The following is a 109,152-nucleotide window of genomic DNA, read 5'->3' as shown; positions in this document are numbered from 1 at the left end:
CCCAGCGTCGTCGACCAGCGGAAGTACTCGATCTCGACCGGCCCGAACGGCGCGCCCACGGTGGTCTGCCGGTCGCGTTCCTCGGAGCCGATGATCTCGCCGAGCCGGCGGACCCACGGCACGGTCTCGTCGCGCAGGTTCCACACCAGGCCCAGCCGCCCGCCGGGGGAGAGGATCCGGGCCACCTCGGGGACGGCGCGGGCCGGGTCCACCCAGTGCCACGCCTGCGCGACCAGCACGACGTCGGCCGAGTCCTCGGGCATCGGGATCCGCTCGGCCGACCCGATCAGCACCGGCACGCCGGGCACCGACAGCGTGAGCTGGGCGAGCATCCGCTCGGACGGGTCGACCGCGGTGACCTCGAGCCCGCGGGCCCGGATCTGGCGGGTGAGCTTGCCGGTGCCGGCGCCCAGGTCGACGACCCGGGGGCGGCCGGCGGGCAGCAGCCAGTCGAGGGCGGCGGCCGGGTAACCGGGCCGGCCCCGCTCGTAGATCTCGGCGGCGCGCCCGAAGGAGTTGGCGTTCGCGGAGTGATCGTGGTTGTCCACGGCCAAGATCCTAGGACGCCGCGGATGTTTCAGACCCCGTCTCCTGGGCACTTCCTTGTTGGATGACAACCAAGGAGGGTTGAGCCGATGAGCTTCACCGACAAGGTCCGGAACGAGGCCGAAGAGCTGTCCGGCAAGGCCAAGCAGACCGTCGGCCGTGCCACCGACAACGAGAGCATGGTGGCCAAGGGCGAGGCCCAGGAGAGGGCCGCCGAGGCTCGCAAGGCCGCCGAGCATGTCAAGGACGCCGGCCGGGACGCGCGCGACGCGCTCGACTGAGCCGACCCGCGCTGATGGCCGATCAGGCCCTCGGTAAGGGATGAGAAGGCCCCGGGACAATGTCGTCCCGGGGCCTTCTCACACCCCCTCATTCAGCAGTGGCCTCCTGCTTGCGCCACCAGTCCTGGCCGGACTGCGGCAGCGTGTCGATCGGGTCGTAGTACGCGTACAGCTTGGACAGCGCCTCGTCGTCGTCCCGCTCGATCGACGTGCGGTAGTTCTTGGTCCAGTACGAGATGCCGTGCTCGCGGTCGTACTCGTTGAGCATGTGCACCCACCGCTTGCCGACGAACGGCACGTCGCACACGATGCGCGGGGTCGCGTAGCCGGGGAGGTAGCCCATCATGTCGTGCTGCAGCTGCTGGGCGTGCCAGACCGGGACCCGCCAGTGCTCGGCGTTGGGGATCATGTCGCACATGTAGAAGTAGTACGGCAGGATGCCGGCCTCGCCCTGCAGCCCGAAGCACAGGTCGAGCAGGTCTTCCGTGGTCGCGTTGACGCCGCGCATCAGCACGCCCTGGTTGCGCACGTCCCGCACGCCGACCTCGAGCATGGTCTGGGTGGCCTTCGCGACCAGCGGGGTCAGCGAGTTCACGTGGTTGACGTGGGTGTGCACGGCCAGGTTGACCCCGCGCCGCGACGCGGTGATCGCCACCCGCTGCATGCCCTCGACGACGTCGGGCTGCAGCCAGTGCTGGGGCAAGCCCATCAGGGCCTTGGTGGCCAGCCGGATGTCGCGCACGGTGGGCACCGACAGGATCCCCATGAGGTACGTCTCGAGCTGCTTCCACGGCACGTTCGCCACGTCGCCGCCGGACACCACCACGTCCCGCACGCCGGGGTGCGCCTTCAGGTAGGTCAGGTGCGCCTCGTACCGGTCGACGGGCTTGAGCGACAGGCGCAGCTTGTCGACCGTGGGCGTGCTGTTGCCGACCAGGTCCATCCGGGTGCAGTGGCCGCAGTACTGCGGGCAGGTCGACAGCAGCTCGGCGAGGACCTTCGTCGGGTACCGGTGGGTGAGCCCCTCGGCGACCCACATGTCGTGCTCGTGCAGCGAGTCGCGGGTCGCGTGCGGGTGTGACGGCCAGACCGGGTCACGGTCGGAGGCCACCGGGATCATGTAACGCCGGACAGGGTCGGCGTAGAACGACTCCGTGTCGGGGGTCTGGCCGGGCACCATGGTGTTGAGCATCTGCGGCGGGATCAGCATCGACATGGTCGCCTGGTGCTGCTGGTCGTCGAGCAGGTCGTCGTAGAACCGATCGTCGAGCAGGTCGCCCATGAGCGCGCGCAGCTGCTTGATGTTCTTGACGCAGTTGACCCGCTGCCACTGGGCGGACTCCCACTGCGCCGCCGTGACGTCCCGCCATCCGGGGAACCTGGTCCAGTCGGGCTCGACCAGGGGCCGTCGCTGGTAGTCGTAGGGCTGACCGGTCGCAACGGTCATCGGTGCCTCCCGGGTGGATGCGCGGACTGGACCAACGTACTGGATAATTTTTCGTCTAGAAACCGTGAGTCCGGAGGATTTACGGTAGGACGGCGCTACAAGCCCTTGATTTCTGGTGGAGGTGGGGTAGATGTCGGCTTCTGTGGGCCTGGACCGGGTCCTCGAGCCCGCGGGAGTGCTCCCGCAGGCGGCGTGGCGGCTCGACGCGCGCCCCGAGATCGCGGCCGACGAGGTGCGCATCGCGGTCGAGCGGCTCAACCTCGACGCCGCCAGCTATCGGCAGCTCGCGACCAAACACGAGGGCGACGGCGACGCGATCCGCGCCGAGGTGCTCGAGATCGTGGCGACCCGGGGCAAGATGCACAACCCGGTCACCGGCTCCGGCGGCATGCTGATCGGCGTCGTCGAGGAGGTCGGCTCCGAATCACCGCTGCCGCTCAAGCCGGGCGACCGGGTGGCCACGCTCGTCTCGCTCACCCTGACCCCGCTCCGGATCACCGACGGCCTCGCGAGCTGGGACGGCAAGTCCGAGCAGGTGCCCGCGCGGGGCACCGCGATCCTGTTCGGCCGCTCGGTGGCCGCCGTCCTGCCCGCCGACCTCGCCCCCGAGCTGGCGCTGGCCGTCTACGACGTCTGCGGCGCTCCCGCCCTGACCGACCGCGTGGTCCGCGACTACGAGGGCGAGGAGGTGACGGTCGCGGTTCTCGGCGGCGCCGGCAAGAGCGGCTCGCTCTCGCTCACCGCCGCGCGCCTGGCCGGAGCCCGTACGGCCGCCGTGGTGGTGAATGACGACGAAGCCGGACGTGTCCGCGACGCGGGGCTGGCCGATGCCGTGGCGGTCGCCGATGCCCGCGATCCGGTCGAGGTCTCGCGCCAGGTCACCGAGGCTCTCGGCGGGCCGGCCACGATCACGGTCGTCTGCGTGGACGTCCCCGGCTGCGAGCACGGCGCGATCCTGTCCACCGCCCCCGGCGGCACAGTGATCTTCTTCTCGATGGCCACCAGCTTCCCGGCCGCCGCCCTGGGCGCCGAGGGCCTCGCCGCCGACGTCACGATGCTGATCGGCAACGGGTACCTGCCCGGGCACGCCGAGTTCGCGGTCGATCTGCTCCGCCGTGTCCCGGCGGTCCGGCGACTGTTCGAGGCACGCGTCGCGGGACACTGACGCCTATGACAGAGCACCCCTCGGTTCTTTTCACCCACGGCCGCTTCTACTCCGCCGCCGACCCGCGGGCCACCGCCATGCTGGTCCGCGACGGCCGGATCGCCTGGCTGGGCGACGCCGCCGACGCTCCCGCCGCCGACCGGCGCGTGGACCTCGGCGGACTGCTGGTCACCCCCGCGTTCGTCGACGCGCACCTGCACGCCACCGACACCGGTCTCGCCTTCGACGGCCTCGACCTGACAACGGTGCGCTCGGCCGCCGCGCTGCTCGATCGGGTCGCGGCGTTCGCGAGCACCCGCCCGGCCGACGGTGTGGTGCACGGGCACGGCTGGGACGAGTCGACCTGGGCCGACCAGACGCCGCCGACGGCCGGCGAGCTGGAGAGGGCGGCCGGCGGACGCCGGGTCTATCTGTCGCAGGCCTCCGTCCACTCGGCCCTGGTGTCGGCCTCGCTGCTTCCGGCGGCCGAGGGCACGCCCGGTTTCGACGCCTCCGGCTGGGTGCGTGAGCAGGCCCACCATGCCGTACGCGCCGTCGCGCTGGGCGCCCTGACCCCGGCGCAGCGGACGGCGGCCCAGCGCACCGCCCTGACCCGGGCCGCGTCGATGGGCATCGCCGCCGTGCACGAGTGCGGCGGGCCGGGCACCTCCAGCGAGGCCGACTTCGCGTCCGTGCTCGCGCTCTCCGGGGAGGGCCTGCCGCTCGTGTACGGCTACTGGGGCGAGCTGGGCGGCGCCGAGCGGGCCCGCGACCTGGGCGCGATCGGGGCGGCCGGCGACCTGTACGCGGACGGCGCGCTCGGCTCCCGCACGGCCTCGCTGCGCCACCCGTACCACGACGGCGACCACGGCGCCGGGGAGGCGTTCGTGACCGCCGAGCAGGCCGCCGAGCACCTGCTCGACTGCATGCGGGCAGGCGTGCAGGGCGGCTTCCACGCGATCGGCGACGCCGCGATCGAGGCGGTCCTCGACGGGTTCGCGCTGGCCGCCAAGCAGGCCGGCGTCGACGAGGTCCGGGCGGCCGGGCACCGGGTCGAGCACGTCGAGCTCATCGACAAGCCGATGATCGCCCGGATGGTCGAGTTCGGGGTGACCGCGTCGGTCCAGCCGGTCTTCGACGCGCTGTGGGGCGGCACCGGCCGCATGTACGCCCAGCGCCTCGGCCGGGACCGGGCCCTGGCCAGCAACCCGATCGGCACGATGCACGCCACCGGGGTGCCGCTCGCGTTCGGGTCGGACTCGCCGGTGACCGCGCTCGACCCGTGGGCGGTGGTGGTGGCCGCGGCCGCCCCGACCAATCCGGTGCACCGGATGACCATCCGGTCCGCCTTCGCGGCGTCCAGCCGCGGCGGCTGGCGGGCGGCCCGGGTCGACGACGCCGGCGTGCTGGCGCCGGGCAAGCGGGCCACGTTCGCGGTGTGGGAGACGCCCGGCGGCGTCTCCGGCGGCCTGCCGGTGCTGCTGCCGGACGTGGACGGCGTGGCGCCGCCGCGCCCGGTGTGCCGGCGCACGGTCCTGGCCGGCGAAACGATCTTCGAGGGGTAGAAGGGCAGAGATGTGACCGGGAAGCTGAACCTGGATCAGAGGGTCGTGCGCACGGCGCGGCGGCTCGCCGAGAAGGCGGGCCGGCCCGTCGTCGACCTGGCCCGGTCGCACACGACGGTGTCGGTGGAGCGGGCGGTGCTGCGGCTGGCCGGGGTCCGCGGCGCCGACTCCGACGGCATCCCCTGGGTCAACCGGCTCGTCGACGCGGTCGTGGCCGACGTGGGACTCGGGCACGGCGTGGCCCTGCCCGTGTTCCACGCGATGCACCGGGAGGGCGTCGACGACATCACGGTGCTGGCGCAGAAGGCCGCCGCCGGTTCCGTGCGCTTCGGCGTACCGGCGAAGAAAGCGGAAGCCCTCACGGCCCGGCGGGCCGCGAAAAGGGCGACCGGCGACGGCCTGCGGCTGGTCGACAAGCGCCGCGCTGAGCGGGACCGGCTGATCAAGCGGTTCGGGGATCCGGCGCAGCGCCCGTGGATCTATCTGATCGTCGCGACCGGGGACATCTACGAGGACATCCCGCAGGCGCAGGCCGCGGCCCGGGCCGGGGCGGACGTCATCGCGGTGATCCGCTCGACCGGGCAGTCGCTGCTGGACTACGTGCCCGAGGGCGCCACCCGGGAGGGCTTCGCCGGGACGTACGCGACGCAGGAGAACTTCCGGCTCATGCGGGCGGCGCTCGACGAGACGTCGAAGGAGGTCGGCCGGTACGTGCGGCTGACCAACTACGCGTCCGGGCTGTGCATGCCGGAGATCGCGGCGCTGGCCGGCCTCGAACGGCTCGACATGATGCTCAACGACTCGATGTACGGGATCCTGTTCCGCGACATCAACCCGATCCGCACCTTCGTCGACCAGCGGTTCAGCCGCCAGGTGCACGCCCGCGCCGGCATCATCATCAACACCGGCGAGGACAACTACCTGACCACGGCCGACGCGGTCGAGGCCGCCCACACGGTCACGGTGTCGCAGCTGCTCAACGAGTACTTCGCCCATGAGGCGGGCCTGGCCGACTGGCAGCTGGGCATCGGGCACGCCTTCGAGATCAACCCGGACCTGCCGGAATCGTTCCGGCTGGAGCTGGCGCACGCGCTGCTCGCCCGGGAGCTGTTCCCGGCCGCGCCGCTCAAGTGGATGCCGCCGACCAAGCACATGACCGGCGACGTCTTCCGCGGCAACCTGCTCGACGGCTTCTTCAACCTGGCCGGCACGCTCACCGGCCAGGGAATTCTCCTGGTCGGCATGATGACCGAGGCCGTGGTGACCCCGTGGCTGTCCGACCGCGACATCGCCCTGCAGAACGTGCGCTACGTGCTCAACGGCGCCGGCAACCTGCACGAGGACTTCGTGCCGGCCCCCGGCGGCTTCATCCAGCAACGCGCACACCAGGTCCTGGGCGAGGCCGTCGACCTGCTCGAGAAGATCGTCGACGACACCCTGCTGAACGCCATCGCCGACGGCACCTTCGGCATCATGAGACGCCCCGCCGACCGCGGCAAGGGCCTCGACGGCGTCGCGAAGCACGAGGAGACGTACTTCAATCCGGTCACAGAAGCCCTGGAGGCCCGGTGATGAAGGGCAGAAGGCCGATCTTGCGGTTTACTTGCAAGATGACGCCTCAGTCTTTCGCCGGAGGCACCAGTGCTGCGTAGCTTCCGCGTCGCCAACCACCGCTCGTTCCGCGACGAGCAAGAGCTCCAGTTGATGCCGGCCTACGACAAGGAGCGACCTGTGGTGCCGGTCGCGGCCGTGTTCGGGGCCAACGCCTCCGGGAAGTCCAACCTGCTCGACGCTCTGCGGTGGATGCAGAGCGCGGTGCGGGAGTCGTTCCGGGTGTGGGAGGCCGACTCCGGGATCCCGCGCGTCCGATACCGCTTGGACGACGACGAGAGCCAGCCGTCCAGCTTCGTCGCCGACTTGGTCCTCGATGGCGTGCAGTGGGTCTACGGCTTCTCGGTCACGAGCGAGGCGGTGCAGGAGGAGTGGCTGCACACCTATCCGCACGGCCGGGAGCGGGTGATATTCGAGCGTAACGGGCAGGAGCTGGAGCTGGGCTCCACCGTGCCGGAGCGCCGGAGCCGGGCCGAGATCCTGCGCGGGCTGATGCGCGACAACGCCCTGCTGCTGAGCGTCGCGTCGCAGGCCAACCAGGCCGAGGTCAAGCCGGTGTACCGGTGGTTCAACCTGCAGCAGATGCACGTGACCAGGATGGGGATCCCGTCGGTCCGGCATGACCACCTGTCCGTGCTGATCGCCGGCGCCCACAAGGTGTACCCGGAATTCGTCCATCTCCTCCGCACCGCCGACTTCGGCATCAGCGACATCTCGGTTGAGGAACCATTGTTCGGCCGGGTGCCGATCGTCCGGTTCCGGCACGAGCCCGGTGGCGTGTGGCTCGAACTCGCCGACCAGTCCGAGGGCACCCTGGCCTGGGCGGAGCTGCTCTTCTACGCCCTGGAGGCGCTGAAACACGGTTCGCTGATGATCCTCGACGAGATCGACTCCAGCCTGCACTCGCGGCTGACCCCGCGTCTCGTCGAACTCTTCCGCAACGGCGAGACCAACGCCAACGGTGCGCAACTGCTGTTCACCACGCACGATGCCACCCTGCTGGGGACCTGTCTCGGCGAGGATCTGCTGCGCCGCGACGAGATCTGGTTCGTCGAGAAGAAGGACGGCACCTCGCGCCTCTACGCGCTGTCGGATTTCCATCCACGCAAGGGCGAGAACCGCGAGCGTCGGTATCTGCTCGGAAGCTACGGCGCCGTCCCCGTGATCTTCGAGGACTCGGCCGTGGATTCCTTGCTGGAGGCTCGGAGGGAGCGCGCCGATGCTTCGGCGTAAGTCCACGCTCGGCCGCCCTGGGTCGATCCTTCCAGAGCGGCGCGCCGTGCTCATCGTGATCGGCGCCGACCGAACCGAAACCGCCTACTTGAAGGGGCTCCGTACCCATGATCGGCTCGGTGCCGTGACGATGAAGATCGTCGAGAAGGCCGCGGCGCCGGACCGGTTGGTCGAGTACACGCGCGCGACCTTCACGCTCGGCGAATACGACGAGGTGTGGTGTGTGACCGACGTCGACCACTATGAGCGGGACGGTGGCAAGGTGACGGCCGCCGTCGCCCTGGCCGGCGACGACATCAAGCTGGCCGTCTCCAACCCGTGCTTCGAGCTGTGGCTGTTGCTGCACCACGAGGACTGCGCCGCGCATTGCGCCGGCTGCCGCGAGGTCCACGCCCGGCTGCGGAAGCACCTGCCGCAGTACGACAAGACCCGCCTGCGGTTCGGTGACTTCGCCGCCGGCCTGGACGAGGCGCTCCACCGGGCCGAGAAGCTCGGCGACGATCACACCCGCAATCCCTCGACCGGCGTCTGGCGGCTGGTCGGCGCCGTACTGGAGAAGCAATGACGATCATTCGGCCCTACGGGGACACGACCGGGGACGGGATGGTGCAGCTGTCGTTCACGCTGCCGGTCCCGCACGACAAGCGGGCCGAGGGGGCCGCGCTGCAGCTCGCCGCCAAGATGGGGATGGATCCGGCGATGCTCGTGCACGCCAAGCAGATGGGGGACGGGTTCACGTTCTTCGTCGTGTACGGCAAGGTCGGGCACCTGGTCGACACCGAGAAGGTGCAGGTCGTCGAGCGGGACTTTCCGCTGCTGTCGGCCAAGGAGGTCAACGCGGTCATCAAGCGGGGGCTGCGCCGCCGGCTCAACGTGGTCGGCGCGTGCATCGGGACCGACGCGCACACGGTCGGCATCGACGCGATCCTCAACCTCAAGGGCATCGCGGGGGAGAAGGGCCTGGAGTCGTACCGGGAGGTCGCGGTGACCAACATGGGCGCACAGGTGTCGGTGCCCGACCTGGTCGAGACGGCGCGCGCGCAGAAGGCCGACGCGGTGCTGGTCTCCCAGGTGGTCACCCAGCGCGACGCGCACCTGCAGAACACCCGGGCCATGTCGGCGGCGTTCCGGGAGGCGCTGCCGGAGGGCCGGCGTCCTTTGCTGATCGTCGGCGGGCCGCGGTTCGACGAGCTCATGGCCGGCGAGCTCGGCGTCGACCGGATCTTCGGCCGCGGCACGACCCCGCGCGAGGTCGCCTCCTACCTCGTCCACGCCCTTGTCGGGAGCTCACATTGATCACCGTCACGCACCGCCGGTACGTCCCGTACTCGCACGCCCATTACGCCGGGAACCTCGTGGACGGGGCGTACTCCCTCGGGCTTTTCGGCGATGTCGCCACCGAGGTGTGCATCCAGCTGGACGGGGACGAGGGGCTGTTCGCCTCCTACGACGACGTGCAGTTCAAGGCGCCCGTGCAGGCCGGCGACGTCCTCGAGATCACGGCCACGGTGATCAAGATGGGCACCCGCTCCCGGAAGATCGCGTTCGAGTCCAAGGTCGTCTGCCGCGGGACCGGGGGGTCGTCGGCCGCGGTGCTCGACGAGCCGATCGTGGCGGTGACGGCCACGGGCACGGTGGTCGTGCCGCCGAAGGCATGACCGCGGCGGTCTGCGTCGACGTCGGGTCCACGTACACGAAAGCCTGCCGGGTCGATCTCGGGACCGGGGAGATGACCGGGCGGGCCGAGGTCCCGACCACCTCCGCGAGCGACGTGCTCCAAGGCCTCGATGCCGCCGTCGCGCTCGTCGGCGGTTCCCCGACCGATCAGCTGTACGTCTGCAGTTCGGCGGGCGGTGGTCTGCGACTGGCGGTGGTCGGCTACGAGTCCCTGGTGACCGCCGAGGCGGGGCACCGCGTCGGTCTGTCGGCCGGTGCTCAGGTCGTACACGTGGCCAGTGGGAATCTCGACGGCCGGGCGGTGACCGCTTTGCGGGAGTCCCGCCCGGATGTGATTTTGCTGGTGGGTGGCACGGACGGGGGTGATTCGTCCGTTCTGCTGCACAACGCCCGGCGCCTGGCGACCTCCCGCCTGCGGGTGCCGGTCGTGCTGGCCGGAAACGCCGAGGCTCGCACGGATGCCGCCGCCGTTCTGGAAGACCGGGGCATATCGGTCACGGTGACATCGAATGTTCTGCCCAGGATCGGGGTGCTCGACCCCGGCCCCGCCCGGGCGGCCATCCGGGACGTGTTCCTGCGGCACGTGATCGGCGGCAAGAAACTGTCCCGGGGTGGGCGGTTCGCCTCGCTTGTCCGGGCCGCGACGCCCGACGCCGTGCTCGCCGGGGTCGAGCTGCTCGCCGACCTGACCGGCAAGGGCGTCCTGGTGGTGGACGTGGGCGGGGCGACCACCGACGTGTACTCGGCGCTGGTGCCCGACGCCGAGCTGGAGACCGGCCCCCGCCGCGATGTCGCCGGCACCCTCTGGCGCGCCCGGACCGTGGAGGGTGACCTGGGTGTTGCAGTCGGTGCGCCCGGAACTGTGGCCGCTGCCACAGCCGAGAAATTGGCACTTCCGGATGGCGGACAACCGCCGACGCCGGAGAGTGATCGATCTCTGGCCGCCGCGGCGGCCGTCGTGGCGCTGCGGCGGCATGCCCGCGGTCACTCTCCGGGTCCCGGCCGGCCACGCACGGGAGGCCGTGACCTGCGGGAGGTCCGCCTGGTGGTCGGCTCGGGCGGGGTGTTGCGGCACGGTGGCGGCCGATATGTGCTGGAAGCGGTGCTGGCCGACACGGCCGGCGGCTGGGCCGCCCCGACCGGCGCGCGGACGGTCGTCGACGAGCGCTACGTGCTCGCCGCGGCGGGCCTGCTGGCCATCGATCATCGTGACGCCGCGGTATGTCTGTTGAACACGCTGTAACTCGATCGGGTACGGGACATGACACGCCGAGGAACACGACACGCCCAAGCGCGGGACAGGCGGTTGACAGGCGGCCGGGGGCCGGACGTACCGTCTTCAGGTCCTGAGCACGGCAAGCGATCGTTGTCTACTTCGTTCCTCCTCCCACTGGCCGCAGTCCTCGCAGGGGTCGCGCGTTCAGCCAGGTCCAGTGGGTGGGGGTCGGCGGGGCGGCAGTTGACCGATTGCACCGTCGGTGGGGCAGGGGGTCGAAACGGCGCCAGTAGACAACGGCACGACGAGGGCAGCCAGTCCGCGGCGCGTCGGTCCGAAGGCGTACGCGACGTCCTGCTGACCCACCGGTCGTGCCCGGGAGTCAAGGGAGCACAGGAGGCGCGGCTGCGGTCGCGCCTCTTCCTTTTCACCTGGTGTTCCCGCGTTCCCGGTTCCCAGCATGGACCGGTAGCCTTCCGCGCGTGGAAATGACGCTGCAGCCCCCGGTCGCGCCGCAGGCCAGGGTGCCCGCCGGGCCGCCCGCGCCGGTGCCGTTGAGGCCGGCCCTGATCCTCTCGGTCGCCGCCGGCCTGGCGCTGCTGCTCGCCCTTCCGCCGTTCGATCTGTGGCCGCTCGCGATCGCCGGGGTGGCGCTGCTGGCCGTCGCGACCCACCGGCGGCGGCTGCGGGCCGGTTTCGGGCTCGGCTTCCTGGCCGGCGCGGTGCTGTTCTACCCGCTGCTGCACTGGACGAGCTTCGCGGCGGGCTGGCTGCCGTGGGCTCTGCTGTCCACCGCCGAGGCCGTCTTCTTCGGGCTCACCGGCCTCGCGACGGCCTGGCTGCGCCCGCTTCTCGACCGCTACCGGGGACTGCTGTGGCCGCCGCTGCTCGGCCTGCTCTGGGTCACCCAGGAGGCGGTGCGCGACCGGGCGCCGTTCGGCGGGTTCCCGTGGGGGCGGCTCGCGTTCAGCCAGGCCGACGCGCCCGCGCTGCGGTTCGCCGCGTACGGCGGAGCCCCGGCCGTGACCTTCGCCGTGGCCGCAGCCGCCGGCGCCCTGGCCGGCGTCTACCTTCTGCTCCCGTCCTGGCGCTTCTGGCAGATCGTCCCGGGGCTGAACTGGCGCAGGCCGTGGCGCGAGCCGGTGATCGCGCTCCTGGTGATCGCCTTCGCGCTGGTCATCCTGCCGCGCGCCCTGCCGGTCGGCGACGAGAGCGGCCCCACCAAGACCGTCGCGATCGTCCAGGGCAACGTGCCCCGCCTCGGCCTCGAGTTCAACGAGCAGCGCCGGGCCGTGCTCGACAACCATGTGAAGGCCACCCTCGCGCTGGCCGACGACGTGAAGGCCGGCAAGCAGCCGCAGCCCGACCTGGTCGTCTGGCCCGAGAACTCCAGCGACATCGACCCGCTGCGCAACCAGGACGCGGCCAGCGAGATCTCGGCGGCCGCCGACGCCATCGGCGCCCCGATCCTGGTCGGCGCCGTCCTGCGCACCAACAACCCGGCCGACATCAAGAACGCCGGCCTGCTCTGGGTCCCCGGCGCCGGCCCCGACCCCACCCAGCAGTACGTGAAACGGCACCCCGTCCCGTTCGCCGAGTACATGCCGCTGCGCTCGATCGCGAAGCTCGTCTCCGACAAGGTGGATCTGGTCAAGAACATGCTGGCCGGCACCGAGCCCGGCGTGCTGAAGACCGGGCCGCTCACCCTCGGCGACGTGATCTGCTTTGAGGTCGCGTACGACTCGATCGTCCGGGACACGGTCACCGGCGGCGCCCAGGTCCTCGCCGTGCAGACCAACAACGCGACCTTCAATGCCGCCGAGGCCAAGCAGCAGATGGCGATGGTGCGGCTGCGCGCGGTCGAGCACGGCCGCGACTCGCTGATGATCTCGACGGTCGGCGTCTCGGGATTTGTCGACGTCTACGGCAACGTCCACAAGGAGACCGGCTTCAACACCAAGGCGGTGAAGGTGCGTGCCATGCACCTGGGTTCGTCGCGTACGCTGGCGACTCGCTTGGGTGTCTTGCCCGAGATTGCGGCCGTCGCTCTGGCGGTTGCAGCCCTGGCCGGCGCGTTTGTGCTACGGCGCGGCCGGCGCGAGAAAACCGACGACGGTGCGGAAAAGGCGGAGGCACGGTGAGCGAGGCGGAGGGGTACCCGGGAGTGGGACGGGTGCTGGTGGTCGTCCCGACCTACAACGAGGCGGACAACATCCGCATGATCACCGGCCGGGTCCGCGCCGCCGTGCCCGCCGTGGACATTCTCGTGACCGACGACAACTCGCCCGACGGCACCGGGACGATCGCCGACGAGCTCGCGCTGGCCGACGACCACATCTTCGTGCTGCACCGGGCGGGCAAGGAGGGCCTCGGCGCCGCGTACAAGGCCGGCTTCGCCTGGGCCAAGGACAAGGGGTACGACGCGGTCGTCGAGATGGACGCGGACGGCTCGCACGCCCCCGAGGAGCTGCCGCTGCTGCTCGACGCGCTCCACGACCACGACGCGGTCCTCGGCACCCGGTACATCCAGGGCGGCAGCGTCCACAACTGGCCGGCGCACCGGCTGCTGCTCTCCCGCGGCGGCAACATCTACATCCGGATGGCGCTGGGCATGCCGTTCCGCGACGCGACCGGCGGCTACCGCGCGTACCGGATGCCGGTGCTCGACGCGATCAATGTGGAGACCGTCGCCTCGACCGGGTACTCCTTCCAGGTCGAGCTCGCCTGGCGGTCGTTCAAGCACGGTTTCCGGATGACCGAGGTGCCCATCACGTTCACCGAGCGCGAACACGGCGTCAGCAAGATGAGCGGCAACATCTTCAAGGAACAGCTGCTCAGGGTCACCGCGTGGGGGGTGCAGTCACGCCGCGACGGCCTGCTCAAGCTGCTCGGCCGCAAGCAGCGCCAGGGTTCGACCTGGCCGTGACCGGGCGCCACCGTGTCATGCTGGACGAGTTGGCATGACTGGGGAGGACCACATGCAGCGTCGAGGATTCGCCCTGCTGCCGCTCGCGCTTGCCGTTCTGGCTGTCGCCGAGGTGGCGGTCTTCCTGGCCGTCGTGCACGCGATCGGCGGTGGCTGGGCCCTGCTCCTGCTGGCCGTCTTCACGCTGGGCGGCATGGCGCTGCTGCGCCGCGAGGGCATTCGCGGCTGGCGGGCGTTCCAGGCGGCGGCCGTGGAGGGCCGCCCGCCGGGTCCCGAGGTGACCAATTCGCTGGTCGGCCTGGGCGGTGCTCTGCTGCTGGCCGTGCCCGGCTTCATCACCTCGGTCGCCGGCCTGCTCCTGCTGCTGCCGCCCGGCCGCATCTTCGCCCGCCGGGGCGTCGAGCGTTTCACCGAGCGCCGCATCGACCCGGCCGTCGCGGGCGACCTCTTCGGCCCGCGACGCGTCAAGGTCCGCCGCGGCGAGCCGGTCGTGGTCGTGCCCGAGCAGACGCCCGCGCACACCCCGTCGGCCGCCATCGAGGGAGAGGTCATCGAGGGCGAGGTTCTCCGCTGAGACCCTCAGGTAGGGTGACGGCCGGCCGACTATCCACCGGTGACCGGGAGAACAAGCCCGGCGAATTGCCGGATAACCGGCCGGGTGACCGACATCGCAGTACCCGCAGAACACTCATAACCCCGTAAAGTGGACCAAGGTCCACTGCGGCGAGGGTTCGCGGTGACGGGAACGGGCCGGGTCCGGTTACGCTCGTAGCGTTAACACTGCCGTCACAACGGTGGTCCAGAGCCTTGGCGACCGTGGAATCCCACGGCCGCCCCTTTCGTTACACCAACGAGAGCAGCACCACGAGCGAGGGGATAGCCGATCATGGGCGAACGCATGCTGCGCGGCAGCCGTCTAGGCGCAGTCAGCTACGAGTCCGACCGCAACACCGAGCTGGCGCCCCGGCAGACCCGAGAGTACCTGTGCGTCAAGGGTCACCAGTTCGAGGTGCCGTTCGCCGTCGACGCCGAGGTGCCCACCACCTGGGAGTGCAAGTTCGACGGCAGCGTCGCCCGCCTGGTCGACGGCAGCGAGCCCGAGCAGAAGAAGGCAAAGCCGCCGCGCACCCACTGGGACATGCTCCTCGAGCGCCGATCGATCTCGGAGCTGGAGGACATCCTGAACGAGCGGCTCCAGGAGGTCCGTACCCGTCGGGGCCGTTAGTTCCTATCGCTGAAAGGCCGTCCCTTGCCCGGGGCGGCCTTTTCGCTTGTCCGCTCCGCCGCCGACCGGGGGGCATCAGGCCAGGATCCTAGGATGCCTTAGCGGCGGTGCTCGCTCCCCGCGAGCCGTTCGCCATTCAGTTGGCCGGTTCGGTTCGGGGCTGGGGGGCTGCTGGGCGGGACGTGCCGAGGGTGGCCAGGGCGGAGGCCAGGTCGCTCACCTGGGCGGTCAGCTGGGTCGCCCGGGACTGGGCTGCTTCCGCCTCGGCCCGGGCAGCTTGCGTCTCGGCCCGTGCCGTTGCCGCTTCGGCTCGGGCCGCTTCCGCTTCGGCTCGGGCGGCGGCCAGGCGGCGTTCCAGGTCGGAGCTGTCCTGGGCTGCGGTCTCGGCGGCGCGGGTCAGGTTGTCGCGGGTCTGGCGGAGGGCTTCTCGTTCGGTGGTGGCCTCGGTCAGGGCGTTACGGGCCTGGGCCAGCTCGGCTTCCGCTTCGGTGCGGGCGGTGGCGGCTTCCCGGCGTACGTCATCGGTGGTTTTCTCTGCGGTCCTGAGCTGGTCGGTTAGGTCTTCTATGCGGGCTGCGGCCGAGCGGGCCTCGTTGACGGCGTTGGCCAGGTCGCGTTCCAGGGTGTCGCGTTCGCGGCGGGACTGCTGGAGGTCGGCCTGGGCGGTCCGCAGCTCGGTGCGGGCGGCGTCGCGGTCGGCCTCGGCCCGGTCGCGGAGGGCCGCGGCGGCGGTGGCTTCGCGGCGGGCCTCGTCGCGTTCGGTGTGGGCCTGGGTGGCGTAGCCGGCGGCGGCGGTGGCCTTCTGGGCGGCCTCCTCGGCCTGGTGGCGGGCCTCGTCCCGCTCGGCGATCGCGGCCGCGGTCACCTGCTGGGCGTTGGCGGCGGCGGTCTCGGCCCGTTCGACGTCGCGGCGGGCGTCGTCGCGCTCGGTGTGTGCGGCAGCGATGGTGCCGGAGGTCTCGGCTCGCAGCTCGGCGAGCTGGCGTTCCACGCCGGCCGGGGAGAGCTCGGAGTGCAGGGACTCGGACAGCGTGCCGACCAGCTGGTCGAGGCGGTCGACGATCTCCCAGGTGCGGGCGACCTGGCCGGCCAGGCCCGGGGACGAGCGGTGGCGCATCCTGCTGTTGCGGGAGGCTCGCTGGCACTCGCCGTCGTTGTCGCGGCAGTAGCGGAACGGGCGGCCGGCGGCGGCTCGCTGCGGGACCGGGCGGCCGCAGTGGGCGCAGGGGCGGGTCTCGGTGTCGGGGGTGACGTCGTTGTCGCTCATCGCCAGGCCAGCCTAGGCGGGGCCGGCCCGCCGCCCGCGCCACCACACCGGCGCGAATTTCCCGCCCCACCATCATCCTAGGACGCTCTACGCGACGTGCGCTTCGTCACGCCGCTCACGGCCAAGGCAAAGGTCAAACCCAAAAAGGAATCAACGACTACCCACCTTTTCCTTGGCCTCGGGCCGTTGGTGGGCAGGAGTAGCGTTCGGGTTCGGGGGGACAACGCGGAGGCGGGCTATGGATCTACATCGCGTGGTGCTGACGCTGGCGCTGTCGGCGGCGATCCTGCTGGTGTTGCTCGCGATCGTGCTGGTCTATCGGTTCGTGACGTTCTGCCTGGCCGACCTCAACGGGGCGCCGGTGGTGACCGGGTTGCCCCGGGACACGTGGCGGCTGCTGATCGTGTTCCTGATCCCGATCGGCGGGATGCTCTACCTTCGTTTCGGCCGGCCCCGCTGACCTGGGCCCGTGCTCGCCTGCGGCCCTACTTGCTCGTCGGGGTGGGGGACAGGAACTCCTTGGCGGCGGGGGCCAGGGCGGCGGCTTTGACCATGTGGGTCTGGCCGGGGAGCGTCCGGTACTGGGCCGTGGGGAGCGCCTCGCTCAGGGCCTTGGCGGCGTTGCGCATGTACTGGGGGCTCTTGCCGCCGTCCATGACCAGGGCGGGGACACCGACGGCCGACCAGCGGGCCGGGTCGAGGGGGACGCCGCCACCGGTGTCGCCAAGGATGTGCAGGTCGTAGGGGAGGGTGGGGGCTACGGCCTTGAGCTTCTTCCAGGGTGGGGTCAGCGCCATGATGTGGACCATCGCGGCCGGCATGCCCACATGCTTCATGAACTTCTTGAGGGCGCCGCTGCGGTCGTCGCGGGCGATCATGGCTTCGGTGTCGGGGACGAAGGACTCCTCGCGGGGCTCCCTCGTGTTGTCGACGATGAACGGGGGCTCGTAGAGGGCGAGCCGGGTGATGCCGGGGAGCTTGGCGGCGGCGTCGGCGGCCAGGACGGCGCCGGAGGAGGTGCCGAGCACGGCGGCCTCGCCACCGGCGGCGGTCAGGACGGCGGCCAGGTCGTCGATCTCGCGGTCTTCGGACCAGGGGAGGGTGTTGCCGCTCTCCCCTCGTCCGCGGCGGTCGTAGAGGTGGACGGTGAAGGTGTCGGCCAGGGCGGCGGCCAGGCCGCGGGCGGGGCCGAAGTCGCGGTAGCACATGGCGCCGTCGACCAGGATCAGGGCGGGGCCGGTGCCGGTGGTCTCGTAGGCGATGGTGGTGCCGTCGGCTGAGGTGACGGTGGGCATGGCTGTTGGTCCCTTCACGCGGGCAGCTGGGTCAGGAAGGCGGCCCAGTCGGTGTCGTCGGGGGTGATCAGGGCGTGGGCGGCGACCATGCTGCCGTGGAAGCCGCGGACGTAGCGGTACAGGCCGTCGGGCGTGCTCAGGCCGAGGGTGTGCGGGTTGACGAAGTAGACGTGACCGCCGCCGGGGACCGGGTCGCCGGGCTGGGGCCGGGGGCCGAGCCCGAGGGCCTTGTGGAGGGCGGCCCAGGTGGCGGGCCAGTCGGTGACCGGCGGGCCGAAGGCGGTGACCGGGGTCGCGTGCCGGCCGGGGAAGCGGTTGAGCTGCTCGACGAGGGTCGCGAAGAACAGCTGGGTGCCGTACTGCATGGCCTCGTATTCGTCGGACCAGTCGTCGCCGGGGAGGAATCCGCTGGTCACCGCGCGGAGCGTGGTCGCCGCGTGGTCGCGGGCCTCGACGAGGTATTCGTAGGCGACGAATCTGCCGTCGGGTGCGGGCTCCGACGCGTACGCGAAATGGTGTGGGGGGTTGGTGGTTTGGATCGTGCCGGTGGGGATCCAGCTGTCGCCGAAGGCGGTGCGGACGGTGTCGCCGTCGATCTCGGTGCGGCCGATGAACCAGGTGGAGATGCCGGGGCCGGTGGCGATCGCGTCCCAGATCTGGTCGGGGGTGGCGTCGACGGTGGCGTCGAGGCGGGTCTCGAATTCCTTGCCCATGTCGGTTACTTCTCTTCCGTCCGGGAGTCTTCGGTCCGGGAGTCGAGGGCTGGGTGGACGGCGACGACGAGGCGGTGCTTGCGGCCGGTTTCGCTGTGGTACTTGCTGAGCAGTGTGGTGACGCTGTCGGTGAGCTCGGCGGCGAAGGCGGCGCGGTCGTCGGGGGTGGCGAAGCGGATCTCGGCGTCGAGGGCGTACGTGGCGACGCGTTGTCGGGCCGAGGTGGCGCCGGTGATGAGGGCGCCGACGTCGCGGACGAGGCGGCCGGCGAGGGCGAGCAGCCAGCGGGCGGAGAGGCGGTCGGGGGCGCGGCCGGGGTCGGGGGCGACGGCGGCCATGGCGGCGGGGGAGATGACGTAGGAGGCGGCGGTGGCCTGCATCATGCGCTCGGTGACGTTGCCCTTGCGGCGTTCCTCGACGAGCTCGATGAGGCCGTGTTGCTCGAGGGTGCGCAGGTGGTAGTTGACCTTTTGCCGGGGCAGGCCGATCTTGCCGGCGAGCATGGTGGCGCTGCCGGGCTGGGCGAGCTCGGCGAGGAGCCGGCTGCGGATCGGGTCGAGGGAGACCTCGGCGGCGGCGGGGTCCTCGATGACGGCTATGTCGTGCATGGGTCCGACTGTCTCACCGAAAACAAAAGTTGTCTAGCCCGTAAATGTCGTCGGTTAGGCTGGCGGGTGTGGATCATTTGCTGCGGGACGGGTGGGTCGCTACTCCGCTGACGCACGGCCTGGTCAATGAGGTGACCAGGGGCGTGTGGCGGGTGCGGCGCGATGGCGGGACGGCGATCCTGAAGGTGGTGACGCCGCGGCGGGCGGGGGCGGCGGCGCATCTGGCGGCCAGTGATGATCCGGGGCACTTCAACTATTGGCGGCGGGAGGTTCTGGCGTACTCGTCGGGGGTGGCTTACTCGGCGTTTCCGCTGGTGTCGGCTCCGGCGCTGATCGAGATTGTGGAGTGCGCGGACGGGTCGGTGGCTATTGGGCTGGAGGATGTTGCCGCTTCGGGGTCGCCTGGCTCGTTGTCCCCCCGCGATCTTGGTGAGTTCGCGTTTCGGCTGGGTGCTGGGCAGGCGAGGTGGGTGGGCGCTCCGCCGACGCAGCCTTGGCTCGCGCGGGACTTTCTGCGGGACTACACGCTGAACCAGCCCGTCGACGGGGTGCTGGATTGGGATCATCCTTTGGTGGCGGCGGCCTGGCCGGCTTCGCTGCGGGAGAGCCTGCGGCGGTTGTGGGAGCGGCGTCTTTCGGTGCTCGCGGCTGCCGATGACCTTCCGCGCACGTTGTGCCATCACGATGTGTGGCCGATGAACCTGGTCGTCGCGGAGCGTGGCCCGGTCCTGCTGGACTGGGCGTTCGTGGGGCCGGGCGCGGTCGGCGAGGATGTGGCCAACCTGGCGCTGGACACGTTCTTCGACGGCCTGATCGACGTGGCGCTGCTCGAGCCGGTGCTGGCGGCGGTGATCGACGGCTATGTGCGCGGAATGGACGGGGCGGTCGACGCGGCCGTGGTCCGGCGGGCGATCACGGTGACCGGCGCGGCGAAGTACTTCTGGCTGGCGCCGCGGATGATTCTGCGGGCTTCACGGGAGCAGGCCGGGCCGGAGGTCTACGACAAACGGGCCCTGGCCGAGGTTTTCGCCGGCCGGCGGCCGGTGCTGGAGGTGGTGGCCCGGTGGGCGGATGAGGTGCTGGCGGGTTGAGGGCGGCCGAGCACCCCCTCGGTACCATCCATCCCAATCGTTGAGTACGGGGGTGTCCGATGCGCCGGCGTGGGTTGGCGGCTGTGGTGCTGGTGGTGGTGTGTGCGCTGCTCGTGGCGCCCGCTCCGGCGCTGGCCGCGGCCTGTGACTCGCTGCCGCCGAAAGCGCAGGTCTTCAAGGGTGTCCCGGCCGAGGACCAGGTGTATGCGCCGAAACGTCTCGCGCAGTTCGCGACCGGCAAGGGCATCCGGGTCGCGGTGATCGATTCCGGGGTGGACGCCGGCACCGCGCAGCTCGCTGGCCGGGTCGACCGGGGCAACGACTTCCTTCGGGACGACAAGAGTGGGCGGCAGGACTGCGTCGGCCACGGTACCGAGGTGGCCAGCATCATCGCGGCCCGTCCGGCCGCCGACACGGGTTTCCAAGGGCTGGCGCCGGGCGCGATCATCGTCCCGGTCCGCATCAGCGAGCAGGAGGAGGTCGACGGCAAGGCGGTCGGCGACCAGGGCTCGCCGGCGCAGTTCGCCGCGGCCATCGACTGGGCCGTCGACCAGGGCGACGCCCAGGTGATCAACCTGTCGCTCATCATGACCGGCGAGAGCTCGCTGGTGGAGGCCGCCGTCCGCCGGGCGATCGCCGCCGGGGTCGTGGTGGTGGCCGCGGCCGGCAACCACGCCACCGACCAGCCCGGCACCAAGACGTTCCCCGCGAGCGTCGACGGTGTCATCGGCGTCGGCGCGGTCGCTCCCGATGGTGTACGGGCCGACTTCTCCCAGCGCGGCGACTTCGTCGACCTGGTCGCCTACGGCAAGGGCGTGACGGCCGCCGCCCGCGGCTCGGGCCACACGACCGTGCAGGGCACCAGCTTCTCGGCGCCGTTCGTCTCGGCCACGGTCGCGCTGCTGCTCGAGCGTTTCCCCGGCCTGACACCCGCCCAGGTCCTCAACCGCCTGCAGGCCACCGCCGACCCCCCACCCGGCGGCCGCGACGAGTACGGGGCCGGCCTGCTCAACCCCTACCGCGCCCTGACCGAGACGCTGGCCCCGGCCGCCCGCGCTCCCGCGGCTCCCCAGGTGATGAACCCCAACGACCCGGCCGCCGCCGCCCTGGCCAATCGCCGGGCCCATTCCCAGCGCATGGCTCTCTGGTTCGCCGCCGTCGGCGCCGCCCTGGTTCTGCTGCTGGCCGCCGCCGCCCTGATCGTCCGGCGGGGCCGCACCCGCGGCTGGCAGCCGGCCGATCCCCGCCATCCCTGATCCGCCGCCGCGGCCGCTGGCTCGCATGCCCGTGGGTGGGTGCGCTCGGGGCGTCCGGCATCGGTCCCCGGGTGGCTTGCCATGGACCGGCCCGTGCCTGGTCACGCGCGGTGCCGCCTGTTGCGCTCGGCGTTCTCCGACCCCGCGCAAGGTTGAAGACAACTTTCCAGCCCTTCACCCGCATCGAGCTGGGCGTGTCGCATCGGGTGGGGCGGGACAGAGGCGTTGGCGGGCTGGGCGGTGGGGGAAACGTCCTGTGTTGCTGATGGTGTATGTGGGGGGCTGCCGAGTTTCGGGGGTATAGGGGTGGGGTTACGGTCCGGCCATGGCGATGAAAGCGCTTACAAAGGCGACCATCTATCAGGTTGCCCAGGTGGCTGGGGTTTCCATCGCCACGGTGTCGCGGGCTCTGCGGGACTCGGACCTGGTTACTCAGCAGACTCGGGAAAAGGTTTTGGCGGCGGCGCGGGAGTTGCAGTTCACGCCCAGCCGGCTGGGGCGGTCGCTGGCTGAGGGGCGGCATGCGGCGAACGGGATCGTGTTTCCGGATCTTGTGGGGCCGTACTACGCGGAGGTCGTGCTGGGGTACGAGGCGGCGGCGGCCGGGTTCGGGTCGAGCGTGCTGATTCTGGCTACTCGGGGGCGGGCTGACGCCGAGGCGGCGGTGCGGGACATGGCGTCGCGGGTGGACGGGCTGACCGTGATGGGGCAGTCGGTCAGTGACGAGTTCATCGCCAAGCTGGCGGCTACCGGGCTGCCGATCGTGTTGCTGTCGCGGGATCCGGTGCCGGGTGTGGACACGGTGCGGCCGCAGAACCAGCGGACGGCCGAGGCGCTCGTGGAGCATCTGCTCGAGCACGGGCACCGGCGCTTCGTGTTTCTCGGGGACCCGGACGTGGCGCCCGACTTCGCCGGCCGCTATGCGGGTACGCAGGCGGGGCTGGCCCGGGCGGGGGTCGCGCCGGCTGACCTCGTACGCGCACATGGGTTTGATCTTGATGCGGGCCGGGCGGCGGCGCGGGGGCTGGACGCGGACGCGGTGATCTGCGCGAACGACGAGCTCGCCCTCGGGGTGCTGCTGGAGCGCCCGACACAGATCGTGACCGGCTGGGATGACCTGCTGGCGGCGCGGTTCGCGGGGCTGACCACGGTGCGTCAGCCCATGCGTGAGCTCGGTGCGACCGCGGCCCGCTGGCTCAACCGGCGCATCACCGAAAGCAGCGACAAGCCCGCCGCCCCGCGGCGGCGGGTCCTTCCGACGCGGCTGGTCGTGCGGAGCAGCTGCGGCATCCACTCCCCGGAGGTTCACCGATGAGGCAACGATGCGAGGTTCACCGATGAGGCAACGATTCGTCGCCGCCGCCGCGTGTGCGGCGCTGGCGCTGAGTGTCGCGGCCGGCTGCGGGCGCGACTCGAGCGGAGGGTCCGAGACCGCCAAGGCGGTCGGCGAGGGCAAGGCCAGCGGAGAGATCACCGTCTGGGCGATGGGCACCGAGGGCGAGAAGCTCGCCGAGTTCGCGAAGGGATTCACCGCCGAGAATCCCGACGCCAAAGTCACCGTGACCGCCGTCCCGTGGGAGGCGGCGCATCAGAAAATCGCGTCGGCTATCGCCGCGAAGCAGACCCCGGACGTGTCGATGATCGGCACGACCATGCAGGGCGAGTTCGCCAAGACCGGCGCGCTCGACCCGACACCGACCGATCTGTTCCAGAAGAGCGCGTTCTTCCCGGGCGCCTGGGATACGACCGTCGTCGATGGCACCTCGTTCGGCGTGCCGTGGTACGTGGAGACGCGCGGCATCTACTACCGTACCGATCTGGCCGCGAAGGCGGGATTCCCGGACGGGCCGAAGACGTGGGACGACCTGACCGCGATGACCAAGGCGATGCAGACCAAGGCCGGCGCGAAATGGGGCATCAACCTGCAGCCGCCGAACAAGACCGGCAGCTGGCAGTCGCTGCTGCCGTTCGCCTGGTCGAACGGGGCCGACATCGCGGCCGGCGGGAAATACACGTTCGACACGCCGGAGATGACCGAGGCGCTGCAGTACTACCAGTCCTTCTTCACGCAGAAAGTGGCGCCGCCGAGCCTGCCGGCCGGCTCGATGGAACCGGCATTCGTCAAGGGTGAGGTCGGCGCGTTCATCTCCGGTCCCTGGCACGTCGGGATCCTGAACGACCAGGGCGGCAAGGACTTCACGGTCGCGCCGATGCCGACCGGCAAGTCGTCGACGTCGTTCATCGGCGGCAGCAACATCGCCGTGTTCAAGGACGCGAAGAACCGGGACGCCGCCTGGAAGTTCCTGGCCTGGCTGAGCAAGCCCGACGTGCAGGTGAAGTGGTATCAGACGGTGTCGGACCTGCCGGCCGTGCAGTCGGCATGGACCGATCCGGCATTGACCGGAGACAAAATCCTCAAGGTGTTCGGCGAGCAGCTGAAGTCGGCCAAGGCGCCGCCGCCGTATCCGACCTGGGAGCAGGTCTCGGCGGTGCTCGACACCGAGATCGAGAAGGTGTGCTCGGGCCGGGAGGAGCCGGCGGCCGCGCTGAAGGCGGTGCAGCAACAGGCCGACGCCATCGGGACCGGGGTCTGAGGTGGCCGTCACCGTGGTGCGGGCGGGCACCCACCGCGCCGTTGCCGAAAACCGGCCCGCCGCCCGGAAATGGCGGCGGGCCGTCACCGGCTGGTCGTTCGCGGCGCCGTTCACCGTGCTGTTCGTGGTGTTCGCGCTGCTTCCGGTGGTGGCGTCGCTGGTGATGAGCTTCACCGATCTGCGCGCCACGGATCTGCGGCACCCGTTCGCGGTCAACTTCGTCGGGATCGACAACTACACCCGGCTGTTCTCCGACGCGCAGTTCCGCCGGGCCGCGGTCAACACGGCCGTCTTCGTGGTCATCGGGGTGCCGTTGACGGTGGTGGCGGCATTGGCGGCGGCGAATGCGCTGAACTCCGGCCTGATCCGGCTCCGCGGCCTGTTCCGGGTCGGGTTCTACCTGCCGGTGGTGACCAGCATCGTGGCGATCGCGGTGGTGTGGCGGTTCCTGCTCGACCCGGGCGCGGGCCTGGTCAACGACGTGCTCGCCCGGGTCGGCATCGACGGCCCCAACTGGCTGGGCGACACCCGCACCTCGCTCGCCTCGATCATCGTGATGGCGGTGTGGCGGAACTTCGGGGCGCTCATGGTGATTTTCCTGGCGGCGCTGCAGGGCATTCCCGTCGACCTGTACGAGGCGGCGACGCTCGACGGCGCGGGACGGTGGCAGCAGTTCCGCCGGATCACACTTCCGCTGATGCGGCCGGCCCTGCTGTTCGGGGCGGTCATCACCGGCATCGGATTTCTGCAGCTGTTCGAGGAGCCGCTGGTGATGACGCAGGGCGGGCCGCTCTCGTCGACGCTGTCGGTGTCCTACCACATCTACAACCAGTTCGGATTCGGCAATTACGGGTACGCGTCGGCGGCGGCGTACGTGCTGTTCGTCGCGATCGTCGCCCTGTCGGCGCTGCAGTTCCGGCTTCTGGGGGCGCGCGATGACCGCTAGACGTGACCTGATCGCCCGGACCGTCCTCTACCTCATCCTGATCGCCGGGCTGCTGGTCGTGGTCGGGCCGTTCCTGTGGATGCTGCTGTCCTCGTTCAAGCCCGAGGGCGAGATCCGGTCGGTGCCGCCGACCTGGTGGCCGTCGCACTGGACCCTCGTCCATTACCGCGACCTGTTCGCCCGCCTCGATTTCCCGCGGTACTTCGCGAACTCGGCGATCGTCGCCGTCCTGGTGACCGTGGGGAATCTGCTGTTCTGCTCGCTGCTCGGCTACGCCCTGGCGAAACTGAACTTCCCGGGGCGCAAGGCGCTGTTCCTCATCGTGCTGGGCATGCTGATGGTGCCGGGCATGGTGCTGTTCGTGCCGCAGTTCGTGCTGGTCAGCAATCTGGGACTGGCCAACTCGTACGCCGGGCTGGTGCTGCCGTTTCTGGCCGGGCCGTTCGGGGTGTTCCTCATGCGGCAGTTCCTGTTGTCCATCCCCGACGACCTGATCGAGGCGGCCCGGGTGGACGGCGCCGGCGAATGGCGCATCTTCTGGCGGATCGTGCTGCCGTTGTGCCGGCCCGCCCTGGCGACGCTGGGGATTCTCACGTTCCTGGCGTCGTGGAACAACTTCCTGTGGCCGCTGGTCGTGGCCACGACCGACGACAAATACACGCTGCCGGTCGCGCTGGCGCTCTACAGCATCGGGCAGAACCGCATCTATTTCGGGCTGCTGCTGGCCGGCGCCGTCGTGGTCGTGCTGCCGGTGCTGATCGTCTTCCTCGTGCTGCAGCGGCAGTTCCTGCGCGGCATCGCCACGACCGGACTGAAGTGACGACCGGACTGAAGTGAGGAGAAACTGCCGTGCCGAGACGACTGCTCGTTTCGTTGGTGTCCTCGATCCTCGTTCTGAGTTTGCTGACCGCCGCCGCGCCCGCCGATCCGCTGCGCACCTACGCGCGGGACACGTGGCATTCGCTGGTGGCCATGACCGATCCCGCGACCGGATTGGTCGCCGACAACATCTCGGGCGACTTGTCCGTTAAGTCGACCTATACCTCGCCTACCAATATCGGCGGTTACATGTGGTCGGCCGTGGCGGCTCGCTCCCTGGGGATCATCTCGAGTCAGGAGGCGACCGCCCGGGTCTCGCGAACCCTCGACACGCTGCTAACCCTGAAACATCATGAAAAATCGGGCATGTTCTACAACTGGTACGACCCGCACACCCGGGCGGTCGTCACCACCTGGCCCGACGACGGGTCGACCGTCACGCCGTTCCTGTCCAGCGTCGACAACGGCTGGCTCGCCGCCTCCCTGCACGTCGTCGCCGGCGCGCTGCCGTCCCTGCGTACGAAGGCCTCGAAGATCTTGTCGGGGATGGACTTCGGCTTCTACTACAACCCGGACGCGGTCACCCCGGCCGGCACACACGGGCTGATCCGCGGCGGGTTCTGGGACACCGCGCCGCCCGGCTGCTCGGTCGCCGACCCGGCCCGCGCGGTCTGGTTCACCTGCAACCACTACGACATCACCGTCACCGAGCCGCGGATCGCCACCTACCTGGGCATCGCGGCCGGGCAGATCCCGCCGTCGGCGTACTTCAGCACGATGCGCACGCTGCCGGACACCTGCGACTACTCGTGGCAGGAGATGGAGCCGCAGGGGTTCACCGCCACCCACCTCGGCGTGCCGGTCTACGAGGGGTCCTACCGGTACCGGGGGATCACGTTCGTGCCGAGCTGGGGCGGCGACATGTTCGAGGCGCTGATGCCCGACCTGTTCGTGCCCGAGACGTCGTGGGGCCCGAACAGCTGGGGCCGCAACCACCCGGCCACGGTCGCCGCGCAGATCGAACACGGCCTCAACGACGCGAAGTACGGCTACTGGGGGTTCTCGCCGGCGTCGAACCCGTTCGGCGGTTACTCCGCGTGGGGTGTCGACGCGATGGGCATGGACACCGACGGTTACCCGTCCGACGTGCAGGGCGGCAAATATGACGCAGGGTTCGGCGCCTGCCGGGCCGCCGGGCCACCCGCCGTCTACGGCGACGGCGTGGTCACCCCGCACGCCGCGTTCCTCGCGCTGCCCTACGCGCGCCAGCCGGCCTTGCAGGACCTTTCCAAGATCAAGAGCAATTTCGACGCGTACGGCCCGGGCGGCTTCTACGACGCCGTGGCGGTCCGGTCGGGCACGGTCGCCAAGCGGTACCTGTCGCTGGACCAGTCCATGATCATGGGGGCGGTCGGCAATGTCCTGGCGCACGACGTGCTCCGGCGGGCCTTCGTCACCCCGCAGTTCGAGCACGCGATCCGGCCGCTGCTGGCCCAGGAGACGTTCAACGTGCCGGCCGGCCAGAGGCTGCCGCAGCTGCGCGGGACGGCCGGCCGATGACGATCGAGGACCAGGCGCGGGCCCGGTGGGCGGCCCTGATGGGCGGGGGCGGCGCGCAGGACCGCACGCCCGGGGAGCCGGTCGTGTCCGCGCTGCCCGCCCCGGCCACGGTTTCGGCCGTGGCCGGGCGCGGGCAGGTGACGGTCGCGTGGGACCCGGTTCCGGGCGCGATCGGCTACGCCGTGCACCGGGCGGAGTCGCCGGGCGGGCCGTTCGAGGTGGTCGACCACGGCGGCGGGGACGTCCTGGCCGTGCCGCACGGGCCGTTCGCGGACACCACCGGCGGGCGCGGCGGCTGGTATGCGGTCGCGGCGCTGGAGACGGTCAACGCGATCGGGCCCCTCTCCGACCCGGTCGCGGTGTCGGCCGCCGATGCCCCGTCCGGCGAAGTGGCCGTCACGGTCGGGGAGGGCGGCGGGCCGCTGCACCGGGTGTGGCAGGAGATGGTCGGGTCCGAGCACCTGAGCCATCTGCTGTCCACCGACACCACCGGGGGCCGGCCGATCGGGGCCGAGCTGCGGGAGGCGCTGCGCCGGGTGCACGACGAACTGGGGGTCCGGTCGGTGCGGGCGCACGCGATCCTCGGGGACGACCTCGGCGTGTACCGGGAGATCGACGGGCGGCCGGTTCACGACTTCCGGGCGGTGGACGCGGTCTACGACATCGTCCTCGGCCTGGGCATGCGGCCGGTGGTCGAGCTCGGGTACATGCCGCGGGATCTGGCTTCGGACCCGTCGCGGACGGTCTTCGCGTACGAGGGGATCATCTCGCCGCCGCGGGACTGGGACCGGTGGTACGACCTGGTCCGGGCGTTCACGGCTCACCTGGCCGACCGCTACGGGCGGGACGAGCTGCGCGCCCACTGGCGGTTCGAGGTATGGAACGAGCCGAACCTGTCGGTCTTCTGGTCGGGGACGCCGGCCGAGTACTGGCGGCTCTACTCCGAGGCGGCCCGGGCGGTGAAGTCGGTCGACCCGCTCCTGCGGGTCGGCGGCCCCGCCACCGCCGCGGTCGGCTGGATCGACGAGCAGCTCAAGGTCGGCGCGCCCGTCGACTTCCTCTCCACCCACGTCTACGGCACGATCCCGCTGGACCTGCGGCCGCTGGCCGGCGGCCGGCCGCTGCTGTGGACCGAATGGGGCGTGACCGCGACCCACGGCAGCCCCATCAACGACAGCGTGTTCGCGGCCGCGTTCCTGCTGAAGGGGATGCGCTCGGCCGCGGGCCGCGTCGACGCGCTGGCCCCGTGGGTGGTCTCCGACCACTTCGAGGAGCTGGGGCGGCCCGGGCGGTTCCTGCATGGCGGGTTCGGGCTGCTCACGGTGGGGAACCTGGCCAAGCCCAAGTTCTGGGCGCTGTGTCTGGCCCAGCGGCTGGGTGAGGACGAGCTTCCGGCGACGGTCACCGGGGACGGCGCCGGCAGCTTGGTCGAGGTGTGGGCGTCGCGGTACGCCGACGGTGGGCTGGGTGTGCTGCTGTGGAACAGCACGCTCGACCACGCGAAGTCGGCGGGGGACCAGGAGCTGGGGCGGCTGGTCCGCTTCACTGCGCCGCTGCCGGGGCCGCACACTCTTCGCGTGTGGCGAGTGGATGCCGGGCACGGCAACCTGGCCGGGGCCTGGCGGGGATCGGGATGGCCGACGGAGGACGAGTGGACGGCGTTGCGGGGGGCCGACTCGCTGCCGGAAGCCGAGGCTCCACGGCGGACCGCTCCGGGCGAGGAGATCGTCCTGGAGCTGCCGAACCCGGGCATCGCCTTTCTGGAGCTACGGCCCTCGGCCTGATGGGCCGGGCCCGCCCGGCGGCGGAAGTCGGAGCCGGTGTTGCAGCCAGGCCGAAAACGGCAGCCAAGGACCTTACTTGCGCGCGTACGGGAAAAGTTGCGTGAGCGAATGCAGGGCCGACTTGGCCGATGTCGCGGCGGCGGGGAGCAGCGGGAGGCGGACGGACGCGGTGGGGATGCGGCCCTCGGCGTGCAGGACGGCCTTGATCACCGTGGGGTTGGGCTCGGCGAACAGGCGGGAGCTCAGGCGGGCCAGGTGGTGGCCGAGCGGACGGGCGATGGTGGCGTCGCCGTCGCGCCAAGCCGTGATCAACGTGGCGTAGGCGGCGGTGGCGACGTGGGCGGAGGCCAGGATGCCGCCGTGGGCACCCATCGCCAGCAGCGGGGAGAGCAACACGTCGTCGCCGGCCAGGATCGTGAAATCGGGGGGTGCGGTGGCCAGGAACGCGACCGCCTCCTGATCGATCACGCCGGGAGCGAACTTGATGCCGGTGATGTTGGGAGTGGCGGCCAGGCGGTGCAAGGTCTCGGAGCTCAGCGGCTGGGCGGTGCGGTAGGGGACGTGGTAGACGACCAGCGGGACCGGGGACGCGGCGGCGAGGGCCTCGAAGTGGGCGAGGACGCCCTGCTCGCCGGGCCGCTGGAAGGGCGGGACCAGGCTCAGGGCGGCGGTGACGGCGGGGCGGTCGGCCAGCACCCGCAACTGGTCCTGGTCGTTGGCGCCGACGATCAGCGGGGCCTCGTGCTCGCGGCACACGGCGGCCAGCAAATCCAGCACGTCGCGGCGCTCGGCGGGGGACAGCGAGGCGGGCTCGCCGGTGGTGCCGAGCGCGACCAGACCGGTGGCGCCGTCGGTGAGCAGGGCGTGGGCCAGGGATTCCAGGGGCCGCCAGGCGACGGTGCCGTCGGCGTCGAAGGGCGTGATGACCGGGACGTAGAGCATGGGACTCACCGTGCCGTTCCGAGATGGGTTAGGTCCAGTTAGTTCTGCTTCCGGATCCGTTAGCGGCACTTAAACGTGCCGGTGGTGCGGCCACGGCGATGTATACGGTGGCGCCTGGCGATCAGATGAGTGCTTGGAGCCACGGGTCGCTCGCCCGCCGGCCGCGGCCGGGTCACCACTGGCCGATGAGCGGCGTGTCCGGGTCATGCCGTCGCCAGGCGTCGGTGAGGCGGGTGAGGCGGGTGGGGGCGGCGATGCCGCGCACGGTGTCGATCTTGACGCCGGTGATGTCGAACGTCACGGCGCCGGCGATCCGGTCGCTGAGCACGAAGAGGATGGCGGGGCCGCCGTTGACGAGCGCGTAGTGGACGGCGGGCGTGCCGCCGGCAAGTCGCCGTTTCGCCGGTGTGGGTGTGAAGCCGGCCCGTGCGACCGCGGCGATGCGCTGCGCGGTGTCGAACCGCAGCAGCGTCTCGGTCCGGCCGGCGCCGTCGGAGATCGCGATCGCGTCGTCGGTGAGCAGCGCCACCAGTCGTTCGGTGCGGCCCGACGAGGCAGCGGCGAGGAACTCCTCGACGATCCTGCGGGCGGAAGCCGGGTCGACCTCGCCACGGCGGCGGCGGGCGGCGGTGATGCGGCGCCGGGCCCGGTGCAGGTGCTGCTGGCTTGCGGCCTCGGTGACGTCGAGGATCTGGGCGATCTCGGTGTGGCTGTGGGAGAACGCTTCGCGTAGGACGTAGACGGCCCGCTCGGGGGGCGACAGGCGCTCCATGAGTGTCAGCACGGCCAGGGAGACCGATTCGCGCTGTTCGAAGGTGTCGGCCGGGCCGAGCATCGGGTCGCCGTCGAGGAGTGGTTCGGGCAGCCACGCGCCGGCACTGCGTTCGCGGCGGGCTTGTGCCGAGCGGAGCCGGTCGAGGCAAAGATTGGTGACGACCTTGGTCAGCCACGCCTCCGGTACCTTGATCCGCGTCCGGTCGGCGGCCTGCCAATGCAGGAACGTGTCCTGCACGGCGTCCTCGGCGTCGGCGGCGGAGCCCAGCAGCCGGTAGGCCAGCGAGGCCAGCCGGTTCCGGCTGGCCTGGAACCGGCTGGTATCGAAGCCGTCACCGGCGGTGCTGTCCACGCGGAACACCCTAGGCGGCGGTACGACGGCCTTCGTGGCCGAACGCATCCGGCGCCGGCGCGATGGCAATGCGGTGCTTGCGTGTGGGCAGGCCGAAGGTCGGGTGGGAGACGGTCCACAGCGCCATCCTGTTGATGCCCTCCTTGACCAGGGCGGCGGTCCGGCCGCCCTGATACTTCGGCCTCGCTTTCCCTTCGTCGTCGACCGTCTGCAGCATCCCGTCCCGCCGTCCGAGGGTGATGTAGTTGTACGTGTAGACCAGCTTCGTGTTCGCGATCTTGCGGCCGGTCAGGTGTCCCACGATCGCGTCCATGGCCTGCCGGCCGGTGAAGCCGGCCGTAGCGCAGGACATCGGCAGCGGCCGGCCGTTGTCGCCGACGGCGTGGACGCTGTCGCCGATGGCGTAGACGTCCGGATGCGAGATCGACCGCATGGTGCGATCAACGGCGATCTGGCCGTTCTCGGCGACCTCGAGCCCGCCGGCGGCGGCGATGGGGCTGACCGCGAACCCGGCTGTCCACACGGTGGCGTCGGAGACCAGAGCGGTGCCGTCGGCGCACAGCACCCGCGTCGCTTCGACAGCTTCGACGCTGGTGTGCTCCAGGACGGTGATGCCCAGCCGGTTGCAGGCCCGGCGCAGGTGGCCGCGGGCGCCCGCGGACAGCCGGGAGCCCAGTTCGCCGCGGGCGATCAGCGCCACCGACAGGCCGGGCCGGGCTTCGGCGATCTCGGCGGCGCTCTCGATGCCGGTCAACCCGTCGCCGACGACCACCACCCGCCCGCCGTCCAGGCTGTCCAGGCGCTCGCCCAGGCGCAGCGCCGAGGGCCGGCCGGCGACGTCGAAGGCGTGCTCGGCGACGCCGGCGACGCCGCGATCGTCGACGCGGCTGCCGAGTGCGTAGAGCAGCGTGTCGTAGCCGAGCTCGCCACCGCCGCCGGCGTCGGCCACGGCGATGACCCGGCGCCCGGGGTCGACTGCGGTGACGCGGGCCACGCGCAGCCGTATCCCCGTGCCCGCGAAGGCGTCGGCGAGCTTCAGAGCCGGGAGTTTCCGGCCGGCCGTGAGCTCGTGCAGGCGCATCCGCTCGACGAAATCCGGCTCGGCGTTGACGACGGTGATCTCGGTGTCGGCCGCCGACAGCCGGCGAGCCAGGCTTCCGGCCACGTAGGCCCCGGCATAGCCGGCGCCGAGGACGACGATGCGGTGCTTCATGTGTTGCTCCTGTCGGTTCGCTTGCACTCGGTGGCTTGAGCGGAGTGGCGCACCGATTGCTGACAGGAGGAGCATGTGTCGTAGGTCACAGAATGGCAGGAGTGCTGAACGTGCCGGGCTGCGCGCGACAATTATCGGATTGCTAATACCGGTAATCCAACAAATGCAGAACCGGACAAAACGCCGACGCACCATAATGACTGTTATGGTGCGTCCATCTGCGTGATAGGACTTCGGGGGCGGTTAGCATTCGCGGGTGAACGAGTCGCACGCCGATCCTGTCGCCCACAACCGCCGCGCCTGGGACCGCGAGGTGGAGAAGGGCAACGAGTGGTCGCGGCCGGTGACGCCCGAGGTGGTCGCGAAGGCGCGGGCCGGTGAGTGGTCCATCGTCCTCATGGGGTACGAGGCGGTCGACCCGACCTGGTTTCCTGCGGACATCGCCGCGTGCGACGTGCTCTGCCTCGCCTCCGGCGGCGGGCAGCAGGGCCCGGTGCTCGCCGCGGCCGGGGCGCGGGTGACCGTCTTCGACAACTCGCCCGGCCAGCTCGCGCAGGACGAGATGGTCGCCGCGCGGGAGGGGCTCGACGTGCGTACCGTGCTCGGCGACGCGCGTGACCTGAGCGGGTTCCCGGACGCCTCGTTCGACCTGGTCGTGCACCCCGTCTCCAACCTCTTCATCCCCGAGCTGGCCCCGGTCTGGCGGGAGTGCCACCGCGTGCTGCGGCCGGGCGGCACGCTGCTGTCCGGCTTCGTCAACCCGGACGTCTACCTCTTCGACGCGGACGCGATGGACACGCGCGGCGAGCTGGTCGTGCGGCACCGCCTGCCGTACAGCGACGTCACCCATCTCGAGCCCGGTGAGCGGGAGCGGCTGTGGGGCGCCGACTCGCCGTTGGAGTACAGCCACACGCTCAGCGAGCAGATCGGCGGGCAGATCGCCGCGGGGTTCGCCATCACCGGTTTCGCCGAGGCGCCGCACCAGTCGGAGGTAACGGCGGGCTGGCTGCCCGGTTACTTCGCCACCAAGGCGGTCAAGGGGTCGTGAATTTGACCCGGGCGGGTTGGCGGTGGCGGGCTACGGTGGCGGAATGAGCGGCTATCGGCGGCACGGTGGGGAGCCGGAGCGGGACGAACGCGCCGGGGTGACGCCGGCTGCGCCGCGCCGCAGTGAGCTGTCGCCGGCCGCGGCGCAGTTGCTTGCGTTGCAGGGCACGGCCGGCAACCGGGCGGTGTGCCGGGCGCTGAGCGTCGACGGCCGGGGGACGACCGAGCTGGTGGCCGACGATCGGGGCGGCGGGGCCGGCTCCGGTGCCGCACCGCCGGCTGCTACGCCGGTCGCGGTGCGCAACGGGCCCGGGCACGTTCCGATCGACACCGGGGAGGCGGCCGGCATGGCGATCGACATCACGCTGACCTCGTCGACCGGGGTGGACGCCGACATGGCCGCCATCCTGGACAGCGAGCAGGTCGGCACGTCGGTCAGCCACACCGGGTCGTACACGAAGGAGCCCTCCCGCCGCAGCAGCAACAGCGGCTACATGGCCGGCCACCCGATCCCGGCCGACCGGCACAGCGAGAGCAAGTCGGAGATCATCAGGATCGCCGACGCTAACGGCGGCGCGGGCAGTTACGAGCGGGAGCAGCTGGACACGTGGAAGCCGAACGCCACTGGCGCGGAGGCCGCCATCCCGGCGTCGGGCTACTACATCCGCCGCTCGATCATCGTGGCCGGCACCGGCATCCGGCTGCTCACCGAGAAGGGCCCGCGGGCGGTCACGGTCAACGGCTTCATCACCACGGCCGGCCCGTCGGCGGTGCAGTCCGAAGAGGTCGAGGTCCGCGCGCCGGCCCGCGGAACCGGGACACCGTGAACGCGTTCCGGGAGATGGGCCGCACCGCGCCGGGGCCCGCAGATGTAGCGCTCTACGCGGGCGCCGAAGGCCCGGAGTCGCGCGGCTACCGCCTCACGATCCTCGCCGCGAAAACCGAGCTGGCAGTGGACGAGACCGTACGGGTGGTTCACGTCTGCGAGTCGGTGACCGAGGACGCGGAACTCTACGTCATGGGCCCGAAACCGGTCTACGACGAGTACGTGGACGGCATCCGCGCCACCGACCGGCTGCCGGCCGGCGAGGACCCGTTCGCGCCCGCCGCCTACGACGGCCGCGTGCTCCCGGGCCCGGGCGTCGACACGAACTACGAGGTCGTGGAGTACGCGTTCACCAGCGCGGGCGAGCACACCGTCCAATGGCGGCTCGGCGGGACCGGCTCCAACACGCTGAGGTTCACGGTGCGCTGAGACGGCGGTCAATCGGGCAGCAGCTCGATCCAGCCGCGGATGTCGTCGGCCGTCTCCGTTCCGACCAGGTCGGGATGGTCGGTTTCCAGGTGCCTGAGGACCAGCGCGATGACCGCGTCGTCGGTCAGGCCACGAGCGGTGTAGCCGCATTCGCAGCGGACCTGGCGGGTCATCCGGGCTCCCCTCCGGCGGTAGCCTCCAGGTGTAGCGCCAACCTTTCGAGGTGTGCAAGGTGATTGTGGAAGGCGGGTCCAGCCGGGTCCAACTCTGCGGGGCGTTCGCGGTGGAGCTGGGCGGCCGCCGGGTCGATCACGCGCTGCCGGGGCGGCAGGGCCGGCTGCTGTTCGCCTTCCTGGCCCTGTCCCGGCCGCAACGGGTGCCCCGGGACGCGCTCGTCGACGCGTTGTGGTTGGATTCGCCGCCGGCCGCCTCGGCCGCGGCGCTGAACGTCCTCGTCTCGAAGGTTCGCGCGGCGGTCGGGCCGGAGGTCCTGCGTGGGCGCACCGAGCTGTCGCTGGTTCTTCCGGAGCCGGCCCTGGTGGACGTCGAGACCGCTCTGTCCAGCCTGCACGCGGCCGAGTCCGCCCTGGCCCGGCGCGACTGGCGCCGCGCGTGGACACTCGCGCTGACCGCGCAGTTCGTGGCCCGTCGCCGGTTCCTGCCCGAGTCCGACGCGGCGTGGGCCGACTCGTGGCGGCGCCGTCTCGCCGAGGCGTACGCGCGTGGTCTCGAATGCTATGCCACGGCCTGCCTGGAACTCGACGGCGCGGAGCTTCCGGCCGCGGAGCGCGCGGCGCGGGAGCTGCTCGAGATCGCCCCGCTGCGCGAGACCGCGCACATGCTGCTGATGCGCGCGCTGGCGGCCCGCGGCAACGTGGCCGAGGCCCTGGCCGCCTACGACCAACTGCGCACGCTGCTGCGCGAGGAACTGGGCGTCGACCCGTGCCGGGCGGTGCAGGACACGTACGCGGACCTGCTCACCTAGCTGCGGCCAACGTTTCCCCAACGTGGCCGCAATGCCGGCGGGCCACGATGCCGCCATGACTGTGAACCAGGAAGACCCCACCCGCACGGTGGACCAGACCCGGCTCGACGACCTGCTCGGCCGCTTCGTGAACGACCTCGGAGCGACCATCTCGGCCGGCAACGTGATCCTCGGCGACAAGCTCGGGCTGTACCGGGCACTGGCCGAGGCCGGGCCGGTCACCCCGGCCGAGCTGGCCGCCCGCACCGGCACCGCCGAGCGGTACGTCCGCGAATGGCTGGCCGGGCAGGCGGCCGGAAACTACATCTCGTACGACGCGAGCACGGGCCGGTACTCGATGACCGCCGAGCAGGCCCTGGCCTTCGCCGATCCGGCCGGGCTGGACCTTCCCGGCGGCTTCGAGCTGGCGGCCGCCTGCCTCGCCGACGGCGCGATGATCGAGGACGCCTTCCGCACCGGCGACGGCGTCGCATGGGGAGCGCACCACCCGGGTGTGTTCACCGGCTGCGAACGGTTCTTCCGTCCCGGATACGTCGCCAACCTCCTCAGCTCCTGGATCCCGGCCGTCGACGGGCTGGACGAGCGGCTGGCGGCCGGTGTCACCGTCGCCGACGTGGGCTGCGGCCTGGGCACCTCGACCCGGCTACTCGCCAGCCGGTACCCGGCCTCGGCCGTCACGGGGTTCGATCCGCACGGGCGCTCGGTCGAGCTCGCCCGGGCCGCGGACCAGGCCGGCTCGTGCACGTTCGCGGCGGCCAGCGCGCAGGACTTCCCCGGGACCGGATATGGGCTGGTCACCACGTTCGACTGTCTGCACGACATGGGCGACCCGCTCGCGGCGGCCCGCCACATCCGCGGCGCGCTGGCCGAGGACGGCGTGTGGCTCATCGTCGAGCCGTTCGCCGGCGCGTCGGTGGCGGACAACCTGACGCCGGTCGGACGGTCCTACTACTCCTTCTCGACGTTCCTGTGCGTGCCGCACGCCATCTCCGAGGGCGCCGCCGACGCGCTCGGCAACCAGGCCGGCGAGGCGCCGATCGCCGCGCTGGTCAGCGGGGCCGGGTTCGGCGGGTTCGAGCAGGTGGCGCAGACACCGTTCAACCTCGTGTACGCCGCCCGGCCGTGACCGGCCGAGTGGCGTGGATCGTCGCGGCGAGGACGTCGACGGCCTCGTCGATCAGGGAGTCCTTGAGGTTGGCGTAGCAGAGCAGCAGCGCGGGCCGCGGCGGGCCCGGGGTCAGGCGCATGTCGTCCAGGTAGCACAGCTGCAGGTCGCGGCGGCGGACCTCGGCGGTCACCGCGGCCGCGTCGGTGCCGGGTGGGAGGTCCAGCAGCAGGTGCAGGCCGGCCTCGGCGCCGCTCACCGGCAGGCCGGGCAGCGCGCGGCCGAGCGCGGCCAGCAGGGCGGCGCGCCGGGCCCGGAACCGGCGGCGGGCGGCGCGCAGGTGCCGGTCGTAGTCGCCGGACTCCATCAGCTGGGCCAGGGCCAGCTGGTTGAGGGCCGGCGGGTGCAGCTCGATCTCCTGCGCCGCGCGCACCCGGTCGGTCCAGCGCTGGGGCGCCGCCAGCCAGCCGATCCCGACGGCCGGGCCGAGCGAGCGGCTCATCGAGCCCAGCAGCGCGACCCGGTCGGGCGCCCGGCCCTGCAGCGCCGCCGGCACGGTCCGGCCGTAGCTGAACTCGGCGTCGTAGTCGTCCTCGGCGATCAGCCCGTCCACGGCGCGCGCCCATTCGATCAGCTCGTCCCGCCGGGAGGACGCCAGCACCACGCCGGTCGCCGGGTGGTGTGCCGGGCTCACGCAGACCGCCCGCAAACCCGCCGGCAGCGCCGCGACCACCAGGCCGTCCTGGTCGACCGGCACCGGCACCAGGTCGAGCCCGGCCGCGCGGGCCGCCTGCCAGTGCCGTTCCGAGCCGGGGTCCTCGACGCCGATCGCGGTGTGCCCGTTCGCCCGCAGCGCCCGGCACACCTGCAGCAGGGACTGGCCGGCGCCGGCGTAGATGCCGACCGCGCCGGGGTGCACGACACCGCCGCGGCTGCGGTTGAGATGCTCGGCGATGACCGCGCGCAGCCGCGGGTGCCCGCCCGAGCCCGAGTGGTTCAGCTGGTCGAAAGGCGTGGTCTCGGCGGCGGCCCGCATCGCGTTCACCCAGAGGCGCCGCGGGAACGCCCGCAGGTCAGGCTGCCCCAGGCTGAGGTCGTACCGGGCCGGCGCCGGGGACGCCGGCGCGGGCGCCTCGGGAACGGCCGGGGCGGTCCAGCTGACCCGGGTCGCCGAGCCGGTCCGCCCGCTGAGGTAGCCCTCGGTGATCAGCTGCCCGTACGCCCGGGTCACCGTCCACCGCGACACCCGCAGGTCGTCGGCCAGGGTGCGGCTGGGTGGCACCGCGGCCCCGTACGGAATCCTGCCGATTTTGATCGCCGTGCGGAGCGCGGCCGCCAGGCGCAGGTGCAACGGACCCGGCGGCGTGGCCGACAGGTCGAGCATGGTCTCCCAGGCGAGGTCTACGCCCACGGTCCGATCCTAGGCACCCGCGCCATCGAAATTGGTCTGCGCTTGCGGGCCTCGATCGGACCGGGGGACGCCGCCGCGCGACCCTACGGTCGAAATCATGAACACCGATGAGAACGGCCGTTACGCCTCCCTGTTCACGCTGCTCGCCGCCGGCCGGCCGGGCGTGCCGGTGGGCCTCGCCGCCGGGACGACGCCGCGCTCGCGCCGGCGGAACTGGCTGTTCAGGGCCAGGAGCAGCAACGGCAGAGCCAGCCACGCGAACCAGTCACCCAGACGCGAGTAGGGCGTCGCCACCGCCGCCCGGAAGGCCGGCACGAGAAGCTCGGTCGTGGCCTCGCCCCGAACCCGGCCGGTCGGATCGGAAACGGTCAGCCGGCCGGTGTTGGCGGCGCGCACCACGGTCAGCCCGCTCTCCACCCCGCGCACCAGCGCCATCCGGCTGTGCAGCCAACCGTCGGAGCCGAAGTCGAGCGCGGGCACCAGCATCACCGTGGCGCCCTGCGCCCGATACCGCCGCACGAGCCCGGGGAAGTCCAGGTCCTTGCAGATGGCCACCCCGAGATGGCCGTCGACGACCAGATCGGTCCGCCCCGGCGTCAGCCAGTCCTCCAAACCAGGGATCAAATGCTGTTTCGTGTACGTCGTCACGCCCGCACCCAGAACGAGGGCGACGTTGCTCGCGGTGTCGCCCTGACGTAGCACGGCCCCGACGACGACCCGGACCCCGGCGCTCGTCACCGGCCGGAACGCGTCCACGAGCCGCGGCAGAGTCGCCGGCGTCACGCCGAATGTCTTCTCCGGCAGCACGACGACCCGGGCGCCCCGGGCGGCCAGACCCGACACCCGCGGCACGTACCGGCCGAGCAGTTCCTGCCCCGACGCTTCCGACAGCGGCAGCCCGTCGTCGGCCTGCGGCAACGCGACCAGCCCCACCGCCGGCGACAGCGGCGAAGGCCCGGGCGTCGGCCGGATCAGCGACCACCCGCCCACCAGCGCCGCCAGCGCGAGCAGGCAGGCCAGCCCCGCCCGGCGCCGCGACGCCAGCGCGATCGGCGCCGCGATCAGCAGATAGGTGACACCCCAGACCCCGGCCAGCGCGGTCACCTGGATGACCGGCCGCACCGACGCCTGCGTGTAGGCCAGGCTCCACCACGCCCCGTGCGGCAGCAGCAGCGACGCGGCGTACTCGCCCAGAACCCACAATGACGGAACGGCGAGGACGGCGGTCACGGTCCGTCCCCGCAGCAGCAGGCCGCGGGCGAGCAGCACGGTCCCCGAGGCCAGCCCGGCCCCGAGCAGCACCACCCCGGCGACGGCCACCACCGGCAGATGCAGGGTGCCCAGGTAGTACCCGAGCACGCCCGCCTGCCCGATGACCCAGGCCACCGCGCTCGCGGACAGCGCCACCACCGGGCGTACGCGCAAAGAAAGAACGAGAAGCGGAACCGGAGCCAGCCAGGTCAGCCCGGCGATGGGGTGCAGACCGCCCCCGCCGAGCCACAGCAGACCGCTCAGGACGGTCGCGACGATAGTCATCATGGGCCGACCCTGCGGCCTTCCGCCTCCGTGCGGATCGCCGCCCGGCGCCAACCCGATCTGGTCCCGTGGAGGGAGGCGCACCCGGACGCGAACGACCGATACTGCCCAGGTGAACCTTGCCGTCACCGCGGCCGCCGTCCTCGCCACGGTCGTACCCGCCCTGGCCGGCGGCTTGCACGCCTGGTGGGTGCTGCCGCTGGCGCTGGCCTCCTCGGTCCCGGTGCTGTGGCGCGACCGCGCGCTGATCCCGGTGGCGCTGACCGTCGGGACCGCCACCACGATCTCGGCCGCGCTCGGCGCCCCGCCGCTGCTGCCGGTCGGCCCGCTGGTCTGCCTGTACACCTTCGCCGCCCGCGCGTCCCTGCCGCTGCGCCTGCTGGGCGTCGGCGTCACCGCCGTGGGGCTGCTGTTCTCGCTGCTCTACCCCCGTCCCGACCTGGAGGTGCTGCGCTATCTGGCCGTCGCCTACCTTTTCGCGTACGCCCTGGGCACCAGCGCCCGGGCCCGGCGCGAGCGGGACCGCCGGGTGGCCGGCGAGCGGGAGGCCGCGGTGCTGCGCGAGCGCACCCGCATCGCCCGGGACCTGCACGACATCGTCACCCACGCGGTCGGCATCATGATCGTGCAGGCGGAGGCGGGCCCGCTGCTGGTGCGCACCGATCCGGAACGGGCCGACGCCGCGTTCGCCGCGATCTCCGCGACCGGCCGGGACGCGGTCGGGCAGCTGCGCCGGGCGGTGGGCGACATGCGCGACCTCGACCAGCCCGGCCTGGCCCAGCTGCCCGACCTCGTGTCACGGGTCCGCGACACCGGGCTGGACGCGGTGCTGACCGTGCGGGGAACGCCCCGGGAGCCGTCGGCCGACGTCGGCGTGGCCGCGTACCGGATCGTGCAGGAGGCCCTGACCAACGTGGTGCGGCACGCCCTGGCCGGCCAGGTCAGTGTGCTGCTCTCCTACGCCCCGGAGACGCTGACGGTGTCCGTCACCGACGACGGTCACGGCCCCGCGCGCGACGGCACCCCCGGCTTCGGGATCGTCGGCATGCGCGAGCGCGCCCAGGCCTGCGGCGGCACGCTGCGCACCGGCCCGGCCGCCGGGCGCGGCTTCACGGTCGAGGCGGCGCTCCCGTGCTGCGCCTAGTCCTCGCCGACGACCAGGACCTGTTCCGGGCCGGCTTCGCGACGATCCTCGGCGCCGAGCCGGACATCGAGGTGGTCGCGGAGGCCGCCGACGGCGCCGCCGCGGTGCAGGCCGCCATCCAGTACGCCCCCGACGTCGTCCTCATGGACATGCGGATGCCGATCCTCGACGGCGTGGCCGCCACCCGGCAGGTCTGCGCCCGCACCTCCAGCCGGGTCCTGGCGCTGACCATGTTCGACACCGACGAGTACCTGTACGCGGTGCTGCGCGCCGGCGCGAGCGGCTTCCTGCTCAAGGACGTCCCGCGCGCCGAGCTGGTGCGGGCCGTGCGGGTGGTGGCCGCCGGCGACGCGCTGCTGGCCCCGGCCGTCACCGCCCGGGTGATCGGCGAGCTGCACCGCCGCGGCCTGCCCGACCCCGCGCTGGCCGCCGCGATCTCGTCGCTCACCGCCCGCGAGACGGACGTCCTGCGGCTGATCGCCGCCGGCCTGTCCAACGCCGAGATCGCCCGCCACCACCGGCTCAGCGAGCACACCGTGAAAACCCACGTGGGCAATCTGTTCGCGAAGCTCGGCCTGCGTGACCGCGCCCAAGCCGTCATGATCGCGTACGAGTCGGGGCTGGTCATCCCGGGCGCGGCTTGACAGTTCATTCATGTGGATAGATAGGGGTCGTGCCGTAATGTCCGCGGCATGGCCGACGCTGTCGTGATCCCGGGCCGCATGTTCGGGCCGGGCGCGCCCCTGCTCATGTACACCGGCGACCTGGCCCGGATCCGCGGCGCCACCGTGCACCGCCACGAGTGGACCGCGACGCCACCGACCGACCCGGCCACGCAGGAGCCGTGGGTGCGCGCCCAGCTCGGCCCGCTGCCCGGCGACCGGCCGCTGCTGATCGGCAAGTCCCTGGGCAGCAACGCCGCCGGCCTGGCCGCCGACCATGACCTGCCGGCCGTCTGGCTCACGCCGCTGCTCACCCACCCGGGCGTGGTGGCCGCCCTGGACCGGGCCACGGCCCCGTTCCTGCTGATCGGCGGCACCGCCGACCCGTCCTGGGACGCCGAGCTCGCGCGCCGGCTCACCCCGCACGTCTTCGAGGTCGCCGACGCCGACCACGGCCTGTACGTCCCCGGCCTGCTCACCGCGTCCATCGCCGTGCTCGCCCAGGTGGTCGACGCCACCGCCGAGTTCCTCGACGAGATCGGCTGGCCGCACAAGTGATCGGCGCCAGCTGCGCCCGCCTCATCCTTGTGCCACCAGAGGCGGACACGCCGGGGTAGTGCGTTGCCGCCCCTTTGCTCTGCGCACCAAGACGCCCCGCTGGGCGTATGGGTAAGCAGAGCAAAGGGGCCGGCGGCGATGTTCGGATCTGGCACCCCTCAGTGTCAAGGGGCGGTCAGCGATGGTGTTCTAGGCTGTGCCGCAGCGGGTCCGGGAAGTGACTTGTCCGAAGTGTCGACCTCGGGGTTTGGGTCGGCCGCGCTGGATGTCAGAGTCGCCCCGTGTGTTCTCCCGGACCCGTCTCGAGCCGTTTGGCGTCGGCGAGCATCTGCCGGTAGACAACATCGGACAGGCGGCGTTTGAGGGCGCGGAGGGCTTCCAGCGGTGGTTTGCCTTCGGCGAGTCGGCGCCGGTAGTAGGCGCGGCCGTCGGTGTCGTGGCGCAGCTGGACAATGGCCATGATGTGCAGCGCCCGGTTGATGCGCCGGTTGCCGGCGCGCGACAGCCGGTGCCGGTTGTGGTCGCCCGAGGACGCGTCGATCGGGGCGGTGCCGTTCTACGACGCGAAGTGCGCCCGGCTGGCGAACCGGCGGATGTCCCCGACGTCGCCGAGCAGCCGGACGGGCCGATGCCGTGCAACTCGAGCAGCCCGCTGCCGGTGGCGGCGACCAGCTCGGTGAGTTCCTGCTTCGCGACCTTGATCTTCTTGTCGATGACAGCGAGTTCATGGATCAGCTCCGACGCCAGCCACCGGCGGGTCTTGCCGGCCACATCCCGCGGGCGCACCGTGGACAGCAAGGCGCGCGCCTGCTGTGCGGACAGGTCTTTCTTCGCACCATCGGGAACGAGTTCGAGCAGCAGGGTATGCAGCCGATGGGCGCGGCCGAGCTGGTCGCGGCGCTCGACCAGCAGCCGCAACGCGACAGTGGTGTCATCGGCCTGCACCCGCCCAGGCCGCTGGTGCGCAGGGCGACCACGGCGACGCTGCGCGCGTCGACCGGGTCGGTCTTGCGGCCCTGCCCGGTGGTGAACACCCTCCGCGATGAGAGCGAACCTGTCGATCACCTCGACCCAGCCTGGCCGGGCTGCGGTCGTAGATCAATGAAACAAGCAGTCCGCGATGAGTGCGTGGCGCCTACCTCGCGGGTGTGCGGCGGGCGAGGGCCGGGAGCCGATCACCCTGGGCTTGGACGCGGCCGCGGCGGCCCGGCGGCGCGGGGTGTGGAAGCTTGCGTTGCAGCTCAGCCCGGAAGCGGCGGCAAAGGGTGGGGACGGCACCCGGCCGGCCTGTCGACCGGGCGCTTTGCCGCACGCCGTACGGGAAAAGGAGCGTGACGGCCGATAGATTGGCGCGATGCGGGACAAGGACGGGTATTGGATGCGGCGGGCGGTCGCGCTGGCGGGGCGGTCGCCGCGATCGGAGACCGCGTTCGCGGTGGGGGCGGTGATTGTGGACGCGGCGGGGCGGGAGGTTGCGGCGGGATGGTCGCGGGACACCGATCCGTTCGTGCATGCCGAGGAGTCCGCTCTCGTCAAGGCGGTGGGGGTGGACCTGTCGGCGGCGACGCTGTACTCGACTCTGGAGCCCTGCTCGAAGCGGGCGCACCGGCCGGGCGCTACCTGTACCGGCCTGATCCTCGCGGCTCGGATTCCGCGGGTGGTGATCGCGTGGCGGGAGCCGGACATCTTCGTGACCTGTGAAGGGGTGGCGCTGCTGACGGCGGCGGGGGTGTCGGTGGTGGAGTTGCCGGAGTTCGCGGCGCAGGCCAGGGCGGTCAACGGCCACCTGCCCGGTCTGTAGTGGAGACCGTTATGGGAGACTCGCGCCCGTGGGTGACGACGAGGGAGGGCTCAGCGCCCGGGATCTCGTGCCCGCCGCGGGCGGCGAGTGGCACGGGCTGCTGTTCGACAATCAGGCCGTCGGTCTGCCGCCGGCCCTGACCTGGACGTTCCGGATTCCGTTCGAGCCGGTCGGCGGCGATCCGGCCGCGCTGGACGTCGAGTGGGTGCCGCTGGAGGCGTCCGGCTGGCGGGCGATGGCGGGGCTGTCGGCGGTGAGCGGGTCGTTCGCGGAGCCGGCCGAGGCCAGCGTGCACCATCACGGGCATCACCGGTACGACCGGGTGTCGGTCGCGGTCGCCGAGCAGGACGGGCCGCGGATCCGGGTGTCGGTGACCGTCGCGGGCGACCTCGACGCGCTGGGGCCGGCCGAGATCACGGTGGAGGCCTGGCTGACGTTCGCCGGGATCCGGGTGCAGCTGGGCGACACGGCGTCGGCCGAGGCGGCGCTGCAGCGGCTGGCGGCGTTCACCGACCAGTCGGGGCTCGCCGAGCATGCGGGGGCGCCGGGCGTCGCGTTCCACTTCGTGGCGGTCGCGTGAACACCGCCGACCGGCTCGAGATCCACGAGCTGCTGGGGCTGCACGGGCACCTCATGGACTCGGGGGCCTTCGACCAGCTGGGGTCGCTGTTCACGCCGGACGTAGTCTACGACCTGAGCGCGTACGGCGGCGGGCTGCTGGAGGGCGTGGAGGCGATCGCCGCGGCCGGGATTGCGCTGGGGGACGGGAATCCGGTCGGGCATCACGTGACGAACATCGTGGTGTCGATGGAGCCGGACGGGACGGCGCGAGCCCGGTCCAAGGGCATCGGGGTGACGGCGGACGGGCGGGCCGGCAGCGTCGTCTACGACGACCTGCTGCGCAAGACCGCGTCCGGGTGGCGGATCGCGCGGCGCACGGTCACACCCAGGCGTACGCCGTTACGGGCGGACTGAGTACCGCGGCCGGAGCGGGCTGCGGGCCAGCACGACTATCCCGGCCGCGATGAGAACCGCGCCGAACGCCAGGGCGGCCGCCTCGCGCCCGATCGGGCCCGGCGTGCCGGCCTGATCGCCGTCGACGCGGACGGTGATGGTCCGGCCCTTCACGGCGTCGGCCGCTTTCACGTCGACGGTGGCGGTGCGCAGGGCGTCGCCGGTGCCCCAGGCCACCGTGCACTCGCGCGTGGCCGGCGAGCCTCCCGGCAGGCAGAAACCCACCGTGGCCGTGGCCGTCGCCCATCGGTGTTCGAGCAGCTGGGGGCCGGCGGAGACGGCGAACGCGAACCCGATCACGACCAGGGTCACCGCGGCGACGCGCGGAGCCAGCCATCGAAGCACACCGGCAGGGTACCGGCGATGTCACAGCGGAGCGGGGCTGTCTCGTCCCAGGGGAGGTAGGCAACCTTTCACCTGGGAGTGCAACGATGAACCTCGCGCTGTGGATCGCGACCGGACTGCTGGCGGCGGTGGCGCTGGGCGGTGGTGTCACGAAGACGTTCGTGCCCAAGGAACGGCTGGCCGCGGCGCGCGGCGGGGGCTGGACCGCGGACGCGAGCACCGGCTTCGTACGGACGCTCGGCGTGCTGGAATTGCTGGCGGTGCCGGGACTGCTCCTGTCGGCGGTGGTCGCGCCGGCGCTGGTGCCGGTCACGGCGCTGTGCTGGGTCGCCCTGATGATCGGGGCGATGATCACACACGGGCGGCGCGGCGAGTACCCGTTCGTCGCGGTCAACCTGGTGTACCTGGCGCTCGCGGCGTTCATCGCGTGGGGACGGATCTGGGAGGTGTCGGCGTGAGCAGGGCCGAGGAGTTCGAGCGGCTGCGGCCGCTGCTGTTCTCGATCGCCTACCGGATCCTGGGCAGTGTCGCCGAGGCCGAGGACGCCGTGCAGGAGACCTGGCTGCGGTACGAGGCGGTCGAGGAGCAGCCCCGCTCGGCGCGGTCGTTCCTGTCGACGATGGTGACCCGGATCGCGATCGACGTGCTGCGCTCGGCCCGGGTCCGGCGGGAGGCGTACGCGGGGCCGTGGTTCCCGGAGCCGCTGCTGGCCGACCCCTACCAGGACCCGGCCCGCTCGGCCGAGCTGGCCGACTCGGTGTCGATGGCCGCCCTGCTGCTCCTCGAACGGCTCAGCCCCCTGGAGCGGGCGGTGTTCGTGCTGCGGGAGGTGTTCGACTTCGACTTCCCGGAGGTCGCCGCCGCGGTGGGCCGCTCCGAGGCGGCCTGCCGGCAACTGGCGGTGCGGGCCCGGCGGCACATGGCCGACGGCCGGCCCCGCTTCGACGCCGACCGGCGGGAACGGCGTGAGCTGGCGTCCCGGTTCCTCGGCGCGCTGCGCGAGGGCGACATGGCCGGCCTGCGTGAGCTGCTCTCCGCCGACGTCACGCTGGTCGGCGACGGGGGCGGGAAGGCGCCGCAGCTGGCCCGGGCCGTGCACGGCGCCGACAACGTGGCCCGGGTGCTCACCTCGGTCCTGCCCCGGATGGCGGCGATCGGCATCACGAGCGAGCCGCACGAGCTCAACGGCCAGCCCGGCGCGATCTTCCGCGACCGCGACGGCCGCGTCCTGCACACCCTCACCATCGACATCCTCGACGGCCGCATCCAGGCGCTCCGCGTCGTGATAAATCCGGAAAAGCTGGGGCATATGGGGCCGGTGGCCGACGCGTGGGCGATCCACCGCGAGTACCGGAGCAACCCCTAGAAAAGCGTGTCTGAAGCGGGCGGCGCGGGCGACGGCAGCGGTGAGAGCGACGGCACCACCGCCCGCACCTCGTCGTGGAAGCGCCGCGCCAGCCCCGGCGCGTCCGCATTGTCCGGCGTGTGCAGGAAGACGGTGGGGGAGCGGCCCTCACGCAGCCACTGAGCCACGACGGGGATCCACCGCTGCCAGCCGGCCACGGTCGCGGCGGTGTCGTCCCGGCCGAGATACCGAATGATGGGCCGGGCGGTCAGGGCCTCGGTGCGCAGCGGCATCCGGGGCTTCTTCGTCCACGCCTCGCGTTCGGCGTCGCTGGCCGGCGGCGAGGCGAAGAACGCGGTCGTGTCGAACGGCACCCACTCCACGTCCGCCTTCGCCAGCACCGCCGTCAGCGGCCCCGGGTCGTCGAAGAACGCCCGGTGACGCACCTCCACCGCGTACCGGAAATCGGGCGGAAGCCGGCGCAGGAAGCCGGCCAGCGCGCCGAGGCCGTCGGGGCCGAAGGACCCGGGCAGCTGGATCCAGAACGCGTGCGCCCGCGGCCCGAGCGGCTCCATCGCGTGCCAGAAGCCGGCCAGGTCGACGCCGGTGAAGCCGGATGAAGTGTGGGTGACCGTCTGCGGGAGTTTCAGGACGAACCGGAACGACGGATCGGTCTGCGCGGCCCACGAGGCGACCGTCTCGCGGGCCGGGGTCGCGTAGAACGTCGTGTTGCCCTCGACCGCCGTGCACCAGCCCGCGTACGCCCGCAGCCGCTCACCGGCCGGCAGCGCGCGGCCCACGAACCGGCCCTGCCAGGACTTGAGCGACCACATCGCGCAGCCCACGTGAAGTCGCACGCGGGCCAGGCTAGCCGATCAGCTGCCAGTCCAGCCCGTGCCAGGACACCGGCACGTCCAGCGGGCGCCCGTCGAGCGGGTCGCCGTCGACGGGCCACATGCCGGTCACCGCGATCTCGGCGACGATCGCGGTACGGGTCGTGTCGGTGTCGCCGAGCAGCGCCGCGGTGACCCCGGCCGCGGTCAGCACCGTCCGGGTCAGGTCCAGCCGCGGCGGAGTCACACCGGCTGCGGCCGCCGCCGCATCGGTCGCGTCCTCGAACGCCCGCCGCGCGGCCAGATCGACCGGAGAGGCAAGCATCCGGGCCAGCGCGCGGGCCAGGTCACGGTCCGCGGGCAGAAGCCGAGCCAGATCCGGTACGCCCGGAGCACTGTCGCCGGTCTCCTCGAAGGACGCGACCCACAGCAGCCCCGACGTCTCGGTGCGGGCCGGAGTGCCGGTGGCGGCCCACACCGCCGCGCGGAACAGCCCGTTGTGCAGGCGGCTGCCCGGGTTGTCGATGAGCCGGTCCAGGGCGTGCCGGGCGATCAGCGCCAGGTCCCGGTCGACCTCGACCGAGCCGGCGCCCCGCTCGACCTGATACTCGAGCTTGCCGTTGTCGTCGACGACCACGCAGAACGCGTCGCGGAAGCCGGCCTGGTCGATCTCGCCGAACACGGCCGCCCGGGGAGCGCCGGGCGGGGCGGCGAGGATGCTGGTGGTGATGTCGTCGCGCATCCACCGGCCGTGCCCGGTGACCGTGGGCGCGGTGTAGCGGCTGCGGGGAGCGGGCGGGCGGTAGGCGGGAGTCGGACGCGGTCTGTCCGCGTATTCACGGAAGCGCATGGCCGCATGGTCGCAGCGGCGCCGCCGGGCGAGTCGCACCCTGCGTCCGCCGCGTATTTCGGTGGGCGGCGCGGACGGGCGGACGGAATACTGGCGCGGACGACAGGGAGGGCGAGTCATGAGCCGGACTATCCGGGTGACCGTGCGCGGGGCGTTCGACGGGCTGAGCGCGCAGCAGCAGGCCGAGCTGGTCGCGCGGCAGGCCGAGCACGACTTCCTGAACACGCAGTACACCCCGGAGGGATACCTCGCGTACGACCTGCCGGCCCGCCCGTTCTTCACCTTCCGGTTCCTGTCGTCGGCCGACGAGCCGGAGCAGATCCCGGCCCTGACCGCCGATGCCGAGGCCCGGGCCGCGGCGTGGATGGCCGACCACGGCTACCCGGTCAAGAACCTCACCGCGCAGGCCGTCGACATGTCCGAGGTGCCGCTGGGTAAACGGGGGCGTCGGCGTTAATCGGTTGCGTCCCTCCCGCGGGCCTGGTGAGCTGGGTGCCGTCCGAGGTTCCCGAACGAAAGAGACCCACGATGCGAGCTGCGTTCATGTCCACCCAGGAAGGATTCCGGCTCACCGCGAGGGACATGACGCTTGGCTACGCTCAATCTCGGCATTCTGGCGCACGTCGACGCCGGTAAGACCAGTCTCACCGAGCGGCTGCTGTACGCCGCCGGGGTCATCGACGAGCTCGGCAGCGTCGACGCGGGCAGCACCCGCACCGACACGCTTGAGCTGGAACGCCGCCGCGGCATCACGATCAAGTCCGCGGTCGTGTCGTTCCCGCTGCGCGGCACCACGGTCAACCTGATCGACACCCCGGGCCACCCCGACTTCATCGCCGAGGTGGAACGGATCCTCGGCGTGCTCGACGGCGCCGTGCTGGTGATCTCCGCGGTGGAGGGGGTGCAGGCGCAGACCCGGGTCCTCGCCCGCACGCTGCGCCGGCTGCGGATCCCCACGCTGATCTTCGTGAACAAGGTGGACCGGGGCGGCGCCCGCTTCGCCGGCCTGCTCGACGAGATCGCAGCGCGGGTCAGCCCGGCGCTGGTCCCGATGAGCCGGGTCTCCCACCTCGGCACCCGGGACGCGGCCGTCGGCGAGCACGTGGACCTGCTGCGGCTGGCCGACCACGACGACGCGGTCCTCGAAGCGCTGGTCGAGGAGCGGACCCCGCCGCCGCTGCGGGCGCACGACGACGTCCATCCGGTGTTCTTCGGCTCGGCGATCACCGGGGCCGGCATCGACGCCCTGATCACCGGGATCGTCTCACTGCTGCCGGTGGGGGAGTCCAAGGCCGGGGAGCCGAGCGGGACCGTGTTCAAGGTCGACCGGGGGCCGGCCGGGGAGAAGGTCGCCTACCTGCGGATGTTCGACGGGACGCTGCGGGTGCGCGACACCGTCGGGGACGACCGGGTCACCGGGATCTCCGTGTTCGCCGACGGGGGCACGCAGACCCGCGCCGAGATCGGGGCGGGGCAGATCGGGACCGTGCGCGGCCTCACCCGCGTCAAGATCGGCGACTCGGTCGGCGTACGGCAGGGAAAAGCGCGGAAGGCGCAATTCGCCCCGCCCAGCCTGGAGACTGCCGTGCTCGCGTCCCGGCGGGCCGACCTGCACGCGGCCCTCGCCGAGCTCGCCGAGCAGGACCCGCTGATCAACCTGCGGCAGGACGACGAGCGGCGCGAGGTGTACGTGTCGCTCTACGGCGAGGTGCAGAAGGAGGTCATCCAGGCCACCCTCGCCGAGCAGTACGGCCTGCAGGTGACCTTCCGGGAGACCACCACCCTGCACATCGAGCGGCTCGCCGGCGAGGGCGCGGCGGTCGAGTTCAACAAGGTCGACCCGAACCCGTTCCTCGCGACGATCGGCCTGCGCCTTTCGCCTTTCCAAGGTGGGATCACCTTCGAGCTCGGGGTGGAGCCGGGAGCGATGCCGGCGGCGTTCTTCGTGGCGGTCGAGCAGACCGTGCGCGAGACGCTGCGGCAGGGGCTGCGCGGCTGGCCGGTCCCGGACTGCGCGGTCACCATGACCCACTCGGGCTACTCGGCGCGGCAGAGTCATTCGCACGCGGTGTTCGACAAGAGCATGTCCAGTACGGCGGGGGACTTCCGGCTGCTGACGCCGCTGGTGGTGATGGCGGCGCTACGGCGGGCGGGGACGGTCGTGCACGAGCCGATCCACGCGTTCACCGCGGAGGTGCCGCCGGACACGGTGCCGGCGGTGCTGCCGCTGCTGGCCCGGCTCGGCGCGATTCCCCTGGCCACCGGGGTGCATGGGATCGACGGGGAGATCCCGGCCGCGAAGGTGCACGAGCTGCAGCGGCGGCTGCCGGCGCTGACCCGCGGGGAAGGGGTGCTCGACAGCGCCTTCGACCATTACGCGGCCGTACGGGGGATCCCGCCGGCCCGGCAGCGGACCGGTCCGGATCCGCTGGACCGCAAGGAGTATCTGCTGCGCGTGGTGCGGCGGGCCGGGGCGAGGGAGGCGCTGTGAAACTGCACGACGGTGAGCTGGACATCTCCGCCGATCTGGTCCGGGGGCTGCTGCGGCGGCAGTTCCCGCGGTGGGCGGCGCTGTCCTTGACGCCGGTGGCGGCGGCCGGGACGGACAACGTCATGTTCCAGCTCGGCGAGGACCTGGTGATCCGTCTGCCGCGGATGCCGGGCTCGGTCGCCACGATCCTGAAGGAGAACCGCTGGCTGCCGTGGCTCGCTCCGCAGCTTCCCCTGGCGATTCCTTCCCCGGTCGGCCTGGGCGAGCCGGGGGAGGGATATCCGCTGCCGTGGTCGATTTCCCGCTGGCTACCCGGAAACCACGACATTTCCGATTTGTCAGGCGCGGCGACGGCGCTGGGCGACTTCGTCGCGGCCCTGCAGCGCGTGGAAGTAGTAAATGATGCGCCGCCGGCCTATCGGGGCGGGTCGTATGCGAGTTGGGACGACGGCGTGCGAGCGGCACTGCGCGATCTTGACGTGCCGGGCGCCTCTCATGCTTGGGAGGCCGCCCTGCGCCTACCGGCCTGGGGCGGGCCGCCGGTCTGGCTGCACAGCGACCTGCTCCCGCCCAACCTGCTCGCCGCCGGCGGCCAGCTCCACGCGGTGATCGACTTCGGCTGCGCGGGCGTCGGCGACCCGGCCTGCGACCTGATGCCGGCCTGGACGGTCTTCGACGAGACCACCCGCCCGCTGTTCCGCGCCCGGCTGACCGTCGACGACGCCTCCTGGGAACGCGGCCGCGCGTGGGCCCTCGCCTTCGGCCTGGCCGCCTGGCACTACTACGAGGAGAGAAACCCGCCCTTCGCCGCCCTCGGCCGCCGAACCGTCAACCAGACGTTGACGAACACCGCATCGTCAACCTAGGGTTGACGGCATGACGCAGATTGTCCCGCCCGTCCGCCTGGACGACCTCATCAACGCGATAAACAGCGCCCACCCCGACGCCGTGCTCGAGCGGCTCAGCGACGCCGTCCTGCTCGGCGACCACCTCGGCGAGCTGGCCGACCACCTGATCGGCCACTTCGTCGACCAGGCCCGCCGCTCCGGCGCGTCCTGGACCGACATCGGGCGCAGCATGGGCGTCACCAAGCAGGCCGCCCAGAAACGATTCGTGGCCAAGGGCGGCGACCAGGGCTTCGACCGGTTCACCGCGCCGGCCCGCAGCGCGGTCGTCGCCTCGATGAACGAGGCCAAGGCCGGCGGCCACCGCGAGATCTTCGCGGGCCACCTGCTGCTGGGCGTGCTGGACGTGCCGGCCGGTCACGCCGCGGGCGCGCTGATCGCCCAGGGCCTCACCCTCGACGCCGTGCGCGGCGCGGCGCTGGCGGCCCTGCCACCGGCCGCCGGCGAGTCCCCCGAGCTGGTGCCCTACGACGCCGGCTCGCGCAAGGTGCTCGAGCTGACCTTCCGGGAGGCGCTGCGCCTCGGCCAGCAGAGCGTCGGCACCGGCCACATCCTGCTGGCCCTGCTGGAGGAGCGCGAGCCGGCCCTGACCGGGCTCGGCGTCACCAAGGACGGCGTCGACGCGTTCCTGGCCGGCGCCGAGGCCGAGCCGTCAGCCCACGAGGGCCCGCCAGCCCAGGGGGCCCCGTCAGCCCAGGGGGAACAGGGCGCGGGTCAGCCATGAGCCGCCGGGCCGCGGCCGGCCGGTGATCAGCCGCAGCGTGTCGACCCGCGAGCGGATCGGCAGGTGCGCCTCGATCGCCTCGCCGGCCGCGGTCAGGGCCGGGGCGGGGTGGTCGTGCCCGATCGTCAGGTGCGGCACCACGTCGTCGAAGGCGCCCTCGTACGGCCGCACGCCGGGAAACCGGCCCATGATCGCGGCGGTGAGCTGCTGGAACGGCTCGGCCGGCTCCGGGGCCAGCCACACCACCCGGTCGCCGAACCAGCCCAGCCGCTCCAGCCGCACGAAGAACGCCGGGACGCCGGCCGCGACCCGGCTCAGCGTGCCGAGGACCCTCTGGTCGAGCCGGCCGGGCGGCAGGAACGGGTACAGCACGGTCACGTGCGCGGGCACACCCCAGGACGCGGCCGTGTCGAGGCGCTCGCGGTGGGCGCCGACGACGGGCTCGGCCTCGGGGATGGTGACGATGAGGGCGCTGTGGCTCGGTTCCATCGACAAAGTCTGAACCCCTGACGAATGTCATGGTGGCGGGATGACGCGCGGCCCCTCGCCGGGCCCGCCGCCGGGACCACGATGATGGCATGACGCTCACCGCCTCACCCGACATGACGGCCCGCGGCACCGCCGAGCCGGCCGTCGACCTCGACGGCGTGGTCAAGCGCTTCGGCGCGGTGACCGCCGTCGACGGCATCGACCTGCGGATCCGCCCCGGCGAGGTGGTGGCCCTGCTCGGCCCGAACGGGGCCGGCAAGACCACCACGGTCGACATGCTGCTCGGCCTGGCCCAGCCCACCGAGGGCACGGTCAAGGTGTACGGCCGCAAGCCGCACGACGCCGTCGCGCTCGGCCTGGTCTCCGCGGTCATGCAGACCGGCGGCCTGCTCAAGGACTACACGGTCGAGGAGACCGTCCGGCTGACCGCGGTGCTGTTCGGCCGGGACGAGAAGACCGCGGCCGAGGCCCTGGAACGGGCCGGGATCGCCGACATCGGCAAGCGCCTGGTCGGCAAGTGCTCGGGCGGCCAGCAGCAGCGGCTGCGGTTCGCCATGGCGCTGCTGCCCGACCCGGAGCTGCTGATCCTCGACGAGCCCACCACCGGCATGGACGTCGGCGGCCGGCACGACTTCTGGCAGGCGATCCGCCGCGACGCCGCCGGCGGCCGCACGGTCATCTTCGCCACCCACTACCTGGAGGAGGCCGACTCGTACGCGGACCGGGTGGTCTTCGTCCGGCGCGGCCGGATCGTCGCCGACGGCACCGCGGCCGAGGTCAAGGCCCTCGCCTCGGGCCGCACCGTGCGCGCGACCCTGCCCGGCGCCGTTCTCACCGAACTGCAGTCCATCGCGGGGGTGGACACGGCGGAGGTCCGCGGCGACTCGATCTACCTGCACGGCAAGGACACCGACGGGATCGCCCGGTACCTGCTGAACGAGACCACCGCCCGCGACCTGGAGATCACCTCGCGGAACCTCGAAGAGGCCTTCCTGACCCTGACCGCGGACGACGCTTCCGAGGAGCCGAAATGACCACCGTTGCCTTCGACCAGCGCCGCCTGCCGAAGTTCGGCGGCTTCAACCTGGGGATGATCAAGCTCGAGCTGCGGCGGATGATGCGCAACCGGCGCACCGTGATCTTCACGCTGATCATGCCGGCCGCGTTCTTCCTGTTGTTCGGCACCAATGCGTCGGCCCGGCACGAGTCGGCCGGCGCCGGGAACGTCACCGGATACATCCTGGTCAGCATGGCCGTCTACGGCGCCATGCTGTCCACCACGTCGGGCGGCGCGATGGTCAGCATCGAGCGCGCCGCCGGGTGGAGCCGGCAGCTTCGGCTGACCCCGCTCAAGCCGGTCGCCTACATCGCCGTGAAACTCACCCTCGCGATGATCATCGGGTTGGTGTCGGTGCTGGTGGCGTTCGCGGTGGGTGCGGTCTCGGGGGCGAAGCTGCCGACCCACGCGTGGATCTTGTGCGGCCTGCTGGCCTGGGTGTGCGCGCTGGTGTTCGCCGCGTTCGGCCTGTTCATGGGGTACCTGCTGCCCAGCGAGAACGTCATGCAGATCCTCGGCCCGGTGCTGGCGGTGCTGTCGTTCGCCGGTGGCCTGTTCGCCCCGCTGGACACCTTCGGGCACACCTTCGCGACGATCGCGAAGTTCACCCCGGTGTACGGGGTCGGCGAGCTCGCCCGGTACCCGCTGGTGCACGACGGCAACATCTGGCTCGCGATCCTCAACGTGGTGGCCTGGACCGCGATCTTCGCGATCGGCGCGATGTGGCGGTTCCGCCGCGACACCGCCCGCGTCTGAAGCCCGGTATAGCGTCGTGGTCGTGGTGGCACCGGCGACGGACCCCGACTGGGGCCGCAGGTACGGATGGCTGTTCGCCGCGGTCTGGCTGTTCTACCTCGGCGAGCCGGTCAACGCCCTGACCAAGCAGCCGGACCTGACCTGGCGCACGGTCGGGCTGGTCGCCGTGGCCCTGTTCGCGGTCTCCTACCTGTTCATGGTCCGGCTGGCGAGCACGGTGCGGCGCTCGCCGATCCGGAGCGGGGCGTTCGTGGCGCGTGCGCTGTTCGGCATCGGGGTCATGCTGGGCCTGTTCGCCCTGCAGATCCCCGGCGCCGGCGCGCACGCGCTGAGCTGCCTGGTGTACATCGCGGCGTTCGGGATGGTCGCGCTGCCCCTGCAGATGGCCATCCCGCTGGCGGTGTTGCTGACCGCGCTGGCCGAGGCGCTGCCGGCCGCGGTGCCGGGCTGGCGCGACAACGGCTACGGCCTGGCCGTCCTGCTCGGCTCCCTCGCGACCTGGGGGATCCGGCTCGCGTCGGAGCGGCAGTACCGGCTGCTGGCGGCGCAGAAGGAGATCTCCGACCTCGCGGTGCAGAACGAGCGGGCCCGCATCGCCAACGACCTGCACGACATCCTCGGCCACTCGCTGACCGTGGTGACCGTGAAGGCCGAGCTCGCCCAGCGGCTGCTCGACGTCGACCTCGGCCGGGCCCGCAAGGAGCTCGCCGATCTCGAGGGGCTGGCCCGCGACGCGCTGGCCGACGTGCGGTCCACGGCGATGGGGATGCGCGGCATCTCGCTGCCGGGGGAGATCGCGGCGGCCCGGGAGGCGCTGGCCGCGGCGAACGTCGAGGCGACCCTGCCCGGCGCCGCCGACGAGGTGCCCAGCCGCAACCGGGAGCTGTTCGCCTGGACGATCCGGGAGGCGGTCACCAACGTCGTGCGGCACAGCAAGGCCAAGCACGTCGAGGTGGTGCTGGCCCCCGAAAGCGTCGAGATCCTCGACGACGGGGTGGGCGCCGCCTCCCCGGACGGACACAACGGGCAAGGGCTCGCCGGGCTTCGCCGGCGGGCGGAAGCGCTGGGCGGTCAGCTCACGGCCGGGTGCCGCGACGGCCAGCCGGGATTTCGCGTACGGGTGGAGGTCCCCGCATGATCAAGTTGTTGCTCGCCGACGACCAGGCCCTGGTCCGTGGCGCGATGGCCGCCCTGCTCGACATGGAGCCCGACCTGAAGGTGGTGGCCGAGGTGGGCCGGGGCGACCAGGTCCTCGACGCGGCCCGCGACCACGACATCGACGTCGCCGTCCTGGACGTGGAGATGCCGGGTCTCGACGGCGTCGCGGCCGCCCGTGAACTGCACAAACACCTTCCGGGCGTACGCGTGCTGATGGTCACGACGTTCGGCCGGGCCGGGTACCTGCGCCAGGCCATGGCCGCCGGCGCCAGCGGTTTCGTCGTGAAGGACACCCCCGCCCGGCAGCTGGCCGACGCGGTCCGCCGGGTGCACGAGGGCCTGCGCGTGGTCGACCCGGACCTGGCCGCCCAGTCGCTGGCTCAGGGCGAGTCGCCGCTGACCGAACGGGAGACCGACGTGCTGCGCGCGGCCCGCGACGGCGGGACGGTGGCCGACATCGCCCGGGCCCTGCGCCTGTCCGAGGGTACGGTCCGCAACCACCTGTCCGCGGCGATCGGCAAGACCGGGGCCCGCACCCGCGCCGAGGCCGTGCGCCTGGCCCTGGACAACGGCTGGCTGCTGTCTTGAGCTAGCTGTTCTTGAGTCAACTGGGCCCGATGCAACCGGGCGGCAACCGTGAGTGACCGTTCGCTGCACCCGGCGACCCGAAAAGTTCTCCCCGCAACCACACAGGGGGGAACCGAACATGAGCGCCGGTACGAAGACCGTCACCCGCGAGCAGGAGACGCTGATCCGCGAGAACATGGCCCTGGTCGGCCACATGGTCCGCGAGATGCTGTTCAAGGTCCCGCCCCACGTGCACCGCGACGACCTGGCCTCGGCCGGGTACACGGCCCTGGTGACCGCCGCCCAGGCGTTCGACCCGGGCCGGGGCATCCCGTTCGGCCGGTTCGCCGCCGTCCGGGTCCGCGGCGCCCTGCTCGACGAGCTGCGCGGCATGGACTGGGCGACCCGCTCGGTGCGGGCCCGCGCCCGCCGCGCCGACGTGGCCCGGCAGGAGCTGACCACCAAGCTGGGCCGCACCCCGACCCCGGTCGAGCTGGCCGAGCTGCTCGGTGTCGCCGTCGGTGAGCTGGCCAACGTCGACGACGACGTGCAGCGCGCCGCGATCCTGTCGCTGCAGGGCTTCGCGGCCGGCACCGCCGAGGACATGGTCACCGAGACCGAGATGAACCCGGAGGAGATGCTGCTGCACCGGGAGCGGATCGGCTACCTGCACGACGCGGTGGCCGTGCTGCCGGAACGGCTGCGGTTCGTCGTCGAGGCGTCGTTCCTGCAGGAGCGGCCCCTGGCCGAGGTGGCCGCCGAGCTCGGCGTCACCGAGTCGCGGGTCTCCCAGCTGCGCACCGAGGCCCTGGCCCTGCTCAAGGACGGCCTGGCCACCCACATGGAGCAGCAGGAGACCGGCGCGCCCAAGGACGGCTGCGTGGCCCGCCGCCGGGCGGTCTACGCCGCGCAGATCGCCGCCCGCAGCACCATGGCGACCCGGCTGGCCGCCACCGACGTCCACGGGCTGCGAAAAGTGGCGTGACACCCGGAAATGCGATGCATCCGACAGCGGCGGGCCGGGACGGCCCTCCGCTTCTAGGATCGGCGGGTGACCATCGTGAGCTTGCAGGACATCCGGGACGCGGCGAAGCGGATCGAAGGGGCAGCCCACCGCACCCCGGTGATCCGCTCCCGCACCCTCGACGCGCTGACCGGCGCCCGGCTCTACCTGAAGGCGGAGAACCTGCAGCGGGTCGGCGCGTTCAAGTTCCGCGGCGCCTACAACGCGATCGCCCGCCTCGATCCCGGCCAGCTGGCCCGGGGCATCGCCGCCTACTCCTCCGGCAACCACGCCCAGGCCGTGGCCCTCGCGGCCAGGGAACTGGGCAGCACCGCGGTGATCGTGATGCCGTCCGACACCCCGGCCGCCAAGCTCGACGCGGTCGCCGGCTACGGCGCCGAGATCATCACCTACGACCGGTACACCGGCGACCGGGAGGAGATCGGGCAGCGTCTCGCCGCCGAGCGGGGCCTCGCGCTGATCCCGCCGTACGAGCATCCCGATGTGATCGCCGGGCAGGGCACCGCCGCGCTCGAACTGCTCGAGGAGGCCGGCGACCTGGACGCGCTGGTCGTGCCCGTCGGCGGCGGCGGGCTCATCGCCGGCAGCGCCACCGCCGCCAAGGGCCTGCAGCCGGGCATCCGGGTCATCGGCGTCGAGCCCGAGGCCGGCGACGACACCCAGCGCTCCCTGGCCGCGGGGGAGAGGGTGCGCATCCCGGTGCCGCGCACCATCGCCGACGGGCAGGCCGCCCCGATCCCCGGCGAGCTCACCTTCTCGATCAACCGGCGGCTCGTCGACGAGATCGTGACGGTCTCCGACGACCAGATCCGCGACGCGCTGCGCTTCGCCGTCGACCGGCTCAAGCAGGTCATGGAGCCGTCCGGGGCGTCCGGCCTGGCCGCCCTGCTCGCCGGCCGCGTCCCGTCGCCGCCGGCCCGGATCGGTGTGATCATCTCGGGCGGGAACGTCGGCGCGGCCCGCCTCGCGTCACTGCTCGCCTAGCACCTTCGCCTCCAGGGCCGGGTCGACGCCGAGGTCGCCGCGGTCGGTGCGCCGGGGCGCGTCGCCGCCCACCGACCGCAGCCAGCTCCACGTGTCGGCGACCGTGTCGTACACCGGCCGGCAGCGCAGCCCGGCCGCCAGGGCCTTCGACACGTCGCCGCGGTGCAGGAAGTCGTGGTCGGGGCCGGGCGGCAGCCAGATCGGCAGCTGCGTCCACGGCTGGATCCCGTACGCCTCGATCACCGAGGGATCCGTCCAGCGCAGCGACGCCCGCCGGCCGGTCACCTCGTTCGCGATGTCCAGCAACTCACCCATGGTGGTGTGCCCGGGCTCGCTGACCACGTTGTACGGCCCGGTCAGCCCGGCCGCCGCCGCGTCCAGCAGGAAGATCGCCAGGTCGCGGGCGTCGATGTACTGCAGCGGCAGGATCCGCGGCCCCGGCGCCAGCGTCGGACCGCCGCGGGCCAGCCGGTTGAGCCACCACGGCAGCCGGCCCACGTCCTCCAGGGGCCCGAGGATCAGCCCGGCCCGGGCCAGCAGCAGCGGCCCCTCGAACGAGGCGGCGGCCAGCTCGCCGCGCACCTTGTCCCCGGCGTACCCCTGGTCGCGGGGGTTGGCCAGCGGCGCCTGCTCGGTCAGCGGGGCCGGAGTGCCCCACTGGTAGACCGAGCGGCTCGACACGTACGTGTAATGCCGGGCCCGGCCCCGCAGGAGCCGGGCGGTCCGGCCGACCGCGCCGGCGCCGGCCGACCAGGTGTCGACCACCGCGTCCCACGACTGGTCGATCTGCAGCGCGGCCAGCCCGTCGGGGGCCAGCCGGTCGCCGGTCAGGAGCCGCACGCCCACCGGCGCGCCGCGTAAGCCGCGGTTGAACACGGTCACGTCGTCGCCTCTGGCGACCGCCTCACCGGCGATCGCGCGACCGACAAAACCGGACCCGCCCAGAATCAGCAGCTTCATGGTGATCGACCATGCCCGATGCGTGGGCCGCGCGGGAAGGACTATCGCTCAGAGCGGAACCGCGTCAGGGCTTCCACGACCAGTGCGTGATCGTCCGCCTGGGGCAGACCGGACACGGTCACCACCGCCACGATCCCGACATTCCCGATTCGCACGGGGAACGCGCCGCCGTGCGCCGCGTACTCGGCCGGGTCCAGGCCCATCCCGGCGTTCAACTCCTGGCCCTTGGCCGCCAGCCGCCGCCCGACCAGATAGGAGGACGCCCCGAACCGCTCGACGACCCGGACCTTCCGCTCGATCCACCGGTCGTTGTCGGCCACCGCCCCCGGCAGCGCCGCGTGGAACAGCTGCTGCGTGCCCCGCCGGATGTCGATCGCGACCGGCTTGCCGGCGGCCAGGGACACCAGCAGCGAGCCGAGCCGCCACGCGTCGTCGTTGTCGAAGCGGTCGAACACCAGGTCCTGCTCCTGGCGTTCCAGTTCCTTGATCAGTTCCTCGCTCATGCGCCCCCGACCTTCATTTACGCCTGACCTTCTGCAGCCACAGGCCGAACGACGCGCCGGCCAGGAACACCATCATCGAACAGCACAGGAACTTGACGACCACCGCCGCCTCCCGGTTCGTTAGGGTCGGTACTCGTGCGACTGGCCACCTTCAACCTCCTGCACGGCCGGTCACTGTCCGACGGCACGGTACACGCCGACCGGGTGCACGCCGCCATCGCCGACCTCGACGCCGACGTGCTCGGCCTGCAGGAGGTCGACCGCGCCCAGCCCCGCAGCGGCCTGCTCGACCTGACCGCGATCGCCGCCGACGCGCTCGGCGCCGGCACCCACCGGTTCGCCGCGGCGATCGCCGGCACGCCGGGGGAGACCTGGCAACCATGGCGCTCCGACGACGACAATGTCCACCCCCTGTACGGGATCGCCCTCGTCAGCCGGTACCCGGTGATCCGCTGGCAGATCACCGCGCTGCCCGGCGCCCCGGTCCGCTCCCCGGTCTACACCGGCGGCGACGGGCTGCGGCTGCTCAAGGACGAGCCGCGGGTGCTGCTGGCCGCGGTGCTGGAGACCCCGGCCGGGCCGATGACCGTCGCCACCACCCACCTGTCGTTCGTGCCGGGCTGGAACCTGCGGCAACTGCGGCACGCCGTACGCCTGCTCAGGTCTCTGCCCGGTCCGCGGGTGCTGCTCGGTGATCTCAACATGCCCGTCACCCCGGTCCGGGCCGTCACCGGCTGGAAACCGCTGGGCAAGGCGCCGACCTTCCCGAGCCCGTCCCCGCGCGCGCAGCTCGACCACATCCTCGCCGACCCCCGCTCGCTGTCCGCGCTGGGCCGCGTGGTTCAGGTGTGCACGCCGCACCCGCCGGTCTCCGACCACCGGCCGCTCATCGTGCAGCTGGACGCAGGTACACGTCCTCCAGGCCGTCCAGCGGATCCCACTGCTCGCCGACCTTCTTGAAGCCGAACCCGGCGATCGTGGCCCGCGACCCGGCGTTGTCCGGCCGGATGCTCGCCCGCACCGCCGTCACCAGCGGGTCCGCGTCCACCCGGGCCAGCAGCGCCGCCAGCATCGCCCTCGCGTAGCCGCGCCGCCGGAACGCCGGGTCGACCGAGTAGGCCACCTCGACCACCCCGTCGGCGTCCGGCGGCCCGTGGAACCCGCCGTGGCCGACCACGACGCCCTCCGGCTCGGCCACCGCGGCCCGGGCGATCCAGTCCAGGCTGGCCGGGTCGCTCCGGATCTGCTCGAGACGGATCTCCCACAGCCAGTTCTCGTCCACCAGGTATTGACTCAGCGCGATGCCCGCCGCCGCGCTCGCGGCCGCCAGGTCACCCTCGACCAGCGCGGACAGTGCCGCGGGCGAGAGCTTCACAAATCGGATCTCCGGCACGCCAGCATGATCACACGCAGTGGTGATCAGTGCCACGCGAGTTGCGCACAACTAGATTGTGCGCAATGCTTCTTTCATGGAGCAGACGACGACCGGACTCGAGCAGATGGTCTGCTTCCAGCTGTACGCGGCCAGCCGCGCGATGACCGCCCTCTACCGCCCGGTCCTGGAGAGCAACGGCCTCACCTACCCGCAGTACCTGGTCCTGCGTGTCCTCTGGCACCGCGGCCCCATCACCGTCCGCGACCTCGGCACCGCCCTGCACCTCGACAGCGGCACCCTCTCCCCACTGCTCAAGCGCCTCGAAACCCAGGGCCGCCTCCGCCGCGAACGAGGCACCACCGATGAGCGAACCGTCTGGATCCACCTCACGCCCGCCGGCCGGGACCTGCAAGACCAGCTCGCCGAGCTGCCCGCCCAGATCGCCTGCGCCGCCGGCCTCACCCTCGACGAGTTCCGCACCCTGCACGACCTGCTCGGCCGCGTCCGCGCCACCGCCAACTGAAAGGCAACCATGGAAGCCATCTACACCGCCTCCGCCACCGCAACCGGCGACGGCCGCAACGGCCACGTCCGCTCCGCCGACGGCGTCCTCGACCTCGACCTCGCCGTCCCCAAGGAGATGGGCGGCCCCGGCGGCCACCTCACCAACCCCGAGGAACTGTTCGCCGCCGGCTACGCCGCGTGCTTCCACAGTGCCCTCAAGGCCGCCGCCCGCCTCGCGAAGATCGAGCTCACCGACACCGCCATCACCATCGACGTCGGCGTCGTGCGCACCGAGGACAAGCGCTTCAAACTCCAGGCCGCCATCGAGGCCGAGATCCCCGGCGTCGACGAGGCCACCGCCCGCGGGCTCCTCGACACCGCCCACCAGCTGTGCCCCTACAGCAACGCCACCCGCGGCAACATCGACGTGCGACTCACCCTCGCCTGAATCCCTTTCCCGTACGCCCCGACGGCCCCCCGACCGCAGGAACACCGGTCCCGCCGAGGCCCGGCGCGGCCACCCGCCACGCCGGGCCGCAGCGCGACTCTCGCGTGCCGACCATCGCCGGGCTTCACCCCGGCGCGGCGATCTCGGCCGTGACCATCCCCACCGTCGACGCCGGCACCTGAGCCACGACCACACCCGCCGGGCTGATCACACTGGTTGGGCCGTACCCGATCCGCTCCTCACCCCGCCGCCCCGTGACATCCGCCGAGACCAGCCACATCCCGGTCTCCCGCGCCCGCTGCGCCCGGATCGCGTTGTGCATCGGCCGCCAGAACTCAGCCGCCTCCCGCCGCATCATGTTCTGCGACAGGACCAGCAGCACCCGGCCGCCCTGATCCGCGACGGCCCGCGCCGACGCCGTGAACCGCGTGTCGTAACAGATGTTCATCCCGAACCGCACCCCGTTCGCCTCGAACACCGGAAACCGGTCGCCGGCCGTGAACGCCCGCTCCCCAAGCGTCAGCGACGTCTTGCGGTAAACCCCCAGCACCTCACCGGCCCGGATCACCACGGCCGAGTTGAAGACGCGCCCGCCGTCCCGCTCGATGACACCCAGGACGAGAACCTGCCGTACGCCGGCCAGCCGCCCCAGCACCTCCCGGAACGACACCGAATCCAGCTCCACCGCGTGCCGTTCCAGGTACTCCGGCGTGCACAGATACCCCTGCAGGAAGCACTCGGGGAACACCAGCAGATCCACCGCCGCCGCATCGGCCTCCGCGGCGAACCGCTCCACCACCGCCAGCGCCCCCGGCACGTCCGCCAGCAACTCCGGTGTCTGACAGGCCCCGATCCGCAACGTCCCCGCCATCCCGCGCACGCTACCGACCGGGCGAAACCAACCGCTAGCCCCATGCCGGCCGGGAGAGACGTCGCCGGAGCAGGCAGGCGAGCTCCACCTCGACCCCCTGCGCCCACAACGCGCCGAACGGATCCACACCGGACGCGGCCGGGTCCGCCGGCTCGGCCGGCCGGGTGTCCGCGACACGCCGCCGCACGATCCCGTCGATCCACGCCATGACATCGGTGCCCGGATCGGTGTGGCAACCGGCCAGCCACCACACCTCGACGAAGGTGCCGGCGAGCACACCCGCCACCCGGCGCGGGTCCGACACCTGCGCACACAGACCGGACAACACCGGGCCCGCACATCGGTCGAACAACTCGGCGAACGCACCGCGGTCGTCGCCGGCGATCCGCCGGACCAGCCACCGCAACCGCTCCGGGCCGCCGCGCGGCCCGGACTCGTGCGCCCGACGGCAAGGATCGTGATGATTCAACGCAGACACCGGAACCCCCACGGGCGACGTAAAGACGTGCGCCGCCGGGTCTGGGACGACAGACGCGAGCACGGGCTCACGCCACCCGCGACGCTACGACATCACCGACATGCAAAGTAGGAATGCCACGAACGAGTGACCGGCCTTCACCACTCAGAGGCCGCGAAGAGACCGGTTCGTGCGGTTCGCCCGGACGGCGGCCCGCTGCTGCTCGGCCGTCACCTCGATGTACCCCTGCGACGTCGTCAGCGACGCGTGACCCAGCAGGCGCATGATCTCGGAGGCGTTCGCGCCGTCCTCGGCCAGGCGGGTCGCAAAGGTATGACGCAGGGCGTGCAACTGAGCGCCGCGGGGGACCCGGTCGGACACACCCGCCCGGCGGTAACACGACTCGACCAGATACTGCAGGCCGCCGCGCTTCAGCGGGGCGCCCGCGCGGTCCACCAGCAGCGGGTCGCGCGGGTCCCAGCGGCCGAACCGGACCCGGCGGGTGTCCTGGTAGCGGTCGATCACCGCGTCCAGCTCGGGCTCGATCGGGACGGTGCGCGGGCGGCCGCCCTTACCGGCCACCTCCACCCGGCGCTCACCGGGACGGCCCTGGATGTCGCCGGAGCGCAGGGCGAGCATCTCCGACAGACGCAGGCCCGCGCAGAGAGCCAGCGCCAGCACGACCACGTCCCGCTCCGGCCACGGGTCACGCTGACGCTCATCCCGATGACTGACTGCGGAGAGTAACTGCTCCGGGGTGTCCTCACCGCGCAAAGGCTTGGGGGAGTAGGCCGGCATCCTCGGCTTGTCGATCGCCGGCATCGGATTGCCCGGAACCACCAGCTCGGTGACCAGGAACGTGAAGAACGCATTCCACGACGACCAGGCACGAGCCACCGAGGCGGGCGCCCGGTCGGCGGCGAACCGCGCGAATGCGGACCGCAACGACCGAGGGGAGAGGCCACCGAGAGTAACGTCGTCAGGCCCGACCAGCGCGATGATCGACAGCAGGTCACGGCGGTAGGCCTGCAGCGTGTGCGCCGAAGGCTTCCGCGTGGCCCGCGCCGCCAGGAAATCATCGACCAGGCCCAGCACCGGAACATCCCGTCCGTCCTGCATAAGCCATATTATGCATCATTTCGACGCTTATGCGTAGTTCCAGCTCACAACCGGTTTGCGACGAAGGCGTGGGGCGGCGCGGAGTCGCCGAGCGCAACCGCGCGCCGCCGATGGTGTTCCGGTTCTCCAGAACGCCCGCTGCGGGGATTTTCGACGGCTCGAGTTGCAGCTCAGCCCGGAAGCGGCGGCAAAGGCTGGGGACGGCACCCGGCCGGGCCTGTCGACCGGGGACTCGCCGGCACCCCGTACCGGCAAAGGAAAGCGGAAGCCTCTCGCCCGCCGCGACCATGGCGATCGATTCAACTTGACATAATGTACATTATCGACCCAGCATCATGATCGATATTCTCTCGTCGGAAATTGTCGGTGGTGGCCACTAGGGTCGCGGCATGGTTGAGGTCGTCGCCGTGCTGGAGTGCTTCGGTCTGAGCCCGCCTCTGGTCGCGCCGGTCCCGGTGGCGGGCGGCTTGTCGAACGAGTTGTGGCGGGTGCAGACGCGCGAGGGCGTGTTCGCGGTCAAGCGGATGGTGGTCAACGCCGACCGGCCGGGTTTCGTGGCGAGTGTGGAGGCGTCGTTCGCGGTGGAGCGGCGGGCGTTCGCGGCGGGCGTGCCGATGCCGGAGCCGGTGCCCGCGCCGTCGACCGGTTGTGCGCTGGCGGCCGTGGGCGGGTCGCTGTTCCGGGTGCATCGGTGGGTGGCCGGGCGTGCGGGTGCTGGTTCGGCGCGGGAGGCTGTCGAGCTGCTGGCGCGCATCCACGCGGCGGGCGGGCCGCGACGGGCGCCTCCCCCGTGTCCGGCGTGGACGCCGGCGTCGCGGTGGGGCCCTCTGGTTGCCGGGTTGGCGGAGCGGGTGGCGGGGCAGCCGGAGCGGCTGTTGGTGGTGGACAGTCACGGCGACCTGGATCGGAAGAACACGCTGCTGGGTGACGTGCTGGTGGCTCTCGACTGGGATGCCGCGGGTCCGGTGAGCGCCGTGCAGGAGGCGGTGTCGGTCGCGCTGGACTGGTCGCGGGGCGATCCGGCCGTCTTCGCCGAGGCGGTGACGGCTTATCGGTCGCTCAGTGGTGTGGCGGTGCCCGCGGAGCCGTGGGTGTTCGGCTGGTGGGTGGCCGCACAGGGTGGCTGGCTCGACTACACCGCCGAGCACGATCCCGGCGAGGCGCAGCGGACCCTGGATCGCCTGCGCCGCCTGGCCACCGATCTGGATGCGTTCACCTCTCCCCCGGCTGGGGGCGGGCGTAGTGGGCGGCGACGGCAGTGAAGGCGGCCTTGGGTTCCCAGGGCAGGCCCGGGTACGTCGTGCCGGGGTGGCCGTCGAGGACCTTGACGATGCCGAGGCTGGCCAGGTCGAGGTCGTCGCGGGGGTCGCCGTCGGGGCGGTGCGGGAAGCTGTGGAGGGCGAACAGGTAGACGAAGGCAGCGTCGACTCCCTCGGTGTCGAAGATGTCCAGCAGCTCGCTCAAGTACGCGGCCTGGCCGGGTTCGTCGCGTTCGTAGTGGCCGTTGAGGCGTAGTGGCGTTCGGGTGGCGGGGTCGTATTCGACGATTTCCATGCTGCGGGGGGCGATGTCGGGGGCGCCGCGCCAGGTGGCGGTGCCGAAGCCGGTGATCGCGACCGGTTTTGGCTGCGCGGTGAGCTGCCTTACGGCGGCGCGGAACTGGGCGGCCACCTCGGCGGAGCGGATGAGTTCGAGGGTGACGATGTCGAACAGGCTCCAGTCGACGTCCTCGAACGGGATCGCGGCGTAGGTGAGTCTGCCGTGGAAGCGTTCGCGGATCGCGGGGACGGCGGTGTGCAGGAACTCGTGGAGGCGGGTGCGGAGCGTGGTGATCCGGGCGGCTCGGCCGTCGGGGTCGGTGAGCAGGCGAGCGAGGCGCTCGTCGATGCGGTCGCCGTCGGTGAAGCCGTGGTTCATCAGGCTCATCTCGACGCCGGCGACCAGGACGATCTCGGCGCCGGTGGCGCGGAGCCGTTCGGCGCGGTCGGCGCAGTCCAGCAGCAGGGTGTGGATCTGGCCTGGGTGCAGGTCGAGGGGGTAGGGCGAGAGCCAGACCTCCAGTCCCAGGCCGGCGGCGGTGCGGGCGGCCGCCTCCAGCCGGTCGGGGTCGCCGCCGACCAGATGGACGGCGTTGCAGTGCAGGTCGTCGCGGATGATGGTCAGCTCGCGCCGGACCGTTTCGGGGTCGAAGCGTTCGAGGGAGTTGACGCCGTCGATGACGAAGCCGGTGTCGTAGGCGATGCCGTTGGCGCGCATGCCGGGTCCTCTCGGTTGCGGGGTGTGTCCTGCCGACGGTAGCAAAATATTGCGTGCGCGCAATTTTGCGTGTGCGCAGCTTTCGTGGCAGGGTAGGGCCGTGGAACCGGGTTTGCGGGCGCGCAAGAAGCAGGCCACCCGTGCGGCGTTGCAGGCGGCGGCGCTGCGGCTGGCTTTGGAGCGGGGGCCCGGCAACGTCCGGGTGGAGGACATCGCCGAGGCGGCCGGGGTGTCGCCGAGGACGTACAACAACTACTTCTCGAGCCGGGAGCAGGCGATCGTCGCCGGGATCACGGCCGATCGCGCCGAGCAGGTCGCGGCGGCCGTGGTCGGCTCCCCCGCGGCGACCGGGCTCGGTGATGCTGTGGTCACCGCGGTGGTGGGCCTGTACGCCGATCCGGGTGACCGGCCGCGCGCCGCGATGCTGATGGTGGCGACCAGTCCCGCGTTGCGTGCCTGCTACGCCGATACGGTCACCAGCATCGAGGGGCCGCTGGCGGAGGCCATCGCCGAGCGCTGCCCCGGTGTCGATCCCCTGACGGCGCAGGTGCTTTCCGCGGCCGTCGGCGCCGCGGCCCGGGTGGGACTCCGGCAGTGGCTGCGCCCGGCGACCGGCGCCGGTGGCCTCGTCGTGACGTCCGGATCGCTGCCGGATCTGGTGCGGGCCGCGCTGTTGCCGCTCGCGCCGGCGCTGGACGCGGCCGCGGGCCGGTAGCGTCGCGGGATGCTGGTTCGGTGGATCACCGGGTTTCTGGACTCCCCCACGACCGCGGCCGAGCGGTTCTGGACGGCGGTGACGGGGACGACGTTGTCGGCGCGGCGGGAGGGCGGGACGTTCGCCACGTTGGTGCCGGAGCGTGGGGACGCCTGTCTGCGGGTGCAGGTCGTCGGGAGCGGTCCTCCGCGGGCGCACGTCGACCTGCACGTGGAGGACGTCGCGGCGGCCACGCAGGAGGCGGTCGGGCTCGGGGCCTCGGTCGTGGCGGACAACGGGGAGTTCGTGGTGCTGCGCTCCCCCGCCGGGATCGTGTTCTGTCTGGTGCCGTGGCACGGGGAGTGGGTGCGGCCGGCGGCGGTGCGGTGGCCGGGCGGGCAGCGCAGCGGGGTGGATCAGCTGAGCCTGGACATCCCGGCCGGCGACTATGAGGCCGAGGTGGGGTTCTGGGCGGGGTTGACCGGGTGGCGGCTGGGGTTCTCGTCGTTTCCCGAGTTCCGGTTCCTGTCGGGCGGTGCCGGGCTGCCGTTGCGTTTTCTGCTGCAGCGGATCGGGGGCGGTGCTCCGGGCGTACACCTGGATCTGGCTTGTGACGGTGTTGATGCCGAGGTGGAGCGGCATCGGGCGCTGGGGGCCTCGGTGGTGCGGCGGGTTCCCGGGGAATGGACGACGTTGCGCGATCCGGTGGGCCGGGAGTATTGCGTGACCGGGCGGGCGCCGGGCTGGTAGCCGTCGATGCGAAACCGTGGCGGCGCGCCCGGGCGTGGCTGCGAGCAAATTGTCGGTGGGGCCTGATAGAAAGATTCGCACAAACGTACGAGAGAAGTGGGTGGGTGCCGTGGCCCGGGGTTTGAGCACCGAGGAGCTGGGGACGATTCGCGACGGGCTGGCCGCCGGCCGTAAGCCGCGGGTGCAGTTCACCGAGTCGGCCGGGCAGGTCGCCGGGCAGATCGGGCAGGTCGTGGGGCTGGATGATCCGGCCGCGTCCGACGAGTGGGTGGTGGTGCGGTTCGGCAAGGACGAGCTGCCCTTCTCCCCCGTCGACCTGCGGGTGGCGCCGCGTGGTGCCGCGGCGAAAAAGGCGCCCGCGCCCGCTCCCCCGCCGCCGGAACCGGCGCCGCCGGCCCCGGAATTCGTGATCGACAAGCCGCCGGTGGTCAAGGAACCGCCGGCGCAGCGCAGGAGTGGAGACGAGCCCGTGGCCGAGACACCGCCCCCGCCGCCGCGTAAGGCGCCCCGGCCGGCCAAGACGAAACCCGCCCCGGCGCTGACCGTCACGCTCGCCTACGGCGACGGCGAGTGGACGGTGGCGGCGTCGCAGGGTGCGAAGGTGCTGGCGAAACCGTATGTGGTGCGTCCGGCCGAGGCGCTGCGCATGGTGTCGCTGGTCGACGTGCCCGGGGTGCACGAGGCGGTCGAGCAGATCCTGGCCGCGGAGCGGTCCGAGGCCGAGCAGCAGGCCCAGCGGTTACGGGCGGAGCTGGCCGAGGTGGAGGCGCGGCTGGCCGAGCTCGGGGAGGCCGGCAAGCCGTAGCGGCCGGGCGTGTCATTATTGGCGGCCTTATGGGGAGAGCTTCGCGGCGGGCGCCGCTGATGTGGCGGTTCATGCTGGTGCTGGCGCGGTTGCTGGTGTTGCCGCTGTGCCGGTTGCGGGTGTCCGGGCGGGTGCCGGACGATTTGCTCGGTGGGCCGGTGATCCTGGCGGCCAACCATGTCAGCCCGTTCGATCCGATCGTCATGACCGCGGCGTGTCAGCGGGTGGGGATAGCGCCGAAGTTCCTGGCCACCGGCGGGATCTTCGACGCGCCGGTGGCGGGGGCGGCGATGCGGGCGGCGGGGCACATCCGCGTCGACCGGAACACGGCGCGGGTCGCCGACGCCCTGCCGGCGGCGGTGCAGGCGCTGCGGGACGGGGAGATGGTGCTGGTCTACCCGGAGGGGCGCATCGGGCTCGACCCGTGGATGTGGCCCGAGCGGGGCAAGACCGGCGTGGCGCGGATGGCCGACCTGGCCGGGGCGCCGGTGCTGCCGGTGGCGCAGTGGAACGCGCACACGGTGCTGCCGTACACGACGCCGGTGGGGCTGGGCCGGTCGCTGCTGCGGGCTTTGCGCCGGCGGCCGGAGGTGTTCGTGCGGTTCGGGGAGAAGCCGGTCGACCTGTCCGGGGTCACGGGCACGCCGGGCGCGCGGGCGATGAAGGCCACCCGGCTGATCATGGAGGGGATCGACGAGACCCTCGCGGCGCTGCGGGCCGGCGAGATGGAGCTGCCGCGCGAGGTGGACCGGACCCGGGCCGTGGACAACTCGCGGGTGCGGCCCCGGCCCGGGCGGGCGGCATTGCCGGGCTCGCGCACGACCCGGGCCGAGTCCGCGGCCGGGCCCCTCCCCCAGCCGGAGGACTAGGCGTCAGTACCAGGAGGGCCCGTACTGGACGTAGGGCTTCTCCAGGGCGGCGGCCTCGTCGTCGGTGAGGTGGATGTCGAGGGCGCCCACCGCCTCGGTGAGGTGGTGGGGCTTGGTGGCGCCGACGATGGGCGCCGAGACCAGCGGGTTGCGCAGCACCCAGGCCAGGGCGATCTGCGCCATCGTGACGCCGCGGGCCTGGGCGAGGTCGTGGACGGCGTTGATGACGGGCTCGTCGTGGGGTGAGTCGAAGGCCTGGACGACCTTGTCGGAGCCGGATCGGGTGCTCTGCTCGCCGGCCGGGCGGGCCAGGCGGCCCTTGCCGTTCGGGGAGTACGGGACGAGGCCGACACCCATGTCGCCGCACATCGCCATGAGCTCGCGTTCGTCGTGGCGGCGCAGCAGGTTGTACTGGTTCTGCATGGACACGAACCTGGTCCAGCCGTGCAGGTCGGCCGCGTGCTGGAGTTTGGCGAACTGCCACGCGTACATCGAGGAGGCGCCGAGGTAGCGGACCTTGCCGGCCTTGACGATGTCGTGCAGGGCCTCCATGGTCTCCTCGACCGGGACGTCGTCGTCGAAGCGGTGGATCTGGTAGAGGTCGATGTAGTCGGTGCCGAGGCGGGTCAGGGAGGCGTCGACCTGTTCGAGGATGGCCTTGCGGGACAGCCCGGACCCGCCCGGCCCGTCGTGCATGATGCCGCGGACCTTGGTGGCGAGCACGATGTCCTCGCGGCGGGAGAACCGGGTGATGGCGTGGCCGACGATCTGCTCGGAGGTGCCGCGCTGGTAGACGTTGGCCGTGTCCCAGAAGGTGATGCCGAGCTCGACGGCCTGGCGGAAGAACGGCGCGGCGAGGTCTTCGGTCAGCGCCCACGGGTGGGCGTCGGGCGTGGTCGGGTCGCCGTAGCTCATGCAGCCGAGCGCGAGCCGGCTGACCCGGAGGCCGGTACTGCCGAGGCGGGTGTAGTGCATTCCCTGACGCTACGCCGGCCCGGTCCGGCCGGCCCGGTCACCGGGAACATCGACGTTCTGCCATGGCGGCGCGCTCGGGGAATTCCGGGGATGGGAGCATGGTCGCCCATGAGAGCGCAAGCGGCGGTCGAGCGCACGGTCAGCCTGCCGGACGGCAGGCGGGTCGCGGTTCGTGAGGGCGGCGACCTGGACGGCGTGCCCGTGCTGTTCCACCACGGCACGCCCGCCTCCCGGCACCAGGCCGGACTGGTCGAGGCGGCCGCCCGGCGGCAGGGCGTACGGCTGATCTCGGTGAACCGGCCGGGCTACGGCGCCGCGGCCGACACCCCGCCGAGTCTCGCCTCGGTCGGGGCCGACACGATCGCGGTGGCCGACGCGATCGGGGTGACCCGGTTCGCGACCGCGGGTGTCTCCGGGGGCGGCCCGTACGCCCTGGCCACCGCGCTGGCCGGACCGCAGCGGGTGTCGGCGGTCGCGGTCGTGGCCGGCATCGGGCCGTGGCGGATCATCCAGGCGGCCGTGCCCGGCGACCCCGAGCGGGACCTGCTGACGCTGACCGACAGCGGGCAGAGCGAGGCCGCGCTCACCGGCTTCCGGGCCCTCGCGGCCGCCGACCACCGCGGGCTGCTGGAGATCGACGACGACGAGGCCCTGGTCGACGCCTACCTGGACGGGGCGCCGGCCGGCGACCTCGGCTGGCTCGACCGGGAGAAGAAGCTGAGCTGGGCGGCCGACCTGCGCGAGGCCCTGGCCCGGTTCGACGGGTACGCCCGCGACAACGTCGCCTGGGGCGGCGCCTGGGACATCGACGTCACCGCGGTCGCCTGCCCGGTGCGGCTGTACTACGGCGACCGCGACCGGCTCGTCCCGCCCGCGCACGGCCGGTGGCTCGCCGACCGGATCCCGCACGCGACCCTGATCACGCTGCCGGGCGCGGGTCACGGCACGGCCAGCTTCGGCCACTGGGACGAGGTCCTGGGCCAGGGAGAGGAAGCCGAGCGGTAAACCGGTGGACCGGACCGGCCCCGGGACGCGATCGTGGCCGGATGGAGATGTCGGACGCCGAACGCAAGATCTGGGCCCGGATGCCCGCGGGCACCGCCGAGGCGATCGCCGGCCTGTCCGGCAGCGAGCTGCAGACGCTGCTGATGCCGGTGGCCCGCGACCGCGCCGCCCGGGCCCGCCCCGCCGATCTGCTGCGCCGCTGGCGGCAGGACCGGTTCGTGCGCCCCGCCGCCACCGACCCGCGCGCGGTGAGTGAGGCCGAGTCCCGCCTGTGGGCGCTTCTTCCCGATGACGTGGACCGGGTGCAGCTGTCCCCCGTCGTCCCGCTGGGCACCTGCACGGCCGTCGCCCCGCAGAGCCAGAACCGGATCGTCACCGCGACCCGCCCGGTCGAGGTCCTGTCCGACCCCACCAACGCCCTCGCGATCGAGGCCGCCAGCCGCCGCGACCACCGGGACGAGGTGCACGTGGCCGCCGCGCACCAGGTGCTGCGCGCGCAGGTTTTCGGCCCCGGCATGGGCGCTCATTTCCGGCTGTTCGCGCTGGTCTCCTCGGCCCGCGACACCGGTTCCGGCCGCACCGAGGCCCGCCTGCTGGCCCGCCATCTCGCCTACTGGGAGCGGGTCCTGGTCCCGGTCGCCGGCGCCCGGCTGGAGTACACGATCTTCGACAGCCCGGTGCTGCGGGAGCGGTTCGCCGGCCTGGACAGCCGGCTGCTGGCCGAGGACCCGCACCGGGAACGCGGCCGCGGCTATTACACGGGCGCCGCCCTGCGCCTGACCGCCGGAGACAACGCGGAGCTCGGCGACGGCGGTTTCACCACCTGGACGGCGCAGCTGCGCTCGGACGCGAAGGAACGCTGCCTGATCTCCTGCATCTCCGTCGAGCGCCTGGCCCCGCTCACCCACGCGACGGCCGGCAGTTGACCAGCTCCGGCGCCGGCCCGCCGCCGGTGATCTCCTGCGCCACCAGCCGGCCCGCGGTCGGGGCCAGGCAGATCCCCGGGTGCATGACCGCCACGTACACCCCCGGCGACACCGGCCCGATCACCGGCCCGTCCGGCGGCATCGGCCGGTCCCCCACCGTCCAGTCGACCAGCCGCAGCCCCGGCCCGAACGCCGCCCGCAGTTCCTCCACCGTCCGGCCGGCGAGGGCCCGCAGCCCCGCCCAGGTGCGGTCGGCGCCCAGCGGCGCGGTCGCCAGCAACATGCCGCCGGCCGCCTCCCGGACGTCGTAGGCGGGGGTGCCCACGATGGTCCGCACCAGACCGGCCGGCGCGCGTACCCGCATGAGGAAGGCCGGCGAGGCCGGCACCGCGACCGGCGGGCATAGCAGCGAGGTGCCGGTCCCGGCCGCGATCACCACCGTGGACGCCGGGTGCCGGCCGGCCGACGACACGACCTCCCCGTCGTGCACCGCCGTCACGGTCGCCCCCGACACCAGCCGGGCGCCCAGCTCCCGCGCGGCCAGCAGCAGCGCCCGGGTCACCTCGGCCGGATCGACGGATCCGTCGTCCGGGATGCAGCACGAAGAAGTCGGAAATGTCCGGAGGTGGGGTTCGAGCCGGGCGATGTCGCGGCCGGAAACCCCGCCGCCGGGCCACGTGACCGACCCCGACCACCGCACCTGCACCCCCGGCACCGCGGCGGACAGATCTCTCCAGTCGGCGAGGACGAACGGCCGCAGGGCGCCGGCCCCGCCCGGCCACTCCCCGCCGGTCCCCCCGATCCAGCCGAACGACCGGGCCGTGACCCCGCCGTCGCGGAAGATCACCACCAGCGGCACGCCGGCCCGCGCGACCTGATAGGCCACGCACGCCCCGACGATGCCCCCGCCGACCACCACCACCGGTTTCACGCCGAGGCCATGCCCCCCTCGGCGACCGTGAGCCACCGGTCGACGGTCGCCGCGTCGTGGTGCCGGATCGACCAGTCGACCTGCCGCAGGCTCATGTGCGCCCAGTACGCGCGCCGGCGCCGCGGCGAGATCAGCCCCAGCCGCTCCTCGACCGGCCCGGCCAGTCCGGGCGCCTGGGCCCTCAGGTAGAACAGCAGCGTCACCAGGTCGAAGTGCCGGTCGCCGCGTTGCGCGCCGTCCCAGTCCACCACCCCGGTCAGCCGCCCCTCGGAGAACAGCATGTTGCCCGGGTGGAAGTCCATGTGGGTCAGGTCGTCGCCGACCATGTGGGTGCCGTCGGCGCCGACCTCGCGCACCCAGGCCAGCAGCCGCGCGGCCCGCCGGCCGTGCCCGGACAGCGGCTCGTGCAGGCAGAACCCGGGCCCGTCCGAGGTCAGGTACAGCTCCGCCGGCCGCGGGTCCGGTTCCCCGGCGAGCACCCCGGCCAGCTGCTCGTTGATCCGCAGCATCTGCCACACCAGCACGGCGTCCAATTGGGACGGTGGCGCCCCGGGCAGTCGCTGCTGCACGACGACCCGGACCCCGTCGACCCGGGCGGTCAGCTCGTGCCGCGGTGTCGGCACCCCGGCGGCGCGGGCCCGGTCGACCAGGGCGGCGCTGCGGGTGCGGGCGGTGGTCAGCACCGAGCGGCGCCCGTCCGGCCACCGCACGTAGGCGGCGCCGACCTCGCCGCCGGGCGCGGGTCCTTCGAGGATCAGCCGCACCCCGGTGATCGAGGCGATCCGCTCGAGCACGCGCGGCGCGTCGAGCCGTGCCGTGGTCGGCCATGCCTCGGTGGTCACGTCGGCCCCCCGTATGTCTTTACCGACCGGTCACCCTAGTCGATATCGGTCACGGTTGCGGTCCGCGCTGCCGCAGGTAGGCGAGCACGGCCTCGCGGGTGGTGCGCACCCCGAACAGGGCCCGCGCCTCGGCGATGCGCCGGTTCGCGGTGCGCAGCGACAGGAACTCCGCGGCCGCCGCCGCCGCGATGGTGTCGCCGGAGGCGAGCCGGTCCAGCAGCGCCCGCTGTTCGGGCACCAGGTCGGCGACCGAGTTGCCGGTGTCGGCGGGTTCCGGCGCCGGGCCCTGCCGCACCGGGCCGAGCCGGGCCAGGTCGTCGATGAGCGCCCGGCCCAGGGGCGAGTCGGCGTCGCAGATCGCGACGATCCCCGCGCCCCGGGCGGCCGCGAGCACGGCCAGTTGCAGCGATTCCGCGTCGGTGATGCGCCCGTGCAGCACGAGCCGGTTGCCGGTCACGTCCCACGCCGGGTCGGGCAGGGCGAAACCGTCGCGGGGCACCCAGCCGTCGCGGATCAGGCGGCGCAGCACGGTGTCGGCGTCACCGGGTGTGGCGACGACATGGCGGGGGGCGTCGGGCTGTCTGGTCACCGGCCGTCCTTGAGCGTGTCGGAGGGGAAGGTGGCGAAGGCGAGGGCGGCGGCTTCCGTTCTGGTGCGGGCGCCGAGCTTGCGCATGCCGGCGCGGATGTGGGTGTCGACGGTCTCGGCGGAGATGCCGAGCTGGCCGGCGATGCGCCGGGTGGGTTCCCCGGCGGCGACCAGCCGTAACACGTCGTGTTCCCGGCGGGTGAGCTGATCACCCGATCGGGGGCTGCGGGTGTCGCGGTGCACGTGGTGCCGTCGCAGGCCGCGGCGGGCGCGCCCGGCGAGCACGGTCAGGCCCGCCGCGTCGGCGAGCCTCTCGGCGTCCAGCAGCGCCGCGACGGCGCGGGCCGGGTCACTGTCGGTGAGCCCGGCGGCGAGCAGGCACCGCACTTGCTCCCGCAACGCGACGGGCCGCCACCCGTCCGCCGCGGCGGTGAAGCCGGTACCGGTGGCCCAGGCGGTCAACGTCCGCCGGGCCGGTGCGGGAAGTCCGCCGGGAATCGGCGGCGTCGTCACTTCTCCCAGGTCGAACGCGGCCCACCGGGCCGTGATCGCCGTCAGTCCGGAAATCAGTCCATGGGCCTCGGTCTCGGAACGCGTCGCCCGGTCCGGTTGCCCGTCCAGCCAGGCGGTCTCCTGCGCCACCCACCCGGCGGCCGGATGCGCCGGTCCCGCCTCCAGCCGCGCCCGCGCCGCCCCGAGCAGCCCGGTGTCGGCCTCGATCAGCGCGGCGGCCGCCGTCGCATAACCCCGGGCCTCGTCGGGAATCGCCCGGTCGGTCAGGTTCCCGCTCCGGGCGACGATCTCATCATTCGCCGGTACGCGTGCGAACCGTCCCGCCCGGGGAGAGTCCACAGGAGAGTCCGCACCCACCGGAGCGCCGGCCTCCGCGTCCGGTTGCGCATTCACGCGGCTTCCGGCCGTGTGCGAGGCCAAGTTCGAAGCCGGGGCGTCCGCCGACGCCGGACCACCCCCGTGCAGGGCCAGCGCCCAATCGGCCGCCGCGGAGAACCGGGTCTGCCACCCGTAGGCGAGGGCGTCCGCGCACTCGCGGGCCGCGGTGATCGCCGTGCCCGCCGCCTCGACCAGCCGACCGTCGGCGGCCAGCTCCTCGACCAGCAGCCACGCGCTCCACCGCGCGACCAGCGGATCCCCGCCCCCGGCGGCGGCCGCGGCCAGCTCCTGATCCCATCCGGGCGTGCGATGCCGGGCGTGCACCGCCGCGAGCGCCGCCGCCACCCCGAGCGGCGGGTGCGGATAGCGGGCCGCGACCTTCCCGGCCAGGTCGAGGGCGCCCGCCGGGTCGGTGGCCAGCTCGGCCAGCAGCAGCACCCGGTCCCGGGCCGCCAGCACCGGCCCCGGCGCCGCGTCGGGCACCGGCGCGACCGCCGCCCGGGCCGCTTCCGGCGAGCCGGCCTGCAGCAGCGCCTCCCCGCGCAGCACGTCCGCCTCGACGCCGAGCGGAGTCTCCGTCGTCAGGACCCGCGCCGCCGCGGCGGCCCGCCCGGCGGCCAGGGCCGCGTCCGCCGCCGCTATCCGTACCCGCGGGTCGATTGCCGTCTCCAGGTCGCACGCGAACAGCAGCAGCGCCGCCCGGTCCCCGCCGCTGACCTGGTCGGCGGCGGCCAGGGCCCGCCGCAGCGCCCCCGCGTGGTCGCCGGCGGCGGCCAGGTGCCGGGCGGCCTCGGCCGGCGGCGTCAGCTCGGCCAGCCGGGTGTGCAGCTCCACCCGCCCGGCCGCGTCGAGCAGCCCGGCCGCGGTCTCCGCCACATACGTCGAGGCCGGCACGAGTTCACCGCCGTCAGCGTCGAGGACCAGCCCCGCCGCCCGCAGGTCGGCCGCGCCCGCCCCGAGCAGCGCCGCCGGTGCCGGCCGTCCGAGCAGCCCGAGCGCGGCCAGCGCGGTGCGGGCGGGACGCGGCAGGTCGGCCAGCGCGGCCGCGATCGCGTACGCCACCTGGTCGATGCCGGAGGCGCCGGGAGCGCGGCCCGCGGCCGCCTGCCGGGCCAGCGCGGTGATCGCGAGTGGGTTCCCGCCGGCCCGATCGGCCACCGCCCCCAGCACCGCCGGTTCCAGCTGCGCGGCCGTGCGCCGGGCCAGCTCGAGCGACTCGGCCCGCGACAACGGCGGCACGGTGATCCAGGCCGCGGCCGCCTCCCGCAGCGCGGCGGCGACAGCGTCCGGCAGCCGGTGCGGGGTGCGCACGGCGGCCAGCACCCGGCAGTGCGCGGCCAGCAGCGGTAGCGCGGCGAGGGTGGCCGGGTCCGCGTACTGCAGGTCGTCGAGGACCAGCAGACCGCCGCGCACCCGGGAGCGCACGGCCTCGGCCAGCAGGTGCACGTCGTGGGCGGGCAGCCGGGCCCGCACCGCCCGCGACAACGCGAGCGCGGGCGTGGAGCGCAGCATCGCCAGGCCACCGCCGGCGTACTCCGGCCCGGGAACGGACTCGGTGACGCGGCGCAGCAGGGTGGTGCGGCCGCAGCCGGGCGGCCCGGCCAGCACGACGAGGGCGGGGCGGTGCAGCAGGGCGGCGGCGATCGTGAGCGGGTCCTCAGCTTGCGCCACCTGCATGCTCCCCCCTGCGCTGTCGTGGCACGAACACGGGATCCCGTGACGCGCCGTCGTCCGTAGGCTGTCTGCGGCGGGCACCCCGGCCCGCCCGTCAGGGGAGGGTCGGTGGCGTCGGCCGTGGTCAGCCCATTGTCGTTGATAGTGTGCATGGCTGACGAGTCGTCGTGAGCGGCCCGCTGAGCGCCAGCGTAGCGACGCTGTGTGACGAGATCGCCGGGCGGATCGGCCCGGAGGCCGGTGGCCAGCTCAGACAGATCTCCGACCGGCTCGCCGAGCCGTTACGCGTTGCTATCGCGGGTCGATTGAAAGCCGGAAAGTCGACACTCGTCAACGCCCTGATCGGGCGGCGGGTGGCGCCCACGGCGGTGGGTGAGTGCACCCGCGTGGTCACCCGGTTCCGTTACGGCCCCGCCGACCGCATCGACGTCGTGCTGCGCGACGGCGAGCGGCGCAGCCTTCCGCTCGACGACGACGGCATGATCCCGCAGCGCCTCGGCGTCCCGGCCGCCCGCGTCGCGTACCTGGATGTGACCCTGACCAGCGAGAAGCTGCGCGACCTGACCGTGGTGGACACGCCGGGCCTGGCGTCGGCCGACACGATGGTCTCCGCCCGCGCCGAGGAGGCCGTGGGCGTGTCCACCGCGCCGTTCGACGCCGACATCGACGCCGACTCCGCGTCCGAGGTCGCCGCGTCCGAGGCCGTCGTCTACGTGTTCACCCAGGCGGTCCGGGCCGACGATGTCCGCGCCCTGGACGCGTTCCGGGACGCGTCGGCCCGGCTCGCGTCCAGCCCGATCAACGCGCTCGGCGTGTTCGGCAAGGCCGACACGCTGGTCGGCGGGGCCGGCGACCCGTGGCCGGTCGCGGGCCCGCTCGCCGAGCAGCAGGCGGCCCTGCTGGCCCGCACGGTCTCCGACGTCGTCCCGGTGATCGGGCTGCTCGCCGAGACCGCCGAGGCCGGCCGGCTGACCGCCGCCGACGTCGCCGCGCTGCGCGAGCTGGCCGCGCTTCCGGCGGACGGGCTGCGGCTGATGCTCGCCTCCGTCGACCTGTTCCGGTCCCGGCCCGCCCCGGTCACCGCCGAGCGGCGGGAACGGCTGCTGACCCTGCTCGACCTGTACGGGATCGGGTTCGCCCTGGCCCAGCTGGCCGCCGACCCGCGCCTGTCCACCGGCGAGCTGGTGCGCCGGCTCACCGACGCGTCCGGGTTCCCGCGGCTGCGGGCCACCCTCGACCAGGCGTTCCGCTGGCGCGCCGACGCGATCAAGGCCGGCTGGGCGCTGGGCCGGCTCGAGCGGATGGCCGGGCACACCCGCCACGAAGGCGACCGCGAGATTCTGCGCGACGCCGTCGAGGGGCTGCTGCGCGACCCCGCCTACCACCGGCTGCGGCTGCTGGACGCCGCGCAGCGGGTCGCCACCGGCGCGGTGCCGCTGCCGGCTGGCTGGGAGGCCGAGCTGACCCGCCTGGCCACCTCCGACGACCCGCGCTGGATCCTGCGGCTGCCCTCGGCCGGCGCGGACGAGCTGGCCGCGGCGGCGATGGCGGCCGCGAACCGGTGGCGCGTCTACGCGGTCGCCGGCGCCGGCCCGGCCCAGTCCCGGGTGGCGCAGGTCGCCCACCGCGGCTTCCACCTGCTCGCCCAGCGGGTGCGCGCATGACCGCCCGGCCTGCTCTCCGTGCGGGTGGTCTCGTGACCGCCGGCCTGCTCTCCTTGCGGGTGCTCTCGTGACCGCCGACCTCACCCCCATGCTCGACGCGGCCGTGCGCGACGCCCTCGCGTACGTGCGTGGCGCCGACCCCGATGCCGGCGCCGACCTCGCGGAGCTACGCCGCCGGCAGCTGGTCCGCCCCTCGGTGGTGATCGTCGGGGAGACCAAGCGCGGCAAGAGCTCCCTGATCAACGCGCTGCTCGGGGTGCCCGGCCTGTCCCCGGTCGACGCCGCCGTCGCCACCGCCACCTACCTGCAGTTCGTGCCCGGCGAACCGGCCGCCCTGGCCTGGCCGCCCGGCGCGGCCGAGCCGATCGCCGTCGACGACCTGCGCGCGTGGGCGACCGGGCAGCAGAAGGCCCGCCGCATCGAGGTCAGCCACCCGGCGCCGCTGCTGCAGTACCTGAGCCTGCTCGACACGCCCGGCGCCGGCGGCCTCGACCCGGCCCACGCCACCGTCGCGCTCGCCGCGGTCGACCGGGCCACCGCGCTGCTGTTCGTGGCCGACGCGTCCGCCCCGCTGTCGCACCCGGAGCTCGACTTCCTGGTCGCCGCCAGCGAACGGGTCGACGCCGTCGTGTTCGCCGTCACCAAGATCGACGCGTACCCGGGGTGGCGGCGCATCGCCGACGACAACCGGGTGCTGCTGCAGGCGCACGCGCCCCGGTTCGCGCAGGCGCCCTGGTTCCCGGTCTCCGCCACCCTCGCCGAGCTGGCCCTGACCGCCCCGGCCGGGGAGCAGGCCGCCCTGGTCGACGCGTCGCGGATCGCCGACCTGCAGCACGCCCTGGTCGACCTGGCCGGCCGCGGCCACCAGTTGCAGCTGGCCAACGTGCTGCGCGCCGCCCGCGGCGACCTGGCCCGGCTGGCCGGCGCGGCGACCGACCGGCTGCGGGCCGCCGACGCGGATCCGGCCCGCAACGCGCAGGTCCGCGCCGAACGCTCCGCCCTGGCCGCCCGCAAACGCACCGAGGCCCGGCAGTGGACGCTGCTGCTGAGCACCGAGACCCAGCGGGCCCGGGTGGAGACCACCGGGCACCTGCGCAGCCGGGTCGCCGCGCTGCAGCAGGAGTTCTCGGCCCGCATCGACACCGGCCGCGGCCCGGAGCTGACCGGGCTGCCCGACGCCCTCGACACCGCCCTGCAGGCCCTGGCCGCCACCCTGTCCGCCGAGCTGGAGCAGACGTTCCGGCAGGTCGCCGAGACGGTCCTGGCCGAGGTGTTCGACGAGAAGGAACGCGCGAGCATGCTCGGCCGGCTCAACGCGACCCTGCGGCACGCCCTGTCCGCCGCCCCGCCCCGCGACGGCTCCGGCGACAACATGCTGATCGCCCTGTCCGCGGGCGGCATCGCGTTCATGGCCGGGCGCGGCGCGATCCTCGGCGCGTCGGTCTTCGCCGCCGGCGGGCTGCTGATCCCGGTCGCCGGGATCGGACTGGGACTGGCCGCCGGCGGGTACGTGCTGTGGCGCCGCCGGGTGCAGACCGACCGGCAGCAGGCGCGGATCTGGCTGCGCGACGTGCTCGGCGAGGCCCGGGCCGCGCTCGCCGACGAGATCGTCAACCGGTTCACCGACCTGCAGTACGCCCTGTCGGTGGCCGTCGACGACGCGGTCGAGCGGCGGCTGCGCGACCTGGACGCGCACATCGCGGAGATCGACGCCGCGGCCGCCGAGGACGCGGCCGGGCGGGCCAAGCGCCGCGCGCAGGCGCAGACCGAGCTGGACGCCGTGCAGGCCAGGCTCAAGCAGGTGGACGACGTGCTGATCCGGGCGCGGGCGCTGACCCCCGTGGCCCACGACGAGGAGAACCGATGACGGATCACCACGATTTCGGCGACGACCATTCCTACGAGGACCACGTCCCGTTCGAGGACCACGGGCACTTCGAGGACACGCCGCTGTTCCCGGACGATCATCTCGCCTGGGACGACCCCCACGACCTCCACGACGTCCATGACGTGGCCGAGCCGCACGAGCACGAGGTGGACACTCCCGCCGAGGCCCCCCATGTGGACGCCCCGCTGACCGAGCCCGACGACACCCCCGCCCATATTCCCGACATTTCGGAAATGCCGGAGGACTCGGTGTTCCCGCCCGCGCTGGAGATCGGCGACCTGCCCGAGCCCGTCGACGGCCTCCCGTGGATCGACTCCGGCAGCCTCGGCCTGGCCGACATCGCCGCCGCCCTGCACGAGCACGACACCACCGATCCGGTACGCCCGGAGGAGCTGGCTGAGTACGCCGGCACCGACCTGCCGCCCGGCGTGGACCCGTGGGCCGCCCTCGCCGACTCCGACGACCCGGCCACCGCCGCCCTCGCCAAGTGGTGGCAGCAAAACTGAGCCCTTCCGGCGTCTCCCCCACGACCGGCCGCGGATGGCATAGTGTCCGCGCACCGATCGACGACCAGGAGCCGCCACGATGGCCGCAGCCACCGGCACCCCCACCGACGTCCCCGCGGCCGGCCGCCGGGAACGCACCGGCTGGTACTTCTACGACTGGGCGAACTCGGCCTTCTCCACCACGGTCCTGACCGTCTTCCTCGGACCGTTCCTGACCAGCATCACCAAGGTCGCCGCGGGCTGCACGCTGAGCACCGACGTGGACGACTGCGCCGGCCGGGTCCACCCGCTGGGCATCTCGGTGGCCGCCGGGTCCTTCTTCCCGTACGTCGTCTCGCTGTCGGTCTTCCTCACCGTCTTCGTGCTGCCGGTGATGGGCGCGGTCGCCGACCGCACCCCCCGCAAGAAGGTGCTGCTGGCCGTGACCGCGTTCATCGCGTCGGCGGCCACCATCGGGTTCGCGTTCGTCACCGGCGACCGGTACCTGCTCGGCGGCCTCCTGTTCCTGGTCGCGAACATCTCCGGCGGGGCGTCGATCGTCGTCTACAACTCGTTCCTGCCGCAGCTGGCCGGCCCCGACGAACGCGACAAGGTCTCCAGCCGCGGCTGGGCCCTGGGCTACCTCGGCGGCGGCCTGCTGCTGGCGTTCAACCTGGTCGCCGTCACCATCCTGTCGGTCAAGGACGACGACCAGCGCACCCTCGACATCGCCCGCTGGTGCATCGTGTCGGCCGGCGTCTGGTGGGCGCTGTTCACCCTGATCCCGCTGAAGTTCCTGCGCGAGCACCCCGGCGCCGAGTCGTCCACCCGCCGCGGCAACGTCCTGATCGACGGGTTCCGGCAGCTCGGGCACACCATCAAGGGCATCCGGGCGTACCCGCTGACCTTGTTCTTCCTGCTCGCCTACCTGATCTACAACGACGGCATCCAGACCGTGATCGCGCTGGCCAGCCAGTACGGCACCGAGGAACTCGACCTGGAACAGTCCACGCTGATCATCACGATCCTGCTGGTCCAGTTCCTGGCGTTCGGCGGCGCGCTGCTGCTGGGGGCGATGGCCGCCCGCATCGGCGCCCGCAAGACGATCCTGTTCAGCCTGGTCCTCTGGCTGGGCGTGGTCATCGCCGCCTACTGGCTGCCGGCCGGCGAGCCGCTGCCGTTCATGCTGCTCGGCGTGGCCATCGGCCTGGTGCTGGGCGGCAGCCAGGCGCTGAGCCGCAGCCTGTTCTCCCAGCTGATCCCCACCGGCCGCGAGGGCGAGTACTACGGCTTCTACGAGATCAGCGACAAGGGCACCAGCTGGCTCGGCCCGCTGCTGTTCGGCCTGGTCTTCCAGATCACCAACAGCTACCGGTTCGGCATCGTCTCGCTGGTCGTCTTCTTCCTGGTCGGCGGCATCCTGCTGGCGCTGGTCCCGCTCCGCCGCGCCATCACCGCGGCGGGGAACACACCCCCCAGACTCCTGTGATCCAGACTGCTGTGATGGACATCCGCATCGACCCGGAGTCGGCGACGCCGCCGTACGAGCAGGTCCGCCTGCGCATCGCCGCCCTGGCCGCCGACGGCACCCTGCCCGCCGGCGCCAAGCTGCCGCCGGTCCGCACGCTGGCCGCCGACCTCGACCTGGCCGCCAACACGGTCGCCCGCGCCTACCGGGAGCTGGAGGCGGCGGGCCTGGTGGAGACCCGCGGCCGCGGCGGCACGGTGATCACCGCCCGGGCGTCCGGCACGTCGGTGCAGGCCCAGCTGGCGGCCGAGTCGTACGCCGCCACCACCCGGGCCCTCGGCGTCCCGCCGGAGACGGCCCTGGCGCTGGTCAAGGCGGCCCTGGCCCTCTGAACGTTGGTAGTGAACTGGCTCACGGCGGTGTCACACCGTACGGCCGGCCGGTGTCTCGTGCCCGAACCCGGACACGATGAAGGAGACACCATGGCTGAGAACACCGAGGTCGTCGTGATCGGCGGCGGCTACGCCGGCGTCATGGCGGCCAACCGCCTGACCCAGCGCGCCGGCGTGAGCGTCACGCTGATCAACCCGAGGGCCGAGTTCGTCGAGCGGATCCGCCTGCACCAGCTGGTCGGCGGCTCGCACGACGCGGTCCACCCCTACCGGGAGGTGCTGGCCAAGCGGGTCGACCTGCTGGTCGGCACGGTCACCCGCATCGACGCCGCCACCCGCACCCTGACCCTCGCCGGCGGCGGCACGACCGGCTACGACTACCTCGTCTACGCCGCCGGCAGCCGCAACGCCGTCCCGACGGTCCCCGGCGCCGCCGAGCACGCCCACCCCCTGTCCACGCTCGAACAGGCCAAGCTCCTGCGCCCCGCCGTCGAGGCCGCCACCGCGCTCACCGTCGTCGGGGCCGGGCCGAGCGGCATCGAGACCGCCGCCGAGCTGGCCGAGCAGGGCCGCACGGTCACCCTGGTCTGCGGCGGCGTCCTCGGCCCGTACCTGCACCCCCGCGTCCGCCGCGAGGTCAACGACCGGCTGACCGGCCTGGGCGTCACGGTCGTGGACGGCCCCGGCTCCGTCGTCACGCGGGTCACCGCGGACGCCGTGCACCTGGCCGACGGCCGCGAGATCCCCAGCCCGCTGACCGTCTGGACGGCCGGTTTCGGCGTCCCCGACCTGGCCGCCCGCAGCGGCCTGACCACCGACGAGACCGGCCGGCTGCTCACCACCGAGGCCCTCACCAGCATCGACGACCCGCACATCGTCGCCGCCGGCGACTCGGCCGCCCCCTCCGGCCTGCCCTACCGGATGAGCTGCCAGGCCGCCGGCCCGCTCGGCGCGCAGGCCGCGGAGACGGTCCTGGCCCGCATCGCCGGCACCAGCCCGGCGCCGGCCGCGATCGGCTACTTCGGCCAGTGCCTGAGCCTGGGCCGCCGCAAGGGCGTGTTCCAGTTCGCCCACCGCGACGACACCGCCACGAAGTACCGCGTCCAGGGGACCGTCGGCGCGAAACTGAAGGAGTTCATCTGCCGGGGCACCGTCTGGCAGCTGACCATCGAGGCCCGCCGGCCGGGCGCCGTCAACTGGGCCATGACCAAGGACCCGACCCGGGCCGCCCGGCTGCAGGACCGGGTCCTGTCGAACGAGAGGCCGACCCCGTGACCGACCAGGCGACCGACGCCTTCGTGGCCCACCGGAACCTGCTGTTCACCATCGCCTACGAGATGCTCGGCTCCGCCGCCGACGCCGAGGACGTCCTGCAGGAGACCTGGCTGCGCTGGGTGGAGGTCGACCTGACCACGGTCCGCGACGACCGCGCCTACCTGGTGCGCATCACCACCCGGCAGTCCCTCAACCGGCTGCGCACCATGTCGCGCCGCCGCGAGGCGTACGTCGGCTCCTGGCTGCCCGAACCGCTGCTGACCGCCCCCGACGTGGCGCAGGACGTCGAGCTAGCGGAGAGCGTCTCGATGGCGCTGATGCTCGTCCTCGAGACCCTGGCCCCGACCGAACGAGCGGTCTTCGTCCTGCACGAGGTCTTCGACGTCCCGTACGAGGAGATAGCCACCGCGGTCGACAAGAGCCCCGCCGCGGTACGCCAGATCGCCCACCGGGCCCGCCGGCACGTGGACGCCCGCCGCCCCCGCGAGTCGGTGACCGTCGCACAGACCCGCGCGGTCCTCGACTCGTTCCGGCAGGCCGTCGACACCGGCGACCTGCGGGCCCTGCTGGACGTCCTGGCCCCCGAGGTGGTCCTGATCGCCGACGGCGGCGGCATCAAGCAGGCCGCCCCCCGCCCGATCGTCGGCGTCGAGAAACTCCTGCGCTTCATGCAGGGCGGCCTCACCAAGGCGGGCGCCACCCTCACCACCGCCCTCACCATGGTCAACGGCAACCTCGCCCTGGCCCTCTACCTGGACGCCGAGCTGGACGGCGTCATGGCTCTGCACATCGAGGACGGCCGCATCACCCACCTCTACTACGTCCGCAACCCCGAGAAACTCACCCGGGTCGCCGCCGAGACCCCGCTCACCCTCCACTGACGCGCCGCACCGACGCGGCGAAGAACCGCCAGCCCACCGTGGTGACGTCCGCGTCCCAGCCCAGGGCGCCGAGACGTACCCGCAGCTCGTCGGGGTCGTGGAGGACCTTGACGGCGCGGAACGCCTGCCCGCCGCCGACCTCGCGCCGCACGGCCGGGGCGGGCTGCTCCCCCGCCGCCGGACGCTCCACCGCGGCCACCGCCGGCAGCTCGTCGATCACGAATACCAGGCCGCCCGGCGCGAGGCAGTCGGCGACCAGCGCCCAGAACGCGTCGAAGCGCTGCGGCGGCACATGCGACAACCAGCCGGCGAAGAAGACGAAGTCGTACCGCTCCCGCGGCCGCCACGTGAACACGTCGGCCTCGACCAGCCGCACCCCGGCCGCACCGACCCGGCGGCGGCAGATCGCCAGCGCCTCGGGAGCGGCGTCGACCGCGGTCACCGTCGTGGCGTGCCGGGCCAGCTCGACGGTCCACTGCCCGGTGCCGCAGGCCAGCTCCAGCACCCGGCCGAACGGGGCGAGCGCCGCCAGCGCGGCCACGAGCTCGGCCCGGGCGCCCGGGTCGGCGCGGGCGTCGAGCGGGTAGGTGGCGTCGTACTCCCCGGCCCGCGTGCGGTAGTAGGCGATCTGCTCGGCCAGCAGGCCCTCCAGCTCGTCATCGGCCATCGGCCCAGAATGCCAGGCCGGAGGCGCGCTCCGATAATGTCTCTCGCTGGGTACCGCCACCAAGGAGGAACATGCCTGCCTCCCCCTACGTGACAGCATTGCGCGCGCACATCGGGCACGACCTGCTGCTGTTGCCGGGCGCCAGCGCCGTGGTCCGCGACGATCGGGGCCACATCCTGTTCCTGCGGCGCGGGGACGACGGGCGGTGGTCGCTGCCGGCCGGGATGATCGAGCCCGGTGAGCAGCCGGCCGACGCGGCGCTGCGGGAGATCTTCGAGGAGACCGGGATCCGCGCGCGGGTCGAGCGGATCGGCGGGATCGCCATGCACGACTCGGTCTACCCGAACGGCGACCACTGCCAGTACCTGAGCGTCTGGTTCCGGTGCCGGGCGGTCGGCGGCACGCTGCGCGCGGACGGGGACGAGTCGCTCGAGGTCGGCTGGTTCGCGCCGGACGCGCTGCCGCCGGGCCTCGACGAGCGGATCCTGCTGCGCATCAGGACCACGGCGGCGGCGGACGCACCGGCCTGGTTCCCGCCCGCCCGGGAGAGTTAGACGGTCCAGGGGAAGGGCGCGAGGTCGGGCTCCACCCAGCCGGTGCGGGCGTCCCGGCCGGCCAGCGTGGAGCTGCGGTAGAAGCGGGTCAGCAGCCGCTTGTCGAGCAGGGCCGGGTTGCGGGCCGCGAACGCGTCGAAATCCGGCGCCGGATCGTGCTCGGCGTGGTGGGCGACAAGCTCGACCCAGGCGCGGCTGACCGTGGCGTGGTACTTCTGCGGGACGCCGGCATAGCGGGCGGTGCGGCGCAGGCCGTCGCTGACCAGGTCGATCGCGGCGGGCATGCCGGCCTCGCGAACGGTCTGCCAGGTGACCCGCACGTGGGCGCGATGGTCGAACGGTCCTACTACGCGTGCGGCGAATTGGTCGAACACAGGGCCTCCAGAACGGTGTGGAAGGCGGCGACCGTCTCCTGCGGCAGGGCGGCCAGCGCCTCGTACTCGAAATGGGTCATGGTCTGCCGGATGCGGGCCGCCGTGACCGAACCCTCGGCGGTCAGCGTCAGCACGACGACACGGCGGTTGCCGGGGCGCGGGCCCCGGATGATCAGGCCCCGCCGCTCCAGGCGGTCGAGGACGCTGGTCAGCGTGGTGGGCCGGCTGCCGGTGCCGGCGGCGAGCTCCCCGGCCGTGCGCTCGCGGCCGTCCGAGAGCACGGCGAGGGCGTTGATCTCGGTGGGGGTGAGGTCGAGGTCCTTCAGGCGGGCGGACAGGACGTGCAGGGTGGCGTGGGTGGCGCGCTGCAACTCCAGCAGAATCACGATATCGGACTATACGAGATCGTACGGTTGCTGTCGAGGTCTAATGTTTCCCGCGTGCCCGTGCCGCCCTACGTGACCGAACTGCGCGCCCACCTCGGCCACGACCTGCTCCTGCTGCCCGGCACCAGCGCGATCGTCCACGACCCGCACGGCCGGGTCCTGCTGGTCCGCCGCGGCGACAACGGACGATGGTCCCTGCCGGCCGGAATGATCGACCCCGGCGAACAGCCGACCGAGGCCGTCGTAAGGGAAGTCTTCGAGGAGACCGGCATCCACGTGACCGTCGAGAGCCTCGGCGGCGTCGCCACCCACCCGGTGCTCTACCCGAACGGCGACCACTGCGAATACCTGCACGTCTGGTTCCGGTGCCGCCCGGCCGGCGGGACGGCCCGCGCCGACGGGGACGAATCGCTCGAGGTCGGCTGGTTCGCCGAATCCGAACTCCCGCCGCTGGACGAATGGTCCCGGCTGCGCCTCACCGAGAACGACGGCTGGTTCGCCCCGCCCGGGGCACCACCGCACCCGGGACTCTCCGATCCGAGCGCCCTCTAACCGTTCGCGATCTCCAGCAGCAGATCGGCGTGGCACGGGCCGTCCAGCGGGCACCAGCACGCCAGATCATGCCCCGCCAGGCCGGCCCGGATCTCCTCGACGGTCACCGGCAGCGTCCCGGCCGCGAACGCCTCCCGGTACGCCGCCACCGCCGCCGCCCGGCCCCCGTACTCCTTGATCGAGAACGGGTTGCCCCAGCGCGTCGACCGGTCGACCCGGATCGCGTCCGGATGATCGGCCCGCCACGGCTGCTGCCGCGACATCTGCACACGACGGAACACCACGACGTCAGAGACCAGCCGAGGCGAAGACCCAGTCCGGGCCGTCCTCACCCAGGGTGTCCAGATGCTCGGCCCGGCGCAGCCCGGCCCGCAACGCCACCCGCGCCGACGCGACATTCGCCGGCCGCACCCGGGCCACCACCGGCGGAGCGGCCGGCGCCGACGCCAGCACCGCCGCCACCGCCTCCCCGGCCAGCCCCAACCCCCACGCGGCCGGCTCCAGCCGGTACAACAGATTGAGCACCGGCGCCTCGTGCAACCGGGTCAGCTTCAGGCCACAGAACCCGATCACCCGCTCCGACCCGCGCCGCCGCAGCACCCAGTACCCGAAACCGTGCCGCTCCCAGTGCGCCCGCCACGACCGGCACCGGTCGACCGCCTCCGCCCGCACCGTGATCATGTCGGACGGGTTGTGCTCACACGCCAGCCGGTCCGCGTGAATCCGCAGGACCGCGTCGGCATCCCCCGCCTCGGGACGCCGCAGCTCCAGGCGCGCCGTGAACAAACTACGTCGCCGCGATCGTCGACGTCGCCAGCAACGCGATCAACAGCGAACCCAGCACCACCCGGTACGCGATGAAAATGCTGTACGAGTGCTTCGCGATGAACTTCAGCAACCACGCCACCGCCGCCCACCCCACCACGAAACTCACGATCGTCGCGGTCAGCGTGTTCACCCAGCCCACCCCGGCCGCGATGTTGCCCGCCTCGTCATGCACCTGCAACACCGACGCCCCCAGCAGCGCCGGGATCGACAGGAAGAACGACAACTTCGTCACCGTCACCCGATCGAAGTCCCGCAACAGGCCCGCCGACATCGTCGCCCCCGACCGCGACACCCCCGGGATCAGCGCCAGGCACTGCGTCACCCCGATGATCAGCGTGTCCTTCCACGTCGTGTCGTCCTCGTGCCGCACCTGCGTCGCCGCGTGGTCCGCGAACGCCATCACCCCCGACCACAGGATCAGCGCCCCCGCCACGAACCACAGACTCCGCAGCGTCGTCTCGATCGTGTCCTGGAACGCCAGCCCCACGATCCCGATCGGGATCGACCCCAGGATCACCGCCCACGCGAACCGCCAGTCCGGGTCCTTGCGCGCGTCCCTGCTCACCAGGCCCTTGAACCAGGCCGCCAGGATCCGGATCAGGTCCTTGCGCAGGAAGATCGCCGTGGCCAGCACCGCACCCGACTGGATGATCGCCGTGAACGCCGTGATGTCCGGCGACTGGATGTCGAAGCCCATGAGCTTCTCCATGATGGTGAGGTGGCCCGTGCTCGAGACCGGGAGGAACTCGGTGATCCCCTCCACCGCACCCAGCACGATCGCCTGGACAATGTTCACACCCGACCACCTTTTGACCCGGACCGCTGACCGCGGTTGAGCATAGGGGCCGCTGTCACGCCCCGGCGCGGCGGGCACGCGCCGCCGCGATCGTGTACGCCGGGTCACGATCAAGGTTGTGCCGGTCCCGGTCGTAACGCCGCGTCGTCCGCGGATCCGCATGCCCCATCGCGTCCTGCACGTCCTCCAGCGGCACCCCCTCGTCCCGCGCCGTGGTCGCGAACGCGTGCCGCAGCGAATGCGGCGACAACTGGTCGGCCGACGGGATCCCGGCCTCCCGCGCCAGCCGCCGGATCAGCCGGAACACCCCGTGCCGGTCGATCCGCGCCCCCGTCGAGGTCACCAGCAGCGGCCCGTCGTGAGCGCCGCGCACCGCCAGATAGTCGTCCAGGGCCGCCGCCGCCTCCACCGTCAGCACCCGCCGCCGCGGCTTCCCGCCCTTGCCGACAAACCGGACCGTCCGGTGCCCCCGCTCCCACCCGATATCCGAAATATCCAGACCAACCAGCTCGCCGACCCGCAGCCCGAGATCCGCCAGCAGCGTCACCACCGCCCGATGCCGCGGGCCGGCCGCACGAGCCACCCCGAGCAGGGCGTCGACCTCGCCCGGAGTCAGCCCCACCGTCGCCGAATGATCCCGCGAGACAAAAGGCCGGTCGGCCCCGCCGACGGGATTGAGCTCTATAGCCCGAATCTTTACCAAAAAGTCGTACCAGGACGACAAACCCGACAACTTGCGGGCCACAGTCGCCGGCGCGAGCTGCTGCGACTCCAGGCCCCGGGCATACGCATTGACCTCCAGGAACGACGCCCGCAACGGATCGATCACCCGCCCGGCACACCACGACAGCCAGCCCGCCACATCCCGCCGATACGCCGCCCGCGTGTGCTCCGACAACCGCCGATTCGCCAGCCACGCCTCCGTGACCTGCTCCGCCGCCCCGAACCCGGCCAGCGCCCCGCCGCCCTGCCTCGGCAAAACCTGCATGACCCCCATCGTCTCAGCTCATCCGCACACCACCCGCCACGACATGCCAGCGCCGCGAATACCCGACCGCCTCCGCGAAGAACCGATCATGCGTCACCGTCAGCACCGTCCCCCGATACCGCCGCAACGCCTCCTCCACCACATCCAGCGCATCGAAATCCAGAAAATTCGTCGGCTCGTCCAAAACCAGCACCCGCGCCGGACTGTTCACCAGCACCGCCAGCACCAAACGCCGCAACTCCCCCGCCGACAAACTCCGCGTCCGCACACCCCACTGATCCGGCCCGAACTGATGCCCCGCCAGCAACCGCTCCGCATCGTCCACATACACCGGCACCCGCGCCCGGAAGAACTCCATCACCGTCGCGTCCGACCGCAACCCGTCATCGGTCTGCGGCAACACCGCCACCTCATCACCCCCGGCCGCCGCCAGCGCACGCACCAGCGTCGTCTTCCCCGCCCCGTTACGGCCCGTCACCAAAATCCGGTCACCCCGCCGCACATCCACATCCACCGCATCCAGCAGCACCCGATCCCCGAACGCCACCGTCAGATCCCGGACCTTCAGCACCACCTCCCCGGCCTCCTCCTCATCCGCCGGAAAAGCCAGCGTCAACGGCGGCCGGGACCGCGGCCGCGCGATCCACCGCGTCGACTCCATCTGCCGGCGCAACCGGCGCTCCCGCACCTTCGCCTTCCGCGCCACCAACCGCGCCACCCGCTTCAGATGCGGCGCCGCCGCACCCAGCCCCGTCAACACCTCGACACCGCGGGCCTGCGCCTTCGTCCGCTCAATGTCCGCCTCCCACCGGCGGCGATCCTTCTCCTGCGCCTCGAAATCCAGCAGCAACCGCTCCCACCGCCGCTGCTTCTCCACCCGGTACGCCGAATAACCGCCACCCGGAAAATCCTGCGGCTCGTCATGAATCCCGTCGAGCTCCACGATCCGCGACACCACCGCATCCAGAAACGCCCGATCGTGACTCACCACCAGAACCCCGCCCCCGAAACCACGCAGCCACTCCTGCAGCCACGCCGCCCCCTCGGCATCCAGATGATTCGTCGGCTCGTCCAGCAGCAACAGATCCGGCCCATCCAGCAACGCCCGCGCCAGCAACAACCGCGCCTGCTCACCACCGCTCACCGCACGCAACGCCAGCTCGTCCGGCACACCGGCGACGTCGAGCCGCTGCCGGATCTCCGCCAGCCGCGCCTCCGCCGTCCACCCTTCCAGGGCCGTCCACCGCTCCTGGACCACACCGAACTCGTCGAGCACGTCCTCACCCGCGGCCAGCCGGCGCTCCAGCGCACGCAACCGCACCGTCACCTCAGCGAGCTCACCCAGGCCACCGAGCAGAAACTCCCCGACCGTGCCCTCCGGATCCGGCATCTGCTGCGGCACATACCCGACCCGCGTGCCCGGCCCGGCCGTCACCGAACCGCCGGCCGGCCGCAACTCCCCCGCGAGCAACCGCAGCAGAGTCGTCTTCCCGGCGCCGTTCGGACCCACCACCCCGACCCGGTCCCCATCGCCCAGGACCAGGTCGAAACCGGAAAAGAGCAGATCACCGTCGTGGGTCGCGGTGAGCGAGACAACTTTCAGCAAGGCGATTCCCCCAAGCAACAACCGACGTGTGTACGCCCGGAGCACGCGCGGCCCGGGCAATCGCGTGAGTCGGAGTCGCTGTCACATCGGAGAAGCCGCTCCCTTGCTGGACGTCAGTGGCGTCCCCCACCCTGCCCCGCCCCCACGACGACCCGCAACCGGATTCCCCGCCCGGCCGAGGAAGGCAGGGGGTGTCGTTGATTCCTTTTTGTTCTGGCCTTTGACTTTGTGGTGCGCCGGTGGCGTGGCGCACCACCTGTAGAGCGTCCTAGGATGGATGGGTGGCACGCAGCAGAGCATCCTCGGCCTGGGCCGCCAGCGCCGGCACCAGGTCGGCGGCGGACGGCAGATCGGCGATCAGGTCGATGGCCTCACCGGCCCAGACCGGCTGTGCCGGGATCACGCCCCGGGCCACGTCGTCGTCGTAGTCCGCGCGGGCCCGGGGATCGGCGGCCAGCTCCGCCTCCCGGCCCCGCCAGCGATCCAGATGAGGATGAGCCAGCGTGCGCGCCGTGTACCGGGCCGGCCAGCTCGAGCCGCGGGCGATGTCCAGGACGCGGTTGCGCTCGGTCTGCTCGCCCTTCCCGTCGACGATGGCCTTCGCGTTGCCCGGATCGACCAGCGACTCCACCGTGGCCTGGAAACGACTGCCGATCAGCGCGCCCGCCGCCCCCAGCACCAGCGCGGCCGCCACTCCCCGGCCGTCCGCGATCCCCCCGGCCGCCAGCACCGGCACCGGCGCCGCCAGATCCACCACGACCGGCACGAACGGCAGCGTCGACCGGCCCCGCCGCGCCCCGTGACCACCCGACTCGGTCCCCTGCGCCACGATCACGTCGGCCCCGAGATCGACCGCCCGCCGGGCCTCCTCCAGGTCGGTAACCTGCAGGATCAGCGGTACGCCCGCTCGCCGCACCGGCGCGGCCAGAGCACCCGGATCGCCGAACGAGAGCATCACCGCCCGCGGCCCGCGCTCGAGCACGTACTCCACGATCTCGACGCTCGCCGCCCAGGTCTGAAAGCCCACGCCCCACGGCCGGTCCGTGCCCGCCGTCAGGATCTCCAGCTCCCGGTCGAGCCACCCGCGGTCCCCGCCGCCCGCGCCCAGCAGGCCGAGCCCGCCGCCGTTGGACACCGCCGCCGCCAGGGCACCGCCCGCCGTCCCGCCCATCGGCGCCAGCGCGATCGGATGCCGCACCCCGAACATCTCCGTGAACCCCGTGCGCAACGTCATGCCCCGCATCATCACCGTGGCCCCGGGGCGTCCGCAGCCCCGCCGACGTCGGCGCTGGTGCCCGGAGCTCGCGCGGCGCGGCGCACACCCCGTACAGCGTCCTAGGATGTTGGGGTGGTTACTGCGTTCTCGCTCACGTGCGGGGGCGGGCCGGGCGGGAACGTCCCACGTGTTGGCGCACAATAAGCGGCGTGCCGCGACCGCCGTCCGACTCTCCGCCCATCCGGCACACCGCCGATCCCGCCCAGACCCGGGAGGATCTGGCCACACTCCGGCCTGACCTGGTCGAATGCTACGACCAGGAACTGCCCGGAGCGCGCGCCGCGGTGCTGGGGCGACTGCTCGGCGCACTCGACCGCGAGCCGCTGCCGGGGCTGAGCGGCCGCCGCCACGGCGAGGTGTCCTTCCCCGGAGTGACAGTGCGGTACTCCCGCCGGGCCGCCGCGGCATTCGCCCCGAACGAGGCGGGGCTGTCCGTGACGGTCCGGGCCGAGCAGGCGCCGCCCGACGAGTTCGACCTCGACTGGGGCGGGCACGAGACCGGGATCCCCTGGCAGGACAGCGACGCCTGGGTGCAGGAACTGTCGCCGGGCGCCTTCATCACCGACCCGGGCACGCTCGTGCGGGTCCTCTGGCCCGGCAGCGACCTCGCCGCCGAGGTCGACAACAGCGTCGCCAACCTGGCCCTGGCCCGCGCGGCCAACACCGGGACGCCCGCCAAGCCCGGCGACCTGGCCGACGCCGAACAGTCGCTCGTCGACGGCCACCCGCTGCACCCCTGCTGCCGCACCCGCGGCGGGATGAGCGTCGCCGACGTCCTCGCCTACGGACCCGAGCACCACCCGACGATCCGCCTGCGCCGGTTCAAGGTGCCGCCCGAACGCTGGCACGGCACCGCCGAGCCGGTCCTGCTCGCGCACCCGTGGCAGGCCGAGCGGATCCGGGACCGCTACCCGTGGCTGACCGACGACGGCGAGACCGGCCCGGCGCGGCCGCTGATGTCACTGCGCACGGTCGCGATGGCCGGCGGCCCGCACGTCAAGACCGCCGTCGACGTGCAGATGACCTCCGCCGTGCGCACCGTCTCCCCCGCCGCCGTCGACAACGGGCCCGTCCTGTCCCGGCTGCTCACGGCGGTGACCAGCGACCTCCCCATCGACATCCTCGAGGAGACGGCCGCCGGCGCGGTGCTGGTCGACGGCCAGCCGCAACGGCACCTGGCGTTCCTGACCCGGCAGGCCCCGGCGCCGGCCGAGGGCGAGACCGTCGTCCCGCTCGCGCTGCTCGGCGCATCCTCCTGGTGGTGGGCCACGGTTCCCGACCCGTACGAGTGGATGGGTCTGCTCGGCACCGTGTTGTTCGCGCCGCTGGCGCGCGTGCTCGATCGCGGCATCGCGCTGGAGGCGCACGGCCAGAACACCCTGCTCGTGCAGCGCGGCCACCGGCCGGTCCGGATCGTGTACCGGGATCTCGGCGGGGTGCGGGTCAGCGCGCGGCGCCTGCGCGACCGGGGCTTCGAGGCGCCCCCGCTGCGCGGCGACCTGCCCACCGACGACCCGGGCGTGCTGCGCGCCAAGCTGGCCGCGGCCGCGCTCGGCACCGTCGCCGCCGAGATCATCGCGGCCATGACCCGGCACGGCGCCGACCCGCACCGGCTGTGGGGCATCGTCGCCCGGGCGCTGCGCGAGACCCGCACCCCGGACGTGCCGCACCTGCTGCGCGACCCGCTGCCGGTCAAGGCGACCACGGCGATGCGGCTGGCCGCGGACCCGCTCGACGACATCTGGGCCTACCTGGACAACCCCCTGGCGGCACACGCATGACGCGCAGTCTCTCCCCGGAACGACTCGCCCACACCGAGGCCGCCCTCGCGGTCCACGCGCCCGAACTGCTCGACGGGTTCCTCGCGGCGCTGCCCGAGGCCGCCGACACGGTCGGCCGGCGATTGCGCGGCGCGCTGGTACGCGAGGGCATCCGCGACATGGGCCCCGGCCCGGCGCACGCCTTCAACCGGGTCGAGTACCCGTCCTCCGGCGTCGGCGACCCGGTGGAACTGCTCGACGGCATCGACGCGCCCGGGTTCGCGGCCGAGCTGCGCAACGCGGTGATCAACCTGGCGATCGCGCTGGCCCGCCCGCAGGCCGAGATCGGCGCCGGGCCCGACTGGCAGGCGATCGGGCTGGAACGGCTGGCCGTGGCGGGCCACAACCTGCATCCCTGCGGCCGCACCCGGCTGGGCTGGGACACCGGCGACGTCCTCTCCTACGACCTGGAGACGCCGACCACCCGGGTCGGCTTCGTCCGAGTAAAACCGGATCTATATCTCGGCGATCCGCCGTTCCAGGACAAGATCCCCGTGCACCCGTGGCAGCGCGACATGGTGCTGCCCGAGCGCTACGGCGACCTGCTCCGCGACGGCTCACTGACGATCCTCGACGAGGAGCTCGAGGCGGTGCCGACCGCCGCCCTGCGCACGCTCTGGGTGCCGTCGCTCGGCGAATACCTGAAGGTCTCCCTGGACATCCAGGTCACCTCGACCCGCCGCAGCATCAGCATCGCCAGCACCCGCAACGGACCGGCCGTCTCGAAGCTGCTGCACGAGCTCGTCGACGACGACCGGGTCCTGCTGATGGCCGAGACCGCGGGCGGAGCCGTCCCGATCGGCTCCGGGCGCGACCTGTCGGCGATCCGCCGCGACGGCCTGGCCGGCCGCCTGCACGAGGGCGAGCGGGTGATTCCCGGCGGGGCGCTGCCGTTCCTGCTGGGCGAGCTGGACACGGGTGACCCGGGGGCCTGGCTACGGGCGTACGCCGAACTGCTTCTGCCGCCTTTGATGAGCCTCACCGCCCGGGGCGTGGCGCTCGAGGCCCACCTGCAGAACTGCCTGCCCACCTTCGTCGACGGAAAGCCGCACCGGGTGGCGCTGCGTGACTTCGCCGGCCTGCGCCTGCACCGGCCCCGGCTGCGCGAAGCCGGCCACGACATCACCCTGTGGCCCGGCTCGGTCGTCGGCACCGACGACCTCGGCGTTTTCCGCGCCAAGATCGGCTACACGCTGTTCCAGGCGCACCTCGGCGAGATCATCCTGCACCTGGACCTCGACGAGGACGAGGCCTGGCGGATCGTCCGCGAGGTGCTCGACGAGTGCTGCTCCGGCGACGACCACGCCGCGTTCACCGCGCCGATGGTGCCGCACAAGGCCCTGGTCCGCATGCGGCTGGCCGGCGGGGGCGACCTCTACATCCCCGTCAGGAACCCGCTGCATGCACGCTGACCTGCTGCGCTCCCTTCCGGCGCCGGCGTGTGCCTACGTCTACGACACCGCCGCGCTGCGCGCGAGAGCCGCGATGGTCCGGCAGGCGTTGCCCACTTCCGCCATTTTCGTGTACGCCGTGAAGGCGAACGGGCATCCGCGGGTGGTCTCGGCCCTGGCCGCGGCGTGCGACGGGCTCGAGGTCGCGTCGGGCGGGGAGCTGGCCCTGGCCACCGCGGCCGGAGCGTCCCGCATCGTCTTCGGCGGCCCGGGCAAGACGGACGCCGAGCTGGCGGCGGCCGTCGCCGCGGGCGCCCTGATCAACGTGGAGAGCGTGCACGAGCTGCGCCGGCTGGCCGCGCTCACGGAGACCCCGCCCGCGGTGTGCCTGCGGGTCAACCGGCCCGGCGGCGGCCTGCAGGGCAGCCACACGATGACCGGGGTGCCGACGCCGTTCGGGATCGAGGAGGCACAGCTCGGCGAGGCCATGCGCGTGCCCGGGGTCGAGGTTGTCGGCTTCCACCTGCACGCCGTCTCGAACAACCTGGACGGGGTGGCCCACGCCGCTTTTGTCCGCTCCTCGCTCGACTGGTCCGTGCGTACCGCCGGCGAGCTCGGCGTCTCGCTTCGCGTGGTCAACGTCGGGGGCGGCTTCGGGATCGACTACCTCAGCTCGGCCTCGATGGACTTGTCCCCGTTGAGCCCGATCGTCGTGCCGGCGGGGATCGAGCTGATCTTCGAGCCGGGGCGCTTCCTGGCGGCCGACGCGGGGTCCTACGCCGCCACCGTGCTCGACCTCAAGACGACCCACGGACGGACGTTCGCGGTGCTGCGTGGCGGCACCCACCACTTCCGGCTCCCGGCCGCGTGGGGGTACAGCCACCCGTTCACGATCGTCCCCGTCTCCGCCTGGCCGCACCCCTACCCGCGCCCCTCGGTGCGCGACCGCGAGGTCGACGCCGTCGGCGAGCTCTGCACGCCGCGAGACGTGCTGACCCGGGGCCAGCACGTCTCGCACCTGCGGGCCGGCGACATCCTGGTGTTCGGGCGCGCCGGCGCCTACGGCTGGGACATCTCCCACCACGAGTTCCTCCGGCACGACCCACCCGAGTTCCTCGTGGTGTGAGCCGCTACAGGTTCAGGTCGACCACGTCGGCTGCGGCCGGCGCCTTCAGGTCCGTGAACGTCTTGCCGAACTCGGTGAAGTTGATGTCGCCGTCGCTGTCGTGCTCCTGGATCGGGTACGGCTCGCCGACCGTCGCCACGTACAGCGTGCCGCCCTCGGAGTCCTTCAGGCCGATCGTCTTGTACTCGCCGATCTGCTTGGCGGTTCCCTTGGACGCCGTGCCCTGGGGCTTGAGCATCTCGTCGATGTTCACGATGTCGAAGAAGCTGTTGAGGTCCTTGTTCTTCGCGCTGACCACGACCCACCGCTTGCCCATCAGGTTCGCGATGTTCTTGGCGTCCGCCGCGCTCGCACCGCCCATGGTCGTCCAGAACGCCTGGTTCGGCCGGATGTAGTGCTTGCCGCCGGCCGCGAGCAGCTCGATGACGGCCTTGCCCACGGCGATCTTGCCGAGCACGTCGGTGCCGTTGATCTCGAGGTCGAGCTGCATCTTCTGGCCGTCCGCGTCGGTCGAGCCCTTGACCCGGAACGACTTGGCCGACGTGAGGGCGGCCTTCGACTTGGCCAGGATCTGGTCGGCGGTCAGCGCCGCCACCCCGTTGTCGGCCGGAGCCGCCGAGGTCGGCGCGGCGGCCTGGGTGGCGGCGGGCGCCACGTCGTCCTTGCTATTGCAGCCCGCGAGCAGGCCACCGACCGCGAGGAATGCAACAGCACTCGCGGCAATCGACTTCATGTTCACGTCAGATCCATCCCCGGTTGAACTTCTGGCGGGGACACGGAATCGACTCCTGACTATCCCCGTTGCCCACTGGGCCACGGGACTCTATCTGCCGGCCGCCGCGAGGCGGCAGCGGGTCAGGCCCGGAACGTGGCGCGCCAGCGCACCACCAGCGGATCGTCCACGGCCTCGAGCTGCTCGACGCGCTCGGCCCGCAGCCCGTCCGCGGCGAAGGCCTCGACCTCGTCGCGGGTCAGCGGCCACGGCGGACCGTCGTCGGAGGGCTTGTCGGCGGCCGCGGCCAGCACCAGCAGCGTGCCGCCGGCGGCCACGAAGCCGGCCACGCTCGCGGTCGCCCGCTCCCGCAGGTCACGCGGCAGCGCCTGCACGTTGTTGCTCTCCACCACCAGGTCGTACGCGTGCCGCCACTCCGCCGGCGGCGCCAGCAGATCGGCGGTCCGATAGTCCACCGAGGACGACGGGTGCCGTTCCCGGGCCGTACGGATGGCGGTCTCGGAAATGTCGAAGGCGGTGGTCGCGTATCCGAGCCCGGCCAGATACTCGGCGTCGCGGCCCAGGCCGCACCCGACCACCAGCGCCCGCCGGCCCTCGCCCGCCGGCAGGCCCGCGCTGAGCAGGTTGGCGGTCGGCTCCGGCCGGTCCCACGGCACCTGCGCGAGCCCGTTGCCCGCCTCGGCGTAGAGCTTCTCGAACCACCCGGTCGCGTCCCCCCGGGCCAGCGAGGCCGCCGCCAGCCGCCGCGTGTCGGCGCGCCCGGGCTCCTGGATCTCCAGCCCGTGCCGGGCCGCGTGGGCCTGGCCCCAGACGTCCATCGCCTGCAGGACCGGTCCGAGCGTCGCACCCTGCTCGGTCAGCTGGAACTCCACCTCGTGCCCGGCCGCCTCGTGCCGCTGGACGAGGCCCTCCACCTCGAGCTCCCGCAACAGCTGAACCAGCGTCAACTCCCCCACCTCGGGCATCCGCCGGCGCAGCTCCGCGTCGCGGCGCAGCCCGTGATGCAGGTGCGCGAGCACGACCGCCCGCCACTTCCCCCCGATCAGGTCGGTGGTCACCTCGACACCGCTGTGATAGTGCTTCTCCACGCCGAACCCCCGCAAAGTCGTCCTAGGCCCGACCGTACGGCACTAGCCCCGGCACCCGGACCGGCCCTGGCGGACCGGTCCGGGCCTGAGGGGCGGTCCTACTGGCGGGCCGTGGCGAAGAACGACGCCGAGCCGATCGCGGCGTGGCCGATCACGAACCCGGCGACCGCGCCGTGAGTGGTCGCCGGCAGCCCCAGGCTCGGGACGTTGATCGCGACGACGGTGAAGGTATAGCGGTGGGTGACGTCGCCCTCCGGCGGGCACGGCCCGGTGTACCCGGCGGTCTCGCCGTCGTTGGTGCCGTTCACCGCCGGCGCCGGGAGCAGCGCGCCGGTCGGCAGCGACGTCGTGGTGGCGGGGATGTCCCAGGCGACCCAGTGCCAGAAGCCGCTGCCGGTCGGAGCATCCTGGTCGAACAGCTGGATCGCGAAGCTCTGCGTGCCGGCCGGGGCGCCCGACCATCGCAGCGCCGGTGAGACGCCGGCGTCCTCGCAGCCCCAGAACCGGGCCGGGATCGGTTTGCCGGCCCGTAGGTCGGTGCTGGTCAGCGTGAAATGTTTGATGCCGGTGGGCAGACCGGCACGGACCTTGTGATAGCCGAAATGAAGGACTGTGGCGGCGGACGCGCCGACCGCGGTCCCGAGTACCAGGGCCACGACGGTCGCCACCACGGTGAAGCGACGGGTGATGCGATGCATGATCGACCTCCTCCGATGCGCTGATCGATCCGATTCTGCACGGCGGGCGGCCGTCGTCATACCTCCGCGGGCACCGGCGCCTCCCGCAACGGGAGGACCAGCGCGGGAATCAGGGCCAGCAGACCGAAACCCAGGACCCACCAGAAGGCGTACGCGAACGCGGGCGCACCGGCCGCGCGACTGGCCAGGATCGCGGTCAGCACCGCCGCGCCGGCCGACGCCCCGACCGTCTGGATCATCGTGATGGCGCTGGTGGCATTGGGGATCTCGGCCGGGGACAGGCCGTGGTAGGCGGCGGCCGAGACGGGCACGGCCACGGCCGCGATGCCGATCCCCCACACCAGCAGCGCCGCCGCCAGCAGCGGGCCGGGCGTGCCGGCGCCGACCTGGGTGTACGCGAGGGCGGCCAGGCCGGTCGCGGCGATACCGGCCAGCACGACCGGGCGGGCGCCGACCCGGTCGGTGAGCCGGCCGACGATCGGCAGGGCGAGCAGGGTGCCCAGGCTCTGCGGCGCCATCAGCAGGCCGGCGGTCAGCGCGTCATACCCTCTGACCTGCTGGTAGTAGAGCGGGATCAGCAGCGATGCCCCGAAGATCGAGAACCGGGACACGAAGTTCAGCGCCGCGGCGGCGGAAGGCGCTCGGTGACGGAACACCCTGATGTCGATGAGCGGTGCTCCGGGCGTACGCCAGGAATGGGTGAGAAACGCGGCCAGAAGGACCAGCCCGGCGGCGACCGGCAGGGCGGCGGTGCGCGACAGGCCGAAGACCAGCAGCGCGATCGCCGGGGACAGCAGGGCGAGCCCGGCCAGGTCGATCCGGCGGCCGGGGTGGCGCTCCCCGGCGGGCAGGCCGCGGGCGGACAACAGGATGGCGAGCAGGCCGATCGGGACGTTGACGAAGAAGATCCAGCGCCAGCCGGCCGTGTCGACGATCAGGCCGCCCAGCAGCGGGCCGGCGATGGGGGCGAGCTGGGCGGGGACGGCGGCAATGGCCATCACCCGGCCGCGGCGCCCGGGGCCGGCCGCCCGGGCGAGCATCATGATGCCGAGCGGGACGATCATGCCACCGCCGATGCCCTGCACGATGCGGAAGGCGATCAGGCTCGGCGCCGACCAGGCCGTGCCGCACAGGGCGGAGCCGGCCACGAAGACGCCGAGCGCGGTCAGCCACATGGTGCGGGCGCCGAAGCGCTCGGCGAGCCGCCCGGTCACCGGTATGACCATCGCGATCGTCAAAAGGTATGCCGCGGTGACCCATTGGACGGTGGTGATCGGGGCGCCGAACGCCCGGGTCATGCCGGCGAGGGCCACGGTCACCATCGTCATGTCGAGCATCGCGGTGATCGTGCCGGCGACCACGATGGCGCTGAGCTTGAGAACGGCGCGGTCGAGAGCGGCCATGCTGGCTACACTACACCGTGCAGTGTAGTTTGATTTCATGAGAAGCGGATCCCCGGCCAAGCGCGACGCGATCGTCCGCGCGGCACTCGACGTCTTCCTGCGGGAGGGCTACGCGCGGGCCGGCGTCGACGCGATCGCCGCCGCCGCCGGCGTCTCCAAGCGCACCATCTACGACTACTACGGCGGCAAGGAGCAGCTGTTCGTCTCCACGCTGCGGTCGACGATGGCCGGGCACGCCGACTCGTTCCGGGAAATGCTCGATCGCACCCTCGGCGACGTCACCGACCTGCACGCCGCCCTCGTGCGGTTCGGCGTCGAGTTCGCGACCGGGATCGCCCGGTCCGACGAGCGGGCGGCCGTGATGCGGCTGATGATCGCCGAGGTGGCGCACTTCCCGGCCCTGCGCGAGCCGCCGTCCGACGCCGACCGCGAGGAGACCGTGCAGAGCGTCCTGGCGTCGCGGCTGGCCTCGCTCGGCGACCAGGGGCTGCTCGTGGTGCCCGATCCGATGGAGGCCGCCGAGTTCCTCGGGCTGCTGCTCACCGGGCGGGTCAACTACCGGTCGTGGTACGGGGCCGTGCCGCTCGGCGACGATGAGATCGCGCGGCTGGTCGAGGGCGGCGTGCGGGTCTTCCTGCGGGCGTTCGGCGCTTGAGTTCGGTGGGCCCCGAACCGTCCGGGGGACATGATCGGGGCATGGACAACGCCGAGTCGCTCGCCGGGTGGGCGTCGATGCTCGCCGACCGCACGCGGGCCGCGTTCTGCCTCGCGCTGATGGACGGCCGCGCCTGGACCGTCGGGGAGCTGGCCCGGCACGCCGGGGTGGCCATGTCGACCGCCAGCGAGCATGCCGACCGGCTCGTCGCCGGCGGCCTGCTGATCCAGCGCAAGCAGGGGCGGCACCGCTACCTGCAGCTGGCCGGGCCCGAGGTGGCCGCGCTGATCGAGTCGGTCTCGGCCGCGGGCGCGCCCGTGCCGCCGGCTCCGGTCGTGTCGATGGCGGCCGCCCACCGGCGGCGGAACCTGACCTTCGCCCGCACCTGCTACGACCATCTCGCCGGGATCCTCGGGGTCTCCATCGCCGACGCCATGACCACCAACGGCCTGGTCAGCCGGGCCCACGGGCTCGCGCTGACGCCGCGCGGCACCGCCTGGCTGACCTCGCTCGGGATCGCCCTCGACAAGCCGGGGAAACGGCCGGTGCTGCGCGAGTGCGTGGACTGGACCGAGCGGCGGTCGCACCTGGCCGGGCAGACCGGGGCGGCGATCTGCCGGCACGCGTTCGACGCCGGCTGGATCGTGCGGATCGGCACCGGCCGGGCGGTCAAGCTCACCCCGTCCGGCGCCCGCGCCCTCGAGGATCAGCTGGGCGTGGTCATCGACCCTGCGGGGAAGGGCTCACCCGGCGCAGCTCCCGCAGCGCCTGCCGCCGCACGTCACCGGTGAGCGTGTCGATGTAGAGCCGGCCGGCCAGGTGGTCGGTCTCGTGCTGCAGGGCCCGGGCGAGGAAGCCGGTGCCCTCGATGACGAGCGGCTCGCCGTACTGGTCGAAGCCGCGGGCGGTCACCGACAGGGCCCGGGTCGTCGGGTAGTCCAGGCCGGGCAGGGACAGGCACGCCTCGTCGTCGGTCTGCTCGCCGTCGTAGTCCGACAGGACCGGGTTGACCAGGTGGCCGACCTGGCCGGCCACGTTGTAGGAGAAGACGCGCAGGCTGACCCCGATCTGCGGCGCGGCGACCCCGGCGCGGCCCGGCACCCGTACGGTGTCCTCCAGGTCGGTGACGAGCCGGCGCAGCTCCGCGTCGAAGGCGGTGACCGGGTCGGCCTCGGTGCGCAGCACCGGGTCCCCGAAGATCCGAATGGGCCGTACTGTCATGGCCCCAAACGGTACCGGTCGTTACGCGAACAATGCCAATTGGTCGCTTGAGAGCAGCTCCCGGAGCTTGGTGAGCGAGCGGCGGGTCTGGCTCTTCACCACGCTGGCCGGAAGCTCCAGGACGTCGGCGACCTGCTCGACGCTGTAGTCCTCGAAGTACCGCAGGATCACGATCGCCCGGTCGCGGGCCGGCAGCCGCTCCAGCGCGTCGAGCATGGTCAGGCGCAGCTCGGGGTTCTCCCGGTAGGCGGGCTCGTGCAGGACACCCGGCGTCGACTCCGTCGACGACCGGCGACGGCGATGGTCCAGGTAGGCGCGGAGCAGGATCTTCTGGGCGTACGCGAGAAGGTTGTCGGCCTGCACGGCCCGGCGCCAGCTGAGGAAGAGCTTGGTGAGCGCGGTCTGGGTGAGGTCCTGGGCGAGGTGCCAGTCGTGGCAGAGCATGAACGCGGTGGTGCGCAGGCGCTCGGCGTGCGCGTTCGCGAACTCCGCGAACTCGTCGTCCTCGGTCGTCATGCGCGCCTCAGCCGAACACCGGCGGGGCGGGGAACTCCCGGGCGCCCTGGCTGACGAGGGCCGCGTCCATGGTGACGCCCCAGCGCGGGTCGGCGGCGACGCGGACGGCCTCGTCGACGGTCAGCACGAGCGGGGTCGTCTCCACGCGGTCATCGCTCCTGGTCGGGCTGTCGCCGGCCCGGTCCAGGCAGGTGGCGACATCGACCTGCACGAGCGTGCCGTCGGGCCAGGCGGCGTCGACGGCCAGGCTCTGCAGGCAGTTGTCCGGCATGTGCCTGATTGTCACGCTGGCCGTGGCGCCGCGGGGCGGCTCGGCGCCATTCGGCGCCTCCTTGCCGACGGCGACCTTGACCAGGCCGGGGCCCGCGCCCTCGTCCAGGTACAGCCGCACCTGGAGATCGTCGCCGGGCGCGACGCCGAAGTGGCTGGTCCGTCCCGGTGGGAGGAGTTCCGTCAGAAGATGAAGCATCGCCGCTGAAGTCGCTTTCCTCTGCGATCCGCCGGCATCCGCCATGCCGCTGCGGATCGTCAAAGTACGCGCTTCGCCTGTGATCTTGGGGACCGGTGGCACGGGTGGCACGGTTTGGGGAGATCCGTCACCGGCCGCGCCGAGGAGGTCTTGCCGACCGCCCGCGACGCCACCGTCACCCACAAGCACGAACGCGGTCACCGCGGCGGCCAGGGCCAGCAGACTCGCGGTGATTGTGCTGATACGCCGCCTTCGGCGGATTCGCCGCCCATCGCGGATCGCGGCATCGACCAGATCGCCGAGCGGCGGCGGCCGCTCCTCGCTCAGATCGGCCCGGAGCAGCGCCCGCAGATCTTCCGTCACAGAACCTCTCCCACACCCTCTTACCGACAAGACGGGCCGGAGGTGGCGTCCGGTGACAGCTCTCCCCGGAAGAGTGACGGCCAAAATTGTCGTACCCCTCTGGCAGGGTCGACGACGTGCCGAAGACGCAGTACTACACCGCCACCACCATTGACGGCTTCATCGCCGACTCGTCGAACTCGCTGGACTGGCTGTTCGAGGTCGGCGGCGAGCACGACGAGATCAACCCGTTCGCGTCGTTCTTCGCCGGCGTGGGTGCCTTCGCGATGGGCGCCACGACGTACCAGTGGGTGCTCGACCACGAGTCGCTGCTCGACCATCCGGAGCGGTGGAAGGCCTCCTACGGCGACGTCCCCGCCTGGGTCTTCACCCACCGCGACCTGCCCGCCATCCCCGGCGCCCGCCTGCGGTTCGTCCAGGGCGACGTGCGCCCGGTCCACGCCGCGATGACGGCCGCCGCCGGCGGCAAAAATCTCTGGGTCGTCGGCGGCGGCGCTCTGGCCGGCGATTTCGCCGACGCCGGCCTGCTCGACGAGCTCATCCTCGGCGTCGCCCCGGTGACCCTGGGCGCGGGCGCCCCGGTGCTCCCCCGCCGTCTCACCTCGTCCCGCCTGTCCCTGTCCTCCGTCGAGCGCCGAGGGGAGTTCGCCTACCTGACGTACGGCGTGGGCGCGCCCTAGCCCTAGCATCGGGGCATGACGACGCGGCTGGTTCAGATCAACATGAAGGCCCACGACGACGCCGCGCTGGGCGGGTTCTGGGCCTCGGTGCTCGGCTGGGCGGTCTCCAGCGAGGGGCCGGGCGTGACCAACCTCGAGCCCGAGGGGTTCGCCTACCCCGATCCGGCCGCCGTCGTCATCGACCTCACCGCCTCCCCCGAGCCGAAGACGGTCAAGAACCGCGTCCACCTCGACCTCGCCGCCACCTCGGCGGCCCATCAGGCCGAGTTGGTCGCGCGGCTGCGTGGCCTGGGCGCGACGCTCGCCGACATCGGTCAGGGCGACGTCCCGTGGACGGTCATGGCCGACCCGGAGGGCAACGAGTTCTGCGTGCTCGACTCGCTGTACGACGAGACCGGCCCGATCGCTTCGGTGGTCGTCGACTGCGCCGACCCGCACGCCATGGCCCGCTTCTGGGGTTCGGCCATGGACTGGACGGTGCAGAAGGTGACCGACGACAGCGCGGTCCTGCGCTCGGCCAAGGGCGTCGGGCCCTATCTCCAGTTCCTGCGCACCCCCGACGCGAAGACGGTCTGGAACCGCGTGCATCTCGACGTCCGCCCCTACCCCGGCGACGACCCGGCGGCCGAGACCTCGCGCCTCCAGGCTCTCGGCGCCTCCGTCATCGACCTGGGCGCCGACGTCCCCTGGACGGTCATGGCCGACCCCGAGGGCAACGAGTTCTGCCTGCTCACCCCGGCCTGACCCGCTAAACGCCCGAACCCCCCGGCGGGGCGAGGGCCGCGCGGATCGGGGCGGCCTTGGCGGCGGCCTCGTCGACCTCGGCGGCCGGGTCGCTGTCCCAGGTGATGCCGCCGCCGGCCCAGGCGTGGACGTGAGTGCCGTCCACGGCGACCGTGCGGATGCTCAGGCCGAGGTCGATGTGGTCCGGGGCTACCCAGCCGACGCCGCCCATGCTGACGCCGCGGGCTACCGGCTCGAGCTTGGCGATCTCGTCCAGGGCAGCCAGCTTGGGCGCGCCGGTCACCGAGCCGCCGGGGCAGATGGCGCGCAGCAGGTCGGCCAGGTCGAGTTCACCCACGATGGGGGCCGCGACCACCGAATCGGCCTGCCACAGGTCGACCCACCGGCGGACGGCGAACAACTCGTCGACCGTGACCGGGCCGAGCGCGGGCAGGCGAGCGAGGTCGTTGCGCTCGAGGTCGACGATCATCACGTGCTCGGCCCGCTCCTTCGCGGAGGCGAGCAGCTCCCGGCGCCCCTGCTCGGTGGCGGGGCGGGTGCCCTTGATCGGGCGGGTGATGACCCGGCCGTCCCGGACCTCGACCAGCGTCTCAGGGGACGCGGTCGCCAGCGCCCAGCCGTCGCCCTCCAGAACGCCGCCGTAACGGGCGCCGGGCAGGGCGGCCACCCGGCGCAGGGCCGGCATCGGATCGCCGCGGTAACGGGCCCGGGCATGGCCCACGACGTTGACCTGGTAGACGTCGCCGCGCGCGATCGCCTCCCGGACCGCCTCGACCGCCCCCGCGTGCTCCTCCCGGCTCCAGCTGGCCACCCACGAGCCGAGGCGCCACTCCCCGGCCGCGTCCTCGCCGGACGCCCACCCGCCGCCGCCCTCCTCCCCGGCCGCGGCCTCCTCGAATCGCTGCCCGCCGGGCGCCCATGGGCCGCCGGGCTTCTCGCCGGGGCCGGATTTGCCGGTTTGTCGTGTGCTGGACTTCCGGGTGCTGGGCGGGGATTGCCCCTGTGCCTCATCATCGGGCCAAGGACGGTCGATGCCCGGAGGGCGGGGCGGGTCGGTGTGCGCGTAGACAACTGCGTAGATGTCGGGAATTGCCGGGACCGGGTTGACGGTGGGAACGGGGCCGCCAGCCATTACGGAACCGGCGGCGGCGGATACGTAGAGTGCTGCGCCGCACAGGGTGCCAGCGCCGGTCGGGTGAACTTGGGTGGCCGTTCGGCCAATGTTTCGCACCGGCAGTCCGTTGCCGGCGAGGAAGTTGGCGAGAAGCTCGGCAGGGTCACCACCGTCACAGCAGAACCATTCGAGTGCTGCTAACGCACGGTGACGGCCCTGGCAGGACGCCGGAGCACCCGGCAGCGGCCCCGAAGGAGGTGTCGGGAAGTGGTCGGCGAGCACGCTTCCGTGGACCATATGAACCGAGGATTCTTTCAAGGGGACGCCGTCACCCGCACAATCCGCCATCGTTCGGATTGAGGTAACGTCCGTCACCGTCGTTGTGAATCGTCACACACAGCCCCCCGACCGGAGACTCCAGATGTGCCAGCACCAAACCCCCTGTCCCAGCGCGGAAGCTATCGACCGCGAAGCGGCCCGCATCCTCGCCGCCTTTCCCGAGCAGGGTTGGAGCCTGCTCTGCAACGGCGTCATCGTCTTCGAGGACACCGGTGAGATCCTCCCCGACGGAACGATGATCGAGCCGCACCGAGGCCCCGCCCGGCACGCCCTCGCGGCCTGACCGGACGGCCCTCGCCGAGACGGCATCGCCGCCGCCCGGCCAGAGCCACCGCCGCTACTGAGAGTAGCGGCGTGACACCAGAGCTCAGCGCCGAGCCCCCGCCCTGACGCTCCCGCCCCCGCGAACAACGACGACCACGCGGCGGACGCCGATCCCGTGCGCCCTCATTCCGGTGCCCGCCGCCCGGCACGATCCCGCCGTCGCCGCTCCCGAACTGCCGCGCATCCCGCACGGCCGGCCTCGAGCGGAACCCTCAAGCTGAGGTCGAGGTTGAGCAGCCACCCTCGAGTGCTCCTTGAGAGTGGCTGCTGAGCTGCGAAAACCTCAGTCCTCGAACGCTTCCGGCGACGGGCACGAGCAGACCAGGTTGCGGTCGCCGTAGGCGCCGTCGATGCGGCGGACCGGCGGCCAGTACTTGGCCGTGCGATCCACCCCGGCCGGGTAGGCGGCCACCGAGCGCGAGTACGGGTGCTCCCAGACATCCGCCGTGACCGCCGAGGCGGTGTGCGGGGCGTTGGAGAGCGGGCTGTCCCCGGCCGGCCAGACGCCGGCCGCGACCTGGTCGATCTCGGCCTTGATGGCGATCATCGCGTCGACGAAGCGGTCGAGCTCGGCGAGGTCCTCGCTCTCGGTGGGCTCGACCATCAGCGTGCCGGCCACGGGGAACGACATCGTCGGGGCGTGGAACCCGTAGTCGATCAGCCGCTTGGCCACGTCGTCGACCGAGACGCCGGTTGCCTTCGTGATCGGGCGCAGGTCGAGGATGCACTCGTGAGCGACCAGCCCGTTGTTGCCCGCGTAGAGCACCGGGAAGTGCTCGCGCAGCCGGGCGGCCACGTAGTTCGCCGTGAGCAC

General features: G+C 72.5%; 118 protein-coding genes and 3 pseudogenes (1 of these 121 only partly in view). 73 read left to right on the top strand and 48 right to left on the bottom strand.

All coding sequences use genetic code 11. The annotated features are described in order from the left end of the window. A protein-coding gene (locus A3CQ_RS0142595; protein WP_020517086.1) for a class I SAM-dependent methyltransferase crosses the window boundary here: on the bottom strand, positions 1-548 show its 5' portion. 187 nt of this gene lie to the left of the window's left edge; only the first 548 of its 735 coding nucleotides appear in the window; it begins with the start codon at positions 546-548; the stop codon falls past the left edge of the window. A gap of 87 nt (positions 549-635) precedes the next feature. Between A3CQ_RS0142595 and A3CQ_RS0142590 the strand changes: the two genes are divergently transcribed. Further along, complete coding sequence (locus A3CQ_RS0142590; protein ID WP_020517085.1) at positions 636-827, top strand: CsbD family protein; 192 nt, start codon at positions 636-638, stop codon at positions 825-827. Between the two features lie 88 nt (positions 828-915). On the opposite strand, the gene A3CQ_RS0142585 is transcribed toward A3CQ_RS0142590, so the two are convergent. Further along, positions 916-2,274, bottom strand: a complete 1,359-nt coding sequence (locus tag A3CQ_RS0142585; RefSeq protein WP_020517084.1) for a KamA family radical SAM protein — start codon at positions 2,272-2,274, stop codon at positions 916-918. 130 nt (positions 2,275-2,404) lie between these two features. Here A3CQ_RS0142585 and kdd point away from each other — a divergent pair, with 130 nt between their 5' ends. The 12 genes from kdd to A3CQ_RS0142525 all read left to right on the top strand — a co-directional run bounded on the left by kdd (position 2,405) and on the right by A3CQ_RS0142525 (position 14,871). Continuing rightward, entirely contained in the window at positions 2,405-3,439 is a 1,035-nt protein-coding gene (kdd, locus tag A3CQ_RS0142580; protein WP_084699471.1) for an L-erythro-3,5-diaminohexanoate dehydrogenase, read from the top strand. Between the two features lie 5 nt (positions 3,440-3,444). Continuing rightward, positions 3,445-4,983, top strand: coding sequence for an amidohydrolase (locus tag A3CQ_RS0142575; RefSeq protein ID WP_020517082.1), 1,539 nt, complete (start codon positions 3,445-3,447; stop codon positions 4,981-4,983). Positions 4,984-4,995: 12 nt separating this feature from the next. Next, complete coding sequence (gene kamD, locus A3CQ_RS0142570; RefSeq protein WP_020517081.1) at positions 4,996-6,555, top strand: lysine 5,6-aminomutase subunit alpha; 1,560 nt, start codon at positions 4,996-4,998, stop codon at positions 6,553-6,555. A gap of 69 nt (positions 6,556-6,624) precedes the next feature. Continuing rightward, positions 6,625-7,827: an AAA family ATPase gene (locus A3CQ_RS0142565; RefSeq protein WP_020517080.1), complete on the top strand. Its 1,203-nt coding sequence runs from the start codon at positions 6,625-6,627 to the stop codon at positions 7,825-7,827. Next, complete coding sequence (locus A3CQ_RS0142560; RefSeq protein ID WP_084699470.1) at positions 7,814-8,392, top strand: RloB family protein; 579 nt, start codon at positions 7,814-7,816, stop codon at positions 8,390-8,392. Before A3CQ_RS0142565 ends, A3CQ_RS0142560 begins: the two co-directional genes overlap by 14 nt. After that, positions 8,389-9,123, top strand: coding sequence for a lysine 5,6-aminomutase subunit beta (gene kamE, locus A3CQ_RS0142555; RefSeq protein WP_020517078.1), 735 nt, complete (start codon positions 8,389-8,391; stop codon positions 9,121-9,123). The genes A3CQ_RS0142560 and kamE overlap by 4 nt, the downstream gene beginning before the upstream one ends. Beyond that, positions 9,120-9,485 (top strand): 3-aminobutyryl-CoA ammonia lyase, encoded by a 366-nt coding sequence (gene kal / locus A3CQ_RS0142550; RefSeq protein WP_020517077.1) that lies wholly within the window; start codon positions 9,120-9,122, stop codon positions 9,483-9,485. The genes kamE and kal overlap by 4 nt, the downstream gene beginning before the upstream one ends. After that, positions 9,482-10,747, top strand: a complete 1,266-nt coding sequence (locus A3CQ_RS0142545) for a glutamate mutase L (RefSeq protein WP_020517076.1) — start codon at positions 9,482-9,484, stop codon at positions 10,745-10,747. Before kal ends, A3CQ_RS0142545 begins: the two co-directional genes overlap by 4 nt. A 461-nt stretch (positions 10,748-11,208) precedes the next feature. Beyond that, positions 11,209-12,861, top strand: a complete 1,653-nt coding sequence (gene lnt, locus A3CQ_RS0142540; protein ID WP_020517075.1) for an apolipoprotein N-acyltransferase — start codon at positions 11,209-11,211, stop codon at positions 12,859-12,861. Continuing rightward, entirely contained in the window at positions 12,858-13,646 is a 789-nt protein-coding gene (locus A3CQ_RS0142535; protein WP_020517074.1) for a polyprenol monophosphomannose synthase, read from the top strand. The genes lnt and A3CQ_RS0142535 overlap by 4 nt, the downstream gene beginning before the upstream one ends. A gap of 34 nt (positions 13,647-13,680) precedes the next feature. After that, entirely contained in the window at positions 13,681-14,220 is a 540-nt protein-coding gene (locus A3CQ_RS0142530) for an FxsA family protein (RefSeq protein ID WP_245577596.1), read from the top strand. Between the two features lie 312 nt (positions 14,221-14,532). After that, the gene (locus A3CQ_RS0142525) at positions 14,533-14,871 is read left to right on the top strand and encodes an RNA polymerase-binding protein RbpA (protein ID WP_020517072.1); all 339 of its coding nucleotides are present in this window, start codon (positions 14,533-14,535) and stop codon (positions 14,869-14,871) included. A gap of 136 nt (positions 14,872-15,007) precedes the next feature. Here the strand turns inward: A3CQ_RS0142525 and A3CQ_RS0142520 are convergent, their stop codons facing one another. Continuing rightward, positions 15,008-16,138: a coiled-coil domain-containing protein gene (locus A3CQ_RS0142520; protein WP_020517071.1), complete on the bottom strand. Its 1,131-nt coding sequence runs from the start codon at positions 16,136-16,138 to the stop codon at positions 15,008-15,010. A gap of 238 nt (positions 16,139-16,376) precedes the next feature. Here A3CQ_RS0142520 and A3CQ_RS0142515 point away from each other — a divergent pair, with 238 nt between their 5' ends. Then, positions 16,377-16,598: a hypothetical protein gene (locus A3CQ_RS0142515; protein WP_157296991.1), complete on the top strand. Its 222-nt coding sequence runs from the start codon at positions 16,377-16,379 to the stop codon at positions 16,596-16,598. A gap of 25 nt (positions 16,599-16,623) precedes the next feature. On the opposite strand, the gene A3CQ_RS0142510 is transcribed toward A3CQ_RS0142515, so the two are convergent. Genes A3CQ_RS0142510 through A3CQ_RS0142500 form a run of 3 tightly spaced genes read right to left on the bottom strand, consistent with a single transcriptional unit; the run spans position 16,624 to position 18,754 of the window. Next, entirely contained in the window at positions 16,624-17,433 is an 810-nt protein-coding gene (locus A3CQ_RS0142510; RefSeq protein WP_020517069.1) for an alpha/beta fold hydrolase, read from the bottom strand. Positions 17,434-17,447: 14 nt separating this feature from the next. Further along, on the bottom strand, positions 17,448-18,146 hold the full coding sequence (locus tag A3CQ_RS0142505) for an SRPBCC family protein (RefSeq protein WP_020517068.1): 699 nt from the start codon (positions 18,144-18,146) through the stop codon (positions 17,448-17,450). Positions 18,147-18,151: 5 nt separating this feature from the next. Continuing rightward, positions 18,152-18,754: an ArsR/SmtB family transcription factor gene (locus tag A3CQ_RS0142500; protein WP_020517067.1), complete on the bottom strand. Its 603-nt coding sequence runs from the start codon at positions 18,752-18,754 to the stop codon at positions 18,152-18,154. Between the two features lie 68 nt (positions 18,755-18,822). Between A3CQ_RS0142500 and A3CQ_RS0142495 the strand changes: the two genes are divergently transcribed. The 8 genes from A3CQ_RS0142495 (at position 18,823) to A3CQ_RS0142460 (ending at position 28,804) form a co-directional block, all read left to right on the top strand. Next, positions 18,823-19,845, top strand: a complete 1,023-nt coding sequence (locus A3CQ_RS0142495) for a phosphotransferase (protein ID WP_026206826.1) — start codon at positions 18,823-18,825, stop codon at positions 19,843-19,845. Between the two features lie 59 nt (positions 19,846-19,904). Continuing rightward, on the top strand, positions 19,905-21,101 hold the full coding sequence (gene mycP, locus A3CQ_RS0142490; protein ID WP_026206825.1) for a type VII secretion-associated serine protease mycosin: 1,197 nt from the start codon (positions 19,905-19,907) through the stop codon (positions 21,099-21,101). A 325-nt stretch (positions 21,102-21,426) separates the two neighbouring features. Beyond that, a complete protein-coding gene (locus A3CQ_RS0142485) occupies positions 21,427-22,416 on the top strand; it encodes a LacI family DNA-binding transcriptional regulator (RefSeq protein ID WP_020517064.1) in 990 nt (329 codons plus the stop codon). Positions 22,417-22,438: 22 nt separating this feature from the next. Then, the gene (locus A3CQ_RS0142480) at positions 22,439-23,695 is read left to right on the top strand and encodes a sugar ABC transporter substrate-binding protein (protein ID WP_020517063.1); all 1,257 of its coding nucleotides are present in this window, start codon (positions 22,439-22,441) and stop codon (positions 23,693-23,695) included. Position 23,696: 1 nt separating this feature from the next. After that, positions 23,697-24,641, top strand: coding sequence for a carbohydrate ABC transporter permease (locus tag A3CQ_RS0142475; RefSeq protein ID WP_020517062.1), 945 nt, complete (start codon positions 23,697-23,699; stop codon positions 24,639-24,641). Beyond that, entirely contained in the window at positions 24,631-25,461 is an 831-nt protein-coding gene (locus tag A3CQ_RS0142470; RefSeq protein WP_020517061.1) for a carbohydrate ABC transporter permease, read from the top strand. Before A3CQ_RS0142475 ends, A3CQ_RS0142470 begins: the two co-directional genes overlap by 11 nt. Before the next feature lie 29 nt (positions 25,462-25,490). Continuing rightward, on the top strand, positions 25,491-27,020 hold the full coding sequence (locus A3CQ_RS0142465; RefSeq protein ID WP_157296989.1) for a DUF3131 domain-containing protein: 1,530 nt from the start codon (positions 25,491-25,493) through the stop codon (positions 27,018-27,020). Further along, a complete protein-coding gene (locus A3CQ_RS0142460; protein WP_020517059.1) occupies positions 27,017-28,804 on the top strand; it encodes a GH39 family glycosyl hydrolase in 1,788 nt (595 codons plus the stop codon). The genes A3CQ_RS0142465 and A3CQ_RS0142460 overlap by 4 nt, the downstream gene beginning before the upstream one ends. A gap of 72 nt (positions 28,805-28,876) precedes the next feature. Here the strand turns inward: A3CQ_RS0142460 and A3CQ_RS56000 are convergent, their stop codons facing one another. The 3 genes from A3CQ_RS56000 to A3CQ_RS0142445 all read right to left on the bottom strand — a co-directional run bounded on the left by A3CQ_RS56000 (position 28,877) and on the right by A3CQ_RS0142445 (position 32,085). Then, positions 28,877-29,746, bottom strand: coding sequence for a dihydrodipicolinate synthase family protein (locus A3CQ_RS56000; protein ID WP_020517058.1), 870 nt, complete (start codon positions 29,744-29,746; stop codon positions 28,877-28,879). Positions 29,747-29,918: 172 nt separating this feature from the next. Beyond that, positions 29,919-30,872, bottom strand: coding sequence for a sigma-70 family RNA polymerase sigma factor (locus A3CQ_RS0142450; protein ID WP_020517057.1), 954 nt, complete (start codon positions 30,870-30,872; stop codon positions 29,919-29,921). 10 nt (positions 30,873-30,882) lie between these two features. After that, positions 30,883-32,085: an NAD(P)/FAD-dependent oxidoreductase gene (locus A3CQ_RS0142445; RefSeq protein ID WP_020517056.1), complete on the bottom strand. Its 1,203-nt coding sequence runs from the start codon at positions 32,083-32,085 to the stop codon at positions 30,883-30,885. A gap of 256 nt (positions 32,086-32,341) precedes the next feature. On the opposite strand from A3CQ_RS0142445, the gene A3CQ_RS0142440 reads away from it, so the two are divergent. From A3CQ_RS0142440 to A3CQ_RS0142430, 3 genes are read left to right on the top strand one after another with little or no spacing between them, the layout of a single operon-like run. Beyond that, on the top strand, positions 32,342-33,133 hold the full coding sequence (locus tag A3CQ_RS0142440; protein WP_020517055.1) for a class I SAM-dependent methyltransferase: 792 nt from the start codon (positions 32,342-32,344) through the stop codon (positions 33,131-33,133). Positions 33,134-33,176: 43 nt separating this feature from the next. Continuing rightward, positions 33,177-33,959, top strand: a complete 783-nt coding sequence (locus A3CQ_RS0142435) for a hypothetical protein (protein ID WP_020517054.1) — start codon at positions 33,177-33,179, stop codon at positions 33,957-33,959. Next, positions 33,956-34,387 (top strand): hypothetical protein, encoded by a 432-nt coding sequence (locus A3CQ_RS0142430; protein WP_020517053.1) that lies wholly within the window; start codon positions 33,956-33,958, stop codon positions 34,385-34,387. Before A3CQ_RS0142435 ends, A3CQ_RS0142430 begins: the two co-directional genes overlap by 4 nt. A gap of 8 nt (positions 34,388-34,395) precedes the next feature. Here A3CQ_RS0142430 and A3CQ_RS61875 read toward each other — a convergent pair whose 3' ends face one another. Further along, positions 34,396-34,560, bottom strand: coding sequence for a hypothetical protein (locus A3CQ_RS61875; RefSeq protein ID WP_020517052.1), 165 nt, complete (start codon positions 34,558-34,560; stop codon positions 34,396-34,398). A 59-nt stretch (positions 34,561-34,619) separates the two neighbouring features. Between A3CQ_RS61875 and A3CQ_RS0142420 the strand changes: the two genes are divergently transcribed. Then, positions 34,620-35,372: an AfsR/SARP family transcriptional regulator gene (locus A3CQ_RS0142420; RefSeq protein WP_211216785.1), complete on the top strand. Its 753-nt coding sequence runs from the start codon at positions 34,620-34,622 to the stop codon at positions 35,370-35,372. Positions 35,373-35,427: 55 nt separating this feature from the next. Further along, positions 35,428-36,498 (top strand): class I SAM-dependent methyltransferase, encoded by a 1,071-nt coding sequence (locus tag A3CQ_RS0142415; protein ID WP_211216784.1) that lies wholly within the window; start codon positions 35,428-35,430, stop codon positions 36,496-36,498. Here A3CQ_RS0142415 and pdxR read toward each other — a convergent pair. Beyond that, positions 36,470-37,888 carry a MocR-like pyridoxine biosynthesis transcription factor PdxR gene (gene pdxR, locus A3CQ_RS0142410; protein ID WP_020517049.1) on the bottom strand — a complete coding sequence of 473 codons (1,419 nt, stop codon included), beginning with the start codon at positions 37,886-37,888 and terminating at the stop codon, positions 36,470-36,472. The two genes, A3CQ_RS0142415 and pdxR, sit on opposite strands and share 29 nt — an antisense overlap. A gap of 120 nt (positions 37,889-38,008) precedes the next feature. Next, the gene (locus A3CQ_RS0142405; RefSeq protein ID WP_020517048.1) at positions 38,009-39,427 is read right to left on the bottom strand and encodes a nitrilase-related carbon-nitrogen hydrolase; all 1,419 of its coding nucleotides are present in this window, start codon (positions 39,425-39,427) and stop codon (positions 38,009-38,011) included. A 109-nt stretch (positions 39,428-39,536) separates the two neighbouring features. Between A3CQ_RS0142405 and A3CQ_RS55995 the strand changes: the two genes are divergently transcribed. Genes A3CQ_RS55995 through A3CQ_RS0142390 form a run of 3 tightly spaced genes read left to right on the top strand, consistent with a single transcriptional unit; the run spans position 39,537 to position 41,788 of the window. Next, positions 39,537-40,568: a sensor histidine kinase gene (locus A3CQ_RS55995; protein ID WP_020517047.1), complete on the top strand. Its 1,032-nt coding sequence runs from the start codon at positions 39,537-39,539 to the stop codon at positions 40,566-40,568. Next, positions 40,556-41,212: a response regulator gene (locus A3CQ_RS0142395; RefSeq protein WP_020517046.1), complete on the top strand. Its 657-nt coding sequence runs from the start codon at positions 40,556-40,558 to the stop codon at positions 41,210-41,212. Before A3CQ_RS55995 ends, A3CQ_RS0142395 begins: the two co-directional genes overlap by 13 nt. A gap of 48 nt (positions 41,213-41,260) precedes the next feature. After that, on the top strand, positions 41,261-41,788 hold the full coding sequence (locus A3CQ_RS0142390) for an alpha/beta hydrolase (protein WP_020517045.1): 528 nt from the start codon (positions 41,261-41,263) through the stop codon (positions 41,786-41,788). Between the two features lie 268 nt (positions 41,789-42,056). Here A3CQ_RS0142390 and A3CQ_RS62345 read toward each other — a convergent pair whose 3' ends face one another. Next, positions 42,057-42,248, bottom strand: coding sequence for a hypothetical protein (locus A3CQ_RS62345; protein ID WP_020517044.1), 192 nt, complete (start codon positions 42,246-42,248; stop codon positions 42,057-42,059). Positions 42,249-42,421: 173 nt separating this feature from the next. Here A3CQ_RS62345 and A3CQ_RS62340 point away from each other — a divergent pair, with 173 nt between their 5' ends. The 4 genes from A3CQ_RS62340 to A3CQ_RS0142370 are packed head-to-tail and all read left to right on the top strand — an operon-like array spanning position 42,422 to position 44,564. Continuing rightward, complete coding sequence (locus A3CQ_RS62340) at positions 42,422-43,123, top strand: hypothetical protein (RefSeq protein WP_211216783.1); 702 nt, start codon at positions 42,422-42,424, stop codon at positions 43,121-43,123. 19 nt (positions 43,124-43,142) lie between these two features. Next, positions 43,143-43,589, top strand: coding sequence for a cytidine/deoxycytidylate deaminase family protein (locus A3CQ_RS0142380; protein WP_020517043.1), 447 nt, complete (start codon positions 43,143-43,145; stop codon positions 43,587-43,589). 28 nt (positions 43,590-43,617) lie between these two features. Continuing rightward, complete coding sequence (locus tag A3CQ_RS0142375) at positions 43,618-44,169, top strand: hypothetical protein (protein WP_020517042.1); 552 nt, start codon at positions 43,618-43,620, stop codon at positions 44,167-44,169. Then, a complete protein-coding gene (locus A3CQ_RS0142370) occupies positions 44,166-44,564 on the top strand; it encodes a nuclear transport factor 2 family protein (protein ID WP_020517041.1) in 399 nt (132 codons plus the stop codon). Before A3CQ_RS0142375 ends, A3CQ_RS0142370 begins: the two co-directional genes overlap by 4 nt. Here A3CQ_RS0142370 and A3CQ_RS0142365 read toward each other — a convergent pair. Continuing rightward, positions 44,550-44,948 (bottom strand): hypothetical protein, encoded by a 399-nt coding sequence (locus A3CQ_RS0142365; RefSeq protein ID WP_020517040.1) that lies wholly within the window; start codon positions 44,946-44,948, stop codon positions 44,550-44,552. The genes A3CQ_RS0142370 and A3CQ_RS0142365 overlap by 15 nt on opposite strands. Positions 44,949-45,034: 86 nt before the next feature. Between A3CQ_RS0142365 and A3CQ_RS0142360 the strand changes: the two genes are divergently transcribed. Both A3CQ_RS0142360 and A3CQ_RS0142355 read left to right on the top strand, forming a co-directional pair. Then, complete coding sequence (locus tag A3CQ_RS0142360; RefSeq protein WP_020517039.1) at positions 45,035-45,406, top strand: DoxX family protein; 372 nt, start codon at positions 45,035-45,037, stop codon at positions 45,404-45,406. Then, entirely contained in the window at positions 45,403-46,314 is a 912-nt protein-coding gene (locus A3CQ_RS0142355) for an RNA polymerase sigma-70 factor (protein WP_020517038.1), read from the top strand. Before A3CQ_RS0142360 ends, A3CQ_RS0142355 begins: the two co-directional genes overlap by 4 nt. Here A3CQ_RS0142355 and A3CQ_RS0142350 read toward each other — a convergent pair. Both A3CQ_RS0142350 and A3CQ_RS0142345 read right to left on the bottom strand, forming a co-directional pair. Continuing rightward, the gene (locus A3CQ_RS0142350; RefSeq protein WP_026206821.1) at positions 46,311-47,150 is read right to left on the bottom strand and encodes a DUF72 domain-containing protein; all 840 of its coding nucleotides are present in this window, start codon (positions 47,148-47,150) and stop codon (positions 46,311-46,313) included. The two genes, A3CQ_RS0142355 and A3CQ_RS0142350, sit on opposite strands and share 4 nt — an antisense overlap. Before the next feature lie 10 nt (positions 47,151-47,160). Next, positions 47,161-47,976 carry a hypothetical protein gene (locus A3CQ_RS0142345; protein ID WP_040433993.1) on the bottom strand — a complete coding sequence of 272 codons (816 nt, stop codon included), beginning with the start codon at positions 47,974-47,976 and terminating at the stop codon, positions 47,161-47,163. Between the two features lie 118 nt (positions 47,977-48,094). On the opposite strand from A3CQ_RS0142345, the gene A3CQ_RS0142340 reads away from it, so the two are divergent. The 4 genes from A3CQ_RS0142340 (at position 48,095) to A3CQ_RS0142325 (ending at position 52,096) form a co-directional block, all read left to right on the top strand. Further along, positions 48,095-48,433: a DUF6204 family protein gene (locus A3CQ_RS0142340; protein ID WP_040433992.1), complete on the top strand. Its 339-nt coding sequence runs from the start codon at positions 48,095-48,097 to the stop codon at positions 48,431-48,433. 132 nt (positions 48,434-48,565) lie between these two features. Further along, a complete protein-coding gene (locus tag A3CQ_RS0142335) occupies positions 48,566-50,467 on the top strand; it encodes an elongation factor G (RefSeq protein WP_020517034.1) in 1,902 nt (633 codons plus the stop codon). Next, on the top strand, positions 50,464-51,333 hold the full coding sequence (locus tag A3CQ_RS0142330; protein WP_020517033.1) for an aminoglycoside phosphotransferase family protein: 870 nt from the start codon (positions 50,464-50,466) through the stop codon (positions 51,331-51,333). The genes A3CQ_RS0142335 and A3CQ_RS0142330 overlap by 4 nt, the downstream gene beginning before the upstream one ends. 10 nt (positions 51,334-51,343) lie before the next feature. After that, positions 51,344-52,096 carry a Clp protease N-terminal domain-containing protein gene (locus A3CQ_RS0142325; protein WP_020517032.1) on the top strand — a complete coding sequence of 251 codons (753 nt, stop codon included), beginning with the start codon at positions 51,344-51,346 and terminating at the stop codon, positions 52,094-52,096. On the opposite strand, the gene A3CQ_RS0142320 is transcribed toward A3CQ_RS0142325, so the two are convergent. Further along, positions 52,061-52,585 (bottom strand): 2'-5' RNA ligase family protein, encoded by a 525-nt coding sequence (locus tag A3CQ_RS0142320; protein WP_020517031.1) that lies wholly within the window; start codon positions 52,583-52,585, stop codon positions 52,061-52,063. The genes A3CQ_RS0142325 and A3CQ_RS0142320 overlap by 36 nt on opposite strands. Before the next feature lie 89 nt (positions 52,586-52,674). Here A3CQ_RS0142320 and A3CQ_RS0142315 point away from each other — a divergent pair, with 89 nt between their 5' ends. From A3CQ_RS0142315 to A3CQ_RS0142290, 6 genes are all read left to right on the top strand, one after another. After that, entirely contained in the window at positions 52,675-53,619 is a 945-nt protein-coding gene (locus A3CQ_RS0142315) for an ABC transporter ATP-binding protein (protein ID WP_020517030.1), read from the top strand. Then, the gene (locus tag A3CQ_RS0142310; RefSeq protein WP_020517029.1) at positions 53,616-54,398 is read left to right on the top strand and encodes an ABC transporter permease; all 783 of its coding nucleotides are present in this window, start codon (positions 53,616-53,618) and stop codon (positions 54,396-54,398) included. The genes A3CQ_RS0142315 and A3CQ_RS0142310 overlap by 4 nt, the downstream gene beginning before the upstream one ends. A 22-nt stretch (positions 54,399-54,420) precedes the next feature. Beyond that, positions 54,421-55,536, top strand: coding sequence for a sensor histidine kinase (locus A3CQ_RS0142305; protein ID WP_245577594.1), 1,116 nt, complete (start codon positions 54,421-54,423; stop codon positions 55,534-55,536). After that, positions 55,533-56,144 (top strand): response regulator transcription factor, encoded by a 612-nt coding sequence (locus A3CQ_RS0142300; RefSeq protein ID WP_020517027.1) that lies wholly within the window; start codon positions 55,533-55,535, stop codon positions 56,142-56,144. Before A3CQ_RS0142305 ends, A3CQ_RS0142300 begins: the two co-directional genes overlap by 4 nt. Positions 56,145-56,262: 118 nt before the next feature. Further along, positions 56,263-57,108: a sigma-70 family RNA polymerase sigma factor gene (locus A3CQ_RS0142295; RefSeq protein WP_020517026.1), complete on the top strand. Its 846-nt coding sequence runs from the start codon at positions 56,263-56,265 to the stop codon at positions 57,106-57,108. Between the two features lie 66 nt (positions 57,109-57,174). Beyond that, positions 57,175-58,131 carry a pyridoxal-phosphate dependent enzyme gene (locus A3CQ_RS0142290; protein ID WP_020517025.1) on the top strand — a complete coding sequence of 319 codons (957 nt, stop codon included), beginning with the start codon at positions 57,175-57,177 and terminating at the stop codon, positions 58,129-58,131. Here A3CQ_RS0142290 and A3CQ_RS0142285 read toward each other — a convergent pair. After that, positions 58,117-59,091, bottom strand: coding sequence for an NAD-dependent epimerase/dehydratase family protein (locus A3CQ_RS0142285; RefSeq protein WP_020517024.1), 975 nt, complete (start codon positions 59,089-59,091; stop codon positions 58,117-58,119). The two genes, A3CQ_RS0142290 and A3CQ_RS0142285, sit on opposite strands and share 15 nt — an antisense overlap. Before the next feature lie 41 nt (positions 59,092-59,132). After that, a complete protein-coding gene (locus A3CQ_RS0142280; RefSeq protein ID WP_020517023.1) occupies positions 59,133-59,594 on the bottom strand; it encodes a heme-degrading domain-containing protein in 462 nt (153 codons plus the stop codon). Between the two features lie 135 nt (positions 59,595-59,729). Between A3CQ_RS0142280 and A3CQ_RS0142270 the strand changes: the two genes are divergently transcribed. Then, positions 59,730-60,554: an endonuclease/exonuclease/phosphatase family protein gene (locus tag A3CQ_RS0142270; RefSeq protein ID WP_020517021.1), complete on the top strand. Its 825-nt coding sequence runs from the start codon at positions 59,730-59,732 to the stop codon at positions 60,552-60,554. Here A3CQ_RS0142270 and A3CQ_RS0142265 read toward each other — a convergent pair. After that, positions 60,481-60,987: a GNAT family N-acetyltransferase gene (locus A3CQ_RS0142265; protein ID WP_020517020.1), complete on the bottom strand. Its 507-nt coding sequence runs from the start codon at positions 60,985-60,987 to the stop codon at positions 60,481-60,483. The two genes, A3CQ_RS0142270 and A3CQ_RS0142265, sit on opposite strands and share 74 nt — an antisense overlap. Positions 60,988-61,063: 76 nt before the next feature. Between A3CQ_RS0142265 and A3CQ_RS0142260 the strand changes: the two genes are divergently transcribed. Both A3CQ_RS0142260 and A3CQ_RS0142255 read left to right on the top strand, forming a co-directional pair. Next, the gene (locus A3CQ_RS0142260) at positions 61,064-61,492 is read left to right on the top strand and encodes a MarR family winged helix-turn-helix transcriptional regulator (protein ID WP_020517019.1); all 429 of its coding nucleotides are present in this window, start codon (positions 61,064-61,066) and stop codon (positions 61,490-61,492) included. Positions 61,493-61,501: 9 nt separating this feature from the next. After that, positions 61,502-61,921, top strand: coding sequence for an organic hydroperoxide resistance protein (locus tag A3CQ_RS0142255; protein ID WP_020517018.1), 420 nt, complete (start codon positions 61,502-61,504; stop codon positions 61,919-61,921). 124 nt (positions 61,922-62,045) lie between these two features. Here the strand turns inward: A3CQ_RS0142255 and A3CQ_RS0142250 are convergent, their stop codons facing one another. The 3 genes from A3CQ_RS0142250 to A3CQ_RS0142240 form a co-directional block, all read right to left on the bottom strand. Further along, the gene (locus A3CQ_RS0142250) at positions 62,046-62,792 is read right to left on the bottom strand and encodes a carbon-nitrogen hydrolase family protein (protein ID WP_040433991.1); all 747 of its coding nucleotides are present in this window, start codon (positions 62,790-62,792) and stop codon (positions 62,046-62,048) included. A gap of 34 nt (positions 62,793-62,826) precedes the next feature. Then, complete coding sequence (locus tag A3CQ_RS0142245) at positions 62,827-63,270, bottom strand: sigma-70 family RNA polymerase sigma factor (RefSeq protein ID WP_157296987.1); 444 nt, start codon at positions 63,268-63,270, stop codon at positions 62,827-62,829. Positions 63,271-63,414: 144 nt separating this feature from the next. Then, entirely contained in the window at positions 63,415-64,368 is a 954-nt protein-coding gene (locus A3CQ_RS0142240; RefSeq protein ID WP_020517015.1) for a tyrosine-type recombinase/integrase, read from the bottom strand. Between the two features lie 389 nt (positions 64,369-64,757). Between A3CQ_RS0142240 and A3CQ_RS0142235 the strand changes: the two genes are divergently transcribed. Beyond that, positions 64,758-65,630 carry an aminoglycoside phosphotransferase family protein gene (locus A3CQ_RS0142235; RefSeq protein WP_020517014.1) on the top strand — a complete coding sequence of 291 codons (873 nt, stop codon included), beginning with the start codon at positions 64,758-64,760 and terminating at the stop codon, positions 65,628-65,630. On the opposite strand, the gene A3CQ_RS0142230 is transcribed toward A3CQ_RS0142235, so the two are convergent. Beyond that, positions 65,581-66,624 carry a glycoside hydrolase family 113 protein gene (locus A3CQ_RS0142230; RefSeq protein ID WP_020517013.1) on the bottom strand — a complete coding sequence of 348 codons (1,044 nt, stop codon included), beginning with the start codon at positions 66,622-66,624 and terminating at the stop codon, positions 65,581-65,583. The genes A3CQ_RS0142235 and A3CQ_RS0142230 overlap by 50 nt on opposite strands. Before the next feature lie 100 nt (positions 66,625-66,724). Between A3CQ_RS0142230 and A3CQ_RS0142225 the strand changes: the two genes are divergently transcribed. The 4 genes from A3CQ_RS0142225 to A3CQ_RS55985 all read left to right on the top strand — a co-directional run bounded on the left by A3CQ_RS0142225 (position 66,725) and on the right by A3CQ_RS55985 (position 69,742). Further along, complete coding sequence (locus A3CQ_RS0142225; protein ID WP_040433988.1) at positions 66,725-67,339, top strand: TetR/AcrR family transcriptional regulator; 615 nt, start codon at positions 66,725-66,727, stop codon at positions 67,337-67,339. Positions 67,340-67,348: 9 nt separating this feature from the next. After that, positions 67,349-68,068, top strand: a complete 720-nt coding sequence (locus tag A3CQ_RS0142220; protein ID WP_020517011.1) for a VOC family protein — start codon at positions 67,349-67,351, stop codon at positions 68,066-68,068. 109 nt (positions 68,069-68,177) lie between these two features. Next, positions 68,178-68,873, top strand: a complete 696-nt coding sequence (locus A3CQ_RS0142215) for a hypothetical protein (protein ID WP_040434025.1) — start codon at positions 68,178-68,180, stop codon at positions 68,871-68,873. Positions 68,874-68,902: 29 nt separating this feature from the next. Next, on the top strand, positions 68,903-69,742 hold the full coding sequence (locus tag A3CQ_RS55985) for a lysophospholipid acyltransferase family protein (RefSeq protein WP_084699468.1): 840 nt from the start codon (positions 68,903-68,905) through the stop codon (positions 69,740-69,742). A gap of 3 nt (positions 69,743-69,745) precedes the next feature. Here A3CQ_RS55985 and A3CQ_RS0142205 read toward each other — a convergent pair whose 3' ends face one another. Further along, on the bottom strand, positions 69,746-70,717 hold the full coding sequence (locus A3CQ_RS0142205) for an aldo/keto reductase (protein ID WP_020517008.1): 972 nt from the start codon (positions 70,715-70,717) through the stop codon (positions 69,746-69,748). Positions 70,718-70,825: 108 nt separating this feature from the next. Between A3CQ_RS0142205 and A3CQ_RS0142200 the strand changes: the two genes are divergently transcribed. After that, on the top strand, positions 70,826-71,722 hold the full coding sequence (locus tag A3CQ_RS0142200) for an alpha/beta hydrolase (RefSeq protein ID WP_020517007.1): 897 nt from the start codon (positions 70,826-70,828) through the stop codon (positions 71,720-71,722). A gap of 41 nt (positions 71,723-71,763) precedes the next feature. Continuing rightward, positions 71,764-72,648: a hypothetical protein gene (locus A3CQ_RS0142195; protein ID WP_020517006.1), complete on the top strand. Its 885-nt coding sequence runs from the start codon at positions 71,764-71,766 to the stop codon at positions 72,646-72,648. On the opposite strand, the gene A3CQ_RS0142190 is transcribed toward A3CQ_RS0142195, so the two are convergent. From A3CQ_RS0142190 to A3CQ_RS0142175, 4 genes are read right to left on the bottom strand one after another with little or no spacing between them, the layout of a single operon-like run. After that, complete coding sequence (locus A3CQ_RS0142190; RefSeq protein WP_020517005.1) at positions 72,623-73,579, bottom strand: NAD(P)/FAD-dependent oxidoreductase; 957 nt, start codon at positions 73,577-73,579, stop codon at positions 72,623-72,625. The two genes, A3CQ_RS0142195 and A3CQ_RS0142190, sit on opposite strands and share 26 nt — an antisense overlap. Next, positions 73,576-74,421, bottom strand: coding sequence for a phosphotransferase (locus tag A3CQ_RS0142185; protein ID WP_020517004.1), 846 nt, complete (start codon positions 74,419-74,421; stop codon positions 73,576-73,578). The genes A3CQ_RS0142190 and A3CQ_RS0142185 overlap by 4 nt, the downstream gene beginning before the upstream one ends. Positions 74,422-74,470: 49 nt before the next feature. Next, positions 74,471-75,010 carry a hypothetical protein gene (locus tag A3CQ_RS0142180; RefSeq protein WP_020517003.1) on the bottom strand — a complete coding sequence of 180 codons (540 nt, stop codon included), beginning with the start codon at positions 75,008-75,010 and terminating at the stop codon, positions 74,471-74,473. Continuing rightward, entirely contained in the window at positions 75,007-77,577 is a 2,571-nt protein-coding gene (locus tag A3CQ_RS0142175; RefSeq protein ID WP_020517002.1) for a LuxR C-terminal-related transcriptional regulator, read from the bottom strand. The genes A3CQ_RS0142180 and A3CQ_RS0142175 overlap by 4 nt, the downstream gene beginning before the upstream one ends. A gap of 164 nt (positions 77,578-77,741) precedes the next feature. Between A3CQ_RS0142175 and A3CQ_RS0142170 the strand changes: the two genes are divergently transcribed. From A3CQ_RS0142170 to A3CQ_RS0142140, 7 genes are all read left to right on the top strand, one after another. Then, entirely contained in the window at positions 77,742-79,238 is a 1,497-nt protein-coding gene (locus A3CQ_RS0142170; RefSeq protein WP_020517001.1) for a dynamin family protein, read from the top strand. Positions 79,239-79,305: 67 nt separating this feature from the next. Beyond that, complete coding sequence (locus tag A3CQ_RS0142165) at positions 79,306-81,105, top strand: dynamin family protein (RefSeq protein WP_020517000.1); 1,800 nt, start codon at positions 79,306-79,308, stop codon at positions 81,103-81,105. Beyond that, positions 81,102-81,632 (top strand): hypothetical protein, encoded by a 531-nt coding sequence (locus tag A3CQ_RS0142160; RefSeq protein ID WP_020516999.1) that lies wholly within the window; start codon positions 81,102-81,104, stop codon positions 81,630-81,632. The genes A3CQ_RS0142165 and A3CQ_RS0142160 overlap by 4 nt, the downstream gene beginning before the upstream one ends. Positions 81,633-81,711: 79 nt before the next feature. Next, positions 81,712-83,100, top strand: a complete 1,389-nt coding sequence (locus A3CQ_RS0142155) for an MFS transporter (RefSeq protein ID WP_020516998.1) — start codon at positions 81,712-81,714, stop codon at positions 83,098-83,100. Between the two features lie 14 nt (positions 83,101-83,114). Beyond that, on the top strand, positions 83,115-83,471 hold the full coding sequence (locus tag A3CQ_RS0142150) for a GntR family transcriptional regulator (protein ID WP_020516997.1): 357 nt from the start codon (positions 83,115-83,117) through the stop codon (positions 83,469-83,471). Between the two features lie 90 nt (positions 83,472-83,561). Further along, the gene (locus A3CQ_RS0142145; RefSeq protein ID WP_020516996.1) at positions 83,562-84,746 is read left to right on the top strand and encodes an NAD(P)/FAD-dependent oxidoreductase; all 1,185 of its coding nucleotides are present in this window, start codon (positions 83,562-83,564) and stop codon (positions 84,744-84,746) included. Beyond that, entirely contained in the window at positions 84,743-85,627 is an 885-nt protein-coding gene (locus A3CQ_RS0142140; protein ID WP_020516995.1) for an RNA polymerase sigma-70 factor, read from the top strand. Before A3CQ_RS0142145 ends, A3CQ_RS0142140 begins: the two co-directional genes overlap by 4 nt. On the opposite strand, the gene A3CQ_RS55980 is transcribed toward A3CQ_RS0142140, so the two are convergent. After that, positions 85,614-86,294 carry a methyltransferase domain-containing protein gene (locus tag A3CQ_RS55980; protein ID WP_020516994.1) on the bottom strand — a complete coding sequence of 227 codons (681 nt, stop codon included), beginning with the start codon at positions 86,292-86,294 and terminating at the stop codon, positions 85,614-85,616. The two genes, A3CQ_RS0142140 and A3CQ_RS55980, sit on opposite strands and share 14 nt — an antisense overlap. A gap of 71 nt (positions 86,295-86,365) precedes the next feature. Here A3CQ_RS55980 and A3CQ_RS0142130 point away from each other — a divergent pair, with 71 nt between their 5' ends. Then, positions 86,366-86,848, top strand: a complete 483-nt coding sequence (locus tag A3CQ_RS0142130) for an NUDIX hydrolase (RefSeq protein WP_026206818.1) — start codon at positions 86,366-86,368, stop codon at positions 86,846-86,848. Here A3CQ_RS0142130 and A3CQ_RS0142125 read toward each other — a convergent pair. Further along, positions 86,845-87,222: a hypothetical protein gene (locus A3CQ_RS0142125; protein WP_063713667.1), complete on the bottom strand. Its 378-nt coding sequence runs from the start codon at positions 87,220-87,222 to the stop codon at positions 86,845-86,847. The genes A3CQ_RS0142130 and A3CQ_RS0142125 overlap by 4 nt on opposite strands. Beyond that, on the bottom strand, positions 87,195-87,608 hold the full coding sequence (locus tag A3CQ_RS0142120; RefSeq protein WP_020516991.1) for a MarR family winged helix-turn-helix transcriptional regulator: 414 nt from the start codon (positions 87,606-87,608) through the stop codon (positions 87,195-87,197). The genes A3CQ_RS0142125 and A3CQ_RS0142120 overlap by 28 nt, the downstream gene beginning before the upstream one ends. Before the next feature lie 54 nt (positions 87,609-87,662). Between A3CQ_RS0142120 and A3CQ_RS0142115 the strand changes: the two genes are divergently transcribed. Beyond that, the gene (locus tag A3CQ_RS0142115; protein WP_020516990.1) at positions 87,663-88,160 is read left to right on the top strand and encodes an NUDIX hydrolase; all 498 of its coding nucleotides are present in this window, start codon (positions 87,663-87,665) and stop codon (positions 88,158-88,160) included. Here A3CQ_RS0142115 and A3CQ_RS0142110 read toward each other — a convergent pair. The 7 genes and pseudogenes from A3CQ_RS0142110 to A3CQ_RS0142085 all read right to left on the bottom strand — a co-directional run bounded on the left by A3CQ_RS0142110 (position 88,157) and on the right by A3CQ_RS0142085 (position 93,612). Beyond that, a complete protein-coding gene (locus tag A3CQ_RS0142110; RefSeq protein ID WP_245577590.1) occupies positions 88,157-88,444 on the bottom strand; it encodes a DUF4326 domain-containing protein in 288 nt (95 codons plus the stop codon). The two genes, A3CQ_RS0142115 and A3CQ_RS0142110, sit on opposite strands and share 4 nt — an antisense overlap. 4 nt (positions 88,445-88,448) lie before the next feature. Next, positions 88,449-88,946, bottom strand: coding sequence for a GNAT family N-acetyltransferase (locus tag A3CQ_RS0142105; protein ID WP_020516988.1), 498 nt, complete (start codon positions 88,944-88,946; stop codon positions 88,449-88,451). A gap of 1 nt (position 88,947) precedes the next feature. Beyond that, complete coding sequence (locus A3CQ_RS0142100; protein ID WP_020516987.1) at positions 88,948-89,784, bottom strand: undecaprenyl-diphosphate phosphatase; 837 nt, start codon at positions 89,782-89,784, stop codon at positions 88,948-88,950. Between the two features lie 55 nt (positions 89,785-89,839). Continuing rightward, positions 89,840-90,781: a tyrosine-type recombinase/integrase gene (locus A3CQ_RS0142095; RefSeq protein ID WP_020516986.1), complete on the bottom strand. Its 942-nt coding sequence runs from the start codon at positions 90,779-90,781 to the stop codon at positions 89,840-89,842. Between the two features lie 4 nt (positions 90,782-90,785). Further along, positions 90,786-91,433, bottom strand: a complete 648-nt coding sequence (locus tag A3CQ_RS64395; protein WP_444510685.1) for an ATP-binding cassette domain-containing protein — start codon at positions 91,431-91,433, stop codon at positions 90,786-90,788. A gap of 408 nt (positions 91,434-91,841) precedes the next feature. Next, positions 91,842-92,423 (bottom strand): annotated as a pseudogene (locus A3CQ_RS64390) (ATP-binding cassette domain-containing protein); the annotation flags it as partial. A gap of 223 nt (positions 92,424-92,646) precedes the next feature. Beyond that, positions 92,647-93,612: an NAD(P)H-dependent flavin oxidoreductase gene (locus A3CQ_RS0142085; protein ID WP_020516984.1), complete on the bottom strand. Its 966-nt coding sequence runs from the start codon at positions 93,610-93,612 to the stop codon at positions 92,647-92,649. 191 nt (positions 93,613-93,803) lie between these two features. Here A3CQ_RS0142085 and A3CQ_RS0142080 point away from each other — a divergent pair, with 191 nt between their 5' ends. The 3 genes from A3CQ_RS0142080 to A3CQ_RS0142070 are packed head-to-tail and all read left to right on the top strand — an operon-like array spanning position 93,804 to position 97,991. Continuing rightward, positions 93,804-95,435, top strand: coding sequence for an IucA/IucC family protein (locus A3CQ_RS0142080; protein ID WP_020516983.1), 1,632 nt, complete (start codon positions 93,804-93,806; stop codon positions 95,433-95,435). Next, positions 95,432-96,886: an IucA/IucC family protein gene (locus A3CQ_RS0142075; RefSeq protein ID WP_020516982.1), complete on the top strand. Its 1,455-nt coding sequence runs from the start codon at positions 95,432-95,434 to the stop codon at positions 96,884-96,886. The genes A3CQ_RS0142080 and A3CQ_RS0142075 overlap by 4 nt, the downstream gene beginning before the upstream one ends. Then, positions 96,876-97,991, top strand: coding sequence for an alanine racemase (locus A3CQ_RS0142070; protein ID WP_020516981.1), 1,116 nt, complete (start codon positions 96,876-96,878; stop codon positions 97,989-97,991). The genes A3CQ_RS0142075 and A3CQ_RS0142070 overlap by 11 nt, the downstream gene beginning before the upstream one ends. Before the next feature lie 4 nt (positions 97,992-97,995). Here A3CQ_RS0142070 and A3CQ_RS0142065 read toward each other — a convergent pair whose 3' ends face one another. From A3CQ_RS0142065 to A3CQ_RS0142050, 4 genes are all read right to left on the bottom strand, one after another. Next, positions 97,996-98,724: a hypothetical protein gene (locus tag A3CQ_RS0142065; RefSeq protein WP_169516359.1), complete on the bottom strand. Its 729-nt coding sequence runs from the start codon at positions 98,722-98,724 to the stop codon at positions 97,996-97,998. A gap of 122 nt (positions 98,725-98,846) precedes the next feature. Further along, complete coding sequence (locus tag A3CQ_RS0142060; protein WP_020516979.1) at positions 98,847-99,812, bottom strand: winged helix-turn-helix transcriptional regulator; 966 nt, start codon at positions 99,810-99,812, stop codon at positions 98,847-98,849. Between the two features lie 98 nt (positions 99,813-99,910). Next, positions 99,911-100,510, bottom strand: coding sequence for a YbhB/YbcL family Raf kinase inhibitor-like protein (locus A3CQ_RS0142055; RefSeq protein WP_020516978.1), 600 nt, complete (start codon positions 100,508-100,510; stop codon positions 99,911-99,913). Positions 100,511-100,566: 56 nt separating this feature from the next. Further along, complete coding sequence (locus tag A3CQ_RS0142050; RefSeq protein WP_020516977.1) at positions 100,567-101,913, bottom strand: MDR family MFS transporter; 1,347 nt, start codon at positions 101,911-101,913, stop codon at positions 100,567-100,569. Between the two features lie 37 nt (positions 101,914-101,950). Between A3CQ_RS0142050 and A3CQ_RS0142045 the strand changes: the two genes are divergently transcribed. Together A3CQ_RS0142045 and A3CQ_RS0142040 are read left to right on the top strand one after the other, a co-directional pair. Beyond that, positions 101,951-102,568 carry a TetR/AcrR family transcriptional regulator C-terminal domain-containing protein gene (locus A3CQ_RS0142045; RefSeq protein ID WP_020516976.1) on the top strand — a complete coding sequence of 206 codons (618 nt, stop codon included), beginning with the start codon at positions 101,951-101,953 and terminating at the stop codon, positions 102,566-102,568. A gap of 41 nt (positions 102,569-102,609) precedes the next feature. Further along, positions 102,610-103,359 (top strand): ArsR/SmtB family transcription factor, encoded by a 750-nt coding sequence (locus A3CQ_RS0142040; protein WP_020516975.1) that lies wholly within the window; start codon positions 102,610-102,612, stop codon positions 103,357-103,359. Here A3CQ_RS0142040 and A3CQ_RS0142035 read toward each other — a convergent pair. From A3CQ_RS0142035 to A3CQ_RS61450, 3 genes are read right to left on the bottom strand one after another with little or no spacing between them, the layout of a single operon-like run. Beyond that, the gene (locus A3CQ_RS0142035) at positions 103,289-103,789 is read right to left on the bottom strand and encodes a peptide deformylase (protein WP_026206812.1); all 501 of its coding nucleotides are present in this window, start codon (positions 103,787-103,789) and stop codon (positions 103,289-103,291) included. The genes A3CQ_RS0142040 and A3CQ_RS0142035 overlap by 71 nt on opposite strands. 21 nt (positions 103,790-103,810) lie before the next feature. Then, positions 103,811-104,305 carry a SigE family RNA polymerase sigma factor gene (locus A3CQ_RS0142030; protein ID WP_020516973.1) on the bottom strand — a complete coding sequence of 165 codons (495 nt, stop codon included), beginning with the start codon at positions 104,303-104,305 and terminating at the stop codon, positions 103,811-103,813. 7 nt (positions 104,306-104,312) lie between these two features. Further along, positions 104,313-104,774: a hypothetical protein gene (locus A3CQ_RS61450; RefSeq protein WP_157296982.1), complete on the bottom strand. Its 462-nt coding sequence runs from the start codon at positions 104,772-104,774 to the stop codon at positions 104,313-104,315. 479 nt (positions 104,775-105,253) lie between these two features. On the opposite strand from A3CQ_RS61450, the gene A3CQ_RS0142020 reads away from it, so the two are divergent. Both A3CQ_RS0142020 and A3CQ_RS0142015 read left to right on the top strand, forming a co-directional pair. Beyond that, on the top strand, positions 105,254-105,817 hold the full coding sequence (locus A3CQ_RS0142020; RefSeq protein ID WP_020516971.1) for a dihydrofolate reductase family protein: 564 nt from the start codon (positions 105,254-105,256) through the stop codon (positions 105,815-105,817). A 15-nt stretch (positions 105,818-105,832) separates the two neighbouring features. After that, complete coding sequence (locus A3CQ_RS0142015) at positions 105,833-106,561, top strand: VOC family protein (RefSeq protein ID WP_020516970.1); 729 nt, start codon at positions 105,833-105,835, stop codon at positions 106,559-106,561. A 4-nt stretch (positions 106,562-106,565) separates the two neighbouring features. Here A3CQ_RS0142015 and A3CQ_RS59830 read toward each other — a convergent pair. Next, positions 106,566-107,518 (bottom strand): annotated as a pseudogene (locus tag A3CQ_RS59830) (chorismate-binding protein); the annotation flags it as partial. Positions 107,519-108,096: 578 nt separating this feature from the next. Here A3CQ_RS59830 and A3CQ_RS0142005 point away from each other — a divergent pair. Continuing rightward, positions 108,097-108,297 carry a DUF5999 family protein gene (locus A3CQ_RS0142005; RefSeq protein WP_020516968.1) on the top strand — a complete coding sequence of 67 codons (201 nt, stop codon included), beginning with the start codon at positions 108,097-108,099 and terminating at the stop codon, positions 108,295-108,297. A 324-nt stretch (positions 108,298-108,621) separates the two neighbouring features. Here the strand turns inward: A3CQ_RS0142005 and A3CQ_RS55970 are convergent. Continuing rightward, positions 108,622-109,152, bottom strand: a pseudogene (locus A3CQ_RS55970) (glycine dehydrogenase (aminomethyl-transferring)); the annotation flags it as partial.

The organism is Paractinoplanes globisporus DSM 43857, from assembly GCF_000379645.1.
GTDB lineage: Bacteria > Actinomycetota > Actinomycetes > Mycobacteriales > Micromonosporaceae > Actinoplanes > Actinoplanes globisporus.
Note: the sequence above shows the minus strand (reverse complement) of the source record. Positions and strands in the feature narration are given on the sequence as shown.

Excerpts from the sequence above, each read along its gene's own strand:
- A3CQ_RS0142590 (WP_020517085.1), top strand. The coding sequence starts at position 636 with ATGAGCTTCACCGACAAGGTCCGGAACGAGGCCGAAGAGCTGTCCGGC.
- A3CQ_RS0142585 (WP_020517084.1), bottom strand. The coding sequence starts at position 2,274 with ATGACCGTTGCGACCGGTCAGCCCTACGACTACCAGCGACGGCCCCTG.
- kdd (WP_084699471.1), top strand. The coding sequence starts at position 2,405 with ATGTCGGCTTCTGTGGGCCTGGACCGGGTCCTCGAGCCCGCGGGAGTG.
- A3CQ_RS0142575 (WP_020517082.1), top strand. The coding sequence starts at position 3,445 with ATGACAGAGCACCCCTCGGTTCTTTTCACCCACGGCCGCTTCTACTCC.
- A3CQ_RS0142560 (WP_084699470.1), top strand. The coding sequence starts at position 7,814 with ATGCTTCGGCGTAAGTCCACGCTCGGCCGCCCTGGGTCGATCCTTCCA.
- kamE (WP_020517078.1), top strand. The coding sequence starts at position 8,389 with ATGACGATCATTCGGCCCTACGGGGACACGACCGGGGACGGGATGGTG.
- A3CQ_RS0142545 (WP_020517076.1), top strand. The coding sequence starts at position 9,482 with ATGACCGCGGCGGTCTGCGTCGACGTCGGGTCCACGTACACGAAAGCC.
- lnt (WP_020517075.1), top strand. The coding sequence starts at position 11,209 with ATGACGCTGCAGCCCCCGGTCGCGCCGCAGGCCAGGGTGCCCGCCGGG.
- A3CQ_RS0142530 (WP_245577596.1), top strand. The coding sequence starts at position 13,681 with ATGACTGGGGAGGACCACATGCAGCGTCGAGGATTCGCCCTGCTGCCG.
- A3CQ_RS0142525 (WP_020517072.1), top strand. The coding sequence starts at position 14,533 with ATGGGCGAACGCATGCTGCGCGGCAGCCGTCTAGGCGCAGTCAGCTAC.
- A3CQ_RS0142520 (WP_020517071.1), bottom strand. The coding sequence starts at position 16,138 with ATGAGCGACAACGACGTCACCCCCGACACCGAGACCCGCCCCTGCGCC.
- A3CQ_RS0142515 (WP_157296991.1), top strand. The coding sequence starts at position 16,377 with ATGGATCTACATCGCGTGGTGCTGACGCTGGCGCTGTCGGCGGCGATC.
- A3CQ_RS0142510 (WP_020517069.1), bottom strand. The coding sequence starts at position 17,433 with ATGCCCACCGTCACCTCAGCCGACGGCACCACCATCGCCTACGAGACC.
- A3CQ_RS0142505 (WP_020517068.1), bottom strand. The coding sequence starts at position 18,146 with ATGGGCAAGGAATTCGAGACCCGCCTCGACGCCACCGTCGACGCCACC.
- A3CQ_RS0142500 (WP_020517067.1), bottom strand. The coding sequence starts at position 18,754 with ATGCACGACATAGCCGTCATCGAGGACCCCGCCGCCGCCGAGGTCTCC.
- mycP (WP_026206825.1), top strand. The coding sequence starts at position 19,905 with ATGCGCCGGCGTGGGTTGGCGGCTGTGGTGCTGGTGGTGGTGTGTGCG.
- A3CQ_RS0142485 (WP_020517064.1), top strand. The coding sequence starts at position 21,427 with ATGGCGATGAAAGCGCTTACAAAGGCGACCATCTATCAGGTTGCCCAG.
- A3CQ_RS0142480 (WP_020517063.1), top strand. The coding sequence starts at position 22,439 with ATGAGGCAACGATTCGTCGCCGCCGCCGCGTGTGCGGCGCTGGCGCTG.
- A3CQ_RS0142470 (WP_020517061.1), top strand. The coding sequence starts at position 24,631 with ATGACCGCTAGACGTGACCTGATCGCCCGGACCGTCCTCTACCTCATC.
- A3CQ_RS0142460 (WP_020517059.1), top strand. The coding sequence starts at position 27,017 with ATGACGATCGAGGACCAGGCGCGGGCCCGGTGGGCGGCCCTGATGGGC.
- A3CQ_RS56000 (WP_020517058.1), bottom strand. The coding sequence starts at position 29,746 with ATGCTCTACGTCCCGGTCATCACGCCCTTCGACGCCGACGGCACCGTC.
- A3CQ_RS0142445 (WP_020517056.1), bottom strand. The coding sequence starts at position 32,085 with ATGAAGCACCGCATCGTCGTCCTCGGCGCCGGCTATGCCGGGGCCTAC.
- A3CQ_RS0142435 (WP_020517054.1), top strand. The coding sequence starts at position 33,177 with ATGAGCGGCTATCGGCGGCACGGTGGGGAGCCGGAGCGGGACGAACGC.
- A3CQ_RS61875 (WP_020517052.1), bottom strand. The coding sequence starts at position 34,560 with ATGACCCGCCAGGTCCGCTGCGAATGCGGCTACACCGCTCGTGGCCTG.
- A3CQ_RS0142415 (WP_211216784.1), top strand. The coding sequence starts at position 35,428 with ATGACTGTGAACCAGGAAGACCCCACCCGCACGGTGGACCAGACCCGG.
- A3CQ_RS0142405 (WP_020517048.1), bottom strand. The coding sequence starts at position 39,427 with ATGATGACTATCGTCGCGACCGTCCTGAGCGGTCTGCTGTGGCTCGGC.
- A3CQ_RS0142390 (WP_020517045.1), top strand. The coding sequence starts at position 41,261 with ATGGCCGACGCTGTCGTGATCCCGGGCCGCATGTTCGGGCCGGGCGCG.
- A3CQ_RS62345 (WP_020517044.1), bottom strand. The coding sequence starts at position 42,248 with ATGGCCATTGTCCAGCTGCGCCACGACACCGACGGCCGCGCCTACTAC.
- A3CQ_RS0142380 (WP_020517043.1), top strand. The coding sequence starts at position 43,143 with ATGCGGGACAAGGACGGGTATTGGATGCGGCGGGCGGTCGCGCTGGCG.
- A3CQ_RS0142360 (WP_020517039.1), top strand. The coding sequence starts at position 45,035 with ATGAACCTCGCGCTGTGGATCGCGACCGGACTGCTGGCGGCGGTGGCG.
- A3CQ_RS0142345 (WP_040433993.1), bottom strand. The coding sequence starts at position 47,976 with ATGCGCTTCCGTGAATACGCGGACAGACCGCGTCCGACTCCCGCCTAC.
- A3CQ_RS0142340 (WP_040433992.1), top strand. The coding sequence starts at position 48,095 with ATGAGCCGGACTATCCGGGTGACCGTGCGCGGGGCGTTCGACGGGCTG.
- A3CQ_RS0142325 (WP_020517032.1), top strand. The coding sequence starts at position 51,344 with ATGACGCAGATTGTCCCGCCCGTCCGCCTGGACGACCTCATCAACGCG.
- A3CQ_RS0142320 (WP_020517031.1), bottom strand. The coding sequence starts at position 52,585 with ATGGAACCGAGCCACAGCGCCCTCATCGTCACCATCCCCGAGGCCGAG.
- A3CQ_RS0142315 (WP_020517030.1), top strand. The coding sequence starts at position 52,675 with ATGACGCTCACCGCCTCACCCGACATGACGGCCCGCGGCACCGCCGAG.
- A3CQ_RS0142310 (WP_020517029.1), top strand. The coding sequence starts at position 53,616 with ATGACCACCGTTGCCTTCGACCAGCGCCGCCTGCCGAAGTTCGGCGGC.
- A3CQ_RS0142300 (WP_020517027.1), top strand. The coding sequence starts at position 55,533 with ATGATCAAGTTGTTGCTCGCCGACGACCAGGCCCTGGTCCGTGGCGCG.
- A3CQ_RS0142295 (WP_020517026.1), top strand. The coding sequence starts at position 56,263 with ATGAGCGCCGGTACGAAGACCGTCACCCGCGAGCAGGAGACGCTGATC.
- A3CQ_RS0142285 (WP_020517024.1), bottom strand. The coding sequence starts at position 59,091 with ATGAAGCTGCTGATTCTGGGCGGGTCCGGTTTTGTCGGTCGCGCGATC.
- A3CQ_RS0142280 (WP_020517023.1), bottom strand. The coding sequence starts at position 59,594 with ATGAGCGAGGAACTGATCAAGGAACTGGAACGCCAGGAGCAGGACCTG.
- A3CQ_RS0142260 (WP_020517019.1), top strand. The coding sequence starts at position 61,064 with ATGGAGCAGACGACGACCGGACTCGAGCAGATGGTCTGCTTCCAGCTG.
- A3CQ_RS0142255 (WP_020517018.1), top strand. The coding sequence starts at position 61,502 with ATGGAAGCCATCTACACCGCCTCCGCCACCGCAACCGGCGACGGCCGC.
- A3CQ_RS0142250 (WP_040433991.1), bottom strand. The coding sequence starts at position 62,792 with ATGGCGGGGACGTTGCGGATCGGGGCCTGTCAGACACCGGAGTTGCTG.
- A3CQ_RS0142240 (WP_020517015.1), bottom strand. The coding sequence starts at position 64,368 with ATGCAGGACGGACGGGATGTTCCGGTGCTGGGCCTGGTCGATGATTTC.
- A3CQ_RS0142235 (WP_020517014.1), top strand. The coding sequence starts at position 64,758 with ATGGTTGAGGTCGTCGCCGTGCTGGAGTGCTTCGGTCTGAGCCCGCCT.
- A3CQ_RS0142230 (WP_020517013.1), bottom strand. The coding sequence starts at position 66,624 with ATGCGCGCCAACGGCATCGCCTACGACACCGGCTTCGTCATCGACGGC.
- A3CQ_RS0142220 (WP_020517011.1), top strand. The coding sequence starts at position 67,349 with ATGCTGGTTCGGTGGATCACCGGGTTTCTGGACTCCCCCACGACCGCG.
- A3CQ_RS55985 (WP_084699468.1), top strand. The coding sequence starts at position 68,903 with ATGGGGAGAGCTTCGCGGCGGGCGCCGCTGATGTGGCGGTTCATGCTG.
- A3CQ_RS0142205 (WP_020517008.1), bottom strand. The coding sequence starts at position 70,717 with ATGCACTACACCCGCCTCGGCAGTACCGGCCTCCGGGTCAGCCGGCTC.
- A3CQ_RS0142200 (WP_020517007.1), top strand. The coding sequence starts at position 70,826 with ATGAGAGCGCAAGCGGCGGTCGAGCGCACGGTCAGCCTGCCGGACGGC.
- A3CQ_RS0142195 (WP_020517006.1), top strand. The coding sequence starts at position 71,764 with ATGGAGATGTCGGACGCCGAACGCAAGATCTGGGCCCGGATGCCCGCG.
- A3CQ_RS0142175 (WP_020517002.1), bottom strand. The coding sequence starts at position 77,577 with ATGCAGGTGGCGCAAGCTGAGGACCCGCTCACGATCGCCGCCGCCCTG.
- A3CQ_RS0142160 (WP_020516999.1), top strand. The coding sequence starts at position 81,102 with ATGACGGATCACCACGATTTCGGCGACGACCATTCCTACGAGGACCAC.
- A3CQ_RS0142155 (WP_020516998.1), top strand. The coding sequence starts at position 81,712 with ATGGCCGCAGCCACCGGCACCCCCACCGACGTCCCCGCGGCCGGCCGC.
- A3CQ_RS0142150 (WP_020516997.1), top strand. The coding sequence starts at position 83,115 with ATGGACATCCGCATCGACCCGGAGTCGGCGACGCCGCCGTACGAGCAG.
- A3CQ_RS0142145 (WP_020516996.1), top strand. The coding sequence starts at position 83,562 with ATGGCTGAGAACACCGAGGTCGTCGTGATCGGCGGCGGCTACGCCGGC.
- A3CQ_RS55980 (WP_020516994.1), bottom strand. The coding sequence starts at position 86,294 with ATGGCCGATGACGAGCTGGAGGGCCTGCTGGCCGAGCAGATCGCCTAC.
- A3CQ_RS0142130 (WP_026206818.1), top strand. The coding sequence starts at position 86,366 with ATGCCTGCCTCCCCCTACGTGACAGCATTGCGCGCGCACATCGGGCAC.
- A3CQ_RS0142095 (WP_020516986.1), bottom strand. The coding sequence starts at position 90,781 with ATGGGGGTCATGCAGGTTTTGCCGAGGCAGGGCGGCGGGGCGCTGGCC.
- A3CQ_RS64395 (WP_444510685.1), bottom strand. The coding sequence starts at position 91,433 with ATGGAGTCGACGCGGTGGATCGCGCGGCCGCGGTCCCGGCCGCCGTTG.
- A3CQ_RS0142085 (WP_020516984.1), bottom strand. The coding sequence starts at position 93,612 with ATGACGTTGCGCACGGGGTTCACGGAGATGTTCGGGGTGCGGCATCCG.
- A3CQ_RS0142075 (WP_020516982.1), top strand. The coding sequence starts at position 95,432 with ATGACGCGCAGTCTCTCCCCGGAACGACTCGCCCACACCGAGGCCGCC.
- A3CQ_RS0142070 (WP_020516981.1), top strand. The coding sequence starts at position 96,876 with ATGCACGCTGACCTGCTGCGCTCCCTTCCGGCGCCGGCGTGTGCCTAC.
- A3CQ_RS0142065 (WP_169516359.1), bottom strand. The coding sequence starts at position 98,724 with ATGAAGTCGATTGCCGCGAGTGCTGTTGCATTCCTCGCGGTCGGTGGC.
- A3CQ_RS0142055 (WP_020516978.1), bottom strand. The coding sequence starts at position 100,510 with ATGCATCGCATCACCCGTCGCTTCACCGTGGTGGCGACCGTCGTGGCC.
- A3CQ_RS0142050 (WP_020516977.1), bottom strand. The coding sequence starts at position 101,913 with ATGGCCGCTCTCGACCGCGCCGTTCTCAAGCTCAGCGCCATCGTGGTC.
- A3CQ_RS0142045 (WP_020516976.1), top strand. The coding sequence starts at position 101,951 with ATGAGAAGCGGATCCCCGGCCAAGCGCGACGCGATCGTCCGCGCGGCA.
- A3CQ_RS0142040 (WP_020516975.1), top strand. The coding sequence starts at position 102,610 with ATGGACAACGCCGAGTCGCTCGCCGGGTGGGCGTCGATGCTCGCCGAC.
- A3CQ_RS0142035 (WP_026206812.1), bottom strand. The coding sequence starts at position 103,789 with ATGACAGTACGGCCCATTCGGATCTTCGGGGACCCGGTGCTGCGCACC.
- A3CQ_RS0142030 (WP_020516973.1), bottom strand. The coding sequence starts at position 104,305 with ATGACGACCGAGGACGACGAGTTCGCGGAGTTCGCGAACGCGCACGCC.
- A3CQ_RS61450 (WP_157296982.1), bottom strand. The coding sequence starts at position 104,774 with ATGCTTCATCTTCTGACGGAACTCCTCCCACCGGGACGGACCAGCCAC.
- A3CQ_RS0142015 (WP_020516970.1), top strand. The coding sequence starts at position 105,833 with ATGACGACGCGGCTGGTTCAGATCAACATGAAGGCCCACGACGACGCC.
- A3CQ_RS0142005 (WP_020516968.1), top strand. The coding sequence starts at position 108,097 with ATGTGCCAGCACCAAACCCCCTGTCCCAGCGCGGAAGCTATCGACCGC.